Genomic DNA, 89,796 nt, shown 5'->3' on the forward strand with positions numbered 1-89,796 from the left:
CGTTACCTTGTCGAACAACGGCAGAGGGGATGGCGATAGTGATTTATGATTGGCTGACGCCTTACCTACCAGTTTCGGCGATTCGGTTGGGTGAGACGCCGACTTCTTTTTGTGAATATGTGGGTGATATGCATGACTGAGCGCGAATATCGAATTGTAGAGATTTTTGAGACGATGCAGGGTGAAGGCTATAATACGGGTATGCCGAGTATTTTTATTCGGTTTGGCCGATGTAACTTGGATTGTCCTTGGTGTGATACAAATTATAATGAATTTGAAATGATGACGGGGCAGCAGATTTTGGATGAGGTGCATAAATATACGGCGCGGAATATTGTCATAACTGGAGGTGAGCCAACGATTCAACGCGGGATTGAAGAACTATTGCAAGCTTTGAAGATAGAGGGTTATTACTTGGCGATTGAGACGAATGGTTTGAAAGAAGTCCCTGTAGAAATTGATTACGTGGCAACGAGTCCAAAAAGGTTGTACAGTGAAATGTATGAGAAACGCCATTTATCGCGGGCGGATGAGGTTCGAATCGTTGTAGATGGTGATATTCAGGAGTTTTGTGCGCAGATAGAGGCGCTGATTCCCGCGAAAAGGTATTATTTGTCGCCTTGTGAAGAGGAAGGCGCATTTAATATGTTGGAAACGATTAGCCAACTTGGGAAATTGAATACAGGGCGTGGCGAAAATAAGTGGTCGCTCAGCATTCAGACACATAAATTGGCGGGGATTGAATAGTTATTATGAGGGAAGCTTATCTTGTGAATTAGTTTTACGAGATAAGTTTTTTTGTATAATCATTTATTTCTAACGGGTGGAATTTTTTGATAATATCCTGTTTTGGTGGCTCTTGATGTGTAGTATAGAGGTATAGCTAAATGGACGTGCCTTTGTGAGATACGAAAGGAGTTTTAATATGATGAAGAAAAGACTGAAGATGCCTATTATTATTCTTCTGATTTTTACAATTACGATGATTGGACCGATAAATAGCGCGGGACTTGGTAATTGGTTTGCAACTGGGGTTTCGGCTGGTACAGGGCTTTCACTTATTGTGGATAAGCCGAAGCAGACGGAGAATCGCCAGTTTAGTTTGACATTAAAAGATGATACGGCGCTGAGTTATTCGGATAATCCTCCGAGTGACAAGGGGTCGGTAAATGTGGTTACGATTGCGATTCCGGTTGGGATGTCTCTTGATTTGGAGGCCACAAAGAAGCATAATGCTACCAAAAATATGGGTACAATTGATTTTGATGAGGAATCTAGGAGTGCTCAAGTGACTTGGAATACTGATGCGACAGAGCATGTATATGATTTACTTTTGACAGCTGAAAAGGCACAGAGTTATACGTTGCAAGCAGTACGATATGATGCGAGTGGTAATATGGTGGAGTCGAATCTGATTGCGGTTGCAGTTGAGTCGGAACAGATGGAGGAAGTTACACCGGAAATAGACGAAGAAGAAACGGTGGCGCCACTGAACCCACAGGTGATGACAAGAGTTGCGGATGAAATGGTTACTTTAGAGGATGTTGTGGATCCGAGTGTGGCGAATGTAAGCACATTGACGGAATTTCATAATGCGATGATGAATAAGGATATAGCGACGATTAATGTTTTAGCGGACATTAATTATGCAGCGTTTTCTGCGGCTGACGCGAGTCCGACAAATACAGGTGCCTATTATCAAAGAATGCCTGAACGTCCATTTACGATAAACGGAAATGGGCACACAATTGATTTTAGAAATCAATCTTATGCACCATATGATACTTATTCTTTGCCAAAAGTGGTTACGTTTAATGATTTGAATACGTATGGAAAAAATTATTATGGTTTTTATACGGATAATTCAGCTGGTGGAACGAATGCTACGAATACGATTGTTTATAACAATGTGAATTACCGAGGTTCTCAAGCGATTCATGCTCCAGCAACAACTACTAAAATTTCTGGGAAATCATCTTTTGCGCAGACGAATAGTTATGTTAGTCCTTTTGATGGTGTGAGTTATACGACGCTTGCGAATCAAACGACGTTTGCTGTTGGTGATATGAATATTCTTGAAGGTGCTGATGTGAAGGTTACGAATGAGTCAAGTGGCGCAATGTATATCTTTACAGGTGGAACGGTAGATATTGCGGAGAACTCGGTTTTGGATATTTATACGTCTGGAACGAATGCAACTGTCGCGGATGGAGCGGTTTCAGGGATTACTAGTTATGGAAATATTTATGTTCGAAATGGCGCAACGCTTAAGATGGATAACGCGGTTCCGTCATCTGGAACAGCGGTTGGCGGAATTTGGATGAATGCGGGTACTTTCAGTGTTTCCAATAATGCCAAAGTGGATATTAAAGCTCGTGGTGCAATGTACTATGGTAGCCCGTTTTATATTAATGGTGCTGGAACTTTGAATGTTAGTGATGACGCGGAGTTTAAGTTGGAAGCGACGAATACGGGAACTTCTACGCAAGATATTTTTAGTACGGGAACTGGTACTATTCTGATTGGACGAAATGGTGTGTTTGATGTTAGTTCAGACGGAACTGGTGCTAAGTATCTGGTTTATCTGCGTGGGACTTCAAAATTCCAATTTGCGAATGCGAAACGTGTTGATATTAAGTTTAATAATACGAACCCTGCTGCAACCGCCCGTTTATTGCGGATGTCGGGTAATCTAGATGTGGATGTCCAGTCTATTCAGGCTTGGAATACGAAGACGTGGACGGATGGCATGGATGACAATTCTGATTTTATTTGGAACCCGATGTTCGGCGTGAAGGTGACATATAGTGCAGCAAACGTTACAGCTGCAACGGGTCAATCGGTAAATGCGGCGATTAAGAATAGTTTTACGACGAACTTTAGAACGCAGAATTTCAAGCGTGTTCTTTTTGAAGGGATTCCGGATGTTGATGTAACGATTGGGAATTTAAGTGATAATGTAAATCGTGAGAATAGCCGAGTGATTACTGGAAAGGCGAATCCCGGTGCTGTTGTACAACTTTCTGGTGACCCTGCAATTCCTTTTGGGACACTTGATTCGCCAAATGAGGAAGATAAAACGACGAAGTTTCATTTGATTGCTGATAATGATGGGAATTATCGTTACGAGTTGCCAGAGGGGAAGGTTTTGACAGCTGGAAGTGCGGTAACTGTTTATGCTTTCTTAAATGGGAAGGATAACTCGGCACAGACGGTTGTTCAAGATGACACGGTTCCAGATGCACCAGTTTTGACTGCGATTAAAGATGTGGATGCGGTTATTAGTGGGCAAGCCGAGGCTGGAAGTACAGTGACGATTTATGATTCAGCTGATGATAGTGAATTTGTGAGTGGCGTGACGAATGGGGCAGGGAATTTTGCAATAGCGGTTCCTGTTGAAAAGCGCCCGATGACGCCGAACAAAGTATACTATGCGGTGGCAAAGGATGCTGCTGGGAATGTGAGTGCCCAGTCTAACCAGATGAATGTTGTGGATACAACGGCTCCGACGGCGGACGTGATTAGACAGTTTGTAACGCTCGGTGACACGTTCACGACAAATCCGAAGAATCTAGTGGAGAATGTTACAGACAACGCCGGAGATGGTGATGATAATATAAGTTATGCAATCACAGAGGTACCTGATGTTTCTAAAATTGGCTATTCGACAGCAACTGTAACGCTGACAGATAATGCCGGCAATGCTGCAAATTTTGTTGTTCCAGTATTTGTACAAGATAGCAGTTCCATTAAAGATGAGAATTATTTATTACATGCGGAGGATTTCGCAGTTGCTACAGCAGATTTACCAACGACTCCTACGGCATTGAAGGATATGGTTTTAGAAATGGCGAATGTGCAAGCTACGTTATTGCAACGGGTGCAAGTGCTATCACTTCGGTTCAAATGGCGGGGGTTGAGACGATTACACCAACACCTGGAAAGTATCAAGTAAAGGTGACATTAGGCGAATTAGAGCGCGAAATTACTGTTACGGTTCTAGCTGGGACGCTACAATTTAAATCAGCGACCCCTGAAATTTCATTTGGAACGGTGGCTATTAGTTCTCGTGAGCAGTTTTTGAAACCTCAGGATGATGTGAAGTTAACGGTTGAGGATACCCGCTCGGAAGGGACCAATTGGAAACTGACGGCACAACTTGATGCACCGCTTGCAACGGCGGATGGAGAGGAGTTAATTAACAGCCTGTTTGTCAGAAGCCAAGAAGATGGGAATACGATTTTGATTCCGCTAAATAGCGTGGCGAATGAGATTTTCTCGAATACATCTAGTTCAGACGGTGTGACAGAAATAGATCTAAATACGGCGGATGCTTCTGAGTTAGTATTGAATGTTCGTCCAGGAACAGCGCGTGCGAATAAAGAATATAGCACGACAATTCATTGGACGCTGGAAGATACGCCTTGATATAGATGAGAAAAAACAGGATACTATCATACAGGGTTCATTCAGTATGATAGTATCTAAAAACGACAAAATAGAGCTCAAAGTCATAACTAATAAAATACTAAGATTAGTAGGTAAAACTAGGGTAATGGTTTTGCTTACTTTTTTATAGTAGTTGTGAAGTATAGATTAATTAGGCTCTCGGGCTTAGATCTGGAAAAAAATGTACTCAAAAATCTGTTATTAGATTTTTTGAGTACATTTTTCAACGAATGCTGTGCTAAATCAGTAGAACAGACACATAAATATAAATTGTTTAATAAGTACGATAGAGTTCTTGGATAGCTCCTGTTGCAACACCTGGATTGTTCGCAGCACTAGCAAAAATTAGTGATTTGTTTTGCGATAAATCTAATGTTTTCAGGGCGTTATTATCAAGAGATAGCATAGTTAGTTGGTTGTTTTTAGATAAATCAATTTCCTTGATTTTATTGTTGTATGCCCAAAGCATTTGCAACTGTTTGTTAGATGTTACATCCAAGTTTGTTAATAGATTGTTGTCTAAACTAATAGAATTTAGCTCACTGTTCTTAGAAAAATCAAGCATTTTCAGACGGTTTGAGCTTGCCTGTAAGGATTTTAATTTTACATTGTTTGTAAGATCTAATGTTTTTAGTAAATTATCATTTATAGATAGGCTCACTAGATTATCATTAGCGCTTATATTAAGCTTTGTCATCTGACCGTGGACCAATGCAAGGTGCTTTAATTTTTTATTGGCGCTTAAGTCAATAGATTTAACACTGCCACCAGCATAGAATAACTGTTCTAAGTTGACGAGTTGATTCACACCTTTAAATGTTGTAACACCGGGCTTTATAACTAGGCTTGTAATTTTAGCAGCATCTTCAGCAGTGAAGCGGTCTTCTGTTGTTTTGCCTAACTGTACTGCGATATCACTTGCTAATAATGAATGGAATGTATTCTTAATTTTAGGAGTTGATTGTACATTTGATGCCTCGGTAACGTTGTTTTGTGTAGATGACGCACTTACTAATGGTGACACTATTCCGCTTAAGCCGATGGTAAAGACAGCTATTGTTGCAATTTTTGTTGTTAACTTCATGTTTTTCTAGTCTCCTTCTATTTTTTAATTTGCATGTTTATTCTACTGAGTGTGTAGCTTTCGTTATACCAATGTTATCAGCATTATATTAACTGGATATATTTAGAAGATTAAATATTTATTAAGACTATTTCTAAAAAGTAGAATGACGTAAAAAGAGTTAACCAATTTCAAGCTAGCCAAGAAGTCTAATTAAATTAGATTCCAAAGTCGAGTTACAGCGAATAATGTTCGGGGGCAACTGTTTATCCTAATTTGATAGTTTTAGTGTTATTTTGGTTCCTCCGCCTTTGTTACTATCAATTGAAATCCCAATATCATGTAAATCGGCAATTCGCTTTACAATCGAGAGTCCAAGTCCGCTGCCGCCAATTTTGGCTTGGCGTGACAGGTCGGCTTTATAAAAGCGTTCAAAAATTCGTAATTGATCTTCTTGGGAAATCCCGATGCCGCTGTCTTGGATGGTTATTTCGATTGACCTGTCTTGTTTTTCGGTGAGTATTACATGAATCACCCCGTTCTCAGGCGTGAATTTGATGGCATTGTGAAAAAGGTTTTGCCACACTTGGTAGAGTAGGGATTCATCACCGTAAAATTTAGTTGGTGTGAGGTCTACGATGACGTCAAGTTGTTTACTTTGCCACTGGGGTTCGGCGGTTAGAATCATATCGCGAATCTGGTAGTCTAGGCGAAATTCAGTGGGATTGAGTTTGTAATCATTTTTTTCTAGGGCGGTTAATTTGAGTAGGTTCTCGCTGATTTTGGAGAGTCTACTTGTTTCTGCCTGAATAATTTCGAGATAATGGGTACGTTTTTCGGCACTTAGGTTGTTATCTTGGAGCAGTTTAGTGAAACCGGAAATGGATGTGAGTGGTGATTGGATTTCATGGGAGACGTTAGCGATAAAGTCTTGCCGTAGCGTCTCCATTTCACCGAGTTGCTCAGCCATTTTTTCTACTTGTAGAACGGTGTCACGGATATTGCCGTCATCCATGCGTTGTAATGGGCGGAGCTGTTCGCTAATTTGAAAGTTACCACGCCCAATTTCTTCTAGGACAGCGCCGAATATTTTGAAATAGGCGCGTTCGTGTCGGAAAAAAAAAACGGCTGAGGATAAATCCAATGAGAACCATGATGGTGATACCGCCTGCCGCGATGGTTGCTTGTTCTAGCACCGTAGGCCAGGAGAAATCATATTTTTCTTTTAGCCATGTGAAGGTGGTGTAGGAGGCAAGGTTGGCTAGGACGAAAAAGATGCCAACCATGAGGCTAGTTGCAATGGCTTTTAGTTTTTTGCTCATTATGCCTCCTCCAAACGGTAGCCGAGTCCGCGAATGGTACGAATGGTAAAGCCGGATATGTCGGCTGGGAATTTTTCGCGTAAACGCTTGATGTGGACGTCTACTGTTCGCTCATCACCTTCATAATCATAGCCCCAGATTTCTTCGATGAGTTGTTCTCTGGAGAAGGTTTTATCGGGATATCCGGCGAGGCGGAATAGTAGCTGGAATTCTTTTAGTGGTAGCGTAATGGCGCGGTTTTGAAGTGTAACAAGCATTTCTTTTTCATTCAGTGAGATGTTACCAATACGGATTTCTTGGGTTGCTAGGATTTGATAACGCTTGAGGAGAACGCGGATTCTTGCTACGAGTTCTTCGGGCGCGAATGGTTTCACAACATAGTCATCGGCGCCAAGGCTGAATCCTTTTATTTTTTGCTCGATTTCTCCACGCGCAGTTAAGAAAATAACGGGAATTTCTTGAAAGCTTTTGATAGCACTACATAGTTCCCAACCGTCCATGTTCGGCATCATAATATCGATAATTGCCAAATCGACTGTTGTTTTTTCAAGAACAGCGAGTGCATCAATACCGTCTTCTGCGTTAAAAACGGTAAATCCTTCTTTTTCTAGAAAAATGGTGACGAGCTCGCGAATGTTGCTATCGTCATCTACCATCAAAATGCGGTTCATCTATCTCTACCTCCAAGAGTAGCGATATTTCCTGGGAAATATCGCTATCGTTTTTGATTAAGTCAATTGCTGTTCCGCGAATGTTGCGTATAGTGGGTGATTGGCAACGAGTTCGCTGTGTGTTCCCCGGCCTGTTATTTCGCCGTGTTCGATAAATAAGATCTGGTTTGCATTCACAATAGTTGAAAGGCGATGTGCAATCACAAATGTTGTCCGTCCTTCCATCAAGTTCGCCAAGGCTTGTTGGACAATGCGCTCGGACTGGCTATCAAGACTTGCTGTAGCTTCATCTAGCATTAAGATTTTCGGATTGCGAAGGAAAGCTCTAGCAATCGCGATACGTTGACGTTGTCCGCCGGAAAGTTTCACACCACGTTCCCCAACTTCTGTGTCCAGTTGGTTAGGCAGTTTTGCAATGAAAGTGTCTGCGTAGGCTAATTTTGTAACAGCCCACAAGTCGTCATCGCTGAATTCTTTATCTAAACCATAACATAAATTATCACGAATCGTACCGGAAAGCATCGCGCTTTCTTGTGACACGTAACCGATTTGACTGCGCCAAGAATGAATTGAAATTTCACTTAGAGGTTGGTCACCAATCAGAATTTCGCCTGAATTTGTTTTATAGTAGCGCTCTAGAATCGCGAACAAGGTTGATTTACCACCGCCGCTTGGGCCTGCGAAAGCAATGACTTCGCCGGGTCTTGTTTCAAACGAGATGTCTTGCAAAATCGGCTCATCTTCATTATAGGAGAAAAAGAGCTTGTTTGCAGTAATTTTCTTACCACTAACATCGATCGTAGCTCCATCGTAAATATTTTCTTCTTCGTGGTTCAAAATTTCGGAGATGCGTTCTGTGGCACCTTTTGATTTTTGGAGTTGGGTGAAGAAAGTGACAAATGATGTAACTGGTACGATGATTTGAAACAGGTAAAGTAAGAATGCAATAAGCGTGCCGGTGGACAATGTGCCGGCCGAGACGCGGATACCGCCGTAGCCAATAATTCCAACGATGACGCCCATCACAACGAAAAGCATCAATGGTCCAATAATAGCTGTTACTTTTGCTTCGCGGACACCAAATTTTAGCAAGCGGCTAATCCCTGATGTGCCATCTGTGATTTCTTTTGCTTCTGCATTAGACGATTTTACAAGACGAACCTCAGATAGTGTTTGACTGATAGAGCCAGTGAAATCTGCTGTTTCTTTTTGCATGCCCCGGGAAATTTTGAACATTTTTTGACCAAGTGGGGCAACAACAAGTGCTGTAATTGGAACTGCAACGATGAGTAGTAGTGTCATTTTCCAGTCCATAACAAATAGGATAGTTATGGCACCGACAACGGAGATGACGCCGGTTACGAATTGTGGTAAGCTGTCGGCAATTAATTCTTTGATAACCACTGTATCGTTAATCATCCGGCTGACCATTTCACCAGATTTAGTATTATCGAAATAGGATACTGGCAAATTTAGAGTTTTTTTCCATAGTTTCTCACGCATTGCAGCCACCATTTTTTGGCCCATTAAGTTAAGCAGGAAGATCGCAAAACCGTTTGTGACGGCTTGGAGAACAAATACCGCGACGATTGTTGCAATCATTTGCCAACTCAGTGATGATGGCGAGAACCCGTCAATTAGGTTTTTGGTGAATAGCGGGATGAGTAGTCCTGCTGCTGTTGTTACTAAACTTGCTAAAAATCCGCCAATGATGACTGCTTTTGATGGTCTAGTTGAGATGAGTAGTTGGAAAAACTGTTTCCAACTATAGGATGACTTTTCTTTTTTTTATCTTTTTCATGTTATTCCATTCCTTTCGATGCTACGCTATCTGTTTGAGGTTTTCCCTCGTGCCACTTTAATATAAAGGATGATTATGAATGGAATATGAACAACTTATAATGTGATAAAAACTACATTTATAAAAGTTTTGATTAATGCTAACGAAAGTAGACTTAAATTCTTTTTTTTTAGGATTTTATAAGGAATATATATTCATTTTTTTTACCCCTGAAATCGTTTTTTAGCTATATATGTGTCTAAATTATACATAATGCGTCGCTAATATAGTAGTAATTTTAAGTTATCATATGTTATAATTTAAAGATACATCGATTAGAAAGTGAGAAGGAGAGCCTATGCTATTTCTAAAAGAGGGAAAATCAAGTATTACTGTGACTAAATTGATAGAGTACTGTTTTGAGCACCCTGATTTCAATAAATACTGTTCGGTGAGTCGTACGAAAAAAGGTGATATTTTAAAAAATAAACAAGGCGAAGAATTCAAAATATACTTTATTTTGAGTGGTATTTATGGCGTAGTGATACAGAGTGATAAGCCAAAAGATGGTATTACGCGCTTTTTGGGGAAGCATGATTGTTTCGGATTGCACCACATTTACTATGATTCTTGGGAACCGAGCCAATTGTTGCAAAGTTTGGGACATGGCGAAATCATGGAAGTTGATAGTTCGTTTTTGCTTGCGATTTTGAATCGGTATGAGCAGGAAGGTACGTTTTTTATGGCGGAATATATGGCAGAGGAGCTACGGGAATATCAATATTTCTGTAAACTTACTTTCTTGAAGAAAGAAGAGCGAATCAGAAAAGTTTTATTGAAAACAGGGCTTGAATTGGGGACGGAGACGGAAGATGGCATTATTTTACCGAGACAATTGACGCAAGAGGTTTTGGGCAGATATACGAATACGTCTCGTGAATATGTGGCCCATACTGTTATGAACTTGATTGGGGCAGGAATTTTGCGCAATCGACCGAAGCCGCTACTTATTATTGATAGAGATAGATTGTAGGATTAGAATTTAGGTGTGACGTTAATGTCGTGCCTATTTTTTTTTTTCGCAAAAAAGCAGTTCATGAGACATTTAGTGGTAAAAGGTATACAATGGGATGGAAGTTATGAAAGCGCTTAATGCGCATGAGGAGGATGAACATGAAATTTTTTATCGATACTGCCAATGTGGAGGAAATCAGGAAGGCTAACCGAATGGGGTTTGTGGCTGGGGTGACAACGAATCCCTCTTTGATTGCGAAAGAGGGGCGTGATTTTAATCAGGTAATCGAGGAAATTACGTCGATTGTAGACGGGCCGATTAGCGGAGAAGTCGTTAGTTTGGAAGCAGAAAAAATGATTGAAGAAGGTCGCGTGATTGCTAAAATCCATCCGAATATGGTTGTTAAGATTCCGATGACGGGTGAAGGGCTGGCTGCGGTTGCGGTGCTAAACAAGGAAGGTATTAAGACGAATGTGACGCTAGTTTTTTCAGCAGCGCAGGCTTTACTTGCAGCGCGAGCGGGTGCTACATATGTGTCGCCATTTTTGGGGCGTTTGGATGATATTGGTTCTGATGGGTTGATTTTGATTCGTGATATTGCAGAAATTTTTAAAGTTCATGATATTGCTACGGAAATTATTTCGGCAAGCGTGCGTCATCCGATTCATGTGATTGAGTGTGCACGTGCAGGTGCAGACATTGCAACAATTCCATATAAGGTATACGAGCAAATGTTGAAGCATCCGCTTACTGATTCGGGAATTGAGAAATTTTTGGCGGATTGGCAGGCGACGCAAAAATAATGAATAGAATGAGAAGAACAAGCTATGCTTTTAGGATGGTTTGTTCTTTTTAATCGTTGAACCTGGATGATACGGTTTAAATGTGTATAGAATGCATGGTAGAATAGAGGTAAGGAACGGGGGGCGGGAATGATGATGGATGAACTATTGCAAATACCTGGGATTGGAAAGCGTTTGAGTGAGGCGTTACATAACATTGGAATTTACAAAATGGCAGACTTGAAGGGGAAAAACCCGCTTCATTTGTATGAATTGATGTGTGAATTTGAGGGTGAGCGTGTTGATCCATGTGTGCTCTATACATTTCGATGTGCGGTTTATTTTGTGGAAACAGAAGAGCCAGATCCGGCTCTCTTGAAATGGTGGAATTGGAAGAATCGTGTCTATCCTGGGGAGGTGGAGTGATGGGAACGCTTGCGGAGAGCTTGGTGAGTAGTGAACGGATTGTGTTTTTGACAGGTGCAGGTGTGTCGGCGTCTTCAGGAATTCCGGATTATCGTTCGAAAAATGGACTGTATATGGGGAAAGAAAATCCGGAGTATTTGCTAAGTGCAACGTGTTTGCAGAATGAGCCGGATAAGTTTTATGCGTTTGTGCGGGATAATATGTACTATCCGAATGCAGAACCGAATGTGATTCATAAAAAAATGGCAGAAATCGAACGGCGCGCGGGGAAAAAGGTGACAGTCGTGACACAGAATATTGATGGCTTACATGCTAAAGCTGGTTCGCGGAATGTGGTGGAGTTTCACGGTAGTCTGTATCGTTGCACTTGTCAAAGGTGCGGAATGATGCTTCATGTAGAGCGGTATTTAGAGTCGGATAAGCATGAGGATTGCGGTGGAACCATTCGCCCAGATGTTGTATTGTACGAAGAAAATTTGCCAGAGGACGCGATAAATCGTGCCTTAGAAGCAATTACGAAAGCAGATTTGATTGTGATTGTGGGTACTTCTTTCAAAGTAAGTCCATTTTGCAATTTAACTGATTATCGCAAAGCTGAAAGCGTAGTGTTTGCAGTAAACCAGGAGTTACTACGACTACCACTCAAATATACGATGATCCAAGACAATGCTATCAGTATTTTTAAAGAATTGTGATTTCTTGCGAACAGTTAGCGAATCATGGTAAAATTTTAAAGGTATGGACAAACTCCGAACAAAGCTGAGGTTCTTGTTTTATCTTTTTGGGTAGGATGAAGACTAGGTTTTACAAAAATCGAGCGAACACTTGCTGCCGATTTACTTGGGGTATGCTCCACACAAAGATAAAGGAGTGGATGGTTGATGAACCCTGACCCCGAGAGTCAGCAGATTATTGTACAATTAATTCTTATTTTGGTGTTGACGTTACTGAATGCGTTTTTTGCTTCGGCAGAAATGGCGTTGGTATCGCTTAACAAAAACCGTGTTAGATCGCAGGCAGAGCAAGGTGATAAAAAAAGCGCAGTTGCTTGTGAAAATGATAGATGATCCGAGTCGTTTTATCGCGACAATTCAAGTGGGCATTACGCTTGCTGGATTTTTCTCTAGTGCGGCGGCAGCGACGAGTATTGCCTCTGTTTTGGGGGAGCGATTTGGCGGAACTGCTTTTGCGAATGAGATGGCAGTAGTTGTTGTGACCATTATTTTATCCTATATTACACTGGTTTTTGGTGAGCTTTATCCGAAGCGCATTGCGTTACAGAAAGCGGAAGCTATTTCTCGTTTTTCGGTACGACCAATTATGATTATTAGCTTGATTTTGTCACCGTTTGTCAAATTCTTATCGTTCTCAACAAATGCGCTTGTGAAAATAACGCGCATGGATAAGGATGAGAACACAGATAAGATGACGCGTGAGGAAATGCAACTTATTATTGAGACTGGCCGACGTGATGGTGCAATTGAAAAAGCGGAACTTGACATGCTTCGTGGTGTTTTTGAAATGGACACGATTTATGCGAAAGAAGTGATGGTGCCGCGTACGGATAGCTTTATGATCAATGCGAATGAGAGTTCGAGTGTGTTGGTAGATAAACTTTTGGAGAAAAATTTCTCGCGTATTCCGGTTTATTTGGACGACATGGATTCGGTGTACGGTATTCTGCATATGAAGGATTTATTTTTGGCGGCGAGGAAACAAGGTTTTGATAATATCGACGTAAAGTTGTTAGTGAAAGAGGCTTTCTTCGTGCCAGAAACGATTTTTGTGGATGATTTGTTGAAAGCAATGCAAAAATCCCATAATCAAATGGCTATTTTGATGGATGAGTATGGTGGTGTCGCTGGTATCGTGACAGTGGAGGATTTATTGGAGGAGATTGTCGGCGAAATTGATGATGAGTTTGATGTGTTGTCTGACGAGGTGAAGAAGTTGGATGAGCACACGTTTATTGTTGAAGGACGAATGCCGATCGATGATTTCAATGAAATGTTTCATGTGGAACTTCCTGATAGAGGAATAGAGACGATTGCTGGTTTTGTGTTGACACAACTGAAAACAATTCCCGATGATGGTGAAGAGGTTGTTTTGGAATATGAGAATTTAACTTTTATTGTGACAGAGATTAAAGATTCGCGTGTTGTCACAATACGAGTGGAGATAGGAAAATAGGGTAGTTATAGGATTCCTTTGGGGTGAGAGATACTTCTAAGGAATCTTTTTGTATAACAATCATGGGGCTTGAGATGGGCTTATTTTATCGGTATGATAGCGGTAGAGGGAAATGGGGGTGCGTGACTTGTCGAATATTAAGGATATCGCAAAATTGGCTGGGGTTTCGGTGACGACAGTTTCGCGTGTTTTGAACGGCCATCCATATGTTGTGGAGGAGAAACGTAAGCGCGTTCAAAAGGTGATTGCGGAATTAGATTATAGTCCGAATCGGAATGCAGTTGATCTTAGTCGTGGGCGGACAAATACGATTGGGTTTGTATTGCCGTACAATGATCATCCGTGGTTTGATAAGGTGATGAATGGTGTTTTGGAGGCAGCTTTTGCGAAGTGTTATTCGGTGGTGATTTGTCCAACGGGATATGATCAAGCGGAGGAAGAACGGTATTTGCGAATGCTGAAAACAAAGCGGATTGACGGGCTTGTAATTGCTTCACGTGCTAATGATTGGGAGACGATTGCGCCGTACGCGAAGTATGGATCTATTGTTGCTTGTGAGTATATCAATCATCCACTGATTTCATGTGCTTATGTGGATCAGTTGCAGGCATACACGGACGGATTCCAGCTTTTGAAGCGTGCTGGGCATACGCGTGTGGGTTTCACGGTTGGGCGTGAGGAGCGATGGAGCAATAGTACAAAATTGAAAATAATGGCTTACGAGGCTGTTTTTGGAGAGTTGGATGATGCGCTTATTTTGCAAGATTGTTTTGATTTGGCGGATGGAAAAAGGGCGGGGCTCGGTTTTTAGATTTGGCGGAGCCTCCGACAGCGATTTATGCGAATGGGGATGTGATTGCGGCGGGAATGCATTATTATGCAACACATCAAGGCCTTAATGTGCCAAGGGATATCGCAATTCTGGGTGAGGAGAATTTGCCAATTGGGGATGTGCTAGAGATATCGACAGTGGATAAGAACTTGCGAGAGATTGGGAAGGTGGCTGTGGAGCTATTTTTGAATGAAAAAGTGGAGCAAAAACAGGTGCAACATGAAATTGTGATACGAAATTCGATATAGCGCTTGACCTGAAATGCATTTCATCGTTTATATTCAATATAATAGAAATTGGAAGGGGCGATGATGATGCGTGTTGCGGGTATGTGTAAGGTGGCGGCGAACTTTGGAATGGAGTTTCAGTACGGAGAGTTTTATTTGGAGCGGGATTATCTCGTTTTTGATCGGAATTATAGTATGGGGATGAAGAAGCGACAGACGTTTCCAATAGCTAAGTTGACGGATATTTTGATTGTCGCGGAGAATGGACGGCTCTATGTGACGTTTGCTTGTGGGGATATGTTGTTTGAGTTAGATGAAGCTGTGGATGGTGATTTGAGCGATTTTGCTTGGGAGTTGCGGACGTCTAGGTATGGTGTGAAGCAGGATGGGACGCAGTTTCGATATGCCAAAAGGCGGCAGTATACGACGCATCACCAACATTATTTTGCGGATTGATTAGCGAAGAGAACGGATGGTTTTGAGAGCGCGAATTTAATTTTTGAGAAGCCGAGTGATATTTTGAACTATGTATAAATGAGGAGCGTGAAATGGCAGTTCAGACTGTTTTTTCATGCTTTTTTGGTTTGAATTGGCCGAAATGATGGTAGAGAGAGAAAAGCTATTTTTGAATGGAGGAGAACAGGATGATACGAACCAAAGTTATAGTTGGAGTGTTTTTGGTTTATTTTACCATGGTTTTTTCTTCGAGTGTCAATGCCTCTGTGGAATTATCAATGGATGAGGGAAAGGCGATGATGAATAGTAAGAAAATTAATGAGGCATTACAAAAAGCTGGGAAAAGTAAGGTGGTGGCTGAAAAAAGTGGTGACATTGCCAAAAGGTACTTTTCTGCTTGCGCGGACGGTGGTGGTTCCGCCAGGCGTAACGTTGCGTGGTGCTGGTTTAAATGCGATGCCAATTTTAAAGGTGTGGCAGAATAATCAGATTCCTGTTGTGAAGCTTGGGAGTGATACAAAACTTGAAAATGTTGTTATAGATGGTCAAGGTATGCGGAAGTCCGTAAATTTAAAGCATAATGGGGTTGAAATTGTCGGCGCTAGTGCGAATCAGCGTGTACGAAATGTGCAGATTTTGAACAGCCGGATTCAAAATTTTGATGGGAATGGTATTTTTCTCAAGTATACGGATCGTGTGCGGATTGTTGGGGTGACGCAAGCGCAGATGATGGTTTCCAATATTGGTTATGCAGGAATTATTGGGTACTCGGCGAACAATACGACGATTCAAAAAGTGACGGTGCGTGATATAGGTGTTTTGGGACAGCGATGGGCGTATAATATTGCGCTGACGGAAGTGTATGATAGTAAATTGGCTGCGGGTGTTCAGGCGAAAGTGAATCCGCGCAGTGAGGGGGCTTTGATTACAGATTCCTATATTTTGAATAATGCTGTTTGGGAAGGGATTGATACGCATCATGGGCGAAATTTGGTGATTCAGAATAATACAATTTTGAATGTAAGAAATGCGATTGCCATTGTTTCGATTACATTGGCTGGTGATGCAGGAACAGTTAGCCCGCCTCAAAATGTGGTAATTCGTAATAACCGAATTAATAAGCAGTCGGATTACATGAGGTTGAAATTGGCTAGGTCGGAGAAATTTAAAACGGTGCGTGGCATTGTTGTTTCTGGTGCTAAATTGAAGAAGAGTCGTGATGCAGTTTATGCAACGGGCATACAGGTTTTGAATAATCAGGTGGAGAATGTGCAGGCAATTAGTGTTTATGCTGGTGGAATTGTAATACAGGCGACTTTTGGCGCGATTGTTTCGGGGAACCGGATACAGTTGGAAAGTAGTGGTAGGACAAATTATAATGGTATTGTGTTAACTGCGAACAATAAGCGGGCTTCCATTGTTGGGAATTACATTGGTAGACTCGTTTCAGCGCCGATTGAGGGTATTGTTTTTCGTGGTGGACAGAATAATGGGGAGTGGAATAATGCGAAATGGAGTAAGGTATCGGGCTACGGTATGTTGCTGTCAAAAAATTATCGGGGGGCAAGTTTGTTTGCTAATGGGAGCTTAAATACGAGAAATGCCAAGCTGGTGATGAAGATTGCGGATACGAATGATGTGGTGGTGAGAAATACGAATAATTTTACATTTAAAAAATAGGAATAAGTGATGCTTTTTGTGAGCCATCGCTCAACGTGTCGATAAACGTTTATTTCAGCATTAAATACTCATTTTTTGCCGAGAAACTAAGCATTTATCGATACGCTAAGGTTTGGTGGGAAATCATTTGAAGTATTGCCTAAACAGTCTGAGTCGCGCTTATCTAATTGTTTAGAAATCGATGTTATCTGGATCTGGCCCAACGCGTCGATTTTGATTCAGGGCATCGATTTTGGCAATTTCATCGAGAGTTAACTCAAAGTCAAAGATGTCCATATTTTCTGCGATGCGGTGGGGTTTTGTGGATTTTGGAATAGCAATAATGCCGTTTTGTAAGTCCCAACGCAGGATGATTTGAGCGATGGTTTTATTGTGATATGCCGCGATTGCTTGGAGTGTCTGATTGTCGAAGAGCCAACCTTGCATGAGTGGTGACCAAGCTTCGACGTGGATGTTGTTTTCTTGGCAATACGCGATAAGCTCTTTTTGTGTGAGTCGTGGATGGAGTTCTACTTGGTTGATGGTTGGCATGATGGTGGCGTGATTTTTGAGTGTTTCTAAATGATGAATCTGAAAATTGCTAACGCCGATTGCGCGGATGCGACCCGCTTTGTAAAGTGTTTCGAGCGCGCGCCAAGCATCGATGTATCTGTTATCGGCAGGCCAGTGAATGAGATAGAGATCGAGATAGTCGAGTTCCATTTTTCGCATGGTTTCGTCGAAAGCGGCAAGTGTTTCTTCGTATCCGAGGTCAGCGTTCCAGACTTTGGATGTGATAAAAAGTTCCTCGCGTGGGATGCCGGATTCGCGAATGCCTTGGCCCGTACTTGCTTCGTTGCCGTAGATGGCTGCAGTGTCGATGCTACGGTAGCCGAGTCGGATGGCTTCTTTGACGGCGGATACGAGTTCGGCACCTTCTGCTACTTTAAATACGCCAAGTCCGAGGACGGGCATGTCGATTCCATTTGCTAATTTGACTGTTTTCATTTTAAAATTCCTCCTGTTTTGTTTCTAATTTTTTGCTCCATGCGGTTAGAGCTACGGCTATGAGGACCATAATCATACCAATCCAGGTTGTGTCGATGATGCGCATATGGGTAATAACAAGCCCGCCGATATAGGAGCCAAGTGCGATGCCGGCGTTAAACGCGGCGATATTAAGTGCGGACGCGATATCAACGCCTTTTGGGACGAATTTCTCTGCTAAAATCACGACGTAGACTTGTAAGCCAGGCACATTCATGAAGGCAAAAACACCCATGAGTAGGATTGTTGTGAGCCCGAAAATTTTGGATGGGGCGGTGAAGTAGAGTAATCCGAGCACGACGGCTTGCGCGATAAACATATAAAATAAAGCTTGGATTGGTCGTTTGTTGGCGACTTTCCCACCAATCATGTTGCCGATAGCGATAGCGATTCCGTAGATGAAAAGGAGAATCGCGATAGTGTCAGTTGGAAAACCAGTGACCTGTTCAAGTAGCGGTGTCATATAGGTGAATACAACAAAAGTTCCTCCGTAGCCGAGTGCGGTAATGGCGAACACGAGTAGTAACGGGCCGTTTGTGAGTACTTTGATTTGATCGCCTAGTGTCATTTTGTTGCCGGGTCGCAAGTTTTTCGGGACTAGGATGAGATTAGCGATGAGTGCAATGATGCCGATTGCTGTGATACCAAAGAATGCAGCGCGCCAGCCGAATTGTTGCCCGATAAGTGTGCCAATCGGGACACCGGTTATGGTTGCGATTGTGAGTCCAGTGAACATGATGGATATGGCGCTGGCTCTTTTGTTTGGTGTAACAAGGTCAGTCGCGATGGTGGACCCGATGGACATGAAGACGCCGTGTGCGAAGGCAGATATGACGCGAGCGATGAGTAGTAGCGTGATAGTATTAGAGAATGCCGCGGTCAGATTGCCGAGTATGAATACAATCATGATGGTGAGTAGCAATACTTTACGGTTCATACGGGATGTTAGTGCTGTTAAAATCGGCGCACCGAACATGACGCCAACCGCATAAAGGGAGACGGTGAGTCCCGCTGTGCTAACTGGTATTGCTAAGTCTTTCGCGATGAGAGGAAGCAATCCGACGCTAATAAATTCGGTCGTTCCAATTGCAAAAGCGCTAACTGCTAAAGCTAATAACGCTAAAATATTTCGATTTCCTTTCAAGTGATAACCCCCTTAAATGCTGCTTGCTTTTTTGATGACAAGTGTTATTATGATACTTAGTAGATATTAAAACAAGTACGTACTTTTTTGTAATGTAGGTACTTTTTAGTGCCTATAGAAAGGAGCAGGTGATGCAAAAAAAATATAATATTTCTGTCGAGGCTACACTTGAGGTCATTGGTGGTAAGTGGAAATGCGTGATTCTATGCCATTTAACACATGGTAAAAAGCGAACGAGCGAGCTGAAACGATTAATCCCATCTATTACGCAAAAAATGCTCACACAACAATTGCGAGAGTTAGAACAAGATGGAATTATAAATCGAATTGTTTATAATCAGGTACCGCCCAAAGTGGAGTATGAATTGAGTGAATATGGCCAATCACTAGAGAGTATTTTGAGCGCTTTGTGCAATTGGGGTGACGGTCATATTGAGCGTGTACATGGTAAGCGAGCAGATTTTTTGGAAGAGAGTATATTGAATCAGTAGAGAAAAATAAAAACAGGTTTAGTGGTAGTAGCCCCACTAAACCTGTTTTTTAACTTAGAAAGCTTTCAGCAAAAAGCATTTTCCTACTTCACTTTTGACTTCCATCACGGTAGCTTTTGTCGTAAAGCGGATATCTTTTGCTGATAAGTATTCCTGTTCATATTGAATATCACCGCTTACGACATAGAGGTGAATCGATTTTGGCAATGTAATGAGACCACCTCGAGGGAATATAACATAGTTCAATGCAGGTGCACTAGGTGCTAAAGGTGCGATTAGTGACACTTCAGAAAATAGAGAGTCTGGATTAAACGCGCTGTTTAAATTTGTATTCCCAATCATCAAATTTCCATTGTACCCTGTACGTTCTAATAAAATGGCTTTTCCATTAAACTCGAAAACACCGGGAATGCAAAAATAAAAGCCTCTACATAATGGTCCCAAATGGGTGCCCATATATTCAATTGTTGCACCATCTTCTTCTATAATCCCTAGCGTAGTCGTCGCGATATTGCCTAGTACGGAAAAAGAAGAGGCGCTTTCCACTCTAGAAATGGTGTACGGAAAAAGTGATTCTTGCGCGTCATGTAAAATTTTATAGTTAGTGGTGTAATCTTGTAACGAGGGGCTAGCCAATAACAGCGCCTCCGATACATTCAAAACCACTATAAAGAGCGATGTGTTGTCCGGGCAGAAGGGCTCTAACCGGCTCATCAAACATAATATGCGTCCTCTCGTTTTGAGGAGAGATGGTTACTCTAATATTAGGCTTTCGATAACCCGTTTTGGCATGACAAATAAGGGAATCAAACGTCTTATCTACGTGTGAGAATAAGCTTATATGATTAATCCAAGCTTCTGTCACAAATAATTGCGGATGATTATGGTTTTCACTGACGATGAGTGCATTGTTACTGTAATTTTTTTCAATGACGGTCAGTCTTGAGCTACTTTCCCCCGTCATGAATTCATAGCTTGAACCGATTTTATAAAAAGCTAAGCCATCGTGTTTACCGATAGTTTCCTGTTCATAAATAATAGCGCCTTCTTCTTGTTCCACAAAGTCACGAATAAACTGGTTAAACTCTTGTTCACCAATATAGCAAAGGCCATCAGAATCGGTTTTTGCAGCAGTTGCCAGTTTGGCGCCAATAGCAAGTTCACGAATTTCCCACCGGGCTAATCCAGATAGCGGGAAAATGACGTTCTCTAACTGTTCTTTTTTTAGCATACTTAAAAAATAGGTCTGCTCATTTTGATCAGCACCAGTCATCAGTTTAATATCATTATCAACAACGCTTATTTTGGCATAATGCCCTGTTGCGATGTAATCTGCACCTAATTGTTTCGCATATTTTTTTAAAAAGCCCGAACTTCACTTCTTGGTTACAACGAACATCAATACTTGGATTTTTTCCTTCCAGATGGCCACGAACGACATGTTTAAAAACGCGCTCCATATAATCTGCCTCAAAATTAATCGAGTAGTAAGGGATATCGAGTTCATTTGCCACTTTGACAACGTCCCGATAATCTTCTGTTGCGGTACAAATGCCGTCCTCATTTTTCTCATCCCAGTTTTTCATGAACAGACCGATAACGTTATATCCTTGTTTTTTTAATAAGTAAGCGGCAACGGATGAATTTACACCGCCACTCATGCCTACTACAACTGTTGGACCTTTTTTCATACGAGCACTTCCTTTTGTAATAAGTCTTGGATTTTTGAAATCGTTTGGATTAGAATTTTTGTAGCATTTTCGATATCTGTGATTGCTAAGTCTGGTCCGAAACTAACGCGAACGGACTCGGTATTTCTAGGGCTTTCTGAACCGAACATCGAAACCAAAACATGGCTGGACTTCACACTTCCAGAAGAACAAGCAGAGCCAGCAGAAATGGCAATACCAGCGAGGTCCAAGTGTGGAATTAGCAGATTCGATGGAATACCGGGAAACCAAATATTTAAAATGTGTGGTGCTTTACTTGCATTATCACCATTGATTTCGAAAGCAACTTGACCAGTGATGCCACGTAAAAAAAGTATCTCGCAGAGCTTGGATGTGATCTACAACATGATTTTCAGGGTTTTGCATGATTTTTACTGCACTTGCAAATCCTGCGATTCCTGCAATATTCTCCGTTCCTGCGCGTTTATTTTCCTCCTGCTCACCGCCCATCACTAAACTTTCGATTTTGCAGCCTTGCCTTTTAAAAAGAAAGCCGACACCCTTTGGCCCGCTAATTTTATGTGCCGAGGTAGAAAGTAGGTCAACGCCTAGTTCAGAGACATCGATGGTTTGTGTTTCATATGCCTGAACAGCATCTGTATGAAAAACTATGGTCGGATTTTGTTTTCGGATCAGTGTACTTATTTCCTTAATCGGTATAATAACACCTGTTTCATTATTTACCATCATGATAGACAGGAGAACAGTATCAGGGCGTATTGCTTGTTGCAACTCATCCAAACAAATAGAACCACTCTCTTTTGTCGACAGGTAGGTAACTTCAAAACCTTGTGTTTCTAAATAAGACATCGGCTCCTGCACAGAAGCATGTTCGATTTGCGTCGTAATGATATGTTTCCCGGCATTTTGAGGCAACTGATTGATAACCCCAAAGATGGCTAGGTTATTGCTTTCTGAACCACCGCTTGTGATGATAATTTCATTTTCTTTTGCACCAATACTTGTAGCCAATGTAGTTTTGGATGAATCTAAAATATAGCGCGCCTTCCGCCCGAATCGGTGAACACTAGATGGGTTTCCGAACTCTTCTTCCATCACAGTGAACATTGTTTCCAGTACTGATGGGTGAATCGGTGTTGTAGCAGCATAATCCAAATACATGTTATCACTCTTTTCTCTATATAGTTGACCAGCATCTTAAGATTTTTTGATGCCAGGTGACAATTTCTTGTCTAAAACTATCGTATGATTTATTTAGAAAGACATCTAATCATAAAATACCTACAAATAAGTATTTTATGAAAAAAAGAAATCGCTATCAAATAAGGTGAAGAGGTATTTTTACTTGTTTAAGGTAGTACCTAAATTTTAAAATATGTTAGTGTTATCAAATATAGAGCCTTTTTGTGATGAATTGCGCATAACATGAGTTAAGCCATGATTTAACAGGGAATTACCACCCTTATTTTTTCAAAAAATACATGTTTTATGTCATTTTTTGGTCAGATGATTTGAAGGTTATCGCATAAAATGAAAACGTTACATCCATTTTGTGCATGAGGAGGGATGCCTGTAATAGCTAATTTGTGTCGTGAAACATAAGTATAGAAAGAAAATTATGTTTGAGGGGAGGAATAGCTTTTTACTATGAAGTCAATGTTAAAAGTAATGCTGATTACTCTAGTTATTGCGAGTCAGATGCAAATCAGTATTCCTAATGCCGAGGCTGTTTCGAAAAATACGATAAGCCAACCTTTGGCTGAAAATGTAAAAGTAAATACATTCGCTGAATTGAAGAAGGCTTTGCAAGATGCAACTGTGGAAAGTATTAGCATTGAAGCAGATATTGTGTTTTCAGAAGACATTCAGATGAATTGGCGCAATGTGACAATCAATGGAAATGCGGATAAAGGTATTATCATCGATGCGCAACAATATGCCATTCGCGCGAAAGAGAACTATGCAGATGAAAATCGCACATTGAAAGTTGAAAATATGAAAGCGCTTGGTATGCGTGCGGCAGACTACAAGTTTATCGAAGCTAATCGAGGTTGGGATGTTGTTTTTCAAGAGATGGATTACAATGGTTCTAAGCTTGCGAAGGTATCGAACGGAACAGTTAGTTTTGCAAGTAAAAATACTGTGAAGACGTTGTACGAAAATGCGAGTGTTCGCCACGTTATCTTCAAAGAAAATAGTGACTATGATGGTATAGCTGCGGACGGTGCTAAGCGTGCTGCTTTTAGTTTTGATGGCGATTACGTAGAGGGAAAGGCCATTGGAAAAGTCAGTATAGAATCAGGTGCTAATGTGAATATCGCGATTGCACCGAAAGACACAGAGGGTTTATACTACTATCCAGCTTTTGATGGTAAAGTATACGATATTGATGTGGAAGAATCTGCGGAACTGAGTATTGATGCGTCAGGAACAGCAATCGGCTTTGCGGCAAGAGGAGCGTATTATTCGACACCGACAATGACTGTGCATAAAGATGCGAAAGTAGCACTTACAAGTCGCGGTGGTGGTGAATACCCAGCCATTGATTTACAGGAAGCTAGTGTGATTAAGGTTCATCCAGAAGCAGCTTTTGTAGTCACAGGAAATAGCATGAAAGGTGTCATTAGAGCAGCTGATGGTTCACGTATCACATTGGATAATCCCAAAGCATATGATATCAAAAATAAAAAATCGCACAGCCCGCTTTTTTATGCTACCAAAAATACGATGTTTGCGATTAAAGATGCTACGGTGATGACTTGGACGAAGACTGGTGGCGAGTACAATCGAGAAGCTGACAATGCTTGGGAGAAAAATCGGATGACAACAACGATAGATGGCTCAAGCTCCAAAAATACCGAATCTACAGATGCTGACTTGGAAGCGAAATTCCAGATGTTGAATTACGGAAGAATTAGCGGAAGCGGCGAGGCTAGCTCAAATGAAAAACCAATCATTTACGCTGAGGATAAAACCATCAAAGTAGGAGATGTGTTTGATCCATTAGAAGGCGTAACGGCGCATGACGCCGAGGATGGAGACCTAACGAAAGATATCAAGATACTGAAAAATGAGGTCAATCCAAATGTACCAGGCATTTATGAAGTGGAGTACTCGGTGACTGATTCTGATGGTAACACAACGACGAAAACGATTAAAGTGACTGTGAAATCGGATGAGAAGCCAGTTATCAATGCAGAAGACAAAACCATCAAAGTAGGCGATAGGTTTGATCCGTTAGAAGGTGTAACAGCTCACGACGCTGAAGATGGAGATCTAACGAAGGACATCAAGATATTAAAAAATGAGGTCAATCCAAGTGTGCCAGGCATTTATGAAGTGGAGTATTCGGTGACCGATTCTGATGGCAACACAACAACGAAAACGATTAAGGTGACCGTTAAATCAGACGAAAAGCCAGTCATCAATGCAGAAGATAAAACGATTGAAGTAGGCGATAAGTTTGATCCAAAAGAAGGCGTGACAGCAAATGATGCCGAGGATGGAGACTTAACGAAAGACATCAAAATCCTGAAAAATGAGGTCAATCCAAATGTGCCAGGTATTTATGAGGTAGAGTATGCAGTGACGGATTCTGATGGCAACACGACAACAAAAACTATCAAAGTCACTGTGATTCCAAAAGAAGAATATCTTTTGACAGCAGACGAATACGAAATGTTCGACGATTACATCACTGGAACTAACTCATCCAACATTAAAAAAGTCCAACTTGTTGTAGATGGTGTGGTTAAAAATACGACGGCTACAAATGGCGAAAACTATACAATATGGGCTGCTGAATTCATCACCGATCCTAATCAGAAAGTCGAAATTTACGGACTTGATGCGTCTGGTAAAGTAGTCGCAAAAACAGATGTCGTGATTAAGAAAATCGAGACAAAGTTAACAGCCAATGATTACGATTTTGATCGCCACGATGAATACATTACAGGTACTCACTCACAAGATATCGTGAAAGTAAAAGTTTTCGTGAACGGTCATGACTACATGACTACATCGACGAATAACGCTGGAAAAGGAAGCTACAAAATTTACGCCCGCCAATACATCACTAATTTTACAGATAATGTGGTGATTAAAGGCTTGGACAGAAGCGATAATGTTATTGCAGAGGTGAAAGTAAACATCGTTAAATCGCAAACCGCACTGACTGCAAGTGACTTTATTATGACGCTTGATGAGAATATTATTGGTACTGCGAGCAATGATATTAAGCAAGTAAAACTTAAGGTCAACGGCAAAATTGTAAATCAAACAAATACCAAAAATGGTCAGTATGCACTTTATGCACAAGGGTTAATCATGAGTGAGACAGATAAAGTGTCCGTTAGTGGTTACAATGAAGAAGGTGTATTACTGAAAGAAGTTACTGTAAACGTTAAATATCTTATGGACGGAGCAGAGATAACTGCGAAGCCTTATAAAATTGGTGACGAGCTTATCACAGGAACAGCAACAGGTGGAGCGCATAAAGTCGATTTAGTTGTCAATGGTAAAGTAGTAAATCATGCGTTTGTACAAGATGGCAAATATGCAGTATATGCGCTTGGTTATGTAAAGGATAGAGATAAAGTAGAGGTCGTATCATATTCAAAATTAGGCTTCGAGATTAAACGAACAGCAGTGAGCATAACAAAATAATTTTAGAGAAAATAAACAGAGTCCACTAGGGGATTAGGAAAGAGGAGCAGAATGAATAAATATGTAGTAGGATTAGGCACATTAGCAATAGCAGGTTCATTATTTGTAGCACAGCCAGGAGATGTTATGGCACAGGAAAACACAACACAACGTAGCGAGATTGGAACTTACGGATTGAGTTTGCTAGCGAGCGGTGAGTTAGAAGGGAGATTGACACCGTACATCAAAGGAGTACCTAAATCAGGTAATATCGCTACACATTATACGGCAAAATCGATTGTCAGCGTTGGTTTGTTTGATAAATCTAACTTGATTGTGAAAATCCCAGACGAATTTAAATATGTTGCGTTACAAGATGAATTCAAACGAGCAATTAAGGGTAGTATCACATATCCAACAGGACTGGGCTCGGCAACACATGAGTACACGGCAGGGGATATTACAATTTACGCAGACAGAATTATCCTAAAAAACCCAAGGGCTAGCTACCTTATCGGTTCTAAATTTAGTGCGGATCTTTCGATTGATTACGGTTCGATTTTAGATAAATATCCAAATATTCCAATCGATGATAATCCATCTGGTTACTCTTTTGCAGCAGTGCTTTCAGAAGATGCGATGATTGATTTCAACTTAATTGGCTCAAAAGAAGGTAAATGGGTAACAGAAGAAACAGCAGCGATTAGAAAATAAGGGAGTGTGAAGAGAATGAATAAACGTAAGATTTTAGCAGTAGGTTTAGCAGCAATGGTAGGATTAAGCGCATTACAAATGGATGGTGTGACTGCATCAGCACAGGAAGTAAACACAGGAATTTCACCATACACGTTGCATATTTTGGCAGAAAGTTCTTTGGAAGGCTCACTTGCTAAATATATTCCAGGTGTGAACAATTCTGGTAGAGTAACGCTACATTACGAAGGTAAGAGCCTAGGATTTGTTGATTTTGATAATGCGAATTTATTGATTAAAATTCCAGATGAATTCAAGTATGTCGTGCTACAAGACGAATTTTTAGGAGCCATCACAGGTGAAATTTCAACACCGAGCGGCACGAAAAAAATCACACCAAGCGATTTGAAAGTTTTTTCTGATCGTATCGTGGTTGAGTTCCCAAAATCCTTTTTCGTTATTCAAGGGAAATATAAAGCGGATGTCGTGCTTGATTTTGGTAAAATTCTGAAGAAATATCCTAATATTCCGATTGATAACGCGCCATCAGGCTATCAGTTCTCTAGCACATTAGCCTTTGCTTCTTCGCCATGGGATATTATTGAAGACCCGATATTCGGCTCATTATCAGGTGATTATACAACAAATGAGACAGAAGCAATTGTGAAATAACTAGTTTTATAGGTCAGCAGAAAGTCGATAAGATGAAGGAAATCCGTCTTATCGACTTTCATTATGAAAAATAAGAGAGTGAAAACAATGAATCTAGGAAATTTGATATTTATGATGCAAGGGTTTATAGAAAAATTTGTTGCCTAGATACTTTGGAAAAGTTATATGAATCATGAAAATAGCGTTAGAAACGTTTATATATTTGATTTGCAAAGCTATTTACCAATTCTGGCTCCAATTATTTTTTTGTTAAGCCGTGGCATCATTTGTTAAGGAGAGGTAAGTACGAGATGAAGAGATTAATTAGTATGCTGTTAGTTTTAGCTATTTGTGGCAGTGTTATGCTTCCAGGTGTTGCAGGACAGGCGAGTGTGGATGCAGGGAATTTTGATATTGATTTAGAAGTGTACGATGATCCGATTATTAGTAATGGTCAAGTGAATATGAAAGTCACGCTTAGTGCCGATGCGAACACGATTGTAGATGAGAATGGTTTGGTTAAAGTGATAATTCCGCGAGAGATTTTTTTCGTCAGGTGATTTGTCAAATATTCATTCTGATGCTTTTACGTTTGATCATGTGGAAAATCCGGCAAGTGACGATCCGAATAGTATTGCGGTGTATGTAAAGCCTGACGCGAGCTATAATGAGGGTGGTGCTTGGTCGGCTTCTTTCCAACTGTCATTTCAAGCACCGTTACTGCGACCGGGGACAGAAATTAGCCCTGAGCAAACATTTGAAGTAACGTATAACGGTAAATCAGATTCCCAAACGTTACGTGTGGAAGCCAGTGAAGGTGGTAAACCAACTCCTTTTGAGAAGTGGTGGAAATCAGCAGTCGATTCGAATGGCATTGGTATTTTAGATGAACGTGATTCTAGGTATAATATTTTTCATTTGGCAGTGAATGCATATGGTGATTTTGAATTAGGTGATGTGACGGTGACAGATCAGATTCCGGACGGTTTGTCGGTGGAGCAAACTCCAGTTACCACGCCTAACATTGAAGCCAGCGACTTTGCTGCAGTGAAAGGGATTAGAATTGTAAAAATTGCGGCAGATGGTTCGCGCAAGTATGTTACGAGTCAGTATCGAGATGCTATTTTGTTTGATGAGGCGACGCAACGACTTGAAGTTAATTTTAAAAATCTGACGAAGACCGATTGTTTGTTGATTGAATATCGTGTGAATATGGATACGAATAAAGAGATTTATAAGAATACGGCGACAATGCAAAGCACAAATGTTGAGGATATTTCGGCAAGTGTTTTAGTGCGTCCGGATAGTAATACAAACTTTAACAAAGTGTTAACGAAATCAGTGGACAAGAAGCTATTAATCGGCGATGATAACACGCTTATTTACACGCTAACGCTGAGGTCGATTACTGGTACGATTAAGGCGGGACAAGTTTTTACAGATACGCTAGATAATCGTTTGCAATATCGAAATATGTTGGCAGGTACGGATTTATTTGATGTGACACTTGCTGGGCAAACGATGATATTCACCGCCAAAAAAGACATTGCACTAGGCGAAAAAGGTGAAGTGACGTTTAAAGTAGATGCAAAGAACCTGCCTGTTGGTGAAACGGTAACGAACAAAAGTGAAATTAAGCTAGATGATAAGCAATATGACTCTAATACGGTCACAACAAAACGTGTCAGCAATGGCTTGTTGATTCGAAAAGTGGACCAAGAGGATAGTAGTAAATTTTTTAGCTGGGGCAACATTTAAAGTGTTGAATAAAGCTGGCGATGCAATTCGTGAAGGAATAACAAATGAGGCGGGAGAATTACTGTTTAAAGATATTGAGCCAGGAGAATACACAGTAGTGGAAACTGTGGCACCTGAAGGATATGTTTTAGACACAACGCCAAAGCGGATTAGTATTGAAGCTAATAACTCAGAAATAACAGAGTTGCTTTTCAAAAATACGCGGAATGATGTAGGTTCTATCCAAGTCGAAAAAATAGATGCAGAAACAAAAGAGAAGCTGGCGGGTGCCAAGTTTACACTTACATCCAATCAGGGAACCAAATCTGGGAAAACAAATTCAGATGGTGAGTTACGCTTTGAAAACCTGACTCCTGGGCATTACACTTTGGAGGAAGTTGCTTCTCCTGAAGGATACGTATTAGAAAAAGTAAAAAAAAGATATCGAGGTCATCAGTGGAGAAACCGAGGCAATTAAAGTCATCGTTGAGAATAGTCGAAGCAAAGGTTCGGTTGTGCTAACAAAAAGAGATAGCGAAACAAAAGAGGCTCTGCCAAGCGTAGCATTTCAACTATTTGATGATAAAGGAAAAATCATTAAAGATCGGCTAATAACCGATGAAAATGGACAAATCAAGGTTGAAAATTTGGCATGGGGTAAGTATTTTTTTAAGGAAGTTAAAGCGCTGGAAGGATATGTTTTAGATGAGAAGGAAGTGGCGTTTGAAATTAATCGGTCGAATGCTAATCAAACAATCGAACTGACAAAATTAAACGAGCGACTAGAACTAAACCAGCCGGAGAAGCCAAATAAACAGCCAGAATTACCAGTAACAGGTGATCAGACGTCGCCATGGGTGTTATTATTCGGAACGATAGTATCTGCGCTAGGAGTCCGAATATATATGAAATCACGAAAATAAGCATTAAGAACCAATTCYTTGCTAGCAAAAACGGATTGGTTCTCTTTTTTAGTTGTCCGAGGAGCTTGTTAGTTTATCATAGCAATTTTGTAAATTTTTAATATCTAGTGGTGTAGGAAACATGGAAATACAGACGACCATTGTATCATTTTTGAAAGAAAGGCCTGGAATATTGGTTACTATGATATCGTACATCGAAGCGTTTTTCTTGAAAGCAGGTAAGGTGAATTCCTCGGCGATAGATACGTTGAATTTGTTATCAAATCGAACATGTAGTTCATCTTTAATGAGTTCCATGTGCTCGATATCAGTATCTAGAAGTATGCCAACGCTGACAGTAGGTGTCCCTTGTTGTAAATGGATAGCGAGGTTGCGCCAATGGGTCAGTAAGATGTAAGTAAGCGTGTCCCGCCTATGTGTGTTGTACCCAGTAGTTCCAAAAATTTTCTTGAGAGCCTCGTTCAGAATATCAGTGAAATAAGGGTGTTGATTGGTAATCCGATTTACTAGAGCTTGGTTGGAGTTATAAAGAATATAGTTTTCGCTGGACAAATTAGTAGAAAGTGCAACCGTATTATAAATATTAATCAGAATATGTTCTTTATTCTCGATAGGAATGTCTAGTCGATTGGATAAAGTATCAAGTAACTGGCTGTTTTTTTCTACGGAAACTTTTACGGCGTCATCGCTGGCAACTAACTTTTCTAAGTGTTCATAGTTAAATGCGAATTTGGTATTGATGAATATGCCAAATAAACTGTAGGCAACTTGCTCTGTTAATTCAATTTTGAACACGGATTTAAAAAGTCCAGTCAATACTTTGTTTTTTAAGAGCGACGTATCTATGCCTTCTGGAAATTTGGCGTCTTTTGCTTGGATATGCCCATTTCTGACGCGTGTAAGGATGACCATTATCCAAAGTCGGAGCCGATTCAGTTCACAAAAATCGAGTCGTTGCTCGTTTGTTTTAGCAACCCAAGTGAGAATTTTATCAAGCGCGCCTACTTGTATTTTAGGAAAGGGGATATTGGCGATGCCGTATTTTTCTTCCATGACATGAATAATCAGGTTGCAAATCTCAGGTTCGCTACCCGTTAGGATTAGAGGCTGTGAGCTTATTTTGATTTTCTTTTTCTTCAGCGTTTTGTTTAGATAAGAGATTGTTCTTCGCAGTGTGGAGCTACTGATGAATAATTTTTCAGATAGTGAATCAATAGAGTGATTTTCATTAAAGAAAATTTCTTCGATGAGAGAAAATTCCGTACTATCACGTAAAATAGCAGCGTACAAATAATCAATATTGTAATTCATTGGGATATACGTGTAAAAACCAGTTTTGGATGACAAAATCTCGGCTGGGGCTGCATAATCGTTTATTTGCTCGATGTCTTTTCGTAGTGTTCGACTGTTAAATCCTAGTGTAAAACTTATTTTGTCGAGTGTCATATTTTTATTTGAGTACAACAAGTTGATGATTTTAAGATGGCGCAGATGTTGCTTGGATAGGCAGTTTTTCATGATAAGTTCCCCCTTTTCTGATAGTTGGTCATCGATTGAAATGGCTCTGTAGTTATTTTGAAACCATTTGCATGTGGATAACGTATAGTATATTACTATATGTTTTTCAAAAATTATAGGTGTTATATGACAATTTGAAATATGTATAGACTTATAAAAGCTTTTAGATAGCCTGTTTTCAAATGATGAAGGCCTTCTTTGTCAAAAAAATGCATTTTAATGTGTTATTTTTGAACGGATTAAAATTATAGACTATATTAAACTGACTCATGTAAGTTACGAAGCCATGGAAATATTTTAATTACAAAAAATCTATAGAATTCGAGTGTGTAAATATGAATGGAGATAAGGTATTTTTATGTAGCAGTGTCCATAATTGGAATGGGACTAGGTTATATCATAAAACGGCGAGTTCTTTAGTTCAGGGTGGTTACAAGGTCGAGTTGACTGCAATTGAGCAAGGTGAAAATAGTACTAGCGAGCTTGCCAATATGCAACTGAGGATTTTGCCGAAGCGAAAACGTTATTTCAGACCGTTAAACTGGTGGAGAATTTACCGAGCTGCGGTGAATTCGAAAGCGAGCTATTTTCACTTTAATGATCCTGAACTGCTTTTAGTGGCGTGGTTAGTGAGGGGGCAAAAAAAAAGATGCTATTTTTATATACGATATGTATGAAAACTTCCCTAAAGCTGTTCAATCGAAACCTTGGATTTGGCGGGGAATGAGAATGCCGCTTTCTAGAATGATTCGAAATCTTGAGCGCAAGCTATTAAGGCAAATGGATGCTGTTATATTTGCAGAACGATCATACAAAGCTGACTATGAATTTCTTGATTGCCCCAAGATTGATACATATAATTTTCCAACATATCAACTGCCTAGTCAATCAATAACGAGAGGTTTGAAGAAATTAGTTTACATTGGTGACATTACAAAAGCTCGTGGCTTGATGGAAATGTTACAGTTAGCGAAATATATTAAACAATATTGGGGTACAGATTTTGAGCTTGTTTTAATAGGCTCGATGGATTCTGAATTAGTGACTCAAATGACGCAATTTATACTTGAAAATGAGTTACAGAATCAAATTTTCTGGAAGGGAACGATTCCATATGATGCTATGTGGGAGGAACTTTATGCAGCAGATATTGGTCTATGCTTACTTCATCCGTTGCCTAATTACTTGAATTCACTCGCAACGAAGTTGTATGAATACATGGCCGCCAATGTGGCTATTGTTGCTTCTAATTTTCCTGATTGGCAGGAATTAATCGATGAAACAGAAGCAGGTGTTTGCGTGAATCCTTTGAATGTGGAGGAAGTTGGGGATGTCGTGACGCGATTATTACACCAGCCAGAGCTTGTCGCTAGAATGGGAAATAGTGGGCGCCATTATTTTGAAGAGGTTTATAACTGGGATCATGAAGAAAAAAAAGCTACTTGGGTTATATCAGACGATGGGAAAAATAAAAGAGGAAAGGTGCTTATAGATGCACACATTAAGTTTTAAAGATATTTGGAGTGTTGCTAAAAAGAATATAATTTGGATTATTGCGATTCCAATTGTTTTATTGGCAACGGTTTTTATTTTGTATTCTTACTTTATACCGAAACAATACACGTCAAATGTACAGCTTTTTGTTACAGTAAATGCAGACGGGGTGGCATCACAAACGTATGAATCATTACTTATGACGCAAGGATTGACGGATACGTACGCAAAATTGATTCAAAGTCCGAAAGTGCTGAAAAATGTAGTGAAAGAAACGAAATCGGTGGAAAGTTTTGAGGAAATCCAGAAAAAAACAGCCGTAAATGTGGATGAGAAATCGCTCGTTTACAGCATCAGTTATAAGTCGGAAAACCCAGAGGAAAGCGCGCTTGTTGTGAATGCTATTGCGAAATACGCGTCGAAGGAATTAAAAGCGCTGGTGAAAGGTACGAAAGTAACGATAATTACTTCAGGCGAGTATGGGACGGCGATTTCGAATGTGAGTAAGTATATTATTACTGTTATCATTGGCATTATATTAAGTATCAGTTTTCTAATTATCGCGATTCTACTTGATACGATTGTTACGAAAGAGGAGCAGTTAATCGATATGGGCGTTGTAGTCCTTGGAGATGTGCCACATATTCATAAAAGGAGGAATAAGGATTGAGTGCTTTGAGGAAGAGTCATGAAAATATGTTGGTATGGGAAAAGTTGCCTGGCACGGAAGTGAGATCGGTTTTTTTCGAAAAGCTAAACTCGATTCAGTCTAGTATTCAGTTTTCTAATAATAAGGCGCAGATTATTACGGTGACTTCGGCGCATAAAGGTGAAGGAAAGACATTTACGTCAATGAATTTGGCAGCTGTTTATGCGATGCAAGGAAAACGGGTGTTAATTATTGATGCGGATATGCATAATCCACGATTGAGTAAGTCGTTTCAGCAAGTGAATAAACCAGGATTTAGTTCGGTTTTAACAGGTGTGGTTGATTACCAGGAAGCTGTGCAGGAGACGGGGCTTGAAAACCTATACTTTTTGCCGGTTGGACCGTTGCCGCCAGCACCGACAAAATTATTGAACTCCGAGCATTTTCAAACATTTATAGCGTGTGTTCGTGAAGCGTATGACCTTATTTTATTTGATACACCACCGATTTTATTAATATCTGATTCGCGAACGATTGGTGCGGCGAGTGATGGCGTGATTTTGGTGATTAAAGCGGCTTACACGAAAAAAGCAGATATTTGTCGAGCTATTGATTTGATTGAGGCAAAGCAAGATAAATTTTTAGGTGCGATATACAACGACAAGAAACTTAGCAAAAGAGAGATGGCGACGTACAGTTATTATTAGGAGAGAAGCGCGTGGAATGGGTGTAATGAAGGAAAGTTGGAAATTAATTATTTGCATGTTGTTGCTTTGTTTTGGCAGTGTAGCAAGTCTATTAAGTGGTATCGGCATTATCATGGCGATTTGTGTTTTGCTACTTGTACTCGTATTCATGCTTGATTTTAATAAGATAGAATACGCGCTGTGGATTGGGATTGTTGTGACATCGTTTTTCGGTTCTTATTTGGGGTTACCAGGGAATAATAGTATTTTTCTTTTTCGAATTTTATTATTACTGCATGTTCCGTTATTTCTGTGGAAGGTGTCACGGAATCGGCTAGGCTATAGCAGAATAGAAAAAGTGATTGTGGTTCTAGTTGTGTGTTGGTTGTTTGGGAATGTGGCGTCGATGCTTTGGGCAAATTATATTAGTGCGACGTTTCGCTATCTGTATTTTGTTTTTGAGGCGGGGTATTTGATTTTAATTACGCTTTATCATGTGCGTTCGAAAAAGAATTTGATGGTACTTACTTATTTTATTAGTGCGGTATATGGCTTTTGTCTTGTTATTGGCTTGATTGAAGTGCTAACAGGGTGGCATATGAGCCTTTCGGGGAATGTGTTGGAGTACACGCAAGAACGACATAAATACCGACCGGCAGGGTTGCAATATAATTACAATGATTTTGGCGCATTTTTGGTAATGTTTTTGCCATTGGTTGTGTGGGGCATTCATACGTGGAAGTGGCGTGTGAAGTATGTATTTATCTTTGCAGTTGTAGGGTTAAGTGGTTTTTTAGTTATCAATACGTATTCACGGGTTTCGATGGTAATTTGGATTATCGAGGTGGTTCTGCTTTTAATTCTTTGGTTTAGGGTTTGGGGTGTGATTGCTTCGGTCATGGGGTTGCTAGCGATTGTGTCGGTGAATGTGTTGCATCTAGGGGCGGAGAATAGCAGTTTATTCACGGATGTAATCTCTGCCTTTACAGAAAAAGGTGGGTCAACGAATGAGCGCTTGATGATGTATCAAAAAACATTGCAGATTATTAACGAGTCGCATTTTTTAGGTGTTGGTGTTGGGAATGTTCCGATTGAGTTGAACAATTCGATTATGGGTCATGGGACGATGGATAATGCGTATCGTGCACCGCATAATTTTATTTTAGAGTCTGTTGGGAATATTGGCCTATGGTCATTCTTTATATTCGCAGTGATTGTGGTGGTGCTTATTTTAAGTTTGAAATATCTTTTCATTCACATGAAATACGGTTTTTTTGCCGTCATTCCAGTGTTAATGATTGCTGAATTTTTAAGCGCATCAGTTGGTATTAGCACGATTATCGAGATTCGTTTTTTATGGATTTCGTTAGGGATTGCACTGGCGATAGTTAGTAATCAGGCTTTTTGGAGGAGAGATGGTGAATGGGATTTTTAATTGGGCTGACTGGGTTTGTGTTACTAGTCTGTATAGTAATTAGCCTATATAGCCGATTTTATCAGTCGCGACGAATTGAGGTTTTGCAGGAGATGCTGGCGAAAAAGCAGACGTATGCAAATAACATTGTGGGAAATAAGATTGTGATTGCTGGTGGTAGCGAGGTTTTATACAGCTTTGATACCGACTTTTTAAGTAAACATTTGGAGATTCCGGCGGTTAACTTGGGTTCCAATATTGGTTTTGGTGCGGGATTTATTATTGATCAAGCAAAATTATGTTTGAAAAGTGGCGATACGTTGGTGCTATCGCTAGCATATGGATTGTATCACCGGCCGCTATATGATGTTTTTGCGTATGAATATTTTCGGATGTACGATCGGAAGCAGTTATGCCGATTTACTTGGGGACAACGCGCGTATTATTTGATGAAAAACTTTGTGTTGAACAGGCGTTTTGAGGAGAAGTCGTTTGACATGAGTCCGTCTGGGGCTTACCGAAATATTCGTGGCAGTGAATTGCCCAAACATAAAAAAAATACCGCTTCAGTTTTCGACATTTGAAGAAAATACGGTGACAGAAAATTTGTTGGCTTTAAAAAAGTACTGCGCGTTACATGGTATTGATTTGTATCTCACATATCCGGATACGCTATATTTTGAAATATATGAGGTGGATCCATTTTTCGAAGAACTAGAGGCATTTTTAAATCGGTATTTTAATGTGATAGGGAAGTCTGGGTTATATATGTATGATTCGGAATATTTCTATAACTCGGTTTATCATGTGAATCAGGATGGGCAGGCAGAGCGTACGAAAAATACGTTAAAAGAGTTGGGGAGGAGGTCGACTCGTGGGCACAAAGCGGTGGAAAAATGGCCTAGTTAGTGTGATTATGCCTTGTTATAACGGTGAAGCGCATATTCAAGAGGCGATAGATAGTGTGATAGGGCAGACGTATCAGTTTTGGGAACTGATTGTTATTGACGATGGTTCGACAGATGCTAGTAAGAAGATTGTGGCTAACTGCGCTAAACAAGATGTGAGGATTTCGACGGTCGATTCTGCTGGGAACGAAGGAGCTGCTGTGGCTAGAAATAAAGGTATCTCGATGGCGAGCGGTCAATATATTGCTTTTTTGGATAGTGATGATTTTTGGGCGACAGATAAGTTACAAGAGCAGGTAGCTTATATGAAGAAGAAAGATGTTGGATTTACTTTTACAGCTTACCAGATTGTGGATGAAGCGGGTGTTTTGAAGAAAGTTATTCAGGTTCCTGAGGAGATGACATATCAAAAGTTGCTTCGGAATACGATCATTGGATGCCTCACGGTGATGTTGGATCGGCATATTGTTGGTGATGTTCGGATGCCAAAACTTCGGTCGCGGCAAGATACAGCGACGTGGTTGGGAATTTTGAGAGAGGGGCATGTGGCCTATGGAATACCGACTGTACTGGCTTATTATCGTGTTGTTTCAGGATCGCTATCGAGCAACAAGTGGAAAATGGTGGGTGCGAATTGGCGTATGTATCGCGAAGAAGTGGGGCTACGGCCTTTACACGCCTCATATTGCATGATTGGGTATATGACGAATGCAGTCAAAAAGAGAATTTTTTAGGGATGTGAAATGATGGAGAAGATAGTGATGGCAGGCGTTGGCTATGTTGGATTAGTGACGGGAGCGAGTCTAGCGCAAACGGGGAAAAACGTTTTATGTGCTGATATTAGCGAAACGAAAATTGCGCAATTAAATAAGGGTGTTTCGCCAATTTATGAGCCAGGATTGGAAGAATTGATAAAGCGTAATGTGGAGAGAGGCACGCTACGTTTTACAACAGATATGAAGGCAGCCTATCAGCAAGCGGATGTTATTTTTATTTGTGTTGGGACGCCTGAGGAGTTGGATGGATCGGCGAACTTGCGGTTTATTTATGAGGTGGCAGAAGATATTGCTACTTATGCGCAAGAAAATACGCTGATTGTGATGAAATCAACGGTTCCAGTGGGGACGAATCGGCGGGTTATCGATTATATCAATGAGCGTCGAACTGCGGAAGAACAATTAGAGATTGTATCTGCTCCAGAGTTTTTATCACAAGGTACGGCAGTAAAGGATACGCTAGAAGGCTCACGGATTGTGCTTGGAGTTGAGACTGGGCGAGCAGAACAGCGAATGCGTGATGTATACGCTGGCTTCCATCAACCGTTTGTTGTGACGGATTTAGCCAGTGCGGAAATGATAAAGTATGCATCGAATGATTTTTTGGCACTAAAGCTTTCATTTATTAATGATATTGCGAATCTGTGTGAAAAGTTAGGTGCGAACATTGATGGTGTAACAAGAGGTATGGGATTTGATCGGCGTATTGGCAAGGCGTTTTTGAATGCAGGTATTGGTTACGGTGGCTCTTGTTTTCCGAAAGACACGAAGGCGCTGTATCGGCTCGCAGAAGATGTGGGCTATGAGATGCGCACTGTAAAAGCGGCGATAGATGTGAATCAGGCTCAAATTTACAAATTATTACATCAGGTAAATACTGATTTTGGGAGTTTGGCGGGTAGAAAAGTTGCTGTATTGGGGTTGACGTTCAAGCCGAATACGGATGATTTGCGTGAATCGCCAGGGATTTGGAATGTGATAGAGCTTGTGAAGGCTGGTGCAGATGTGACGGTATATGATCCAGTTGGAATGGAAAATGCGAAGTTGTTACTGAGCGATAGTGTGACGTATGCAGAATCAGCGCTAACTGGTATTACCGATGCAGAAATTTGTTTTATTTTTACGGAATGGCAGGAAATCAAGGCTTTAACGTCGCGTGATTTTAGCGAAAAAATGCGTCGTGCCCATATTTATGATGGTAGGAATTGCTTTGATATTGAAGAGATGGGCGATGTACATTATGTATCGATCGGGCGTCCAGAAGTGCAGGATGAACAACTGGAACTATTGAAATAAAGGAGGCGTAAACGATTATGCTGATGAGTAAGCTAGTAAGGACTGGTTACTATAGCAGTAAACGGATAGTGGATATTATTGGATCTTTCATCGCAATTGTGCTCCTTTCGCCTATTTTTTTTAATAGTTGCCATTGCAATTAAGTTAGAAGACGGCGGAACAATTATTTTTAAGCAAGAGCGTAGCGGGGAAAATGATACACCGTTTGTGATTTATAAATTCAGGTCGATGACAGAGCGGGTAACGAGTAGACCAACTGGTGAGTACACTTGGGAGAATGGTGTTCCGGATACGTTTGTTTTTAAAGATACAGGGGAGCAAGATACGCGTGTGACACAGGTTGGGAGTTTTATTCGGAAGTATAGTATTGATGAGTTGCCGCAATTTGTGAATGTGTTAGTTGGTAATATGTCGCTTATCGGTCCACGTCCAGAGATTGTACCAATTACATCTTGTTATTCGGAAAAGCAGAAACAGCGCTTGATGGTGAAGCCAGGCATTACTGGTTGGGCACAGATTAATGGCAGGAGCGATATTAACAACGGAGAAAAAATTCGTCTGGATTTAGAATATATTGAAAAACAGACGGCGTTACTAGACATTGTTATTTTTTTTTAAAACAGTATGGCTAGTCATAGCGGGGAAAGGATCGGTTTAATGACAAAAAGGCGAATTTTGATGTTATCGAGTGATTTTTTACCGAATATTGGAGGTGTTGCGGCGCACGTCTATGAGGTAAGTAAGCAACTTTTACAGGAAGGGCACGAGGTAACAATCCTTACAAAATATGATGGTTTCGGCTGGAAAGTTAGAGAGGAAATGTTAGATGGATTGCGAGTAATTAGAGTTCCGTTTGCACCGGTTAAAAAATTACAAGACTTGGAGTACGTGGTGCGTGCACGGAAGATTATCAAAGAGCTAATCGCACGTGAGGCGATTGATATTATTCATTGGCATACGTTGAATAAAGATGCCAAAGTGATGCGAGGTATCAGGTTTCCAAAAGGCGTGATTGTGCATACGAATCATTTTGTTTGGTTTCGTGAGCTGTATCGGGCTGGTCAGTTTGCAAAGTTACAACGAATGATTCCATTTACGGATCATATTATTGCGCCAAGTCTTGAGATTGAAGAAATGAGTCGAGCTGTCTTTCCAGATGGTGGGGTGACACGAATTCCAAATGGTGTTGATCCAACCAGTTTTTATCCAGATAGGACTCTTGGTGCAAAAACAAGGTTAGAGTATGGCATTCCAGATGACCATACGGTGGTTGTGACAACGAATCGAATGTCCGAGGAGAAAGGGATGGGTTATTTAATCGATGCCATTCCAGAGCTACTTCGGAAATATGAAAAGTTGAGCTTTGTCATGGCTGGCGACGGACCTGAGTTACGTTATTTTGAAGGGAAAATTAGTGAAAGTACGCGAAATAATCCGAGGGTTCATTTTACTGGTCGAATTAAAAATAGTGATATTTTACCGATTGTAAATGCTGGTGATGTTTTCTTGCAAACGTCTTTAGAGGAGGGCTGTAGCATTTCTGTTTTGGAGGCGATGGCTTGTGCAAAACCAGTTGTGGCAACGTTGGTTGGTGGAAATCCAGATATCGTACGGCACGGTGTTACGGGTGTGATAATTACACCGAAATCGAGCGATGCGGTGGCGCGGGGTTTAGAACAACTAATTTCGAATGCGGAAAAAGCAGCTTTGTATGGTGAAAATGGCAAAAAAGCGATATACGATGAACTAAACTGGGAGCAGCTGACGAAACGTTTAGTCACGCTTTATAATGAATCGCTAGCACGGAAGCTAGGATGAGCAAGCAGAAGATAAACTATATCTTAATGATGCTATATCAGTTTTTTATGGTGATCACGCCATTACTGACAACGCCTTATGTCGTACGAGTGCTAGGCCCAGAGAAAATTGGTGAAGATGCGTATGCCAATTCTTTTGTGCAGATGTTTTTAGTATTTGTCATGCTAGGAATTGCAAGCTACGGTAAAAAAGTCATTGCAACGGTAGACAGTGAATTTGATGGGAAGCGAGATAATCAGAATAAGCATAAAAAAGCGTTGAAAGAGCAATTTGGTGGCGTTTTTGGTATTCAGTTTTTGGCGATGTGTGGCATGCTCGTTTTATATTTAGTCCTTGTTACGCTGTTTTTTCAAGGCAGTATTGTTTTTTATCTGTATGGATTTATGATTATCGCGTATGGTTTTGATATTTCGTGGTATTTTATCGCACGAGGGCAACTGGGAAAAATCATGACGCGAACGGTGTTAATACGGCTCGTCACGATTATGAGTATTTTTCTACTCGTAAAAACAGAGGAAGATCTTTGGATTTATGTGTTTGCTAACTGTTTTTTACTGTTGCTAGGACAAGTGTACATTTGGTTTTTCCTCATTCGTGAGCTAGGCGGTTTGTCCATTCGTAGGAGCCATTTGAAAAAACATGTGAAGCCTATTCTCGTTTTGGCAGTTATACCAGTTTCGGCGATGATCTATATATCTGTCAATCGAGTTGTGCTTGGGGCGGTGGCAGGTGAGGTAGAGGTCGGATATTACAATCAGGCGTATAAGCTATATACCATTGGATTGTTATTTGTTCAAGCTTTGGCCGCTGTGCTAATGCCGCGACTTGTTCACTTTTATGAGATCGGTGAGATGGAGCGATTCAGGGAAATGATAGCTTTCTTTTTTTCGTTATATTTGTGCCTCTGTATTGCCAGTATGTTTAGGTATTGTGGCTGTTTCGACGGCACTCATTCACGTGTTCTTAGGTGTTGCTTTTATGCCAGTTGTACCGGTAATCATTATTCTTATTTTATCACTGTTTCTAGCGGCGATAAGTGATTTGTTCGGGATGCAAATTATGGTGATTCGCGGTCAGAACCGGGCGTATGCTTATTCAGGAATTATCGGGTCGATTGTGAGTTTTGGCTTTAACTTATTTATTGTAACGATGTTGGCAAGTGAAGGAACGGCACTAGCATTCCTCGTTGGGAATTTAGTTATTGTGTCGATTCAAATGTATTTTATTAGAGATTTGTTAAGTTTGAAGCAGATTATTAAAATGATGATGCCTTATTTACTATATAGTTTGACGATGATGGCTTGTATTTTGGCGGTTCCGCACATTTACTCTGGTCCATCTTTCTATACACTTGCAATTCAATGCGTCGTTGGTCTGGGGAGTTATTTGGTGATTTTATTCATCAGGCGTGATGAGATTTTACATTACGTCCTATCTAGTTTTCGAAAAAAACAATTGTCAAAAGATAAAAGGATGGAAGAGATATGAAGGCTAATATATCAAAGGAAGCAAAATTACAATTTCTTGATGATTATTTTGTATCAACGAAAGAAGCAGTAGACATGTTACAAATATCCAAACAAAGTTTCTACTCGCTGGTTAATCGCAATAAAATTCAACGGGTGAACAAATCAGGAGTAGTGCTTTATTTTAAAGATGAGATTAAGGAACGATTGAATTCGCAGGAGGACTTGAGATATAAGTATCGTCCTTTTGATTACAGAAAATAATGAAAGAGGTTTAACTATGACAACGGTTTTAATAACGGGAGGATTGGGCTTTATCGGCTCGCATTTAGCTAATCGACTAGCTAAGGAGAACAAAGTCGTGATTATCGATAATTTGTCTACAGGGCGAAGAGAAAACGTAACGCCACATGAGAATATCACGATTTATGAAGGAGATATTACAGATAAAAAAATAGTTGCGAGTATTTTTCACGCACATCAATTTGATTATATTTATCATTTGGCTGCTGTTGCCAGTGTTGCTGAATCGGTAGAGAGGCCTCATGAAACGGTTGAAACAAATTTTATGGCGACGGTTTTGTTGTTGGAACAAGCTAGGAAACAACAGCAAGAGGTGAAGCGTTTTGTATTTGCTTCATCGGCTGCAGTCTTTGGAGACGAAGAAACGATGCCTAAAACAGAAATGTCACCTGTAAAGCCGCTAACTCCTTATGCGATTGATAAATTGGCATCAGAGCAATACGTGCTTGTATACAACGCGCTTTATGGATTGAACACGAGTGCGGCCCGGTTTTTCAACGTATATGGGATGCGGCAAAATCCAGAATCGCCGTACTCAGGCGTGATTTCACTTCTAACAAAGGCATTCGTAGAGGAAAGCTCATTTCAGATTTATGGAGATGGTAGCCAAACGCGTGATTTTATTTTTATAAAAGATGTCGTAGATGCTTTGATCTTAATCGCAAACCATGAGGAATCTAACGGTGAAGTGTATAACATTGGAACGGGTCAGCCAACTTCACTCAATGATTTAATCGGGCAATATCAAGTAGTGACGGGGAAGTCGATGGCAGTATCGCATGGGCAATCACGACGCGGAGATATTCGCGTCTCACTAGCAGACATTGGAAAATTAAAACGTTTAGGATTCGAGCCGAAATACAGCATTTATAAAGGACTAAAAACCTATTGGGAAAATTGCTAGAAATGGGGTGCACAAGTTGGAAGAATTAATTCGATTTTTGACAGAAGATCGTTATTTGAAGAGTGCTTACACAAAAGTGAAGGAATGGAAACAAGGAGATGTAGTTTATTGCAACGACTGGGATAAGGGGTGCGTCGGGTGCATCACGAAAGGACAAGCGGTGATGCGTTTTTGTCCAGAAGATGGAAATCCGACAGTCACATTTTTAGAGCCATATGATTTACTAGGTGTTGAGAATTTAATGGAGGAAGCGACTGAAATACACGGTGGTGCTTATGAGGTAATTGCGTTAACAGATGTCACAACGTTTACAGCAAAGCGAGACTACTATCTAGATCATATGTATGCCAATCCAAAGTATTTTCACTGCGTATTGTCCCAACTAGCTAAGAGAAGCTTGGCACCACTAGTTTAATACGTGTATTATTTCACGACCAAATAGTACGTAGTCACATGCATAAATTGGCGGGATTATAAATGACAGGTAGTATAGACTTTTATTTGGGTCTGAAAAACGTTAAGAATTTTATATCGAATATCTCGCATGAGAGAAATTTGATTAAAATATACATTACAATTCAAAGGAGATAACAATGAACCAATCGAAACACGTAATTTTGAAAAAAGCTGTTGCCATGAGTGCAGTAGCGATGATGACTTTGCCAACGATTTCTAATGTAGCGAACGCAGAAGAAGTAGCAACAAAGGCTAAGGACAAAGTACAAGAGCAACAAGTACAAGTTATTCAACCGAACCAAAAGCAAGAGGGGCATAAAGAAGTAAGCGAAAAGCAGGTTGCAACACCGTATCTTAGTGGAGGAACAGGGTTTTCTAATAAATTTGAAGCGTTGAGAAATGAAGATGGTATTTTAAATATCAAAACAGCGTCATCATCGCTTATATCTATGGGTATAGGCGTGCAGACGAAAACAATATTTAAGATAGATTCAGAAATTGCGAAACCTTTCTTTTCAACTCCTAATTGGAAAGACTATATTAGTGGAACAGTTGATCGCACGGGTAAGAAGAATGTTCAAATGCAACACTTACTGACCAAAAAAACAGGTTGGTGGGATGGTGATGATACAGCATTTTATGATTTTGACAAGCAAGAATTTATTATCTTGAGTCCAAAACATGCGGTATCGATATCGCAGTATCAAAACGTAAATATGTTTATTGATTTAGAAAAATGGAGTAAAGATACGAATCGTTTAGTAGAAAATAAATTGAGTTACAAATTTAAGATGGTCAGTAAGCCAAATGATTTAGCTGCTAACTGGTCATGGGGAGATGCCAATTCTGTTTTGATGGGAGTTCCTGCTGATAGTTGGGTAGAAAATCATGTCGATCCAACAACACTAGAAACATCAGATAATCACAAGTTTAAAGGAAACGCAACACAAAATATGGCTAATCGTCACCCAGCCGATTTTTCAATATCGCTAACGGTAAACGGTAATGATTATAAAAATGATGTACAAATGAACGAAGACGGAAGCTGGGAATATGATTTTGGAAGCTATCTCAAAGACGGTGATGTTGTGGGTGCAACGGTTGTCGCCACTGAGAAAGAAGCTCATGAAAACGAAGTAATGGATGTTAATAAGTCTAAAGAGACAAAGTATACAGTCGGTGAAGATAGTACACCTTGGGAAGATTGGAGTATCGTAAAACCAACAATTTCAGAAGCTTATGACGGTGAAACAATAATTACAGGCATTATCCCAGAGCAAAATTATCAAAATGGTCGTACCTATAAACTGGTTGTGAAGGTAAATGGTAGAGAAGTATATACACAAGAAGATCTTGAAAAAGGTGTATATAATGCCCCTATTTTTGGTGAGAATTTGGTTAAAAAAGACACAATAGAAGCTTACATCATTGGGAGTGAAGCAAACCAGGAAGATAAAATAAGCGAAATCGAATCTATTATCGTAAAAGACAATAAAGATGAGCAGGCAGACTGGGACAAGTGGGAAGTAAAGCCAGCGATTCTAAATGATGTAGTGTCAGGCGATCGCTTTATTTCGGGGCTTGTGCCAGCTCAAAATAAATTCAATGGTAGAAATTACGAAGCCAAAGTAACAGTGAATGGTGAGCAGGTTGGTACAAAAGCCTTTTCATTCGATGGTGGAGAATACAACATTGCGCTGGATAAGGACTTAACTTACAAGGATGAAGTAAAAGTAATCGTTATCGGTCATGAAGCGAACGAAGAAGATAAATCAAGTGAGGAAACAACTAAAATCGTAGCTGACAAAACAGGCTGGGAAGATTGGAAAGTTGAGAATCCGACCATCTCTAAATTAACAGAAGGCAATCAAAAAGTAACAGGTCAAGTTCTGGCACAAGATGAAGAATTTGGACGCACCTACACGATGGATTTATTCATTAATGGTAAGAAAACTGCTACAAAAGAAGTGAATTCAAAGAGTGATTATGAATTTGAACTAACAAAACCGCTCGAAAAAACAGACACAGTAGCTGTTGAAGTTACAGGTCACCAAAAAAACTATGAAGACAAAACAAGTGAACGTATCACAGCAGATGTAGAAGCAATTGTAACTGCGCTTACTGGTAATGATTACAATTTTGATGCCCATGACGAATATATCACTGGTACACATTCCCGTGATATTAAGAAAGTCAAAATCTTTGTCAACGGTCACGATTACCAGACAGCAGGAACAAATAACGACGGTGAAGGTAAGTATAAAATCTATGCTCGCCAATATATCACGAAATTCACGGATAAAATCGTTATTAAAGGTTTGGGTGCAGACGGACAAGTGATTAAAGAAACACCTGTGAACATCGTAAAAACGCCAACAAGTGTAGAAGCAAATTCATTTGTCATCAAGCAAGATGAGCTAATTTCTGGAACAGTTAGTGATGATGTGAAGAAGTTGAAACTTAAAGTTAACGGTGAGATTGTCAATCAAGTAGCACCAAAAGACGGTAAATTTGAGATTTATACGAACGGTTATGTGAAAGAAATGACGGATGAGGTAAAAATAATTGCCTATAATGATGAAAACGTACTTCTTAAAGAGATTACCGTTACTCTAGACGATGCTTCGAAAAATTCGAAATTAACTTACCACCCATATAAACTAGGCGATGATTTACTGACAGGAACCGTTTCCGAAGACATTGACAAAATCAAGTTAATCGTTGATGGTGAAACGTTAAATAATGTTTATACGAAAAACGGTGAATTTTCAATGTACGCCTTAGGCTTTGTAAATGCAAATAGTAAAAAAGTCGAATTAGTCGGTTACTCAAAAGCCGGTTTCGAATTAAAACGTATTACAGTAGAAGTTCAATAAATAGTTAAAGCTGTCCATCAAGTTATGTGTCAGGTGGGCGGTTTCTAAAAGAGGAGTAAAGCGATGAAAAAAAATGGTTGTAACTTTATCAATATTAGCGTCAACACTCGGATTAGCAGGATGTGGTACAGAAGAAAAAGTCGCAACAACGAAGTCCAACAATGAAACAAGTAAACAAGTACAAAAAGTAGAAGAAAACGGCAAACAAACCGTAAAATCAGAACTAAATAAAGAAAAAAATCATGGGAGGTATCGCTATTACACCTCAATCTTTCCAAGCAATACAAGACGATAGCATCAACACAGACACAGACCAACTTGTCAAAGTAACAGTAAACGTGAAAAACAACAGTAAACAAGAAACCGGCATTAGCTCCGCACCATTTTTCCTAAAAAGTAAAGGCGGTAAAGAGCTTCAATTTTACGGCGAACTAAACGAATTCGGCACCACAATTGCGCCTGGAAAATCAGTCAAAGGTGAAATTTACTATATTGCGGATAAAAAAGCAACAGACTATGAGTTAATTTACAATCCGAGTGCGATAACGAATGAAAAAGATACTAAACAACGGAATTTGTCTTGGGAATTAGAGGTACTAACTAAATAAAAAAGCAACTTTGTAGAAATATCATTAACTAAAATTTTTTTTAGGGGGTGGTGTGAAATTTAATACTTGGGTGACATACAAAATGAATTAAAGGAGCTAATTATGAAATTAAAATTAAAGAGAACAGTAAAAATATTAGTAGGTTTGAGTGTGGCACTATCAAGTTCACTAAGCCCACTCAGTGCTTTAGCAGCAACAGATGAATCATCAAGTATTCAACCTAACTATGCGAAAGAATTAGAAAAGCTAGAGAAAATGGCAAAAACACCACAGGAAAAACAAATATTAGAGACACTTAAGAAAATTCCAGAAAAAGAACTGGAAAAAAATACAAAGCAAGCTTATGCAAAAGGCTATGATAAATCTATTACTAGTATTTCTACTACTGCCAAGCCTGAAAACAAAAAAACAGAATTCACGCTTCGCTTTGATAAGAAGCCTAATGCAAAAAATGCCTATGATGGCGAAGCATCAGGAAAAATAAACATTCCAATTAGCGGTAGGCTAAACGGTAGTAACTGGCTTATTCCAAATGGACCAGAGTTTATAGAAGATTATGAGAACGGTAATATTGGACTTCGAGTGAATTTCACTTTACCAGAAGGAACTGATGCAAAATCGATTGTTAAAATTATTGACTGGGAGAAATCAAATGCAGACACAGAAGGTTACTATAACATTAGGTGGTTACAAATTCCTCTGCCTATAAAATGTAAAGTAGGAGCCGTCTGGGATAGAAAGACGATACAATATGGCAAAAAGTCGAATGAATTTTCTATGGCATTAAGATCTATTAGAAAGTCAGAAGTCAGTACTCAAGAATGGGAGAAGTATGATCCAGGTTCTACGTATTTCGCGTTAACAGCTGCAGGTTTCCTTCACTCAGGGACTGGTGAAGGCGAAGTGTGGGGAAAACTACATCTTGATTTTTCTAAATATGAAGGGAACACAGATGATTTATCGACAGGCAAGGAGATTACATCAGGCAAGCTTGCCCCAGCAAAAAATGGTGCATTTAAAATCAAAGCGCATTTCATTGATCGTACGGCTCTCATAGCTGGTACAGAAGGCAAGAAAAATCTTAGCAAAGCAATTATTAAGCCTGGTATGGAATATATTAATCCTTATGATAGTGCAACTATTGAAAGTTGGGATAGCTACCTCTCCTTGTGGGATAGAGATGAGAAATATAATATCTCCTCTAATAATGAGCCAGAAATTCCAGGAGTATACTCCACGCTTCCAGGAGCATCCATTTTTGAACGTGATCTTGTAGTTAATAAAAATGATGATTTCAATAATTTTGATAAGAATAGATTTGTACGAGTTATTAACTACTTTGATAAGACAGATGTAACAAACGGGTCTGTTGGAAATATTGATAGGGTCGATGTAAGTAGTTTACCCACAAGAGTTCCAGATAATCAAGAAACACCCGTAAAATATACAGGGGTAGTGAGCTATAGTAATGGTGAAACAAGGGAGTTATTGCCTGGGATAATGAATGTAACAAATAAGTCTAAGCCAAATATTGAGACTAAATTGACAGCCAGTGATTATACAATTGGAGAACAATATGTTACGGGTAGCCATTCCGAGGATATAGCTAAAATCAAAGTATTTGTCAATGGAGTAGATCGTATGACAGCTGCTGGGAATAACAATGGGCAAGGCCAATATAAAATATACGCCTTTGACTATATCAAAAATATATCTGATAATGTGGTGATAAAAGGTCTTGATTCAAGTGGTAACGTAATTAAAGAAACGCAAGTTAACATCAAAAAAGGACAAGATGTCGACACATATCTCACAGCAAATAACTATAAAATCGCGCCAAACAGCCAATACGTAAGTGGTACACATTCAACAGATGTGGATAAAATCAAATTATTTGTTAACGGTGTAGATCGTATGACAGCAGCTGCCAACAATAATGGTGCCCAAGGACAGTATCGTATATACGCCTATGATTTCATTAAGAGTACATCCGATAATGTCGTAGTAAAAGCTCTAGACAAAAGCGGACAAGTAATCAAAGAAACAAAAGTAAACATAACACAAGACACAGGTTCCATCACAGCAAGTAACTTCAAAATTAGTACAGATGAGTTAATTAACGGAACATTTACAGGTAATATCGCTGTTGTGAAACTTTACGTTGACGGTGTTGCTAGAAACCAAGTAAGACCAACAGGCTCAAACTATTCCCTTTATGCAGCAGGCTATGTCACTTCTACAAATCAAAATGTAGTCGTTACAGGCTTTGATGCAAACGGAATTCAAGTAGCATCGCAAAAAGTTAACGTATTTAACTAAGGTAGTTATCTATCAAATCAACAAAAAGGAGTAAGAAATCAGGTATCTGATTTCTTACTCCTTTTCTCATATACCCTCAGTCACGACCATCTTCCACAATTGAAAGTTCATTATCAACATCGAAGAAATGCGATTTAGACATTTCAAACGCGTACTTGATTTTCTCAAACGGCTCATGGTTTGAACGTGAGTCAACGCGCGCTACGAACTCATGTGTTCCAACTTTAGAATGAAGCATGAACTCCGCGCCAGTTAGCTCAGCCACGATAATTTCAGCATCAAAAGTAGAACCTGGGCTAGCTTCGATAACGAGTGGCTCATCATGGATGTCTTCCGGGCGAATACCAAATACAACAGGTTTGCCTTCATATCCTTTATCTTGTAATACCTTCAGTTTACCTTCTGGGACTTCAATCGTGAAATCATCACCGACAAATTTTGTGCCGCTTAGTTTTCCTTTGAAGAAGTTCATTGCGGGGCTTCCGATGAAACCAGCTACGAACATGTTTACTGGGTGATCGTATACTTCTTTTGGTGAGCCGACTTGTTGGATAACGCCATCTTTCATAATAACGATACGGGTCGCCATTGTCATCGCTTCTGTTTGGTCATGGGTTACGTAAATCATCGTTGTATTTAATTGTAGATGTAATTTCGTAATTTCCGCACGCATCTGCACACGCAGTTTAGCATCTAGATTCGATAAAGGCTCATCCATCAGGAAGACTTTTGCATCACGAACGATGGCACGGCCTAGAGCTACACGTTGACGTTGCCCACCAGATAGCGCACTCGGTTTACGTTTCAAGTATTCCGTCAAGCCCAAGATGTTCGCAGCGTGCTCTACACGTTTTTTTGATTTCGTCTTTTGGCATTTTGCGCAGTTTTAGACCGAATGCCATATTATCGTATACCGTCATATGTGGGTATAGCGCATAGTTTTGGAAAACCATCGCGATGTCACGATCTTTCGGTGCGACGTTATTCATTACTTTACCATCAATGCTTAGCTCGCCTTTTGAAATTTCCTCAAGTCCTGCAATCATACGAAGTGTCGTTGATTTACCGCAACCAGATGGACCAACGAAGACGATGAATTCTTTGTCCGCAATCTCCAAGTTGAAATCTTCAACCGCTGTTACTTTATTATCATATATTTTATAAATGTGCTCGAGTGATAGTTGTGCCATTGTTTATTTACTCCCCCATCAAATTGTTTTTTTAACTTTGATTTCATTCTATATGAAAACGCTTTATGGTGATATGTCAGGTTGCACAAAGAATGAAAAAAGTTGTTGGGCAGGTTGCATAATGAAACTGTGAGAAGGCGTTTTGATTCTTCATACTAATAAATTCATTTTGTTGGGACTGTTTTTGTAGCATAGTTGGCAACGTGGACGATTATCGCTTGGGTATTTTTCCATGAAATAGGGTAGAATTGCTCTGCGCAGTTGGCAGGCCCAATTTCTAACGCATGGTGAATGGCTTTTTTAGCAAGGTTCTCAAGTTATAGTAGGAGTAAGTTAGTATAGAAAATAAATTTATCCTCAAACAAAAAAGTGAAATATTAGGATTAAGCGATATTCATTGTTTTTATGCATCGGAATGACTGGATTTCGAGGGCTCACTAGAAATTTTAGCGGGGCTTTTATACATTGGCTCATGGTATACTAAATAAAAGACGTATGAGTTAAAGGAGAATTTAGATGAGGAATGTAATTATAGTTGGGGCTGGTGGTCATAGTAAGGTTGTTCGGGAGTGCCTGGAGCAACAAGGCATTTATACTATTATTGGCGTCCTAGACAATAAATATACAAGTTATGAGGAAAGAGACGGTCAATTTCGCGCGCCACTTGATGATTTTAGTCAGTTCAAAAGTAACACAACACTTTGGTTTATTGCGATTGGTGATAATAAAGCAAGGGCAGAGGTTGCTATAAAGTTAGGCGATGTCTCCTATGCAACAATTATTCATCCGACGGCAATCGTTTCTAAAATGGCTACATTAGAACCAGGAAGCGTTATTATGCCGTTAGCAGTAATTCAGCCGGATAGTGTCATAGGAGCACATACCATCATTAATACTGGCGCGATTATTGAGCATGATGTCATTATTTCAGAAGCCGCACACGTTTCGCCGAGAGCAACGGTAACTGGCGGTGTCAAAATTGGTGTTAGAGTACATGTCGGAGCATCGGCGGTTGTGAATCCAGGATTGTCTCTTGGGGATGATTCTGTTGTTGGCGCTGGCGCGGTTGTTGTTAGTGATACTGAGGCTGGAGGAACATATGTAGGTGTGCCGGCGAGGAAGTTGGAGAAGTAAGGAAGCTGAGTTAAGCTACTTTCTACACTTTATTGGGCGTTGACACTTCGCTACATGCATTAAAAACAATGGTATATTGAGATATTGAAGTATGAGTCGTAACATGTTATACTGTAGTTGGAAATATGATGAGCATCTGGACACCCAAATACCCTAGCTGCAGCCACAGCTAGGGTATTTTGTATGGGGTTAGAAATGTCGTCTACTTTTTATCGCTACGATCTTCTAACATGTGTTTGAAGTACGCAATAGCGTATCCAACAACGATTGGAGCGATAATACTGGAAAATATGATAAACATGTGAGACACCCCCCTTCAACGAATGTTCGTCAAGGGTAGACGACGCTCCCATTATAACATAGCAATCGTGTTTGCGAGAATGCAAGGATATTTGATATATCACCATTTTCCGATTAACCAACTCCTCGAAAACTTCACGGCCTCCATAAAAAGCAAGAGTGGCTTTTTATGGAGGCCGCTCTAGTTTTTTTCGGAGCCAGGTGAGGTAGAGGCTAATATTAGTATTGCAGTAGTTCTAGGTGTAGCAATCCTGTTTGCGGGAATGCTCCGTTTTTTAGTGTAGCATCGTTTCCCGATCCAGCTTCAAAAGCCAGTCCCTCAAAAATTTCGTGGCCTCCATAAAAGTCAAGGGAGGACTTTTACTGCGCCCTCTAACAATTTTTTTCGGGCCTAACGGGCTTTTTTAGCTTTTCATGTGATCCAGCTTCAAAAGCCAGTCCCTCGAAAATTTCGTGGCCTCCATAAAAGTCAAAGGAGGACTTTTACTGCGCCCCCCTATGTTGAGGTTCTTAAGAAGCATAGTATGCTGAATTAGAACCACAATATGCATGAGAGCAAGGCGAGCATGTAATCCATGTATTGCATCATATGAGGCGCCTCCGGATCCAGCTTTGTTGTGGTTCTTGAAAAGCGTTATGTGCTTTTTAGAACCTCAATATGCAGTTGAATGTAATGAAACAGCCTTCTTCTTAGCCAACTCCTCGAAAACTTCACGCCCTCCAGTTTTTTTCGGAGCTGGGTGAGGTAGAGGCTAATATTAGTTTTGCAATAGTTCTAGGTGTAGCAATCCTGTTTGCGGGAATGCTCCGTTTTTTAGCATATCATCGTTTCCCGATCCAGCTTCAGAAGCCAGTCCCTCGAAATTTTCGTGACCTCCATAAAAGTCAAAAGAAGACTTTTACTGCGCCCCCCTATGTTGAGGTTCTTAAGAAGCATAGTATGCTGAATTAGAACATCAATACGAGTGCGAGCAAAGTGAGTATTCGTTCCATGCTAGTTTTTTCGGGCCTAACGGGCTTCTTCAGCTTTTCACCCTTGACTTTAATGTAAGCGTTCTATATACTGTAGTTAGTTGCTAGAGAATTGAGATAAGCGACTCCTTATTTGTAGGAGTGCGCTTTTTTTGTGCTCTAAATACAGAAAAATTTACCATTTTACTTAAAATTGCAGGTTGGAAGGGGTTATTTAGAGATGGTTTTATCACGTGAGGAAGTTAGGGAAGCAATGACGAAATTGGTCGGTGCGGAGAATTTGGTGACGGATGAGAAGACGCTACAACATAGTAGTATTGACCGTTATCGTAAGTATGAGGATATTTCGGGCGTTTTCACGCAACCGATTCCAGCGGCAATCGTGAAGGCGCGTCATACGGATGATATCGCAAAAGTGTTGCAGTTTTGTAATGAGAATGGAGTCAATTGTATTCCGCGGACAGGTAATTCGGCGCTTGAAAGTATGCTGGAATCTGTGAAGCCTAACCATATTGTGTTGGATGGGTCAGGACTAAATAAGGTGATTAAGATTGATGAATATAATATGCAAGTGACGTGCGAGGCTGGTGTGGTATTGGAAGATATTGAGAATCAGTTGCGAGCGAAGGGGTTAACAACGGGACACTCACCGCAATCAAAACCACTGGCGCAAATGGGTGGTTTGGTTGCAACGCGCAGTACAGGGCAATTCTCAACTCTTTATGGGGGAATTGAAGATATGATTGTTGGTCTTGAAGCCGTATTTCCAAATGGTGAAGTGACACGTATTAAAAATATACCGAGACGCGCGGCGGGACCTGATATTCGCCATGTTGTTGTCGGGAATGAAGGCGCACTTTGCTACATTACAGAAGTGACCGTGAAAATTTTCAAATATCAGCCGGAGAATCATCGTTTTTATGGTTATACGTTGGATGATATGGAAGTGGGATTTGAGATTTTACGTGAGGTGATGGTTGCGGGGTATAAGCCCTCGATTGCGAGATTATATGATGTGGCGGACGCGGCGGGGCATTTCTCACATTTCCAAAAGGATAAATGTGTGCTGATTTTCATGGCGGAAGGACCTGCGGGAATTACAGCGGCAACGGGAGCTGGGATTGAGGAAATCGTTGCAAAATATAAGCAATGTGAACAAGTGGAAAGTCAACTCATCTCAGATTGGTTTGATAATTTGAACTGGTTCCCTGAGCAAGTGGCGGAGGAGCGCGAGGAGATTGTCGCTACGAAAAATATGGGATTCACAACAGAAATTGCTGCAAATTGGGATAAAATTAACGCAATATACGAGTCGGCTTGTGCGCGTGTGAAAGCGGAAGTGCCTGATGTAACTTGGGTTGGTGGACATTCCTCACATAGCTATATGAACGGGACAAATCTTTATTTTGTATATTATTATGATTTGAACTGCGAGCCTACAGAGGAAATTCACAAGTATCACAATCCGATTAACAAAATTATTGTGGAAGAGTCGTTGAAACACGGCGGAACAATGGTGCATCATCATGGTGTGGGTAAAGCGCGTGCTCCGTGGATTAAAGATGAATACGGTTCGTCATTCTATATTTTGAAAACGTTGAAGCAAGCATTTGATCCGAATAACGTAATGAATGCTGGGAACATAATCCCGCTTGAGTTTTTAGATTAAAGCAATGTAAGATAATGTATCAGTCTTTTTTTGGAGAAGACTGATACATTATTGAAAGTAGGGGATTTTAAATGAGAGAGAATATGTTGGATTTGCTGGCAGATAATCCAATTATCGCGGCGATTAAAGATGAAACAGGACTTGAAAAAGTGGTGCAGTCAAATTGTCATCTCGTATTTATTTTGTACGGGAATATATGTAATATTGGCCAAATTGTAGCGCAGGTCAAAGCGACTGGAAAGGTTGCTTTCGTGGATATTGATTTGGTGGAAGGCACGTCAAATCGTGAAATTGTTGTTGAGTTTATGCGTAAAAATACGGAGGCAGATGGGATTATTAGTTCGAAACCAGCAATTGTACGAGCGGCTAAAATGAAAGGTTTTTACACGATTCATCGCTTTTTCTTGATTGATTCGATGTCATATCATAATTTGCCAAAACAGGTGGCGGCGTCAAAAACGGATTGTGTAGAGATTTTGCCAGGTTGTATGCCAAAAGTGCTCGGTTGGGTGCAAGATGCGATTAGTCAGCCAATTGTTGCGAGTGGTTTGGTTTGTGATAAGGAAGATGTGTTGATGGCACTAAAAGCTGGTGCTGTAGCGATTTCGTCAACAAGCCCAGATGTGTGGGATAACATTTAATTTAAAAAAGTGCATCGGAGAAAAGAGCGTTTTAACCAAATAATGTAAGCGGTTTCGGATATGAAGGGGGCTAACTATGAAGAAGGCAAAATACAGTCGTTGGTTTATTATCGCGATTATTGGAATGACGGGTGGAATGAGTTTTGAGTTGCCGTATTTGAAATATAATTATCAAGTTCCAATGGAGTCATTGATGGGGCTTAGCGCTACGCAGGTTGGCTTTATTATGAGTATTTATGGAACTGCCGCGATGGTTTTATATGCGCCCAGTGGGGTTATTGCCGATAAGTTTTCGCATAAAAAATTGATTACGTTTTCGATGCTAATCACGGGTGGTTTAGCGTTTGTAATGGCGCTTTATCCGCCGTATTGGATGCTGCTAGTGATTCAAGCGTTGTTGGCGATTACAACGGTACTGTTTATGTGGTCGGCAACTGTAAAGGCGGTTGCGATTCTAGGAACAGCAGATGAGCAGGGGAGTTTGCTCGGTTTTGCCGAGGGGATGCGAGGGTTTGGAGCGCTTGTGACGGCATTTTTGACGTTATGGATGTTCCAGCTTTTTGGTGCAGACACGAATCCGAATAGCTTGAAAGCGGTTATGGTAACGTACGGGATTTTCTATATTGTATTCGGGATTTTGTGTTGGTTTGTAGTACCAGAGGAGTCAAAAGCGGCACGCGCGGCTACACCAAAATCAGAAAAGTTAACGGTGAAGGATATACTGGTTGTCTTGAAAAAACGGACAACTTGGTATTGTAGCTTAATCATTATGGGTATTTATACGATTTTCGCAGTATTGAGTTATACAACGAGTTATTTGATTGATATTTTTGCGATGCCAGTTGTAATGGCAACGTTTATCGGGATGATTCGGAATCAGGTTTTTAGGACGATTAGTGGACCAGTGGGAGCGCTAGTTTCTTCTAAAACGCAGTTGAAATCGCCAACAAAGATTATTTTTATTAGTGCGATTGTGACGTTTGTTGGGCTGATTTGTCTGATTGTTATTCCAGCTAGTGCGAGTATTATTTTTGTGATGATTGGGCTTGTTTTATTGTTGGCTTTCTTCAATTATGTATCACGTGGGATGTATTTTGCGACGATTGGAGAAGCGGGGACGCCGAGTTCGACGATGGGAACAACGATTGGTGTAGCATCTTTGATAGGCTTTTTACCGGATGTGTTTATTTACCCGTTGATTGGATATTGGCAAGACACGCTCGAGGCAACGCAGGCCTATCGAAACATGTGGATTTTAGGATTAGTCGCAACGGCGATGGCACTCGTTTTCTGTATGTTGTTGATGCGTGATATTAAACATAAAAAACAAGCTGTAATGGCTTCGATAGAGACACTTTGAGGAGGAAAATAAGATGAATATACAAGATTTTGAAATGGACTTCTTTTCGTTAAAAGGTAAAAATGCAATTGTGACAGGTGGGAATTCGGGATTGGGGCAGGCTTTTGCACTGGCACTGGCGAAGGCTGGAGCGAATCTATTTATTCCGAGTATTATCACGGATGATGGCACGACAGAGCGGTTAATTAATGAAGCAGGCGGGAAAATGGTGTTTATGCAAGCGGATATTACGAAGGATGGGGTGCCGAAGCAGATTATTGATGGCTGTGTGGAAGCGCTAGGTTCGGTGGATATTTTGGTGAATTCAGCGGGGATTTGTAAAATTGCGGAAGTGCAGGATTTTGGGCGGGAGCAGTGGGACCCGATGATTCAGCTGAATTTGACGGCGGCCTTTGAGCTAAGTTATGAGGCTTCGAAACGAATGATTCCGCAACGGAGCGGGAAAATTATTAACATTTGTTCGCTGTTTTCGTTCCTAGGTGGGCAGTGGTCTCCGGCGTATGCGGCGACGAAACATGGGATTGCGGGCTTGACGAAGGCGTATTGTGATGAGTTAGCGCAGTATAATATTCAGGTAAACGGGATTGCTCCGGGGTATTATGCAACAGAAATCACAACGGCGACGCGTAGCAATCCCGAAACGAATCAACGAGTATTGGACCACATTCCGGCGAACCGCTGGGGTGAAACGCAGGACTTGATGGGGACAACGGTGTTCTTAGCGAGTCGCGCTTCGGATTATGTGAATGGACATCTACTCGTTGTGGATGGTGGTTATTTGGTACGCTAAGGCGAATTTGACAGAAAAGAAGGTTTCGATGCAGATGAGGAATAAATATATTATTGGGATTGATGGTGGTTCGCAGAGCTCGAAAGTCGTTATTTTTGATTTGGAGGGTATGATTGTTTCAGAAGGAAAATGCGAATTACAGCCGATGCACTTGGCGGAAAATGGTGTTGTGGAGCATCCGGATGATGATTTATGGGATTCACTTGTGGTGGCAAGCCGTGCTGCGATGGATCATTTTCCAGGGAATAAGGCGGATATTATTGGATTAGGATTATGCACCATTCGTTTTTGCCGGGCGTTATTGAAGCGTGATGGGAGTTTAGCGTCTCCGGTGATGAGCTGGATGGATGCTCGGGTGTCGAAGCCTTATGTACATGAGAATGATGATGTGGCATATGTGACGACGACTTCTGGCTATGTGACGCAGCGTTTGACAGGGAATTTCGTGGACACGGCAGCGAATTATCAAGGACAATGGCCGATTGATACGGATACGTGGGCTTGGAGTGAGGATGCTGCTGTGATTGAGCAATTGGGGATTCCGCGCGAGATGTTGTTTGATTTGCAGATGCCGGGCTCGATTTTGGGAACGGTAACAGAAGACGCGGCTGCTAAACTTGGTATTCCTATGGGAATTCCGATAGTTGCGACAGCGAATGATAAGGCGGTAGAAGCGCTTGGGTCGGGTTTATTGTCAGAAACTACGGCAATGATTTCGCTTGGAACGTATATCGCGGCAATGATTCCAGGGCACGATAATCCGAAAGGCACGAAAGCATTTTGGACAAATTTTGCATCGGTACCGCGGCAATATCTGTATGAAAGCAATGGGATACGACGTGGTATGTGGACGGTTAGCTGGTTTAAGGAACTTTTAGGTGACGATATCATGCTAAAAGCACACCAAGATGGGCATTCGGTTGAAGAATTTTTAAATCGGGAAGCGCAACATATTCCGGCGGGTTCGGAAGGCCTGATGACCGTTCTTGACTGGCTAGCACCAAGCGATGCCCCGTACCGAAAAGGAATGATGATTGGTTTTGATGCAAGGCATACACGAGCGCATATCTATCGTTCTATTTTAGAAGCTATTGCATTGACCATGAAAAACCGTGTGGATGAAATGTGCGAGGAACTTGGTATTTCGCTCGGAAATTTGATTATATCAGGAGGAGGCTCCAACAGCTCTTTGTTGATGCAAATTTTCGCTGATATTTTTGGAATTAAAACAATGCGAACTAAGGTGAATGGTTCAGCAAGTTTAGGTGCAGCAATTTGTGTTGCTGTGGCACTAGATATTTATCCTAGTTATGATGTGGCTGCTGAAAAAATGGTGCGTGTAGGTCATACATTTAAACCAGATGAAGCAAATCATGTATTGTATAGTAGAATAAATCAAGAAGTATACAAAGAAATTACAATGGGTACAGATAGTTTGCTAAAAAAAGCTGCTTTAGTATTTCAATAGAAGAGGAAGAGGTAAAAATCGGTATGGGTTTTTACCTCTTTTTTGTGAAGCCAAAAGTTCGAAAAATAGTAACAAACAGCATTTTGAAATCTAATCAGGTGGAAAACAGATAGCATAATAGCTGATAAGATTAGCAGTAGAGATAAAAAACATGGTATTTCACAAAAATGATAAAAAAAAATCAAATATCAATAAAATGGCCGATTTAGCATTTTTGGATGATACGCTAGTAGCAGATAAAGAACAACAAATCCCAAAACGAGAAAGGAAGACCCTCAATATGAAGAAAAGAAAAAGCCTCCTGACATTATTAGCCCTCAGCCTGACACTTGTAATGATTTTAGCTGGATGTGCTGGAAATACAAAAGCAGCAAATGATGACCTCGGTAAGACAAGAACGGCAAATAATTTAGAAATAACGCTTATGAATGCAGAAATGAAAGATAGCAATGACAATCATAAACAAATGGTAAAAATAGATTTTTCTGTAAAAAATACCGGTAAAGAAGAATCAGGAGCAGGAGCAGGCGATTTCGTAATCAAGACGAAAGATGGAAAAAAACATCAGGTTTATGGACTAAATGCCAATAACTTTGGAGATGTTATCCCGGCAGGAAAGACGCTAAAAGGCTCTGGATACTATGAAATTCCTACCAATCAAAAAGAATTCACTGTTTTGTATGAACCATTCACGGAAATGGCGATGGAAAAAGTTGTTTGGGAAATCACGATTCCAATTAAATAATGAATTACGAATTAATAATAGGAAAGGCGGAATTTTATCAATGAAAATTACAGTAGTAGGTCTTGGATATATTGGATTACCAACAGCGATTCTTTTTGCAAAGTATGGGAATACAGTAGCGGGTGTGGACTTGTCTCCAATCATGACAGAAAATCTGAACGCAGGCCATCTCCACATTGAAGAACCTGGTCTAGCTGAGGATTTGCAACAAGCACTTGCCCTTGGAAATTTCCACGCTAGCACAACACCTGTTAGTGCAGATGCTTACATTATCGCTGTTCCAACACCAAACAAATACGATCTATATAAATCATGCAATACGGCTTACGTTGAGTCAGCACTAATGAGCATCATACCCCATTTGAAGAAAAACGATACAATTATTGTCGAATCCACCATTGCTCCACGTACCATGAGAGATATTGTACAACCAATGATTGAAAACGAAGGCTTCACAGTCGGCGAAGATATTTATCTAGCGCATTGTCCCGAGCGCGTTTTGCCGGGCAATATAATGCACGAGCTTGTCCACAACCCTCGAATCATCGGAGGTATCACGACAAAATGCACCGAGAAAGCTGCCGCAGTATATGGCGCTTTCGTAGAAGGCGAGATTATTAAAGCTGAAGCTGGCGAAGCAGAACTCAGCAAACTGATGGAAAACACGTACCGCGACGTCAATATCGCGCTTGCCAACGAACTTGCCAAAATCAGTAACCATCTCGAAATCGATGCCCTGCGCGTTATCGAAATGGCAAATAAGCACCCACGTGTCAACTTACATCAACCAGGCCCAGGCGTTGGTGGTCATTGTTTAGCAGTTGATCCATACTTCGTTATCGCGGCGGCACCAGAACAATCCCCATTGATGCAAGTAGCGCGCGAAGTTAATAACAGTATGCCCACGCATGTCGTATCACAAGTAAAAGCTCTAATGGCAGAACAAGACGGTAACCGCGTAACAATTTTTGGCCTAACATATAAAGGGAACATTGATGACACACGCGAAAGTCCGGCCATGGAAATAAAAGAAATGCTCATTGAATCAGGATTTGATGTGAAGACATTCGATCCCCATGTTGCCTCTGAAATTTTAACAGGCGAAGAAGCTTGTGAAGATAGTTCATTGATTCTTGTTTTGAGTGATCACAGTGAGTTCCGCGACATCCCAGCGAGCTACACGGACAAAATGCGCCACCAAATTTTATTTGATACGAAAAATATGGTTCAAACGGTCAGCGATGATGTCACTTATTTGAATTACGGCAATTTGCATACACGAAAGCGAGTAATATCAATCTAAAATGAAGGACGTGAATGAAGGTGGAGAAAGTAGATTTCAAAATGGCTCAGGCCACACCACAATTTTCAGAACAATCTCGGACATCATATGAAAAACCAGTACATGATAGGGCGTGGCGCCTGTTCGACTTCATCGCAGCGATCCTAGCGCTTATCATTTCAGCCCCAATTCTCCTGATTATTTCCGCAAGCATCAAAATCGAAAATTGGAAAGCCCCCATATTTTTCAAACAAAAACGTGTCGGTAAGAATGGAAAAACATTTTATATGTACAAATTCCGTTCGATGTATGTGGATGCGGAAGCACAACTCGCCAAGCTCCAAGCTCAAAATGAAATGGAAGGCCACATGTTTAAAATGAAAGACGACCCGCGAATCACAAAAGTCGGGAAGTGGATTCGAAAAACAAGTCTTGACGAATTTCCACAGTTTATCAACATTTTAAAAGGCGATATGTCCTTCGTTGGACCGCGCCCACCGTTAACGACAGAGTACGAGAAATATACAAATTATGATAAAAAACGTCTGCTTGTCACACCAGGCTGTACTGGTTTATGGCAAGTCAGCGGTCGAAATAATGTAACATTTCAAGAAATGGTTGAATTAGACTTAAAGTACATTAAAAAACGGTCGATTCTATTCAATATCAAGATTTTATTGTTAACTTTCAAGGAATTTACCGGAAAAGGAAGCGGAATGTAACTAATCCGTCCGAACTATTGACAAAAAGTATCAATTATCTGGAATATACCAAATGTAAACAGTTTTCCTGTTACACTTGTAGTACAAGAAAGAACAAGAAAGGACGAACGCCAATGAGAACCCAGTTGCTTGGCAGTAACTTAGATTGTTTGACTCTGTCAGAAACTTTAAAAGTAATAGAAGGAATAATCAAAAAAGGCATTCCGACACAACATGTTGTTATCAACGCCAATAAGATTAACCTCATGCATGAAGACGCTAAACTAAGAGATATCGTCAACGCATCACCTCTCATCAACGCGGACGGCTCCTCGATTGTTTTAGCAGGAAAAGTGCTCGGACATGATATTCCAGAACGTGTTACTGGTATTGACCTATTTGAAGAATTATTAGAAATTTGTAATGACAAGGGATACCGCCCATACTTCCTCGGAGCAACACAAGAAGTTATCGAAAAAATCGAATCACATTACAAACAAAAATATCCTAATATGTCCTTTGCAGGATTCCGAAATGGTTATTTCCAAGCCGAAGAATCAGCAGGCATCGCCGACACAATCCGCGAAAGTAAAGCAGACGTTCTATTCCTAGCTTTCTCAAGCCCTCAAAAAGAATACTGGGCAAGCGAGCACTTAGAACGGCTAGACGTCCCATTCGTAATGGGTGTAGGTGGTAGTTTTGACGTTATCGCGGGTAAAACAACGCGTGCCCCGGGATGGATGCAAAAAGCCGGATTAGAATGGTTTTACCGCTTTATTCAAGAACCACGCCGCATGTTCCGCCGCTACTTCATAGGCAACTTACGATTTTTAAATCATATTAAAAATGAAAAAATAAAGTCATGGAAAGCCACTCGTTATCATGAAAGGAGATCAAATGAAAGAAACTCTTAGTATCAAATCCATTTTCCAGATTATCAAGCGACATTTATTGCTTTTAATAAGTACAGCCGTTGTAGGAGCCTTAATCGCAGGTGCTGCCCTAACATTCTTCATCACGCCAATGTACGAAGCAAGAACACAAATTCTAGTCACACAGACGGTGCAAGACGCAGGTATAAACAACATCCAAACATCCGAAGTACAAGCTAACATTCAGCTAGTAAACACATATACGGCCCTACTCACAAGCCCGAGGATACTCGATGATGTGGCATACAAACTAGGCGGAGATTACACAGCAGGCAAGCTCATGGGGAAAATCACAGTCGGAAGCCAGCATAATTCCCAAGTAATCAATGTCAGCGTGCAAGATGAAGATCAAGCCCAAGCAGCTTTGATTGCCAACACAGTAGCCGAATCTTTCGCAAAAATTACACCGGACGTAATGAACGTAAATAACATCGACATTTTAGCAAAAGCAACTGTTGCAACCAATCCTAAACCAGTTAGCCCAAGCCCAGTCATACTAATAGGTGGAGGCGCAGTTGGAGGGATGATGATTGGATTCGTAATTATGGTTATCCGTGTTGTTTTCAACACGAAGTTCAAAGATGAAACAGATGTTATTGATGAGTTAGGAATTCCGTTACTAGGAAACATCGCGAAAATTCCAGAAAATCATGAGGAAGGATGGAAATAAATGAGAAAATCGAAGCAGAAACCAAAAAAATAAAAAAAGTAAAAGAATCCCGCCACAGACGCCAGAAATCGACAGAACCACAGAAGCTAGTTGCTAAATTAAGCCCAAAGTCACCCCATTCTGAGCTATTTCGCTCGATTCGTACCAACATTGAGTTTTCAAGCGTCGATAAAGTCATGAAATCCATTTTAATCACATCCTCAGAACCCGATTCAGGTAAATCACTAATCTGTGCCAATTTAGCCGTGGTATTCGCACAACAAGGCAAAAAAACACTACTCATCGATGGCGATCTTCGTAAACCGACCGTGAAAAAAATCTTTCCAGAAGCAGTATCACATGGTTTAACAGGAATCTTAACGAATAAAATCACGATTACCGAGGCTATTTGTGATACTGATATAGAGAATTTATACGTATTGCCAGCCGGAATTGTTCCACCGAATCCATCCGAACTACTAGGTTCTGAAAAGATGAAGCAAGTATACGCCGAGCTCTACGAAATTTTCGACCAAATCATCTTTGATACACCACCAATCCAACTCGTTGTAGATGCCCAATTGCTTTGTTCGCTTGTTGACGGCTCCATTTTGCTCGTACGTAGCGATCACTCATCTAAAGACAACAGCAAGAAGGCACTCGAAAAACTGAAAACAGGAAGTGCCCATGTCATCGGAAGCATTTTCAACAACCAAAAAATGAAAATGGAAGGATACTATTATGCCGACTAAGGTAAAAAATGGAGACTATTTAACAACAGATGTATTCGAGCAATTAAAACAAATCGAATTAAGCATTTTGTTAGACGTGGCCATGCTATGTGAGAAGCACGATCTTACCTATTATCTTATCGGTGGAACGTTGCTAGGCGCAATCAGACATGACGGTTTCATTCCTTGGGACGACGATATTGACATCGCGATGCCACGTAACGACTTTGAAGCATTCCAAGAAATTGCAAAAACCGAGCTGCCAGAAAGCCTATTTCTACATTATGGAACAACCGATTCTGAGTACTATCTTCCAATCATCAAAATCAAGAAGAACGGCACAATATTTGAGGAAGAAAGCGCATCGCCTAGCATTTCACACAAAGGCATTTTCATCGATATTTTTCCGCTCGATAATGCCAAAAAGAATTCGGGATTCTTGTTTCACGCGAAAGGGCGTATTTTAAAGCAAATCAGAAGTCTCTTGTTCTTAAAAGTTAACGAAGAAACGACACTTCATAGCATTGCACCATGGAAAAAAGCTTTACTCAAACTCACGAAACCAATTCCAACAAGCGCCTTTTTTCGATTACTGACAAGTTATATGCAAAGCAACAACGATGATAGCGCACCATATTACGTCAATTACGGTAGCCAATACGGTTACAAAAAACAAACGATGCCAAAATCGATGTATGATGACGCGACAACAACATCATTTGAAGGACATAATTTCAAGGTTCCAGGCCAAACAGAGCGACTCTTAGAACGAATCTATGGGAAAAATTATATGGACCTCCCGCCAGTCGAAAAGCGTATTACCCACAAACCGAAGCGAATCCAATTGAAAGAGGAGATTATCTCATGAAAAAATATAGCGTAGGCCTAACTACAGGTGTATTTGATCTATTCCATGTCGGCCACTTAAATATCTTAAAAAATGCCAAAGCCCAGTGCGATGTCCTAATTGTTGGCGTTAGCACAGACGAGTTCGTGCAAGCATACAAACAAAAAACGCCGGTCATCCCATTCGCCGATCGAAAAGCGATTGTCGAAGCTCTACAATATGTTGACCTGGTAGTCCCGCAAACGAGCCATGAAAGCAAGCTAAAAATGATCGATAATCACAATATTGATGTTATGTTCCATGGTAGCGATTGGAAAGGTAGCCCAACATTCAACAAATTAGAGGCTGAATTCAAGCGTCGCAAAGTTGATATCGTTTACTTCGACTACACAGCAGGTGTATCATCTACGAAACTTGTCGAAACAATTCAGCAAGAGCCCAGACTAGTTGTCTAATTTTCCGAACATTTGACAAAAGCCATCAAACATCTGGAAAATCCCTGTTTTAGCGGGTTTTCCTGATAAAATTAAGGTAACAAATAAAGAAAGGAAGTGTGACCCGATTGGCAAAAACAAAAACAGCATTTGTCGCTAAAAACCTCCTGATTGGCAGCGGGACACAAGTCATTTTCTTAATTCTAAGTTTCATCAACAGAACCATCTTCATCTACTTTCTAGGAAAAGAATATCTTGGCCTCGACGCCTTGTTCACCAACATCTTGATGGTCCTATCTTTCGCAGAACTAGGCATCGGGAATGCCATCATTTTTAGTCTATACAAAAGTATGGTAGACAAAAACAAAGCACGAATCAAAGCTATCATGGCGCTTTATGCAAAAGCCTACCGGATCATTGGACTTACCGTTTTCATCGTCGGATTACTCATCATGCCATTTTTAAATTTATTTATCAAAAATCCGCCGAATATTCCTGAAAACATCTACATCATTTATTTTCTATTCCTACTCAATACAGCGATTTCGTACATGTTTTCTTACAAAAAAGCAATCTTCTCCGCTGACCAAAAAGAATATATCATCAATGTGAGCCAGCAAATCTTCTTTTTCATCCAGTCCGCCGTGCAACTCACATACCTATATATCACTAGAGACTATATTGGCTTCGTCCTTATCCAAGTCATCGGCACGTTTGGCCTCAACGTTTTCCTCGCAATCTATGCCAATAAGAAATACACCTATTTAAAAGGAAAAACGACCGAAAAACTCGAAAAAACAGAAGTCAAAACGATTTTTCAAAACGTCAAAGCACTCGCGATGTACAAGTTCGGCTCCATCATCATGAACGGAACAGACAGTATCATTATCGCGGCTTTTCTAGGATTAAGCGTCGTCGGCATTTACTCCAACTATCTACTCATCATTGCTGCCGTCGTAACCGTTCTATCTCGAGCGTTAAACTCCATTACAGGAAGCATCGGGCATCTCAACAACGCAGATGACGACAAGAAAAAAGAGCAGGTTTTCAAGCAATTATTCTTCATTGTCGCTTGGATTTACTTCCTACTTTCGATTATCCTGTTCAACATCATCAACCCGTTTATCACACTATGGATTGGCGAAAGTTTCGTACTCGGAACAGGCACAGTACTCGCCATCGTCGCAAGCTTCTATATCAACGGCATGCAATTCCCAGGATATACGTATCGCACCACGATGGGACTGTTCCGCCAAGGTCGCTACGTGCCAATCGCAATGGCAGTTCTAAACATCATTCTATCCATCATCTTTGCCATCTACTTTGGCTTAACGGGTGTCATTGTCGCCACAATTATTTCAAGACTTGTTACAACAACAATCATCGACCCATATCTCGTTTACCGCTTCGGTTTCAAAAAGAAAGTTGGTAGCTACTTCAAAATGTATCTCAGTTACGCAACGGTTACCGCTATCGCATTTGTAGCCTCTATACCGGTTATGAACTGGATCTACCAAGGCACATGGCTAACACTCATTCTAGGTGCTGCAACGCTTTTCATTACCTTAAATATCACCTATTTCGCGATTTTTTATCGAAAAGCTGAGTGTCAAGCGATTATCCGCCGTATTAAAAGCATCATGAAACGACCGAAAACAAGTATCACACCAGAATAAAAAAGAGAGGAAGAAACGCCAAATGAAAAAAGTAATCATGATTGGCCCAGCATCTGTATCCAAAGGCGGAATCGCAACCGTCATCGCCAACTTCGAAAAGACATTTTCCAGCAACAAAGTCAAAATTCACTACATTGCAAGCTGGAAAGAAGGCAACCCATTATTCAAACTCTGGATGTTTGTAAAAGCCATCATGCAACTTTGCTACTTGGCGATTACCCAGAAGATTGACATCGTGCACATCCACACCTCTCAAAAAGGCAGTCTCTATCGCAAAATGATTTTCATCAACATCGCCAAACTTTTTAGATGTAAAGTCATGCTACACATGCACGGCTCAAGGTTCGGTATTTTCTACGACAAGCAACCAAGATTTCTGCAAAAAACCATCGTGAACCATCTAGACCGCTTAGATCATATCATCGTCCTTAGCGATGCATGGAAAGCTTACTACGAAAATTTGTGTGACACACCAGTTACCGTCATGGAAAATGCGGTTGAGGTCCCACTTAGCAACCCATATACGAACACTAGCAAAACGATTGTTACATTCGGAAACGTCAGCCAAGAAAAAGGCAGTTACGACCTCCTTCGCGCGATTCAATCACTAGGCGCAGCGTACAAAGAATACGAATTCATTTTTTACGGCATTGGAGACATCCCGACAGCAGAAGCCGAAATTAAGCAAAACAACTTAACGAATGTCACACTAGGCGGCTGGGTCGAAAGTAATCAAAAACAAAACATCTTAGAAAACGCGCTACTTCACATTTTACCGTCCTACCACGAAGCGCTCCCAATGGCTGTTCTTGAAACAATGGCTCACGGTATCCCGAATATCAGCACAAATGTCGGTGGTATCCCACAAATTATTGAAAACCAACGAAACGGACTTCTTATCGAACCAGGAGAGGTAACCGACTTAAAGCAAGCCATCGCAGACTTACTTGATAATGAAGCAACCCGCCAAGAAATGAGCGGCAAAGCTCACCAAGCCGTACAAGCGAAATTTTCCATAGACGCTTGTAACAGGAAATGGGAAGAGCTGTACGCCACGATTTAAAATAAACGAATTGGAGTGTGACGCATGATAGCTTTTTTAATAGCCTTTTTACTATCTTTATTCGCTAGCCTTATTCAGCAGCTCATCCCACAGGTGGATGCTATAGATAAGATTATCGCTGTTGTTTTCGCGGTCAGCGCGATTGCTAAAATAGCCTATTTAGAGACTAAGCAACGTTTCACACTCCGTCCAAGTGACATCGGTTTGCTGGCAATTAGCATCATCTTCATCATCTACTGCTTCATTCCAAACATGTTCCACCAACCGAGCAACACGATGTTTCTCCAAATTTACTCGATGTTCTCCATTCTAAAATTCGTCATCGTTTTTTGGAGCGGCCTGTTCTTATTCAGGAATACAAAATTCAAAACAAGCACGCTATTTTTCCGCAGAATGTCCACTACATTAACAACTATTTTCCTAATCATTGGTGTGCTCAACATTCCGCTTCACTTTCTAGAACCATTTGACGTCCGCTTCGGTATCGAAACCGTATCTTTTGGCTTTCGACATCCAGCTCAATTCGCAGCAACGATTATCGTCATCACAATCGTTCATATTTTCATTACATGGTCTGAAAAAGGAAAAATGCCATACTACATCATCTTTGCAAATTTCATCCTCGTTTTTCTAGCAGGAAGAACGACATCTATTGGTTTCTACCTTTGTTTGATTTTACTCATTCTCATCTTCCCGTACATCAAGCGAATTCCAATCTACATCTATGCAATTGTTGGAGCTGTCTTCTACTGGTTGGGAAGTGACCGAATCAGCAATCAATTTCTAGGAACAGACGGGGAAGCGCGTGGTGTTTTGCTAGATACAAGTTTAACGATAGCCAGCGAGCACGCTCCATTTGGCGCAGGGCTTGGTATGTTCGGCTCAAATGCATCCCGCTTAAACTACTCACCGCTTTACGAACAATATGGCATTTCCCGCGTATGGGGGCTTACACAAGAAAATCCAAACTTTGTTACCGACTCCTACTGGGCGATGATTATTGGCGAACTCGGCTATCTAGGCATGTTTTTCATCATCGTTATCATCGGTTATATACTCTGGTTGTTGTATAAAGAAATTGTCGGTAGCACGTACCAAATCAAATTCCTCATTTTCCTACCAATCGTCTATGCGCTAATGACAAGTCCAATCGATACCGTTTTAGTATCTAATACAAGTATCTTCCTTGTACTCGCAACAATCTACATGGTCGCATTAAATAACGAATACCGCAGTCAAAAAATAAAAAATCAGGAGGCAAAAACAATGAAAAAAAACAATTTTAGTTACAGGTGGCGCAGGTTTTATCGGATCACATCTTTGTGAAATGTATATTGCAGAAGGCTATAACGTTGTCTGTGTCGATAACTTAGTATCGGGCAATTTGAACAACCTATCTGAGATTATCAAACATCCAGCATTCACATTCGTCCAAGGCGATATCCGCGATCGCGAGCTAATGATGCAAATTTTCCAAGCATATAAGCCAAACGAAATCAATCATCACGCAGCCCAAAAATCCGTTGCATATTCTGTCGAAAACCCAAGCTACGATTTAGACATCAACCTTGTTGGCCTGATGACAATTCTAGACTGTGTGAAAGCCCATCCGATTGAGAATTTTATTTATGTATCATCAGGTGGCGCGCTTAGCAAGAAAATCGAAGGCAATGAGAAATCGTCTGAGACAGATACGCCGCAACTAATTTCCCCGTACGCATTAACAAAGTTTACAGGTGAAAAATATATCGAAATGTATGCCGCACAATATGGCTATGACTTCACGGTTGTACGCTATGCCAATATTTACGGTCCAAGGCAAGTTCCAGACGGAGAATGTGGCGTTATCCCGATTTTTCTAAACAACATTTTAGCGGAAAAACCATCTGTATTGATGACATACCCAGACATGCCAAATGGCTGTACACGCGATTATGTTTATGTAGGCGATGTTGTTGAAATTAATAAACTAGCTAGCCAAAAACCAGCGAATACGGTGGTAAATGTCGGTACCGGGGAAGAAATCGCGATTTTAGATATTTATAAAGAAATTCTCACCGTTTTTGAAAAAGATGTGGCGATTTTTATTGAAGCACCGCGAGCTGGTGATGTGAGACGATCTGTTTTGGATGCACAGCGCGCCGAAGATTTGCTCGGCTGGAAGAGTAAAGTTACGTTACATGAAGGCTTGACGAAACTGCGAGCGCATTTAGAAGTGAGGAAATAGGAGGGCATCATGGAAAATAAGGAATTAATAGAAATGCTAGATGAATATTTCTTGTCAACTAAAGAAGCGATCGAATACCTTGATATATCCCGCCAATGCTTCTTTTCCCTAGTGTCCCGGGGAAAAATAAGCAAAATTAAAAAAGGTTCTGTTGTGCTATATTATCGACATGAGATTGAGAATCGAAAGATAGACGCAGAATGGTTGAGGAAGAAGTATAATTATATAGCTGAATAGAGAAGCTGGAACCTCGGAATCTACATGTTGGATTTGGAGGTTTTTTGCATCAACATATTTTAGAACTAAATATAATAGTTATTATATCTCAAATAATGTTTGAAAATGTTTTATTATGTAGTAGAATAGAGATATATTTAGATAGTGAGGAGAGGTCAACTTGAAGAAAAGGGCAACAAAATTAAAAGATATACATATCAAAAAAATTTAGAGGGCTTGAAGATGTTAAAATAGAATTTGGAGATAGGATAACTTTAATATGTGGTAAAAATGGAACATCTAAATCTACAATATTAGGTATTGTTGCTCAAATATTTAGCTTTACAACAGATTATTCTGGTTCTGAACCGAAAAAAAATGAGCTAAATAAATATAAAACATTATTAGGAAAATCGTATTCATCTAAATTCTCGGAACATTTCAGATTTTCTGAGCGATTTGATGTTGCTGGCTCTATGGATGTTGTGATAACTTTATTTGATGGTATAGAAGAAACTGAAAAAAATGAATTACAGTTAAAATTATATGCTTCACAGGATAGGAGTAAGGGCAGGCCAGTTTTGAGAGGGAATAATGACAGGAACGTAACACATCCGGTTATATTTTTGAGTGTAGGACGTTTAATACCTATAAGTCAAAGAAGAAAATATACTAGCTCTGAAGATAGGTATATCAAAAATAACGAACGTGTAATTTTAGGTTATACTAATAAAATCTTATTGCAAAATAGTACGAAATTAACCTCGACTACCGGAGATGTTGAATCACTTGTAGGGCATAATGATAATTATGATCATGAGTCGATATCTGTTGGGGAGGACAATGTTGGACAAATTGTAAGAGCACTGTTATCCTTTGCTAAGTTGAAGGATGAATTTTTGAACTATGCTGGTGGTATTCTATTAATTGATGAGGCTGATGCTGGATTATTTCCGGCTGCTCAGATTGAGTTTTTTAAATTATTAAGAAAAGTGAGTAAGGAATTGGATCTACAAGTAATTATGACAAGTCATTCGCCTACACTTATAAAGGAAATTTATGATCAGAAAGATAGGAAAAACTATAAAAATATTTATTTGACGAACTCCTTTGGCTCAATTGAGGTAAAAGATGATTACACTTGGCCGGATATAGATGCAGATATTCATGTTAGAACAAAGCCGGTAGGGGAGGATATAAAGTTACCAACGATAAATGTTTATTTTGAAGATAATGAGGCTTACCAATTTTTCACGGCTATTCTTAGAACAAAAAAAGTAAGTAAAGTTATTAATAAATCTAGGACGACCTTAGGATGTGGGCAATTGCTGACCTTAAAGAGGGAGAGGATACCAGAGTTTTCAACTAAAAGCATTATTATATTAGATGGTGATGCAAAGATAGAAAAAAAGTAATAAAAACTTTCTTAACCTGCCTAGTTATTTGCCACCAGATCAATTATTGTTTGAAATATTGTATAATCTAGATGATAGTGATTCCTATTGGCGTGAGAATATCTACAGGTTTAATAAATCGGTATTCTATAAAATTGTTAAAGAGACTATAACTGGTATTGATATAGAGCGTTTGTCAACAAACACTCTACAAGAATTGATAGACGAGTATAGAGCTAAAAATAAAGGTAAAAATGGAGATAAAATTAGAGAACAGTTTAAAAATTTCTATAAACATGAAGTCATACAAAATTGTATACTAGGACCAATTAAGTGGAATCCATTTGTTATTTGGAGGGAGGCGAATAGCATAGCAACAACTAATTTTGAACAAGAATTTATAAAAACTTTGAAATATGTCTTGAATCGCGGTTATAATGTAGATATGTCAACATTAAATGATTACTTTGATTAGTAGTCATAGCTAAGGAGGTAGTCTAGATGGCAGTTACAAAGTCACCGTTAAGGTATCCAGGCGGGAAAACACAACTATCAAATTTTGTTAGTAATTTAATAGAGATTAATAAGATAGAAGAATGCATTTATATTGAACCGTTTTCAGGGGGCGCTGGTGTTGCGATTGAGCTACTTCTTACAGGTAAAGTGGAGAGTATTGTATTAAATGACTATGATAAAGCAATACATTCAATATGGTATAGTATTTTAAATCATACGTCCGAATTGATTAATTTGATACGTACTACACCAATAACAATTGGTTCTTGGTATGAGCAAAAAATGATACATGAGAATACAAAGCAGTTTCAAAATAGTCTAGAGAATGGCTTTTCAACTTTATTTTTGAATAGGACAAATAGAAGTGGGATAATCAATGCAGGTCCAATTGGTGGTTATGATCAAAAGGGTAACTATAAGATAGATTGTAGATTTAATAAAAAAGCTATCATAAAAAAAAATAGAAGATATAGCAAGTAGGAAAAATCAAATATATTTATACAGAAAAGATACAGTGGAATTAATAAATATAATTAAGGAAGATTATGATTGCAACAATTCTTTCATATTTTTTGATCCCCCCTATTATGTTCAAGGGAATAAACTATATACCAATTTCTATAAAGATAGCAACCATAAGTCTTTAGGACAAGGAATAGCCACGTTAAATGATTATTATTGGATAACTACCTATGACTATGCTCCACAGATTTATGAAATTTATACTCAGTGGGAGGGGATACAAAGTTTTGAATATAAGCTACAGTATTCAGCTCAAACCAAAAGAAGAGCGGCAGAGTACTTATTTGCAAGTGAAAAAACGATAATAGATTCACATGATCGCGTAAAATTACTGCAAATATGAATAATTTTTTAATTGGAGGGATACAATGGCAGAGGAATCGCTAGACGTAGTTCTTGAGATACTTTCGGAGTATGAAGTGCTGACGGAAAAGTTATTTAGTCAGCTGGACGTTCATGAATTAGTATTAGATGAGTTTATACAGCTTAGACGCGAGAAGCTATTTAACAGATTAGAAGATATAGGACTGAGGGACAGATATCCATCTGAAAGAATAGAGTTGACTGAGGATGTAGCAATAAAGTTTGAGGCACTAAAACAAATTTTAGCGATAAAAACTAATGCTGGAATGTTTGATGTGCTACTTGAAGAGGCTGAATCGCTATTACAAAAGAATGAGAAAGGGAATTAACTGTGTAATGGAGTCAAAGGTGTTTTACGTTATACAGCTTTTCTCGAAAATAAGCCACTAGCCTCTTCACTATGTACTCATTCTTATCTAGCAAAACAAGATTGTTGATTTAATCACATTCCTCTCTTGACAAGCTTTTTTTGAAAGTTCGTTCGAATAGCCTATTTTCTGGTTTGCATCGGTCTCCATTAGAAAAAAACATTATATTGTGTCATAATATAAATGCAGATACAATATATAGTGTTCGAAAGGAAGCGAAGAAAATGTATGTGGAAAAGGAAAAGGAAACGGAACAATTGGTTATTAAAAGGGATGGACGTAAGGTCGGTTTTGACCTGATTAAGATTAGAAATGCAGTGCAGGCATCAATGGTTAGTTGTGGCGTAGATGATACGGCTTATTTAGAATCTATTTTAGTTGATATTGTGAAGAGTTTACCAAATGATATGGCGGTGACAATTGATGAGATTCAGCATGTGGTCGAAAATCAGCTGATGAAATCTACATACCCAGACGTGGCGCGAGCTTATATTGAGTATCGTCATGATCGGGATTCCCAGCGGGCGAGTATGACGGATTTGACGGCGAGCGTGCAGAAGTTGCTGGATCGGGATAAAACAGTTGTAAACGAGAATGCGAATAAGGATGCAACGGTTTTTAATACGCAGCGAGACTTGACGGCTGGTGCGGTTGCGAAGAGTTATGCGCTGAAATATATGTTGCCTAAGCATGTGGCGAACGCTCATTTGAAGGGGGACATTCATTTTCATGATTTGGATTACAGCCCGTATCATGCGATGACAAATTGTTGTTTGATTAATATTGCAGGGATGCTCGCAAATGGTTTTAAGATTGGGAACGCGAATGTGGAAAGTCCGAAATCGATTCAGACGGCGACGGCTCAGATTGCGCAAATTATCGCGAATGTGGCAAGCTCGCAGTATGGTGGCTGTTCGGTGGATCGGATTGATGAAGTTTTGGCGATGTATGCAAAACGAAATTATGCGAAGCACATGAGCGAGGCGGAAAAATGGGTTTTGGCGGAGCGCAGAGAAGATTTTGCTCAGGAGCGAACAAAAAAAAGATATTTATGATGCGATGCAAAGTTTGGAGTATGAGATTAATACGCTGTATACGAGTAATGGTCAGACGCCGTTCGTGACGCTTGGTTTTGGACTTGGGGAGGACTGGTTTGCGCGCGAGATCCAGGTAGCGATTTTGAAGGTTCGGCTTGGTGGGATTGGAAAGGATAAGCAGACGGCCATTTTTCCGAAGCTGGTCTTCTCGATAAAACGGGGGACAAATTTGGATATCACAGATTCAAACTATGATATTAAGCTGCTGGCACTTGAATGCTCGGCGAAAAGGATGTACCCAGATGTGCTGAATTATGATTCGCTTGTGCGTTTGGTGGGAGACTTCAAAGTACCGATGGGCTGTCGTTCGTTTCTACCGGCGTGGCAAGATATGAACGGAGAGTTTGTGAATGCCGGACGTAATAACTTGGGAGTCGTGACGCTAAATGTGCCGCGAATTGCGATTCAAAGTGGCGGTGATAAAAAGCGATTCTGGGAAATTTTCACGGAGCGGATGCAAACAGTGAAGGATGCGCTACTTTTCAGACTGGAGCGAGTTCGTGAGGCGAAACCGGAGAATGCTCCTATTTTGTATAAGTACGGTGCGTTTGGTAAGCGCCTTGATGATGGGCAGGACGTGACGCAGCTTTTTGACAAGGAACGATCGACAATTTCGATTGGCTATATTGGTTTATATGAGGCGGCTACGATGTTTTATGGCGGCAAGTGGGAGAGGAATCCGGAAGCGAAGGCATTTACGATTGAGGTTGTGAAGGAGTTAAAAGCCTATGCAGATGCTTGGAAAGCGGAGTACGGATATTGGTTTAGCGTGTATTCAACGCCGAGCGAGAGTTTGACGGATCGATTTAACCGCTTGGACCGAGAAAAATACGGAGATATTAAAGACATTACGGACAAAGAATACTATCAAAACTCGTTCCATTATGACGTTCGCAAAAAGGTGACACCGTTTGAGAAAATCGATTTTGAGATGGAATATCCCGAATATTGTTCGGGCGGTTTTATTCATTATTGTGAATATCCGAAGCTCGTGCATAATCTGAAGGCGTTGGAGGCCGTTTGGGATTACGCTTACGACCGGGTAGCTTATTTAGGGACGAATACACCAATTGATCGTTGCTATGAATGCAGTTTTGAAGGCGAGTTTGTACCCACCGCGGAAGGATTTAAGTGCCCAGAATGCGGGAATACGAATCCAGAAACCGCTGATGTGGTGAAACGGACGTGCGGGTATCTTGGCAATCCAATGAAGCGCCCAATGGTACATGGCAGACATGAAGAAATCACGCAACGAGTGAAGCATTTGGAGTCTCTCGATGAATAATCCAAAACCACAAGAATGGCGTTCAGAGGACTTATCTGCCAATTACATTGCTGACTATAAGCCATTTAATTTTGTAGATGGGGAGGGCGTGCGTTGTAGTTTATATGTATCGGGATGTCCTTTTCATTGTAAAGGTTGCTACAATAAGGCGGCACAGTCGTTTCGTTATGGTACGCCATATTCGGAAGCCTTAGAAGATCGGATTATCGCAGATTTGTGGCATGAGAGTGTGCAAGGATTGACGTTACTTGGTGGGGAACCATTTTTGAATACAGGAGTCTGTTTGCCACTCGTGAAGCGAATTAGGAGATTGTTTGGCGCTACGAAAGATATTTGGTCGTGGACGGGTTATACGTGGGAAGAATTGATGCAGGAGACGCCTGATAAATTGGAGTTGCTTTCTTATGTAGATGTGCTTGTCGATGGGCGATTTGAGCAAGGCTTATTTGATTCGAACTTGGCTTTTCGAGGCTCGAGTAATCAGCGGATTATTGATGTGAAGGCTTCCTTACAAACGATGCAAGTAATACTCATATAAATGCATAAACCCCGATTATAGGCCCTTGTCAATGTGATGGGCGTTATAGTCGGGGTTTCTGTCGCGTTTGATTAGCTCTCACGATTAACTTCCTTTGCCATTTTTGCTGGGTCTACAAGTGTCTCGCCGAGTGCAGTGATGATTTGCCATACTTTTTTCATAATGAACAGCTCCTTTCTTGTTCTTACTACCATTATAGCCTGTGAACGTTGGAGTTTCCTGCCTTTTAAATAACAATTTGCTAAGATTATCTTACAGTTTTATCATAAATATTGTAAGGTGGGAAAATTTACATTCAAAAAACATGAATGATACATAATCTCAAACTTTGCTTAACATCGCTACGCTAAACTGGTGTAGTAAGTGAAATTGAGGGGGATTGAGAAAAGTGAAAAAATGGAAATCAGGCTTTGTTTACTTGTTCGTGGCGCTTATGTTAATTCAAGTCGGAGTAGGTTACGTACCAATTCAACATGTAGTGAAGGCGGAAAATGTTGAGGGAGATACACTTATCGCGAAGGAATCGAGTTGGAAATATTGGGATCAAGGTACATATCCAGGTGACACATGGCGTGACGGGGCGTTCGATGATGCATCTTGGAAATCCGGTAAAGGGGCGCTAGGTTATAATCCAAAAAACCTGGATATTAAAATAAATACGACCATTTCGTACGGTGCAGATGAGGACAAGAAATATCCAGTTTCTTTTTTTAGAAAGAATTTTGAGGTGAAGGGTGCAGATAAGTACTTGCGTGCAAATTTAGCGCTGAAAGCTGATGATAGTGCGGTCATTTATGTGAACGGAAAAGAAGTGAATCGGGTACGGCTTGCGGATGGTGTGATTAATTTTGGCGATTATTCGGGTCAGCAGAGTTCTGATGCTGTAGAGTATGAGGGGATTAAGCTTGGCGCGATTCCGTTGCAGGAAGGGACAAACACGATAGCCATTGCGGTTTTTCAGCAAAAGGGATCGAGTTCGGATGTAACGTTTGATGCTGAGTTGACGGGATTTGTAACGCCGGAAGAGACTGTGGTGGATGAAGATTACGCGCCAAGCAAGATTGCAGTGACGTTCTTCGGTAATACCCAAACGCAAAAAGGTTTTACATGGCATACGAAATTGGATGCGAAATCTGATTTACAGTATGTGAAGACGGTCGGCTCGGCGGTTCCGAGTTTTGCTGGGGCGCAGCTAGTCACTGGGAAAAGCGAAGCGAATGACGTTGCAATTGGTGGGTTCTCGCATCAAGTCACCGCAAAATACTTGGATCCAGGGACGACGTATTGGTACCGCGTTGGTGATGAAGCACGAGATAAATGGAGTGAGCCAGCTCAGTTTACGACACAGAAACGTGATACGAAAGCTTTTGATTTTTTATACGTGACAGATTCTCAAGGGAGTAGCGAGGAGGAATACAGCTGGACGGATGCGACGTTGAATAAAGGTTTTGCGATGTACCCGAATGCGGAATTCATTTTGCAAACGGGAGATTTGGTCAATACGTCATCGAGTCCAGCTGAATGGGGTTGGCTATTTGGAACATCGCAAAATTTACTCAGTAATACGACAATAGCAGCTGCTACGGGAAATCATGATGCGTTCAATAACTCGTTTCGTCAACATTTTTACTACGATCATCCGGTGAATGCGAATAATTTGAATAAAGGCGTATACTATTCATTTGACTATGGTCCGGCGCATTTCATAATGTTAAACACGAACGATCAGGATTCACGAGCGCTTGACCCGGTACAACTTGCTTGGCTGAAAGAAGATGCTAAGCAAGCGCGTGCTGACGGTGCCAAATGGCTTGTTGTAGCTTTTCATAAAGGGATATATACTGTGGCGAGCCATATGACAGATACGGAAATTGTGACACTACGTGATCAATTAGCACCAGTCTTTGATGAGCTTGGCATTGACATTGTATTGCAAGGGCATGACCATAGTTATTTCCGTTCCCAACAAATGAAAGGTAAATCGCCAATCGCCCCAGATGCAATTAGTCGGGTGGAGGAAGACAAGGTTTTACGCGACGTCGATCCGGGTGGGCAAAGTTATCATGTTATCAATACGAGCGGTTACAAGTTTTATCAGCCACAATCGGAAAGTAAGATGAGTGCTGCCGGTGTCTATCCGGTGAAGTACGCTCAACCAATGTTACAAATGTTTGCTGGGATTAGCTTTACAGAGGATCGGTTCACGTACAAAGCTTACACATACGATGCGAAAACGGCAAATGCTGTGCGTGCTACAGCGGAAGCGAGCCTTTTTGACACATACGGCATTTTGAAGACGGACAGAGCAAAGGCAGTTGCCGCAGAAATCGATGCGTTACCAACGAAAGTCGCACTAGCAGATAAGGCCACAGTTTTAGCTGTAAAGGCTGCTTATGATAATCTCGATACCACACTGCAGAAATACGTCCTGAATTATAACTCTTTGACTTCAAAACTGGCCGATTTGAATGCTTTAGAAGCGGAGCAACCAGAGCTAGAGCCGGGAGTAACAGATCCAAACTTAGAAGTACCGACAACAGAAAAACCAGTGATTCCAAAGTCGCCTGAAACACAAGAAATTCCGATATCATCAAATACAACAAGTAAGTCAGTACAACCAGTAATGCAAGAAGTATTGCCAAATAAAGATAGCGTAGAAGCTAAAAGCTATGCGGTCACAGGTACTGATGGGATTAACTTACCATCTACCGGAGATGCAGATAGGATGTGGGCATTTGTACTCCTTGGTGGGAGCTTCTTAGTTTTAGGTTCAACAATTTGGTGGCGACGTAAATTAAAATAAGAAAAATGAGAGTTAGTGCTAGTTATGAAGCGCTAGCTCTTTTTTTTATGATTGTAATCAGTCGATAAGTTTAAAACGAGGTTTATGGCAGAATATAAGGGGAAAATCTAGAATATATATCAAATTGCCTATATTTCATTATTGTAAATTTCAGCAAATTAGAAAAAGGGAGGAAGCAACAATGGTTAATAGTAAGCGATTAGTTGATACATTCATCGAGCTTGTTAAAATTGATTCAGAAACGAAGCAGGAAGGGAATTTTCAAGCGTTTCTAAAAGCACGATTTCAGTCATTAAATCTCAAGGTGACGGAAGATGACACCATGACAAAAACGGGTTTTGGTGCTAACAATTTACTATGCCAATTGCCCGCAACGACCGAAGCTGACGCGATTTTCTTTTCTTGCCATGTAGATACGGTTAAACCAGGTATGGGAATTAAGCCAGAGATTAAAGACGACATCATTTATTCAGATGGCACGACGATACTAGCAGCTGATGATAAGGCAGGAATCGCAATTATGTTGGAAACAATCCAGTTAATCAAGGAAAATAACACCCCGCATGGCAAGTTGGAATTTGTGCTTTCAGTAGGGGAGGAGAGCGGATTAATTGGCATTAAAGCTTTCGATATGAGCATGCTTACTGCGAACTACGGATTTGTTTTAGACACAGGTGGTCCAGTTGGAAGCATTACAGTGGGTAGCCCAACGCACGCTGGTCTTGAAATTGAAATTCATGGAATAGCAGCACACTCTGGAATTGAGCCTGAAAAGGGGATTTCGGCCTTGGAAATCGCGTCCAAAGCAATTTCTGCTATGAAACTAGGGCGTATTGATTCAGAAACGACCGCAAATATTGGTATAATTGAAGGAGGGACTGCAACGAACATTGTTATGGAGCACGTGCGGATGGTTGCAGAAGTCAGGTCAATCAACAGCGATTCCTGTGAGGCGCAAATACAACACATGAAAGACTTGTTCGAAAAAACGACAGCAGAAATGGGTGGCGCGATTACAATAAAAGTAGAGATGAAGTACGGCGGTTACCACTTCAATACCGAAACGAATGTCGTTCAAATTGCGACTAGAGCGATGGCAGAATTGGGCATGAGAGCAAACTGTGAAATAAGTGGTGGAGGTAGTGACGCCAATATTTTTAACGAACAAGGGAAAGAAACAACCAACTTATCGATTGGCTATGAAAAAATCCACACCGTTCATGAATATATTCCCATTCGTGAACTAGAAAAAGCGACGGCATTAGTATATGAAATTGTAAAACGCGTGGCATCTAAATAGAAAGCCATGCTTCAATGCCTGACGTCGCGATGCAAAATGAAACCTCCATAGACTAAAAACAAGATAAGACTAATCAGATTGAAGGTGTTTAAATGAAACATTTAGTGAAACAATTTTTACTCGTAGCAGTTTCCATTGCGCTTATCGGTGCTAGTATTAATCTCTTTTTAGCGCCACACCATATTGCTGCAGGCGGTGTGACCGGCATTGGGATTTTAGCTGAACAAGCGCTTGGAATACCGATAGCGATGACGGTGCTCGTTCTAAACGTCATCATGCTTATTTTAGCTTTTATATTCCTAGGTCGTGCCGTCTTTGTCCGTTCATTCCTAGGAAGCTTATTACTCCCACTCTCATTAGCTGTTATTCCAGAGACCATGCTAGCGCAAGATCGTCTGTTATCTGTTATTTTTGGTAGTATGATCTTCGCAATCGGTGTTGCGATTCTTTACAGAATTGAGGCTTCTAGTGGTGGGACAACAATTCCACCGCTTATTCTCAAAAAATATTTTAACTTAAACACATCGCTAGGCCTCTTTTTAGTTGATACCATTATTGTTATTTTCAATATTGTCATCTTTGGCGTCGAAGAGTTTCTATTTGCGATACTCTCACTTATCTTAGTTGCCATTATTATGAATTATTTAGAGACAGGTCTCAAAAAACGCAAAGCCGTGATGATTATGAGCGATCAAAAAATAGAAGAAATCAAAGCGGGCTTGCTGGATGAGATGGGACGCGGTGTCACCGTTTTTAACGTATCAGGTGGATATACAGGTAGCGAAAAAACAATGTTGATGGTCGTTCTGGAAACACGTGAATACCAAACAATCCTCAAAGTCATCAATTCGCTAGATAAAAAGGCTTTCGTGATTGCCTATACAGTATCAGAAGTGCACGGACTTGGCTTCAGTTATCATACAATTGAATAAAAATAAAATATACAACGAAAGACGGGGGGGGATTAGTCATGAATCCAGTCACAGCATTTACGATTATTATGCTTATTTGGGCTATAAGTGATTTTGTCTCTAAGAAAACAAAGTCGCTTATCTCATCATTACTCGTAGCTTCTATTATTTTCTTGGTGGGATTTAAAACAAATATATTCCCAGAGGACTTGCTTACAAGCTCATCATTGCTAGCATTGGGCCAAACTGTTGTTGGCTTTATCATCGTTCACATCGGAACTATGATTAGCTTAGACGAACTCAAAAAACAATGGAAAACTGTTTTGATTGGCGTAGCTGCAGTGCTAGGCATCACCGCCTTCCTATTCCTTATCGGCTCTCTTTTCCTAGACGAAAATTTTGTCATTGCAGCAATCGGCGCGATTAGCGGTGGGACTATCTCCGTTATCATCGTCCAAGAATCCGCCCTGGCCTCTGGTTTAGTGCTCGTAGCCGTGTTTCCAGTCTTGATTGCGGCATTCCAAGGGCTTATCGGTTTCCCGCTGACATCTTTGATTCTACGTAAAGAAGCGAATCGTCTCAAAGGGGAGTACCGTGCAGGGCACCTCAAAGTCGAAAAAGCAGAAGTGCATCACGATGAAGCCAAAACAATGCTACCAAAGGCTCTGCAAACAACAGCAGGCACCCTATTTATTGTTGGCGTTGTCGTGATGTTGTCCATATACATTGATACAATCACAAATGGCGTGTTAAATACATTTGTCGTAGCCTTATTATTCGGTATCGCACTACGCGCATTCGGCATCATCAAACCGAATATTCTAAGTGGCATCGATGCGTACGGTTTAATGATGCTAGCCATTCTCATCATTATTTTTGGCCCACTAGCAACATCCTCCGTCGATGACCTGGTAGCCCTAATCGGTCCACTCTGCATTGCATTTGCCGTTGGAGTTAGCGGCAGTGTTGTATTGTCCGCAACCATGGGTAAAATCCTCGGTTACAGTATTTCTATGTCGATAGCAATCGGCCTCACAACGCTGTACGGTTTTCCAGGAACAATGATTCTAAGTCAAGAAGCTGCGAGAAGTGTTGGTGAAAACGAGCAAGAAATCGCGGCAATCGAAGGTCAAATTCTACCGAAAATGATTATCGCCGGTTTTTCCGCAGTGACCATAACTTCTGTCGTACTAACAAGTATTTTAGCCGAATTTATTCATTAATAAGGAAAAAAAGGGGAGGACAGTGATGGACTTCTCTGTTTTTTTTCAAAAAACCCGAAAATCGCTTGACGCAGGGGCTGAAACATGTTTTAATAAGGGAGTGCCAAAAATGGTGCAACAAAAAAGGTTCCGTGGTGTAGGGGTTAACATGCCTGCCTGTCACGCAGGAGATCGCGGGTTCAAATCCCGTCGGGACCGTCAAATAAGAATCGCGTTTTGTTTAGGATTTCATATCCCAGACAAAACGCGATTTTTTTATTATAGATTTAGTTTTAAGCAACGACAACTGCAGTCCCAGAAGCCGTCACCATTAGCATCCCATTATCCGCACCGAGTACCTCATAATCGATGTCCACACCAACTACTGCATTCGCGCCTAGTTTCGCTGCACGCTCCTCCATCTCACGAATTGCTTCTTCGCGAGCTGCGACCAACTCCTGCTCATAGCCTTCAGAGCGTCCACCAAAGAAGTTACGCAACCCTGCGCCAATATCCTTCATGAAATTAACCCCAGTAATTACTTCTCCAAAAACAATCTGTTTATACTCTACAATTTGTTTACCATCAACACTTGGAGTTGTTGTTGAAATCATTCTCTATTACCTCCTGATTATTATGATGTTATGACATTAAAATATCATATTATGCCGAAAAACACAAAAATGACGGGAATCCTGATTTAGATGCCCATCATTTTTGCTTCACATATTAATAATCTTTCATCGCATCATCCAACACTTTTTTCAAAGTATCCGCAGAATTTGCCATCTGTTTCTTCTCTTGCTCATTCAATTTCATCTCAACAACGTGGCGAACACCTTTACGATTCACCACGGCTGGTGCGCCAATGTACACATCGTTCAAGCCGTAGTGCCCATCCATATAGACAGACAATGGCAAAATCGCGTTCTCGTTATTCAGAATCGCTTTTGTAATCCGGGCAAGTGCTGCTGCAATCCCATAGAATGTAGCGCCTTTTTTATCGATGATTTCATAAGCCGCATCACGAACACTTACGAAAATCGTATCCATTGCACCTTGTTCATCTTCCTCAATCCATTCCATGATTGGTAGTCCACCAACAGTTGTGTGGCTCCAGGCAGGGAATTCCGTATCGCCATGCTCACCAAGGATATATCCGTGGACGTTACGCGCATCGACTTTTAAATAATCGGCAATTGACATCCGGAAACGTGCCGTATCAAGACTTGTACCAGAACCAATCACGCGTTCTTTTGGCAACCCAGAGAATTTCCAAGTCGCATAAGTAAGAATATCCACAGGGTTTGATGCTACTAAGAAAATGCCATCAAAACCACTTGCCATTATTTCATCCACAATCGATTTCATAATACGTATATTACGGCTCACAAGATCAAGTCTAGTTTCACCAGGTTTTTGTGCCGTACCAGCTGTAACAACAACGATATCTGCGTCGTGGCAATCACTATAGTTAGCCGAGTAAATTTTCTTAGGTGCTGAAAAAGGCACCGCATGACTTAAGTCCATTGCGTCCCCGATTGTTCTATCTTTATCTATATCAATGATTCCGAATTCTTGCCCGATATTCAAGTTTACACAAGCAAACGCATAACTAGAACCAACTGCTCCGTCCCCAACCAAAATGATTTTTTGATGATCTTTCATTTTCAAATTCCTCCTTCAAAAATACGATCTACTAGTACAGTATAACACGTAAATTTCATTTGTGAAACCATGAACTACCTTAAATTTAAAAAGTGTTATATTAAAATGATGTAAACGTTGTAATACAGTTTTTGCTAAATAGGATTCCCTCTATCTTTAGCCGTAAAAGTAGCGTTGTAAACCCTTATTGTTTCATTTTTTTTCCGAAAGGGTATATGATGGAGGTGTACGATACAAAATTGAATGAGTGGAGTGATTTTTTATGGCAACAACATTAGAGGTCCAGAAAAGAGAAACAAAACCGCATTCGAACATAACGTCTATCCGTAATGCAGGTAGAATTCCAGGTGTTATTTATGGTTACAAGGCAGAAAACGTGCCAGTTTCCGTAGACTCTTTAACTTTTATTAAAGCGGTTCGAGATAACGGAAGAAACGCCGTATTTTCTGTAGCGATTGACGGAGCAAAATTAAACGTACTATTACATGAATACCAAATAGACCCATTAAAAGGGGATATCGAGCACATCGATTTATTGGCGGTAAACATGTCTGAGGAAGTAGAAGCAACAGTGACAATAAATCTTGTTGGTGAGTCCAAGGGCGTTAAGCTTAGCGGTGTTTTACAACAAGTTCTTTATGAAATCACAGTTTCCGCAACGCCAGACAAATTACCAGAAGTAGTCGACGTTGACATTACAGATCTTGATATCGGTGACACAATCACAGTAGCAGACATTCCAAAAAATGCTGACTACGAAGTGATTACCGAGGGTGAGGAAGTCGTGGCGACCGTTGCAGCACCACGTACCTCTGATGAACCAGAAACGACAAGCGGTGAAGTAGCAGAACCAGAAGCTTTACACGGTTCAGATGAAGCCGAAGAAAAATAATATAGGATAACGAAATCGAGTGATGAGGCAAGCTGTTTGCCCTCGTTGCTCGTTTTTTTGTCGTACCCACAATTCAAGTGATAAAATGAGAAGGTATAATTTAAAGAGGCTATTATTGAATTATTTACACATTGGGGAGAGAATTCTAATGAAGAAAAACTGGACAGAGATTAATGAGACAAATGGGAATTATAAGCGAATTGGAATATACGGAACACACCTAGAAGTAGGAAATACAGAATACCCGAATTATTGTATTGGCGAACTGGCAAGTATTTTACCAGCAAATCTTCATTATTATGCGTTGGTGACAAGCGAAATCGAGTTTCCAACCCGCATTGATTATTATAAAAAGCTATGGAAAGGTTATGCAGATGAACTACCGCTGGAGGACAGTATTTTATCGAAGGAATATGTTGACCAATCAGGCTTCACCACTTTTTATGGTGTTATTGAATTCCGAGCGAATATACCAAATCATATTTTTGAGACGATTAGCAGTGATTCCAGTAAGTTGCTATTTGGTGATGATAGGTCGCTTAAGGAGTTAGATATTCCAAGTATATTCAAGCAATACCAAGCGAATCAAGCGTTTATTAACGGACAATTCCCGATTCAATTTCAATATATGGATGCTGGCTTTGAGGCTGGGATGCATATTCTAATTTCTGATATGTATAAAATGAGGACGGTAAATTTTCGAAAGATAGGTGAGCTAGGTAAGAACGGCTTTCTCATGACAAGTCGCAATGATATCGTGCTTGCAAACATGTATTTAGAAGAGGACTATTGTGTTATTGAAAGTGGCACGAAGGAGCTCATTAAGAATTTGAATTTTATCCCAGAAGTTTGGCAATGTATCCAATCTGATGACGGGATGATACTTCTGTGGACGCGTTCATTTTTCATAGAAGATGAAGAAAAGAATATCATTAAGATTAGAAACAGCATTGCGGAATATGAATTTTGGGGTGTTGGTATAGCGGGAATCGCATCGATTGATGATGAATTTTGGTTGCTTTTCGATGAAGAGGGGACAACGGAAAAGGGGCGTGGTAGTAAGGGCTTAGCTATTGTTGAAAAAAATGGCGCATTACGTTTTCCACTACATCAAACCGCTTGTGAACTCATTTTTGATGGTACCGCGATAGCTTATGATGTTGATAACGAGATAGTTTGGTTGTTTCAATATTCGTGGGAAATGAGGGGTCAGTGACGGTAATGGATGGTATCGTATGGGGATTAGATGAAAAGAATATGGTGCGTCACGATCTTATACAAAAAACGGTGAATCGATTTGTGATAGCAGATGAGTGTGGTAAAGGAATAGATGTGCGCCATTCATACGCGTTTGGCGGCAAGATGTTAGTTACAGGTAAAGATGATGTTGTATATTTATTCGAAGTGGAGAACTTTTTGCTGTAATTCAAAAAGCACATTTGGAAATTATAAGATGTAAAAAGTGATGAAAGCCATGCAAAAACTTATTATTAGCGAGTCATAGGCAGATACATTTTAAGTTTGATAGAAAAATACGTTGGCCTAATGTTGCTCGCAATAGGCTAACATATTTTTTAGCGTGTTGTGATACTAGAAACTTTGTTATATAAAAGATAGGAATATTTATAAATTTGATAGAAAGAACCTCTTATTTAGAGAGTCGTTTGAAATTTTAATAAGATAATGTTAAAAATAGTTATTTTTAACTAAAAGTTAAAATAATAACATCCAAATTATGGATAATAAAAATGGAATAGTATCTAATAGTACCCTAAACCGATTCTTTTTTTTGTATACCAAATAAGTGTTAAAATACTTTTTCCGTACACTACTTTTGATATGAAAATACGTAATGTATATATTTTTATATCAAATAATATATTTTTCTAAAATCGGAATTGATAATCTAATCAGAAAAATAATAACATTGACAATTTTTAGCTTTAAAGTTAAATTTACGTGGATAGCGCTATCACGATTTGAATTTAAGAAAGAGGGGGAAGGTATAATGAAAACGATAAAGAAGATAATTTCTATGCTATTAATTTGCATACTGATAATTAGCCTGCTACCAATACAGATGATGGTGTCTGCATCGGTGTCTTGGGGAACGCAGTTTATTACGAGTATTAATATCACTGATAGAAACGGGAATACAATCTCAGAAGCCCCTATAAATACAACCTTTAAAATTCGATATGAATGGACTATACCAAATAATGTAGATGTGAAAACAGGAAATACGATGAATATAGCATTACCAGAAGGGCTTCAAACTGCTCAAAATGATAAGATGGAGTTTAGAGCTGCCTCAGGTGCGCTTGTAGCCACAGGGCAAGCAACTTCTCCAGGAGGTAAAAATTACAATATAACATTTACAGATTATCCGGAGACACATTCTAATGTAAAGGGATATATAGAATTTTTTATACGGTTCGATTCAAGCGTACAACCTAATCAAAAAATAGAAGTAGGCTTGTTACCCGGTAAAGAACCAGTAACAATAACAGTGATTAAAGAGAATGAAGAGGTGGGCCCACCAGGAGAACCGGGACCTGTCGAGATAACGACGGACACCAGTTATAAGATGCGCTCGTACCAAGGAAATGGAGAAATCGAATGGTATATTTTTGTCATTCCACCTAAACTCAAATCTAATCCGTCAGATCCGGGATATTACGAATCGATAGGTAACGTTATAATTGAGGACAACTATGGTGAAGGTCACACACTTATTTCAAATTCTGTTAAAGTTAGACAAGCGTTCGGAGTAAGAGGTGGGTATCATATAGAAAGCAATCTTCCAGATATACCTATAACCAAGCAAGACCCTGTCGCAAGGACGTTTGAGGTAGACTTGGGTAATGTAGATGATGGTTATGGAAGGGAAATCACTTACAGAACGAAGGTAACCAACCCAGACCAAGAAACATTTTATAATCAAGCAACAATCAAAGGAGAAGAATTTGAAAGAAAAATAGAAAGCACTTTACGAATTGAAGGAGGAACCGGCGGGGCTGAGGGCGAGCAAGCAGGATTTACAGTTCTAAAGAAAAATACGGAAGGAAAACCTTTAGAAGGTGCAAGTTTTGATCTATACCGCATATCAGCGGATGGCGTGGAAACGATGGTTGTCACGGGGCTGACATCAGATAAAGATGGGACTATAAGTCACGATAAGCTACGTTTTGGAACATATGAACTGCGTGAAACGATTGCACCGGAAGGATATAAACTTTTAGATACGCCATATCGATTTACTTTAGACTCAAGCGGCATAACGGTTTTAACGATTCCAATTGTTAATGAAGCCGAAGCAGTGCCAGTAGGTGCAGTAAAATTAACGAAACATGATGAAGTTGATAAAAGTAAAGTATTAGCAGGGGCTAAGTTCGATCTATATAAAGGAACACCAGTAGCTGGAAATACGCCAATAGGTTCTTATACAACACCAACCAATGGTATTGTTCAAGTCGATAATTTAGAATTTGGAGATTACTATTTTGTCGAGACAAAGGCACCCGCAGGCTATGAGTTAGATACCACATCAAGACCTTTCACGATTGGCGAAGATCAAGTAACGGTACCATTGGAGCTAGGTGTTGCGAACAAAGCCATTCCAACTCCAGTAGGATCGGTGAAACTAATTAAATATGATGAGGCCAATGAGATTAAAAGTTTAGATGGAGCAGAATTCGATTTATTCCGTGGCACACCAGGATCAGGCACATTCGTAAGTAGCCACGTAACACCAGCATCAGGCGCCTTCCAAGTGAATAACTTAGAATTTGGAAACTACTACTTTGTCGAAACAAAAGCACCAGCAGGCTATGAGTTAGATACAACACCAAGAACGTTCACCATTGGCGAAGATCAAGTAACTGTACCATTCGAACTTGGAGTTGCGAACAAAGCGATCATTGATCCAACTATCCAAACCATCGCTTTTGAGACAGGAACAGAAAGTAAAATCCTTTTCCCAGGCGAGGCAGCGAAAATTAGTGACCGCGTGTCTTATAACAACGTCATCCCAGGTAAAGAATACCGCTTAGATGCAACACTTCTAACAAAAAATAGTGCGTTACAATTAACAACTGGACAAAAACAATTCACCGCAACGAGCGCAACAGGTCAACAAGTAGTAGACTTAGCAGCATTTGACGCGACAGCTCTACGTGGACAACAAGTGGTTGTATTTGAGCAACTGATCGATGTAGAATCAGGTCTTATCGTTGCAACACACGAAGATTTAAATGATGCTGATCAAACAGTTTCTTTTGCTGACCCGCGTGGTGGTGTCACATTTACAAAAGTAGATGCCGATACACAAAATCCGCTTGCAGGAGCAGAGTTTACCCTGTATGAAGGGACGTCAAGCGCGCCAGGTAACGCTTTAGGCGTCTACACAAGTGCTGCGACAACAGGGAAAGTAACTGTCAATAATTTACCGTACGGTAACTACCACTTTGTCGAAACAAAAGCACCAACTGGCGGTTATATTTTAGATGGTAAGCCGATTGATTTTG

At 40.3% G+C, this 89,796-nt stretch carries 87 protein-coding genes, 1 tRNA gene and 4 pseudogenes; 75 read left to right on the top strand and 17 right to left on the bottom strand.

Annotated elements, in window-relative coordinates; genetic code table 11:
- The first annotated feature begins 132 nt into the window (after positions 1–132).
- The 3 genes from PROCOU_RS07160 to PROCOU_RS07170 all read left to right on the top strand — a co-directional run bounded on the left by PROCOU_RS07160 (position 133) and on the right by PROCOU_RS07170 (position 4,428).
- Positions 133–747, top strand: a complete 615-nt coding sequence (locus tag PROCOU_RS07160; RefSeq protein WP_036070956.1) for a 7-carboxy-7-deazaguanine synthase QueE — start codon at positions 133–135, stop codon at positions 745–747.
- A 178-nt stretch (positions 748–925) separates the two neighbouring features.
- Positions 926–3,955 carry a pectate lyase-like adhesive domain-containing protein gene (locus PROCOU_RS07165; RefSeq protein WP_036070958.1) on the top strand — a complete coding sequence of 1,010 codons (3,030 nt, stop codon included), beginning with the start codon at positions 926–928 and terminating at the stop codon, positions 3,953–3,955.
- Positions 3,907–4,428, top strand: coding sequence for a WxL domain-containing protein (locus PROCOU_RS07170; RefSeq protein ID WP_077913364.1), 522 nt, complete (start codon positions 3,907–3,909; stop codon positions 4,426–4,428). Before PROCOU_RS07165 ends, PROCOU_RS07170 begins: the two co-directional genes overlap by 49 nt.
- Before the next feature lie 295 nt (positions 4,429–4,723).
- Here the strand turns inward: PROCOU_RS07170 and PROCOU_RS16490 are convergent, their stop codons facing one another.
- The 5 genes from PROCOU_RS16490 to PROCOU_RS07190 all read right to left on the bottom strand — a co-directional run bounded on the left by PROCOU_RS16490 (position 4,724) and on the right by PROCOU_RS07190 (position 9,167).
- The gene (locus PROCOU_RS16490; protein WP_051994263.1) at positions 4,724–5,533 is read right to left on the bottom strand and encodes a leucine-rich repeat domain-containing protein; all 810 of its coding nucleotides are present in this window, start codon (positions 5,531–5,533) and stop codon (positions 4,724–4,726) included.
- Between the two features lie 250 nt (positions 5,534–5,783).
- Positions 5,784–6,482, bottom strand: a complete 699-nt coding sequence (locus tag PROCOU_RS07180; RefSeq protein ID WP_159101195.1) for a sensor histidine kinase — start codon at positions 6,480–6,482, stop codon at positions 5,784–5,786.
- A gap of 82 nt (positions 6,483–6,564) precedes the next feature.
- The gene (locus PROCOU_RS16495) at positions 6,565–6,834 is read right to left on the bottom strand and encodes a hypothetical protein (RefSeq protein WP_051994265.1); all 270 of its coding nucleotides are present in this window, start codon (positions 6,832–6,834) and stop codon (positions 6,565–6,567) included.
- Positions 6,834–7,505, bottom strand: coding sequence for a response regulator transcription factor (locus PROCOU_RS07185; RefSeq protein ID WP_036070962.1), 672 nt, complete (start codon positions 7,503–7,505; stop codon positions 6,834–6,836). The genes PROCOU_RS16495 and PROCOU_RS07185 overlap by 1 nt, the downstream gene beginning before the upstream one ends.
- Before the next feature lie 57 nt (positions 7,506–7,562).
- Positions 7,563–9,167, bottom strand: coding sequence for an ABC transporter ATP-binding protein (locus PROCOU_RS07190; protein WP_244266264.1), 1,605 nt, complete (start codon positions 9,165–9,167; stop codon positions 7,563–7,565).
- Between PROCOU_RS07190 and PROCOU_RS18395 the strand changes: the two genes are divergently transcribed.
- The 10 genes and pseudogenes from PROCOU_RS18395 (at position 9,064) to PROCOU_RS07230 (ending at position 16,893) form a co-directional block, all read left to right on the top strand.
- Positions 9,064–9,276 (top strand): hypothetical protein, encoded by a 213-nt coding sequence (locus PROCOU_RS18395; RefSeq protein WP_244266260.1) that lies wholly within the window; start codon positions 9,064–9,066, stop codon positions 9,274–9,276. The genes PROCOU_RS07190 and PROCOU_RS18395 overlap by 104 nt on opposite strands.
- A 367-nt stretch (positions 9,277–9,643) precedes the next feature.
- Positions 9,644–10,318 carry a Crp/Fnr family transcriptional regulator gene (locus tag PROCOU_RS07195; RefSeq protein WP_036070964.1) on the top strand — a complete coding sequence of 225 codons (675 nt, stop codon included), beginning with the start codon at positions 9,644–9,646 and terminating at the stop codon, positions 10,316–10,318.
- 140 nt (positions 10,319–10,458) lie between these two features.
- A complete protein-coding gene (gene fsa / locus PROCOU_RS07200) occupies positions 10,459–11,103 on the top strand; it encodes a fructose-6-phosphate aldolase (RefSeq protein ID WP_036070967.1) in 645 nt (214 codons plus the stop codon).
- 132 nt (positions 11,104–11,235) lie between these two features.
- On the top strand, positions 11,236–11,508 hold the full coding sequence (locus PROCOU_RS07205; protein WP_036070970.1) for a helix-hairpin-helix domain-containing protein: 273 nt from the start codon (positions 11,236–11,238) through the stop codon (positions 11,506–11,508).
- Positions 11,508–12,203 (top strand): NAD-dependent protein deacylase, encoded by a 696-nt coding sequence (locus PROCOU_RS07210; RefSeq protein WP_036070971.1) that lies wholly within the window; start codon positions 11,508–11,510, stop codon positions 12,201–12,203. Before PROCOU_RS07205 ends, PROCOU_RS07210 begins: the two co-directional genes overlap by 1 nt.
- Positions 12,204–12,389: 186 nt before the next feature.
- Positions 12,390–13,698: pseudogene (locus tag PROCOU_RS07215) on the top strand (hemolysin family protein).
- Positions 13,699–13,825: 127 nt separating this feature from the next.
- Positions 13,826–14,778 (top strand): annotated as a pseudogene (locus PROCOU_RS07220) (LacI family DNA-binding transcriptional regulator).
- A gap of 60 nt (positions 14,779–14,838) precedes the next feature.
- Positions 14,839–15,213: an RpiR family transcriptional regulator gene (locus PROCOU_RS07225; protein WP_149023629.1), complete on the top strand. Its 375-nt coding sequence runs from the start codon at positions 14,839–14,841 to the stop codon at positions 15,211–15,213.
- Between the two features lie 188 nt (positions 15,214–15,401).
- Complete coding sequence (locus PROCOU_RS17730) at positions 15,402–15,698, top strand: hypothetical protein (RefSeq protein WP_159101196.1); 297 nt, start codon at positions 15,402–15,404, stop codon at positions 15,696–15,698.
- Entirely contained in the window at positions 15,583–16,893 is a 1,311-nt protein-coding gene (locus PROCOU_RS07230; RefSeq protein ID WP_159101197.1) for a right-handed parallel beta-helix repeat-containing protein, read from the top strand. The genes PROCOU_RS17730 and PROCOU_RS07230 overlap by 116 nt, the downstream gene beginning before the upstream one ends.
- Positions 16,894–17,064: 171 nt before the next feature.
- Here the strand turns inward: PROCOU_RS07230 and PROCOU_RS07235 are convergent, their stop codons facing one another.
- Positions 17,065–17,880, bottom strand: a complete 816-nt coding sequence (locus tag PROCOU_RS07235; RefSeq protein ID WP_036070975.1) for an aldo/keto reductase — start codon at positions 17,878–17,880, stop codon at positions 17,065–17,067.
- 1 nt (position 17,881) lies between these two features.
- The gene (locus PROCOU_RS07240) at positions 17,882–19,063 is read right to left on the bottom strand and encodes an MFS transporter (protein ID WP_036070978.1); all 1,182 of its coding nucleotides are present in this window, start codon (positions 19,061–19,063) and stop codon (positions 17,882–17,884) included.
- A gap of 128 nt (positions 19,064–19,191) precedes the next feature.
- Here PROCOU_RS07240 and PROCOU_RS07245 point away from each other — a divergent pair, with 128 nt between their 5' ends.
- Positions 19,192–19,554 (top strand): winged helix-turn-helix transcriptional regulator, encoded by a 363-nt coding sequence (locus PROCOU_RS07245; RefSeq protein ID WP_036070980.1) that lies wholly within the window; start codon positions 19,192–19,194, stop codon positions 19,552–19,554.
- A gap of 54 nt (positions 19,555–19,608) precedes the next feature.
- Here PROCOU_RS07245 and PROCOU_RS07250 read toward each other — a convergent pair whose 3' ends face one another.
- The 5 genes from PROCOU_RS07250 to PROCOU_RS07260 are packed head-to-tail and all read right to left on the bottom strand — an operon-like array spanning position 19,609 to position 22,406.
- Positions 19,609–20,190 (bottom strand): hypothetical protein, encoded by a 582-nt coding sequence (locus tag PROCOU_RS07250; RefSeq protein WP_036070983.1) that lies wholly within the window; start codon positions 20,188–20,190, stop codon positions 19,609–19,611.
- Positions 20,183–20,881, bottom strand: a complete 699-nt coding sequence (locus tag PROCOU_RS16500; protein WP_077913366.1) for an aminomethyltransferase beta-barrel domain-containing protein — start codon at positions 20,879–20,881, stop codon at positions 20,183–20,185. The genes PROCOU_RS07250 and PROCOU_RS16500 overlap by 8 nt, the downstream gene beginning before the upstream one ends.
- Positions 20,844–21,245 (bottom strand): adenine nucleotide alpha hydrolase family protein, encoded by a 402-nt coding sequence (locus PROCOU_RS16505; RefSeq protein ID WP_051994269.1) that lies wholly within the window; start codon positions 21,243–21,245, stop codon positions 20,844–20,846. Before PROCOU_RS16505 ends, PROCOU_RS16500 begins: the two co-directional genes overlap by 38 nt.
- On the bottom strand, positions 21,242–21,622 hold the full coding sequence (locus PROCOU_RS18830) for an aminotransferase class V-fold PLP-dependent enzyme (protein WP_208855802.1): 381 nt from the start codon (positions 21,620–21,622) through the stop codon (positions 21,242–21,244). Before PROCOU_RS18830 ends, PROCOU_RS16505 begins: the two co-directional genes overlap by 4 nt.
- On the bottom strand, positions 21,549–22,406 hold the full coding sequence (locus PROCOU_RS07260) for a cysteine desulfurase family protein (RefSeq protein ID WP_051994270.1): 858 nt from the start codon (positions 22,404–22,406) through the stop codon (positions 21,549–21,551). The genes PROCOU_RS18830 and PROCOU_RS07260 overlap by 74 nt, the downstream gene beginning before the upstream one ends.
- Positions 22,407–22,892: 486 nt before the next feature.
- On the opposite strand from PROCOU_RS07260, the gene PROCOU_RS16510 reads away from it, so the two are divergent.
- From PROCOU_RS16510 to PROCOU_RS07295, 7 genes are all read left to right on the top strand, one after another.
- Positions 22,893–25,910, top strand: a complete 3,018-nt coding sequence (locus PROCOU_RS16510) for an immunoglobulin-like domain-containing protein (RefSeq protein ID WP_051994271.1) — start codon at positions 22,893–22,895, stop codon at positions 25,908–25,910.
- 51 nt (positions 25,911–25,961) lie between these two features.
- Entirely contained in the window at positions 25,962–26,603 is a 642-nt protein-coding gene (locus PROCOU_RS07270) for a hypothetical protein (protein ID WP_036070986.1), read from the top strand.
- Between the two features lie 15 nt (positions 26,604–26,618).
- On the top strand, positions 26,619–27,254 hold the full coding sequence (locus PROCOU_RS07275) for a hypothetical protein (protein WP_036070989.1): 636 nt from the start codon (positions 26,619–26,621) through the stop codon (positions 27,252–27,254).
- A gap of 290 nt (positions 27,255–27,544) precedes the next feature.
- Positions 27,545–27,793 carry a hypothetical protein gene (locus PROCOU_RS07280; protein ID WP_036070992.1) on the top strand — a complete coding sequence of 83 codons (249 nt, stop codon included), beginning with the start codon at positions 27,545–27,547 and terminating at the stop codon, positions 27,791–27,793.
- Between the two features lies 1 nt (position 27,794).
- Entirely contained in the window at positions 27,795–28,991 is a 1,197-nt protein-coding gene (locus tag PROCOU_RS07285) for a hypothetical protein (RefSeq protein ID WP_036070996.1), read from the top strand.
- Position 28,992: 1 nt separating this feature from the next.
- The gene (locus PROCOU_RS07290) at positions 28,993–29,448 is read left to right on the top strand and encodes an MSCRAMM family protein (protein WP_036070999.1); all 456 of its coding nucleotides are present in this window, start codon (positions 28,993–28,995) and stop codon (positions 29,446–29,448) included.
- A gap of 37 nt (positions 29,449–29,485) precedes the next feature.
- A complete protein-coding gene (locus tag PROCOU_RS07295; protein WP_036071002.1) occupies positions 29,486–29,893 on the top strand; it encodes a SpaA isopeptide-forming pilin-related protein in 408 nt (135 codons plus the stop codon).
- A gap of 48 nt (positions 29,894–29,941) precedes the next feature.
- Here the strand turns inward: PROCOU_RS07295 and PROCOU_RS07300 are convergent, their stop codons facing one another.
- Positions 29,942–31,411 carry an AcpB/EbpR/MafR family transcriptional regulator gene (locus tag PROCOU_RS07300; RefSeq protein ID WP_036071004.1) on the bottom strand — a complete coding sequence of 490 codons (1,470 nt, stop codon included), beginning with the start codon at positions 31,409–31,411 and terminating at the stop codon, positions 29,942–29,944.
- A gap of 729 nt (positions 31,412–32,140) precedes the next feature.
- Here PROCOU_RS07300 and PROCOU_RS07305 point away from each other — a divergent pair.
- The 19 genes from PROCOU_RS07305 (at position 32,141) to PROCOU_RS07385 (ending at position 49,384) form a co-directional block, all read left to right on the top strand.
- The gene (locus tag PROCOU_RS07305; RefSeq protein WP_159101198.1) at positions 32,141–32,923 is read left to right on the top strand and encodes a glycosyltransferase; all 783 of its coding nucleotides are present in this window, start codon (positions 32,141–32,143) and stop codon (positions 32,921–32,923) included.
- On the top strand, positions 32,904–33,575 hold the full coding sequence (locus tag PROCOU_RS07310; protein WP_036071006.1) for a YveK family protein: 672 nt from the start codon (positions 32,904–32,906) through the stop codon (positions 33,573–33,575). The genes PROCOU_RS07305 and PROCOU_RS07310 overlap by 20 nt, the downstream gene beginning before the upstream one ends.
- Positions 33,572–34,261 carry a tyrosine-protein kinase family protein gene (locus tag PROCOU_RS07315; protein ID WP_051994274.1) on the top strand — a complete coding sequence of 230 codons (690 nt, stop codon included), beginning with the start codon at positions 33,572–33,574 and terminating at the stop codon, positions 34,259–34,261. Before PROCOU_RS07310 ends, PROCOU_RS07315 begins: the two co-directional genes overlap by 4 nt.
- A 16-nt stretch (positions 34,262–34,277) precedes the next feature.
- Entirely contained in the window at positions 34,278–35,675 is a 1,398-nt protein-coding gene (locus PROCOU_RS07320; protein WP_036071008.1) for an O-antigen ligase family protein, read from the top strand.
- Positions 35,663–36,238 carry a hypothetical protein gene (locus PROCOU_RS07325; RefSeq protein ID WP_051994275.1) on the top strand — a complete coding sequence of 192 codons (576 nt, stop codon included), beginning with the start codon at positions 35,663–35,665 and terminating at the stop codon, positions 36,236–36,238. The genes PROCOU_RS07320 and PROCOU_RS07325 overlap by 13 nt, the downstream gene beginning before the upstream one ends.
- Positions 36,239–36,248: 10 nt before the next feature.
- Positions 36,249–36,563 carry a hypothetical protein gene (locus tag PROCOU_RS16520; protein WP_051994276.1) on the top strand — a complete coding sequence of 105 codons (315 nt, stop codon included), beginning with the start codon at positions 36,249–36,251 and terminating at the stop codon, positions 36,561–36,563.
- Positions 36,529–37,296 (top strand): glycosyltransferase family 2 protein, encoded by a 768-nt coding sequence (locus tag PROCOU_RS07330; protein WP_243832112.1) that lies wholly within the window; start codon positions 36,529–36,531, stop codon positions 37,294–37,296. The genes PROCOU_RS16520 and PROCOU_RS07330 overlap by 35 nt, the downstream gene beginning before the upstream one ends.
- Before the next feature lie 9 nt (positions 37,297–37,305).
- Positions 37,306–38,634 carry a UDP-glucose dehydrogenase family protein gene (locus tag PROCOU_RS07335; protein ID WP_311772348.1) on the top strand — a complete coding sequence of 443 codons (1,329 nt, stop codon included), beginning with the start codon at positions 37,306–37,308 and terminating at the stop codon, positions 38,632–38,634.
- A gap of 78 nt (positions 38,635–38,712) precedes the next feature.
- A complete protein-coding gene (locus PROCOU_RS07340) occupies positions 38,713–39,252 on the top strand; it encodes a sugar transferase (RefSeq protein WP_244266261.1) in 540 nt (179 codons plus the stop codon).
- 39 nt (positions 39,253–39,291) lie between these two features.
- Complete coding sequence (locus PROCOU_RS07345; protein ID WP_036071012.1) at positions 39,292–40,452, top strand: glycosyltransferase family 4 protein; 1,161 nt, start codon at positions 39,292–39,294, stop codon at positions 40,450–40,452.
- A complete protein-coding gene (locus tag PROCOU_RS07350; protein ID WP_036071015.1) occupies positions 40,449–41,492 on the top strand; it encodes an oligosaccharide flippase family protein in 1,044 nt (347 codons plus the stop codon). The genes PROCOU_RS07345 and PROCOU_RS07350 overlap by 4 nt, the downstream gene beginning before the upstream one ends.
- On the top strand, positions 41,431–41,940 hold the full coding sequence (locus PROCOU_RS07355; protein WP_036071018.1) for a polysaccharide biosynthesis C-terminal domain-containing protein: 510 nt from the start codon (positions 41,431–41,433) through the stop codon (positions 41,938–41,940). Before PROCOU_RS07350 ends, PROCOU_RS07355 begins: the two co-directional genes overlap by 62 nt.
- Positions 41,937–42,182 carry a helix-turn-helix domain-containing protein gene (locus PROCOU_RS07360; RefSeq protein WP_036071020.1) on the top strand — a complete coding sequence of 82 codons (246 nt, stop codon included), beginning with the start codon at positions 41,937–41,939 and terminating at the stop codon, positions 42,180–42,182. Before PROCOU_RS07355 ends, PROCOU_RS07360 begins: the two co-directional genes overlap by 4 nt.
- Before the next feature lie 16 nt (positions 42,183–42,198).
- Positions 42,199–43,125: an NAD-dependent epimerase/dehydratase family protein gene (locus tag PROCOU_RS07365; protein WP_036071090.1), complete on the top strand. Its 927-nt coding sequence runs from the start codon at positions 42,199–42,201 to the stop codon at positions 43,123–43,125.
- Between the two features lie 16 nt (positions 43,126–43,141).
- Complete coding sequence (locus tag PROCOU_RS07370) at positions 43,142–43,540, top strand: cyclic nucleotide-binding domain-containing protein (RefSeq protein ID WP_036071022.1); 399 nt, start codon at positions 43,142–43,144, stop codon at positions 43,538–43,540.
- A gap of 178 nt (positions 43,541–43,718) precedes the next feature.
- Entirely contained in the window at positions 43,719–46,457 is a 2,739-nt protein-coding gene (locus PROCOU_RS07375) for an immunoglobulin-like domain-containing protein (RefSeq protein WP_036071024.1), read from the top strand.
- A 73-nt stretch (positions 46,458–46,530) separates the two neighbouring features.
- Entirely contained in the window at positions 46,531–46,752 is a 222-nt protein-coding gene (locus tag PROCOU_RS17475) for a hypothetical protein (protein ID WP_149023630.1), read from the top strand.
- Positions 46,700–47,065 carry a DUF4352 domain-containing protein gene (locus PROCOU_RS07380; protein ID WP_036071026.1) on the top strand — a complete coding sequence of 122 codons (366 nt, stop codon included), beginning with the start codon at positions 46,700–46,702 and terminating at the stop codon, positions 47,063–47,065. The genes PROCOU_RS17475 and PROCOU_RS07380 overlap by 53 nt, the downstream gene beginning before the upstream one ends.
- A gap of 102 nt (positions 47,066–47,167) precedes the next feature.
- Positions 47,168–49,384, top strand: a complete 2,217-nt coding sequence (locus tag PROCOU_RS07385) for an immunoglobulin-like domain-containing protein (protein WP_133620469.1) — start codon at positions 47,168–47,170, stop codon at positions 49,382–49,384.
- Between the two features lie 76 nt (positions 49,385–49,460).
- Here the strand turns inward: PROCOU_RS07385 and PROCOU_RS07390 are convergent.
- A pseudogene (locus tag PROCOU_RS07390) lies at positions 49,461–50,574 on the bottom strand (ABC transporter ATP-binding protein).
- Positions 50,575–51,090: 516 nt separating this feature from the next.
- On the opposite strand from PROCOU_RS07390, the gene PROCOU_RS07395 reads away from it, so the two are divergent.
- Positions 51,091–51,708, top strand: a complete 618-nt coding sequence (locus PROCOU_RS07395; RefSeq protein ID WP_036071031.1) for a NeuD/PglB/VioB family sugar acetyltransferase — start codon at positions 51,091–51,093, stop codon at positions 51,706–51,708.
- Positions 51,709–51,910: 202 nt separating this feature from the next.
- Here PROCOU_RS07395 and PROCOU_RS17480 read toward each other — a convergent pair whose 3' ends face one another.
- Positions 51,911–52,009, bottom strand: a complete 99-nt coding sequence (locus PROCOU_RS17480) for a type I toxin-antitoxin system Fst family toxin (RefSeq protein ID WP_133620471.1) — start codon at positions 52,007–52,009, stop codon at positions 51,911–51,913.
- A gap of 1,191 nt (positions 52,010–53,200) precedes the next feature.
- On the opposite strand from PROCOU_RS17480, the gene PROCOU_RS07400 reads away from it, so the two are divergent.
- From PROCOU_RS07400 to PROCOU_RS07535, 30 genes and pseudogenes are all read left to right on the top strand, one after another.
- Positions 53,201–54,649, top strand: coding sequence for an FAD-binding oxidoreductase (locus tag PROCOU_RS07400; RefSeq protein ID WP_036071034.1), 1,449 nt, complete (start codon positions 53,201–53,203; stop codon positions 54,647–54,649).
- A gap of 71 nt (positions 54,650–54,720) precedes the next feature.
- Positions 54,721–55,290 carry a glycerol-3-phosphate responsive antiterminator gene (locus PROCOU_RS07405; protein WP_036071037.1) on the top strand — a complete coding sequence of 190 codons (570 nt, stop codon included), beginning with the start codon at positions 54,721–54,723 and terminating at the stop codon, positions 55,288–55,290.
- Positions 55,291–55,366: 76 nt separating this feature from the next.
- On the top strand, positions 55,367–56,650 hold the full coding sequence (locus PROCOU_RS07410) for an MFS transporter (protein WP_036071039.1): 1,284 nt from the start codon (positions 55,367–55,369) through the stop codon (positions 56,648–56,650).
- 13 nt (positions 56,651–56,663) lie between these two features.
- The gene (locus PROCOU_RS07415; RefSeq protein WP_036071040.1) at positions 56,664–57,440 is read left to right on the top strand and encodes an SDR family NAD(P)-dependent oxidoreductase; all 777 of its coding nucleotides are present in this window, start codon (positions 56,664–56,666) and stop codon (positions 57,438–57,440) included.
- A 34-nt stretch (positions 57,441–57,474) separates the two neighbouring features.
- Entirely contained in the window at positions 57,475–58,908 is a 1,434-nt protein-coding gene (locus tag PROCOU_RS07420; RefSeq protein WP_036071092.1) for an FGGY-family carbohydrate kinase, read from the top strand.
- A gap of 151 nt (positions 58,909–59,059) precedes the next feature.
- Positions 59,060–59,653 (top strand): DUF4352 domain-containing protein, encoded by a 594-nt coding sequence (locus tag PROCOU_RS07425; RefSeq protein ID WP_036071042.1) that lies wholly within the window; start codon positions 59,060–59,062, stop codon positions 59,651–59,653.
- Positions 59,654–59,693: 40 nt separating this feature from the next.
- The gene (locus PROCOU_RS07430; protein ID WP_036071044.1) at positions 59,694–60,956 is read left to right on the top strand and encodes a nucleotide sugar dehydrogenase; all 1,263 of its coding nucleotides are present in this window, start codon (positions 59,694–59,696) and stop codon (positions 60,954–60,956) included.
- A gap of 20 nt (positions 60,957–60,976) precedes the next feature.
- Positions 60,977–61,657, top strand: a complete 681-nt coding sequence (locus PROCOU_RS07435; protein ID WP_243832113.1) for a sugar transferase — start codon at positions 60,977–60,979, stop codon at positions 61,655–61,657.
- 113 nt (positions 61,658–61,770) lie between these two features.
- Complete coding sequence (locus PROCOU_RS07440; protein ID WP_051994277.1) at positions 61,771–62,550, top strand: WecB/TagA/CpsF family glycosyltransferase; 780 nt, start codon at positions 61,771–61,773, stop codon at positions 62,548–62,550.
- Positions 62,534–63,238, top strand: coding sequence for a YveK family protein (locus PROCOU_RS07445; protein ID WP_036071045.1), 705 nt, complete (start codon positions 62,534–62,536; stop codon positions 63,236–63,238). The genes PROCOU_RS07440 and PROCOU_RS07445 overlap by 17 nt, the downstream gene beginning before the upstream one ends.
- The gene (locus PROCOU_RS07450; RefSeq protein WP_077913370.1) at positions 63,229–63,969 is read left to right on the top strand and encodes a CpsD/CapB family tyrosine-protein kinase; all 741 of its coding nucleotides are present in this window, start codon (positions 63,229–63,231) and stop codon (positions 63,967–63,969) included. The genes PROCOU_RS07445 and PROCOU_RS07450 overlap by 10 nt, the downstream gene beginning before the upstream one ends.
- Positions 63,959–64,816, top strand: coding sequence for a LicD family protein (locus PROCOU_RS07455; RefSeq protein WP_036071046.1), 858 nt, complete (start codon positions 63,959–63,961; stop codon positions 64,814–64,816). The genes PROCOU_RS07450 and PROCOU_RS07455 overlap by 11 nt, the downstream gene beginning before the upstream one ends.
- Entirely contained in the window at positions 64,813–65,250 is a 438-nt protein-coding gene (locus tag PROCOU_RS07460) for an FAD synthase family protein (RefSeq protein ID WP_036071047.1), read from the top strand. The genes PROCOU_RS07455 and PROCOU_RS07460 overlap by 4 nt, the downstream gene beginning before the upstream one ends.
- 107 nt (positions 65,251–65,357) lie before the next feature.
- A complete protein-coding gene (locus PROCOU_RS07465; RefSeq protein ID WP_051994278.1) occupies positions 65,358–66,905 on the top strand; it encodes a lipopolysaccharide biosynthesis protein in 1,548 nt (515 codons plus the stop codon).
- A gap of 22 nt (positions 66,906–66,927) precedes the next feature.
- Positions 66,928–67,968: a glycosyltransferase family 4 protein gene (locus PROCOU_RS07470; protein ID WP_036071048.1), complete on the top strand. Its 1,041-nt coding sequence runs from the start codon at positions 66,928–66,930 to the stop codon at positions 67,966–67,968.
- A gap of 24 nt (positions 67,969–67,992) precedes the next feature.
- Complete coding sequence (locus PROCOU_RS07475) at positions 67,993–69,294, top strand: hypothetical protein (RefSeq protein ID WP_051994279.1); 1,302 nt, start codon at positions 67,993–67,995, stop codon at positions 69,292–69,294.
- Between the two features lies 1 nt (position 69,295).
- On the top strand, positions 69,296–70,195 hold the full coding sequence (locus PROCOU_RS07480; protein WP_051994280.1) for an NAD-dependent epimerase/dehydratase family protein: 900 nt from the start codon (positions 69,296–69,298) through the stop codon (positions 70,193–70,195).
- 9 nt (positions 70,196–70,204) lie between these two features.
- Positions 70,205–70,432: a helix-turn-helix domain-containing protein gene (locus PROCOU_RS07485; RefSeq protein WP_036071051.1), complete on the top strand. Its 228-nt coding sequence runs from the start codon at positions 70,205–70,207 to the stop codon at positions 70,430–70,432.
- Positions 70,433–70,689: 257 nt separating this feature from the next.
- The gene (locus PROCOU_RS18050) at positions 70,690–71,826 is read left to right on the top strand and encodes an AAA family ATPase (protein ID WP_244266266.1); all 1,137 of its coding nucleotides are present in this window, start codon (positions 70,690–70,692) and stop codon (positions 71,824–71,826) included.
- A 28-nt stretch (positions 71,827–71,854) separates the two neighbouring features.
- Complete coding sequence (locus tag PROCOU_RS18055) at positions 71,855–72,280, top strand: hypothetical protein (RefSeq protein ID WP_051994282.1); 426 nt, start codon at positions 71,855–71,857, stop codon at positions 72,278–72,280.
- Positions 72,281–72,306: 26 nt separating this feature from the next.
- On the top strand, positions 72,307–72,801 hold the full coding sequence (locus tag PROCOU_RS18405; protein WP_244266262.1) for a DNA adenine methylase: 495 nt from the start codon (positions 72,307–72,309) through the stop codon (positions 72,799–72,801).
- Between the two features lie 34 nt (positions 72,802–72,835).
- Positions 72,836–73,186 carry a DNA adenine methylase gene (locus PROCOU_RS18410; RefSeq protein WP_244266263.1) on the top strand — a complete coding sequence of 117 codons (351 nt, stop codon included), beginning with the start codon at positions 72,836–72,838 and terminating at the stop codon, positions 73,184–73,186.
- Positions 73,187–73,211: 25 nt separating this feature from the next.
- Positions 73,212–73,535 (top strand): hypothetical protein, encoded by a 324-nt coding sequence (locus PROCOU_RS07500; protein ID WP_036071053.1) that lies wholly within the window; start codon positions 73,212–73,214, stop codon positions 73,533–73,535.
- A 263-nt stretch (positions 73,536–73,798) separates the two neighbouring features.
- A pseudogene (gene nrdD, locus PROCOU_RS07505) lies at positions 73,799–75,956 on the top strand (anaerobic ribonucleoside-triphosphate reductase).
- Positions 75,949–76,494: an anaerobic ribonucleoside-triphosphate reductase activating protein gene (gene nrdG, locus PROCOU_RS07510; RefSeq protein ID WP_036071054.1), complete on the top strand. Its 546-nt coding sequence runs from the start codon at positions 75,949–75,951 to the stop codon at positions 76,492–76,494. Before nrdD ends, nrdG begins: the two are co-directional and overlap by 8 nt.
- Before the next feature lie 388 nt (positions 76,495–76,882).
- On the top strand, positions 76,883–79,297 hold the full coding sequence (locus PROCOU_RS07515) for a fibronectin type III domain-containing protein (protein WP_036071056.1): 2,415 nt from the start codon (positions 76,883–76,885) through the stop codon (positions 79,295–79,297).
- A 181-nt stretch (positions 79,298–79,478) separates the two neighbouring features.
- The gene (locus PROCOU_RS07520) at positions 79,479–80,597 is read left to right on the top strand and encodes a M20/M25/M40 family metallo-hydrolase (protein WP_036071058.1); all 1,119 of its coding nucleotides are present in this window, start codon (positions 79,479–79,481) and stop codon (positions 80,595–80,597) included.
- A gap of 92 nt (positions 80,598–80,689) precedes the next feature.
- Complete coding sequence (locus tag PROCOU_RS07525) at positions 80,690–81,529, top strand: YitT family protein (protein WP_036071062.1); 840 nt, start codon at positions 80,690–80,692, stop codon at positions 81,527–81,529.
- Between the two features lie 38 nt (positions 81,530–81,567).
- A complete protein-coding gene (locus PROCOU_RS07530) occupies positions 81,568–82,731 on the top strand; it encodes a hypothetical protein (protein WP_036071065.1) in 1,164 nt (387 codons plus the stop codon).
- A 125-nt stretch (positions 82,732–82,856) separates the two neighbouring features.
- Positions 82,857–82,929 (top strand) — tRNA-Asp (locus PROCOU_RS07535).
- 74 nt (positions 82,930–83,003) lie between these two features.
- On the opposite strand, the gene PROCOU_RS07540 is transcribed toward PROCOU_RS07535, so the two are convergent.
- On the bottom strand, positions 83,004–83,324 hold the full coding sequence (locus tag PROCOU_RS07540; protein WP_036059045.1) for a putative heavy metal-binding protein: 321 nt from the start codon (positions 83,322–83,324) through the stop codon (positions 83,004–83,006).
- A 115-nt stretch (positions 83,325–83,439) separates the two neighbouring features.
- Complete coding sequence (locus PROCOU_RS07545) at positions 83,440–84,378, bottom strand: L-lactate dehydrogenase (protein WP_036071067.1); 939 nt, start codon at positions 84,376–84,378, stop codon at positions 83,440–83,442.
- 262 nt (positions 84,379–84,640) lie between these two features.
- Between PROCOU_RS07545 and PROCOU_RS07550 the strand changes: the two genes are divergently transcribed.
- From PROCOU_RS07550 to PROCOU_RS07565, 4 genes are all read left to right on the top strand, one after another.
- The gene (locus PROCOU_RS07550; protein ID WP_036071069.1) at positions 84,641–85,270 is read left to right on the top strand and encodes a 50S ribosomal protein L25/general stress protein Ctc; all 630 of its coding nucleotides are present in this window, start codon (positions 84,641–84,643) and stop codon (positions 85,268–85,270) included.
- A 148-nt stretch (positions 85,271–85,418) separates the two neighbouring features.
- The gene (locus tag PROCOU_RS07555; RefSeq protein WP_036071071.1) at positions 85,419–86,486 is read left to right on the top strand and encodes a hypothetical protein; all 1,068 of its coding nucleotides are present in this window, start codon (positions 85,419–85,421) and stop codon (positions 86,484–86,486) included.
- Positions 86,483–86,695 (top strand): hypothetical protein, encoded by a 213-nt coding sequence (locus tag PROCOU_RS07560; protein ID WP_036071073.1) that lies wholly within the window; start codon positions 86,483–86,485, stop codon positions 86,693–86,695. Before PROCOU_RS07555 ends, PROCOU_RS07560 begins: the two co-directional genes overlap by 4 nt.
- 583 nt (positions 86,696–87,278) lie before the next feature.
- On the top strand, positions 87,279–89,796 hold a 2,518-nt coding region (locus PROCOU_RS07565; RefSeq protein WP_036071075.1), incomplete at its 3' end, for a SpaA isopeptide-forming pilin-related protein.

The sequence above is a fragment of the Listeria rocourtiae FSL F6-920 genome (genome assembly GCF_000525975.1).
In the GTDB taxonomy this organism is placed as follows: domain Bacteria; phylum Bacillota; class Bacilli; order Lactobacillales; family Listeriaceae; genus Listeria_A; species Listeria_A rocourtiae.

Coding starts and splice junctions, on each gene's coding strand:
- PROCOU_RS07205 (WP_036070970.1), top strand. CDS start 11,236: ATGATGGATGAACTATTGCAAATACCTGGGATTGGAAAGCGTTTGAGT.
- PROCOU_RS07530 (WP_036071065.1), top strand. CDS start 81,568: ATGAATCCAGTCACAGCATTTACGATTATTATGCTTATTTGGGCTATA.
- PROCOU_RS07235 (WP_036070975.1), bottom strand. CDS start 17,880: ATGAAAACAGTCAAATTAGCAAATGGAATCGACATGCCCGTCCTCGGA.
- PROCOU_RS07275 (WP_036070989.1), top strand. CDS start 26,619: ATGAATAAACGTAAGATTTTAGCAGTAGGTTTAGCAGCAATGGTAGGA.
- PROCOU_RS07305 (WP_159101198.1), top strand. CDS start 32,141: ATGCCGCTTTCTAGAATGATTCGAAATCTTGAGCGCAAGCTATTAAGG.
- PROCOU_RS18405 (WP_244266262.1), top strand. CDS start 72,307: ATGGCAGTTACAAAGTCACCGTTAAGGTATCCAGGCGGGAAAACACAA.
- PROCOU_RS07450 (WP_077913370.1), top strand. CDS start 63,229: ATGGAAATAAATGAGAAAATCGAAGCAGAAACCAAAAAAATAAAAAAA.
- PROCOU_RS07360 (WP_036071020.1), top strand. CDS start 41,937: ATGAAGGCTAATATATCAAAGGAAGCAAAATTACAATTTCTTGATGAT.
- PROCOU_RS07345 (WP_036071012.1), top strand. CDS start 39,292: ATGACAAAAAGGCGAATTTTGATGTTATCGAGTGATTTTTTACCGAAT.
- PROCOU_RS07270 (WP_036070986.1), top strand. CDS start 25,962: ATGAATAAATATGTAGTAGGATTAGGCACATTAGCAATAGCAGGTTCA.
- PROCOU_RS07455 (WP_036071046.1), top strand. CDS start 63,959: ATGCCGACTAAGGTAAAAAATGGAGACTATTTAACAACAGATGTATTC.
- PROCOU_RS07520 (WP_036071058.1), top strand. CDS start 79,479: ATGGTTAATAGTAAGCGATTAGTTGATACATTCATCGAGCTTGTTAAA.
- PROCOU_RS07475 (WP_051994279.1), top strand. CDS start 67,993: ATGATAGCTTTTTTAATAGCCTTTTTACTATCTTTATTCGCTAGCCTT.
- PROCOU_RS07440 (WP_051994277.1), top strand. CDS start 61,771: ATGAGAACCCAGTTGCTTGGCAGTAACTTAGATTGTTTGACTCTGTCA.
- PROCOU_RS07550 (WP_036071069.1), top strand. CDS start 84,641: ATGGCAACAACATTAGAGGTCCAGAAAAGAGAAACAAAACCGCATTCG.
- PROCOU_RS07300 (WP_036071004.1), bottom strand. CDS start 31,411: ATGAAAAACTGCCTATCCAAGCAACATCTGCGCCATCTTAAAATCATC.
- PROCOU_RS07365 (WP_036071090.1), top strand. CDS start 42,199: ATGACAACGGTTTTAATAACGGGAGGATTGGGCTTTATCGGCTCGCAT.
- PROCOU_RS07540 (WP_036059045.1), bottom strand. CDS start 83,324: ATGATTTCAACAACAACTCCAAGTGTTGATGGTAAACAAATTGTAGAG.
- PROCOU_RS07160 (WP_036070956.1), top strand. CDS start 133: ATGACTGAGCGCGAATATCGAATTGTAGAGATTTTTGAGACGATGCAG.
- PROCOU_RS07165 (WP_036070958.1), top strand. CDS start 926: ATGATGAAGAAAAGACTGAAGATGCCTATTATTATTCTTCTGATTTTT.
- PROCOU_RS07405 (WP_036071037.1), top strand. CDS start 54,721: ATGAGAGAGAATATGTTGGATTTGCTGGCAGATAATCCAATTATCGCG.
- PROCOU_RS07180 (WP_159101195.1), bottom strand. CDS start 6,482: ATGGCTGAGCAACTCGGTGAAATGGAGACGCTACGGCAAGACTTTATC.
- PROCOU_RS07420 (WP_036071092.1), top strand. CDS start 57,475: ATGAGGAATAAATATATTATTGGGATTGATGGTGGTTCGCAGAGCTCG.
- PROCOU_RS07445 (WP_036071045.1), top strand. CDS start 62,534: ATGAAAGAAACTCTTAGTATCAAATCCATTTTCCAGATTATCAAGCGA.
- PROCOU_RS07385 (WP_133620469.1), top strand. CDS start 47,168: ATGAAATTAAAATTAAAGAGAACAGTAAAAATATTAGTAGGTTTGAGT.
- PROCOU_RS07280 (WP_036070992.1), top strand. CDS start 27,545: ATGAAGAGATTAATTAGTATGCTGTTAGTTTTAGCTATTTGTGGCAGT.
- PROCOU_RS07335 (WP_311772348.1), top strand. CDS start 37,306: ATGATGGAGAAGATAGTGATGGCAGGCGTTGGCTATGTTGGATTAGTG.
- PROCOU_RS07395 (WP_036071031.1), top strand. CDS start 51,091: ATGAGGAATGTAATTATAGTTGGGGCTGGTGGTCATAGTAAGGTTGTT.
- PROCOU_RS16495 (WP_051994265.1), bottom strand. CDS start 6,834: ATGAGCAAAAAACTAAAAGCCATTGCAACTAGCCTCATGGTTGGCATC.
- PROCOU_RS07310 (WP_036071006.1), top strand. CDS start 32,904: ATGCACACATTAAGTTTTAAAGATATTTGGAGTGTTGCTAAAAAGAAT.
- nrdG (WP_036071054.1), top strand. CDS start 75,949: ATGAATAATCCAAAACCACAAGAATGGCGTTCAGAGGACTTATCTGCC.
- PROCOU_RS07260 (WP_051994270.1), bottom strand. CDS start 22,406: ATGTATTTGGATTATGCTGCTACAACACCGATTCACCCATCAGTACTG.
- PROCOU_RS17475 (WP_149023630.1), top strand. CDS start 46,531: ATGGTTGTAACTTTATCAATATTAGCGTCAACACTCGGATTAGCAGGA.
- PROCOU_RS07210 (WP_036070971.1), top strand. CDS start 11,508: ATGGGAACGCTTGCGGAGAGCTTGGTGAGTAGTGAACGGATTGTGTTT.
- PROCOU_RS07460 (WP_036071047.1), top strand. CDS start 64,813: ATGAAAAAATATAGCGTAGGCCTAACTACAGGTGTATTTGATCTATTC.
- PROCOU_RS07525 (WP_036071062.1), top strand. CDS start 80,690: ATGAAACATTTAGTGAAACAATTTTTACTCGTAGCAGTTTCCATTGCG.
- fsa (WP_036070967.1), top strand. CDS start 10,459: ATGAAATTTTTTATCGATACTGCCAATGTGGAGGAAATCAGGAAGGCT.
- PROCOU_RS16490 (WP_051994263.1), bottom strand. CDS start 5,533: ATGAAGTTAACAACAAAAATTGCAACAATAGCTGTCTTTACCATCGGC.
- PROCOU_RS07480 (WP_051994280.1), top strand. CDS start 69,296: ATGTATATTGCAGAAGGCTATAACGTTGTCTGTGTCGATAACTTAGTA.
- PROCOU_RS16510 (WP_051994271.1), top strand. CDS start 22,893: ATGAAGTCAATGTTAAAAGTAATGCTGATTACTCTAGTTATTGCGAGT.
- PROCOU_RS17480 (WP_133620471.1), bottom strand. CDS start 52,009: ATGTTTATCATATTTTCCAGTATTATCGCTCCAATCGTTGTTGGATAC.
- PROCOU_RS16505 (WP_051994269.1), bottom strand. CDS start 21,245: ATGAAAAAAGGTCCAACAGTTGTAGTAGGCATGAGTGGCGGTGTAAAT.
- PROCOU_RS07185 (WP_036070962.1), bottom strand. CDS start 7,505: ATGAACCGCATTTTGATGGTAGATGACGATAGCAACATTCGCGAGCTC.
- PROCOU_RS07325 (WP_051994275.1), top strand. CDS start 35,663: ATGGGATTTTTAATTGGGCTGACTGGGTTTGTGTTACTAGTCTGTATA.
- PROCOU_RS07170 (WP_077913364.1), top strand. CDS start 3,907: ATGGCGGGGGTTGAGACGATTACACCAACACCTGGAAAGTATCAAGTA.
- PROCOU_RS17730 (WP_159101196.1), top strand. CDS start 15,402: ATGATACGAACCAAAGTTATAGTTGGAGTGTTTTTGGTTTATTTTACC.
- PROCOU_RS07355 (WP_036071018.1), top strand. CDS start 41,431: ATGCCAGTTGTACCGGTAATCATTATTCTTATTTTATCACTGTTTCTA.
- PROCOU_RS07375 (WP_036071024.1), top strand. CDS start 43,719: ATGAACCAATCGAAACACGTAATTTTGAAAAAAGCTGTTGCCATGAGT.
- PROCOU_RS07400 (WP_036071034.1), top strand. CDS start 53,201: ATGGTTTTATCACGTGAGGAAGTTAGGGAAGCAATGACGAAATTGGTC.
- PROCOU_RS07350 (WP_036071015.1), top strand. CDS start 40,449: ATGAGCAAGCAGAAGATAAACTATATCTTAATGATGCTATATCAGTTT.
- PROCOU_RS07470 (WP_036071048.1), top strand. CDS start 66,928: ATGAAAAAAGTAATCATGATTGGCCCAGCATCTGTATCCAAAGGCGGA.
- PROCOU_RS07430 (WP_036071044.1), top strand. CDS start 59,694: ATGAAAATTACAGTAGTAGGTCTTGGATATATTGGATTACCAACAGCG.
- PROCOU_RS07545 (WP_036071067.1), bottom strand. CDS start 84,378: ATGAAAGATCATCAAAAAATCATTTTGGTTGGGGACGGAGCAGTTGGT.
- PROCOU_RS07195 (WP_036070964.1), top strand. CDS start 9,644: ATGCTATTTCTAAAAGAGGGAAAATCAAGTATTACTGTGACTAAATTG.
- PROCOU_RS07225 (WP_149023629.1), top strand. CDS start 14,839: ATGATGATGCGTGTTGCGGGTATGTGTAAGGTGGCGGCGAACTTTGGA.
- PROCOU_RS07425 (WP_036071042.1), top strand. CDS start 59,060: ATGGTATTTCACAAAAATGATAAAAAAAAATCAAATATCAATAAAATG.
- PROCOU_RS07555 (WP_036071071.1), top strand. CDS start 85,419: ATGAAGAAAAACTGGACAGAGATTAATGAGACAAATGGGAATTATAAG.
- PROCOU_RS07320 (WP_036071008.1), top strand. CDS start 34,278: ATGGGTGTAATGAAGGAAAGTTGGAAATTAATTATTTGCATGTTGTTG.
- PROCOU_RS07500 (WP_036071053.1), top strand. CDS start 73,212: ATGGCAGAGGAATCGCTAGACGTAGTTCTTGAGATACTTTCGGAGTAT.
- PROCOU_RS07415 (WP_036071040.1), top strand. CDS start 56,664: ATGAATATACAAGATTTTGAAATGGACTTCTTTTCGTTAAAAGGTAAA.
- PROCOU_RS07380 (WP_036071026.1), top strand. CDS start 46,700: ATGGGAGGTATCGCTATTACACCTCAATCTTTCCAAGCAATACAAGAC.
- PROCOU_RS07410 (WP_036071039.1), top strand. CDS start 55,367: ATGAAGAAGGCAAAATACAGTCGTTGGTTTATTATCGCGATTATTGGA.
- PROCOU_RS07485 (WP_036071051.1), top strand. CDS start 70,205: ATGGAAAATAAGGAATTAATAGAAATGCTAGATGAATATTTCTTGTCA.